This is a genomic window from Nocardia sp. NRRL WC-3656 (genome assembly GCF_000720265.1).
Taxonomy (GTDB): domain Bacteria; phylum Actinomycetota; class Actinomycetes; order Mycobacteriales; family Mycobacteriaceae; genus Nocardia; species Nocardia nova.
In genome coordinates this window covers 1-109,057 of sequence record NZ_JOJF01000025.1, presented here as the reverse complement: position 1 = coordinate 109,057, position 109,057 = coordinate 1, and the positions used below count along the sequence as shown (strand labels likewise).

101 protein-coding genes, 2 pseudogenes and 1 riboswitch are annotated in these 109,057 nt (G+C 68.9%); of the genes and pseudogenes, 50 read left to right on the top strand and 53 right to left on the bottom strand.

The genetic code is table 11. The annotated features are described in order from the left end of the window. The 3 genes and pseudogenes from IG65_RS38660 to IG65_RS0126875 form a co-directional block, all read left to right on the top strand. Positions 1 to 312: pseudogene (locus tag IG65_RS38660) on the top strand (hypothetical protein); the annotation flags it as partial. 310 nt (positions 313 to 622) lie between these two features. Further along, on the top strand, positions 623 to 1,102 hold the full coding sequence (locus IG65_RS0126880; RefSeq protein ID WP_036525812.1) for a MaoC family dehydratase: 480 nt from the start codon (positions 623 to 625) through the stop codon (positions 1,100 to 1,102). 74 nt (positions 1,103 to 1,176) lie between these two features. Further along, positions 1,177 to 1,968 carry an SDR family oxidoreductase gene (locus tag IG65_RS0126875; protein ID WP_030517746.1) on the top strand — a complete coding sequence of 264 codons (792 nt, stop codon included), beginning with the start codon at positions 1,177 to 1,179 and terminating at the stop codon, positions 1,966 to 1,968. Between the two features lie 152 nt (positions 1,969 to 2,120). On the opposite strand, the gene IG65_RS0126870 is transcribed toward IG65_RS0126875, so the two are convergent. Both IG65_RS0126870 and IG65_RS0126865 read right to left on the bottom strand, forming a co-directional pair. Beyond that, positions 2,121 to 3,242 (bottom strand): acyl-CoA dehydrogenase family protein, encoded by a 1,122-nt coding sequence (locus IG65_RS0126870; RefSeq protein WP_030517745.1) that lies wholly within the window; start codon positions 3,240 to 3,242, stop codon positions 2,121 to 2,123. 124 nt (positions 3,243 to 3,366) lie between these two features. Continuing rightward, positions 3,367 to 4,380 carry an AraC family transcriptional regulator gene (locus IG65_RS0126865; protein ID WP_036525778.1) on the bottom strand — a complete coding sequence of 338 codons (1,014 nt, stop codon included), beginning with the start codon at positions 4,378 to 4,380 and terminating at the stop codon, positions 3,367 to 3,369. Positions 4,381 to 4,530: 150 nt separating this feature from the next. On the opposite strand from IG65_RS0126865, the gene IG65_RS0126860 reads away from it, so the two are divergent. Together IG65_RS0126860 and IG65_RS0126855 are read left to right on the top strand one after the other, a co-directional pair. Next, on the top strand, positions 4,531 to 5,538 hold the full coding sequence (locus IG65_RS0126860) for a zinc-binding alcohol dehydrogenase family protein (protein WP_030517743.1): 1,008 nt from the start codon (positions 4,531 to 4,533) through the stop codon (positions 5,536 to 5,538). A 69-nt stretch (positions 5,539 to 5,607) separates the two neighbouring features. After that, positions 5,608 to 6,528 carry an alpha/beta fold hydrolase gene (locus IG65_RS0126855; RefSeq protein WP_081879784.1) on the top strand — a complete coding sequence of 307 codons (921 nt, stop codon included), beginning with the start codon at positions 5,608 to 5,610 and terminating at the stop codon, positions 6,526 to 6,528. A gap of 5 nt (positions 6,529 to 6,533) precedes the next feature. On the opposite strand, the gene IG65_RS0126850 is transcribed toward IG65_RS0126855, so the two are convergent. The 5 genes from IG65_RS0126850 to IG65_RS0126830 form a co-directional block, all read right to left on the bottom strand. After that, on the bottom strand, positions 6,534 to 7,934 hold the full coding sequence (locus IG65_RS0126850; RefSeq protein ID WP_030517741.1) for a wax ester/triacylglycerol synthase family O-acyltransferase: 1,401 nt from the start codon (positions 7,932 to 7,934) through the stop codon (positions 6,534 to 6,536). Between the two features lie 56 nt (positions 7,935 to 7,990). Next, positions 7,991 to 8,707: a polysaccharide deacetylase family protein gene (locus tag IG65_RS0126845; protein ID WP_030517740.1), complete on the bottom strand. Its 717-nt coding sequence runs from the start codon at positions 8,705 to 8,707 to the stop codon at positions 7,991 to 7,993. Positions 8,708 to 8,752: 45 nt separating this feature from the next. Continuing rightward, positions 8,753 to 10,765 carry an SDR family oxidoreductase gene (locus tag IG65_RS0126840; protein WP_030517739.1) on the bottom strand — a complete coding sequence of 671 codons (2,013 nt, stop codon included), beginning with the start codon at positions 10,763 to 10,765 and terminating at the stop codon, positions 8,753 to 8,755. A 317-nt stretch (positions 10,766 to 11,082) separates the two neighbouring features. Next, positions 11,083 to 11,763, bottom strand: coding sequence for a heme oxygenase (biliverdin-producing) (locus IG65_RS0126835; protein ID WP_030517738.1), 681 nt, complete (start codon positions 11,761 to 11,763; stop codon positions 11,083 to 11,085). Between the two features lie 392 nt (positions 11,764 to 12,155). Next, positions 12,156 to 12,905 (bottom strand): helix-turn-helix transcriptional regulator, encoded by a 750-nt coding sequence (locus tag IG65_RS0126830; RefSeq protein ID WP_030517737.1) that lies wholly within the window; start codon positions 12,903 to 12,905, stop codon positions 12,156 to 12,158. A gap of 276 nt (positions 12,906 to 13,181) precedes the next feature. Between IG65_RS0126830 and IG65_RS0126820 the strand changes: the two genes are divergently transcribed. The 4 genes from IG65_RS0126820 to IG65_RS0126805 all read left to right on the top strand — a co-directional run bounded on the left by IG65_RS0126820 (position 13,182) and on the right by IG65_RS0126805 (position 17,845). Further along, positions 13,182 to 13,490: a hypothetical protein gene (locus IG65_RS0126820; protein WP_030517736.1), complete on the top strand. Its 309-nt coding sequence runs from the start codon at positions 13,182 to 13,184 to the stop codon at positions 13,488 to 13,490. A 242-nt stretch (positions 13,491 to 13,732) separates the two neighbouring features. Next, positions 13,733 to 15,577, top strand: a complete 1,845-nt coding sequence (asnB, locus tag IG65_RS0126815; protein WP_030517735.1) for an asparagine synthase (glutamine-hydrolyzing) — start codon at positions 13,733 to 13,735, stop codon at positions 15,575 to 15,577. 186 nt (positions 15,578 to 15,763) lie between these two features. Further along, the gene (locus IG65_RS0126810; protein ID WP_030517734.1) at positions 15,764 to 16,999 is read left to right on the top strand and encodes a cytochrome P450; all 1,236 of its coding nucleotides are present in this window, start codon (positions 15,764 to 15,766) and stop codon (positions 16,997 to 16,999) included. Between the two features lie 126 nt (positions 17,000 to 17,125). Further along, complete coding sequence (locus IG65_RS0126805; protein ID WP_030517733.1) at positions 17,126 to 17,845, top strand: TetR/AcrR family transcriptional regulator; 720 nt, start codon at positions 17,126 to 17,128, stop codon at positions 17,843 to 17,845. A 28-nt stretch (positions 17,846 to 17,873) separates the two neighbouring features. Here the strand turns inward: IG65_RS0126805 and IG65_RS0126800 are convergent, their stop codons facing one another. Next, the gene (locus IG65_RS0126800) at positions 17,874 to 19,256 is read right to left on the bottom strand and encodes a threonine/serine exporter ThrE family protein (protein WP_030517732.1); all 1,383 of its coding nucleotides are present in this window, start codon (positions 19,254 to 19,256) and stop codon (positions 17,874 to 17,876) included. A gap of 201 nt (positions 19,257 to 19,457) precedes the next feature. On the opposite strand from IG65_RS0126800, the gene IG65_RS0126795 reads away from it, so the two are divergent. Together IG65_RS0126795 and IG65_RS35150 are read left to right on the top strand one after the other, a co-directional pair. Further along, entirely contained in the window at positions 19,458 to 21,494 is a 2,037-nt protein-coding gene (locus IG65_RS0126795) for an acyl-CoA dehydrogenase (protein ID WP_081879780.1), read from the top strand. A gap of 65 nt (positions 21,495 to 21,559) precedes the next feature. Continuing rightward, positions 21,560 to 22,291, top strand: a complete 732-nt coding sequence (locus IG65_RS35150) for a phosphatase PAP2 family protein (protein WP_063833776.1) — start codon at positions 21,560 to 21,562, stop codon at positions 22,289 to 22,291. Between the two features lie 32 nt (positions 22,292 to 22,323). On the opposite strand, the gene IG65_RS0126785 is transcribed toward IG65_RS35150, so the two are convergent. Both IG65_RS0126785 and IG65_RS0126780 read right to left on the bottom strand, forming a co-directional pair. Then, a complete protein-coding gene (locus IG65_RS0126785; protein ID WP_030517729.1) occupies positions 22,324 to 23,217 on the bottom strand; it encodes a nuclease-related domain-containing protein in 894 nt (297 codons plus the stop codon). Positions 23,218 to 23,364: 147 nt separating this feature from the next. Beyond that, entirely contained in the window at positions 23,365 to 25,059 is a 1,695-nt protein-coding gene (locus tag IG65_RS0126780) for a GMC oxidoreductase (RefSeq protein WP_030517728.1), read from the bottom strand. Between the two features lie 272 nt (positions 25,060 to 25,331). Here IG65_RS0126780 and IG65_RS0126775 point away from each other — a divergent pair, with 272 nt between their 5' ends. The 6 genes from IG65_RS0126775 to gcvP all read left to right on the top strand — a co-directional run bounded on the left by IG65_RS0126775 (position 25,332) and on the right by gcvP (position 32,263). Continuing rightward, positions 25,332 to 25,901 (top strand): CDP-alcohol phosphatidyltransferase family protein, encoded by a 570-nt coding sequence (locus tag IG65_RS0126775; protein WP_036525805.1) that lies wholly within the window; start codon positions 25,332 to 25,334, stop codon positions 25,899 to 25,901. A gap of 101 nt (positions 25,902 to 26,002) precedes the next feature. Continuing rightward, positions 26,003 to 26,401: a glycine cleavage system protein GcvH gene (gene gcvH / locus IG65_RS0126770; RefSeq protein ID WP_030517726.1), complete on the top strand. Its 399-nt coding sequence runs from the start codon at positions 26,003 to 26,005 to the stop codon at positions 26,399 to 26,401. Positions 26,402 to 26,620: 219 nt separating this feature from the next. Beyond that, positions 26,621 to 27,739, top strand: coding sequence for an FHA domain-containing protein (locus IG65_RS38650; RefSeq protein ID WP_081879778.1), 1,119 nt, complete (start codon positions 26,621 to 26,623; stop codon positions 27,737 to 27,739). 79 nt (positions 27,740 to 27,818) lie between these two features. Further along, complete coding sequence (locus IG65_RS0126760; protein WP_030517724.1) at positions 27,819 to 28,292, top strand: bifunctional nuclease family protein; 474 nt, start codon at positions 27,819 to 27,821, stop codon at positions 28,290 to 28,292. A 209-nt stretch (positions 28,293 to 28,501) separates the two neighbouring features. After that, positions 28,502 to 29,092 (top strand): MerR family transcriptional regulator, encoded by a 591-nt coding sequence (locus IG65_RS0126755; protein ID WP_051024556.1) that lies wholly within the window; start codon positions 28,502 to 28,504, stop codon positions 29,090 to 29,092. 92 nt (positions 29,093 to 29,184) lie between these two features. After that, a riboswitch (glycine riboswitch) is annotated at positions 29,185 to 29,280 on the top strand. 169 nt (positions 29,281 to 29,449) lie between these two features. After that, the gene (gcvP, locus tag IG65_RS0126750; RefSeq protein WP_030517722.1) at positions 29,450 to 32,263 is read left to right on the top strand and encodes an aminomethyl-transferring glycine dehydrogenase; all 2,814 of its coding nucleotides are present in this window, start codon (positions 29,450 to 29,452) and stop codon (positions 32,261 to 32,263) included. Between the two features lie 22 nt (positions 32,264 to 32,285). Here the strand turns inward: gcvP and IG65_RS0126745 are convergent, their stop codons facing one another. The 9 genes and pseudogenes from IG65_RS0126745 to IG65_RS0126710 all read right to left on the bottom strand — a co-directional run bounded on the left by IG65_RS0126745 (position 32,286) and on the right by IG65_RS0126710 (position 40,165). Beyond that, positions 32,286 to 32,795: a helix-turn-helix domain-containing protein gene (locus tag IG65_RS0126745; RefSeq protein ID WP_030517721.1), complete on the bottom strand. Its 510-nt coding sequence runs from the start codon at positions 32,793 to 32,795 to the stop codon at positions 32,286 to 32,288. A 95-nt stretch (positions 32,796 to 32,890) separates the two neighbouring features. Beyond that, the gene (locus IG65_RS0126740) at positions 32,891 to 34,564 is read right to left on the bottom strand and encodes a substrate-binding domain-containing protein (protein WP_030517720.1); all 1,674 of its coding nucleotides are present in this window, start codon (positions 34,562 to 34,564) and stop codon (positions 32,891 to 32,893) included. A 104-nt stretch (positions 34,565 to 34,668) separates the two neighbouring features. Beyond that, positions 34,669 to 34,929, bottom strand: coding sequence for a WhiB family transcriptional regulator (locus IG65_RS0126735; protein WP_030517719.1), 261 nt, complete (start codon positions 34,927 to 34,929; stop codon positions 34,669 to 34,671). A 55-nt stretch (positions 34,930 to 34,984) separates the two neighbouring features. Continuing rightward, the gene (locus IG65_RS0126730) at positions 34,985 to 35,533 is read right to left on the bottom strand and encodes an HNH endonuclease (protein ID WP_036525774.1); all 549 of its coding nucleotides are present in this window, start codon (positions 35,531 to 35,533) and stop codon (positions 34,985 to 34,987) included. Between the two features lie 53 nt (positions 35,534 to 35,586). After that, complete coding sequence (locus tag IG65_RS39625; protein WP_255359486.1) at positions 35,587 to 35,718, bottom strand: hypothetical protein; 132 nt, start codon at positions 35,716 to 35,718, stop codon at positions 35,587 to 35,589. Positions 35,719 to 36,004: 286 nt separating this feature from the next. Continuing rightward, the gene (locus IG65_RS39620) at positions 36,005 to 36,136 is read right to left on the bottom strand and encodes a hypothetical protein (RefSeq protein WP_255359488.1); all 132 of its coding nucleotides are present in this window, start codon (positions 36,134 to 36,136) and stop codon (positions 36,005 to 36,007) included. 91 nt (positions 36,137 to 36,227) lie between these two features. Further along, a pseudogene (locus IG65_RS39310) lies at positions 36,228 to 36,539 on the bottom strand (NAD(P)H-dependent oxidoreductase); the annotation flags it as partial. A gap of 205 nt (positions 36,540 to 36,744) precedes the next feature. After that, a complete protein-coding gene (locus tag IG65_RS0126715; RefSeq protein WP_030517716.1) occupies positions 36,745 to 38,928 on the bottom strand; it encodes a malate synthase G in 2,184 nt (727 codons plus the stop codon). Positions 38,929 to 39,082: 154 nt separating this feature from the next. Continuing rightward, positions 39,083 to 40,165 carry a hypothetical protein gene (locus IG65_RS0126710; RefSeq protein ID WP_051756927.1) on the bottom strand — a complete coding sequence of 361 codons (1,083 nt, stop codon included), beginning with the start codon at positions 40,163 to 40,165 and terminating at the stop codon, positions 39,083 to 39,085. A gap of 97 nt (positions 40,166 to 40,262) precedes the next feature. Here IG65_RS0126710 and IG65_RS0126705 point away from each other — a divergent pair, with 97 nt between their 5' ends. Then, positions 40,263 to 40,859, top strand: coding sequence for a TetR/AcrR family transcriptional regulator (locus IG65_RS0126705; RefSeq protein ID WP_030517714.1), 597 nt, complete (start codon positions 40,263 to 40,265; stop codon positions 40,857 to 40,859). A 148-nt stretch (positions 40,860 to 41,007) separates the two neighbouring features. Here IG65_RS0126705 and IG65_RS0126700 read toward each other — a convergent pair whose 3' ends face one another. From IG65_RS0126700 to IG65_RS0126690, 3 genes are all read right to left on the bottom strand, one after another. Then, positions 41,008 to 41,721, bottom strand: a complete 714-nt coding sequence (locus tag IG65_RS0126700; protein ID WP_030517713.1) for a hotdog fold domain-containing protein — start codon at positions 41,719 to 41,721, stop codon at positions 41,008 to 41,010. Positions 41,722 to 41,879: 158 nt separating this feature from the next. After that, the gene (locus IG65_RS0126695) at positions 41,880 to 42,530 is read right to left on the bottom strand and encodes a DUF305 domain-containing protein (RefSeq protein WP_030517712.1); all 651 of its coding nucleotides are present in this window, start codon (positions 42,528 to 42,530) and stop codon (positions 41,880 to 41,882) included. Then, positions 42,531 to 44,108: an LVIVD repeat-containing protein gene (locus IG65_RS0126690; RefSeq protein WP_030517711.1), complete on the bottom strand. Its 1,578-nt coding sequence runs from the start codon at positions 44,106 to 44,108 to the stop codon at positions 42,531 to 42,533. A gap of 256 nt (positions 44,109 to 44,364) precedes the next feature. Here IG65_RS0126690 and IG65_RS0126685 point away from each other — a divergent pair, with 256 nt between their 5' ends. After that, on the top strand, positions 44,365 to 44,739 hold the full coding sequence (locus IG65_RS0126685) for a hypothetical protein (RefSeq protein WP_227463122.1): 375 nt from the start codon (positions 44,365 to 44,367) through the stop codon (positions 44,737 to 44,739). A gap of 56 nt (positions 44,740 to 44,795) precedes the next feature. Further along, a complete protein-coding gene (locus IG65_RS0126680) occupies positions 44,796 to 45,269 on the top strand; it encodes a nuclear transport factor 2 family protein (RefSeq protein ID WP_030517709.1) in 474 nt (157 codons plus the stop codon). 19 nt (positions 45,270 to 45,288) lie between these two features. On the opposite strand, the gene IG65_RS0126675 is transcribed toward IG65_RS0126680, so the two are convergent. From IG65_RS0126675 to IG65_RS0126660, 4 genes are all read right to left on the bottom strand, one after another. Beyond that, on the bottom strand, positions 45,289 to 46,191 hold the full coding sequence (locus IG65_RS0126675; RefSeq protein WP_051756925.1) for a hypothetical protein: 903 nt from the start codon (positions 46,189 to 46,191) through the stop codon (positions 45,289 to 45,291). After that, positions 46,188 to 47,252 (bottom strand): hemolysin family protein, encoded by a 1,065-nt coding sequence (locus tag IG65_RS0126670; protein WP_030517707.1) that lies wholly within the window; start codon positions 47,250 to 47,252, stop codon positions 46,188 to 46,190. The genes IG65_RS0126675 and IG65_RS0126670 overlap by 4 nt, the downstream gene beginning before the upstream one ends. Continuing rightward, a complete protein-coding gene (locus IG65_RS0126665) occupies positions 47,245 to 48,627 on the bottom strand; it encodes a hemolysin family protein (RefSeq protein WP_030517706.1) in 1,383 nt (460 codons plus the stop codon). The genes IG65_RS0126670 and IG65_RS0126665 overlap by 8 nt, the downstream gene beginning before the upstream one ends. A 341-nt stretch (positions 48,628 to 48,968) precedes the next feature. Beyond that, positions 48,969 to 50,405 carry a GuaB1 family IMP dehydrogenase-related protein gene (locus IG65_RS0126660; protein WP_030517705.1) on the bottom strand — a complete coding sequence of 479 codons (1,437 nt, stop codon included), beginning with the start codon at positions 50,403 to 50,405 and terminating at the stop codon, positions 48,969 to 48,971. A 68-nt stretch (positions 50,406 to 50,473) separates the two neighbouring features. Here IG65_RS0126660 and IG65_RS0126655 point away from each other — a divergent pair, with 68 nt between their 5' ends. Next, on the top strand, positions 50,474 to 50,932 hold the full coding sequence (locus IG65_RS0126655) for a PPOX class F420-dependent oxidoreductase (protein WP_030517704.1): 459 nt from the start codon (positions 50,474 to 50,476) through the stop codon (positions 50,930 to 50,932). Here the strand turns inward: IG65_RS0126655 and IG65_RS35145 are convergent. Then, entirely contained in the window at positions 50,929 to 51,456 is a 528-nt protein-coding gene (locus IG65_RS35145; protein ID WP_036525771.1) for a DUF1992 domain-containing protein, read from the bottom strand. The two genes, IG65_RS0126655 and IG65_RS35145, sit on opposite strands and share 4 nt — an antisense overlap. 145 nt (positions 51,457 to 51,601) lie before the next feature. On the opposite strand from IG65_RS35145, the gene IG65_RS0126645 reads away from it, so the two are divergent. Beyond that, positions 51,602 to 53,023, top strand: coding sequence for an ethanolamine ammonia-lyase subunit EutB (locus IG65_RS0126645; protein WP_030517702.1), 1,422 nt, complete (start codon positions 51,602 to 51,604; stop codon positions 53,021 to 53,023). Continuing rightward, on the top strand, positions 53,020 to 53,859 hold the full coding sequence (gene eutC / locus IG65_RS0126640) for an ethanolamine ammonia-lyase subunit EutC (protein WP_081879776.1): 840 nt from the start codon (positions 53,020 to 53,022) through the stop codon (positions 53,857 to 53,859). Before IG65_RS0126645 ends, eutC begins: the two co-directional genes overlap by 4 nt. A 218-nt stretch (positions 53,860 to 54,077) precedes the next feature. On the opposite strand, the gene IG65_RS37120 is transcribed toward eutC, so the two are convergent. The 6 genes from IG65_RS37120 to IG65_RS0126610 form a co-directional block, all read right to left on the bottom strand. Then, complete coding sequence (locus IG65_RS37120; protein WP_369801595.1) at positions 54,078 to 55,619, bottom strand: DEAD/DEAH box helicase; 1,542 nt, start codon at positions 55,617 to 55,619, stop codon at positions 54,078 to 54,080. A 286-nt stretch (positions 55,620 to 55,905) separates the two neighbouring features. Continuing rightward, positions 55,906 to 56,883 (bottom strand): M56 family metallopeptidase, encoded by a 978-nt coding sequence (locus IG65_RS0126630; protein ID WP_030517699.1) that lies wholly within the window; start codon positions 56,881 to 56,883, stop codon positions 55,906 to 55,908. Positions 56,884 to 56,945: 62 nt separating this feature from the next. Further along, positions 56,946 to 57,383, bottom strand: a complete 438-nt coding sequence (locus IG65_RS0126625; protein WP_051756924.1) for a BlaI/MecI/CopY family transcriptional regulator — start codon at positions 57,381 to 57,383, stop codon at positions 56,946 to 56,948. A 77-nt stretch (positions 57,384 to 57,460) separates the two neighbouring features. Next, a complete protein-coding gene (locus IG65_RS0126620; protein WP_036525769.1) occupies positions 57,461 to 58,348 on the bottom strand; it encodes an ABC transporter ATP-binding protein in 888 nt (295 codons plus the stop codon). Beyond that, on the bottom strand, positions 58,345 to 59,421 hold the full coding sequence (locus IG65_RS0126615; protein ID WP_030517696.1) for an iron chelate uptake ABC transporter family permease subunit: 1,077 nt from the start codon (positions 59,419 to 59,421) through the stop codon (positions 58,345 to 58,347). Before IG65_RS0126615 ends, IG65_RS0126620 begins: the two co-directional genes overlap by 4 nt. Positions 59,422 to 59,573: 152 nt before the next feature. Further along, on the bottom strand, positions 59,574 to 60,644 hold the full coding sequence (locus IG65_RS0126610) for an iron ABC transporter permease (RefSeq protein WP_051756922.1): 1,071 nt from the start codon (positions 60,642 to 60,644) through the stop codon (positions 59,574 to 59,576). Positions 60,645 to 60,744: 100 nt separating this feature from the next. Between IG65_RS0126610 and IG65_RS0126605 the strand changes: the two genes are divergently transcribed. Further along, positions 60,745 to 61,452: a hypothetical protein gene (locus IG65_RS0126605; protein WP_030517694.1), complete on the top strand. Its 708-nt coding sequence runs from the start codon at positions 60,745 to 60,747 to the stop codon at positions 61,450 to 61,452. A 220-nt stretch (positions 61,453 to 61,672) separates the two neighbouring features. Here the strand turns inward: IG65_RS0126605 and IG65_RS0126600 are convergent, their stop codons facing one another. Beyond that, positions 61,673 to 62,998: a bifunctional o-acetylhomoserine/o-acetylserine sulfhydrylase gene (locus tag IG65_RS0126600; RefSeq protein WP_030517693.1), complete on the bottom strand. Its 1,326-nt coding sequence runs from the start codon at positions 62,996 to 62,998 to the stop codon at positions 61,673 to 61,675. A gap of 88 nt (positions 62,999 to 63,086) precedes the next feature. After that, positions 63,087 to 63,629, bottom strand: coding sequence for an OsmC family protein (locus tag IG65_RS0126595; protein WP_030517692.1), 543 nt, complete (start codon positions 63,627 to 63,629; stop codon positions 63,087 to 63,089). 213 nt (positions 63,630 to 63,842) lie between these two features. Here IG65_RS0126595 and IG65_RS0126590 point away from each other — a divergent pair, with 213 nt between their 5' ends. From IG65_RS0126590 to IG65_RS0126570, 5 genes are all read left to right on the top strand, one after another. Then, positions 63,843 to 64,301 carry a PaaI family thioesterase gene (locus IG65_RS0126590; RefSeq protein ID WP_197039928.1) on the top strand — a complete coding sequence of 153 codons (459 nt, stop codon included), beginning with the start codon at positions 63,843 to 63,845 and terminating at the stop codon, positions 64,299 to 64,301. Positions 64,302 to 64,396: 95 nt separating this feature from the next. After that, complete coding sequence (locus IG65_RS0126585) at positions 64,397 to 64,699, top strand: urease subunit gamma (protein ID WP_030517690.1); 303 nt, start codon at positions 64,397 to 64,399, stop codon at positions 64,697 to 64,699. A 9-nt stretch (positions 64,700 to 64,708) separates the two neighbouring features. Next, a complete protein-coding gene (locus IG65_RS0126580; RefSeq protein ID WP_051756920.1) occupies positions 64,709 to 65,095 on the top strand; it encodes an urease subunit beta in 387 nt (128 codons plus the stop codon). Continuing rightward, positions 65,095 to 66,816: an urease subunit alpha gene (locus IG65_RS0126575; RefSeq protein WP_030517688.1), complete on the top strand. Its 1,722-nt coding sequence runs from the start codon at positions 65,095 to 65,097 to the stop codon at positions 66,814 to 66,816. Before IG65_RS0126580 ends, IG65_RS0126575 begins: the two co-directional genes overlap by 1 nt. A gap of 68 nt (positions 66,817 to 66,884) precedes the next feature. Beyond that, positions 66,885 to 67,547, top strand: a complete 663-nt coding sequence (locus tag IG65_RS0126570; protein ID WP_030517687.1) for an O-methyltransferase — start codon at positions 66,885 to 66,887, stop codon at positions 67,545 to 67,547. Here IG65_RS0126570 and IG65_RS0126565 read toward each other — a convergent pair. After that, positions 67,537 to 68,106, bottom strand: a complete 570-nt coding sequence (locus IG65_RS0126565) for a PadR family transcriptional regulator (RefSeq protein WP_036525796.1) — start codon at positions 68,104 to 68,106, stop codon at positions 67,537 to 67,539. The genes IG65_RS0126570 and IG65_RS0126565 overlap by 11 nt on opposite strands. Positions 68,107 to 68,220: 114 nt before the next feature. Here IG65_RS0126565 and IG65_RS0126560 point away from each other — a divergent pair, with 114 nt between their 5' ends. Next, positions 68,221 to 68,619: a nuclear transport factor 2 family protein gene (locus IG65_RS0126560; protein ID WP_231509442.1), complete on the top strand. Its 399-nt coding sequence runs from the start codon at positions 68,221 to 68,223 to the stop codon at positions 68,617 to 68,619. A 7-nt stretch (positions 68,620 to 68,626) separates the two neighbouring features. On the opposite strand, the gene IG65_RS0126555 is transcribed toward IG65_RS0126560, so the two are convergent. After that, positions 68,627 to 69,343 carry a TetR/AcrR family transcriptional regulator gene (locus IG65_RS0126555; RefSeq protein ID WP_051756916.1) on the bottom strand — a complete coding sequence of 239 codons (717 nt, stop codon included), beginning with the start codon at positions 69,341 to 69,343 and terminating at the stop codon, positions 68,627 to 68,629. An 84-nt stretch (positions 69,344 to 69,427) separates the two neighbouring features. Between IG65_RS0126555 and IG65_RS0126550 the strand changes: the two genes are divergently transcribed. Together IG65_RS0126550 and IG65_RS0126545 are read left to right on the top strand one after the other, a co-directional pair. Then, positions 69,428 to 70,951, top strand: coding sequence for an MFS transporter (locus IG65_RS0126550; protein WP_051756914.1), 1,524 nt, complete (start codon positions 69,428 to 69,430; stop codon positions 70,949 to 70,951). A gap of 65 nt (positions 70,952 to 71,016) precedes the next feature. Beyond that, complete coding sequence (locus tag IG65_RS0126545) at positions 71,017 to 71,883, top strand: SDR family NAD(P)-dependent oxidoreductase (protein WP_231509437.1); 867 nt, start codon at positions 71,017 to 71,019, stop codon at positions 71,881 to 71,883. 69 nt (positions 71,884 to 71,952) lie between these two features. Here the strand turns inward: IG65_RS0126545 and IG65_RS0126540 are convergent, their stop codons facing one another. The 3 genes from IG65_RS0126540 to IG65_RS0126530 form a co-directional block, all read right to left on the bottom strand. Further along, positions 71,953 to 72,780: an alpha/beta fold hydrolase gene (locus IG65_RS0126540; RefSeq protein WP_030517681.1), complete on the bottom strand. Its 828-nt coding sequence runs from the start codon at positions 72,778 to 72,780 to the stop codon at positions 71,953 to 71,955. Between the two features lie 137 nt (positions 72,781 to 72,917). Next, positions 72,918 to 73,892 carry a zinc-binding dehydrogenase gene (locus IG65_RS0126535; protein ID WP_030517680.1) on the bottom strand — a complete coding sequence of 325 codons (975 nt, stop codon included), beginning with the start codon at positions 73,890 to 73,892 and terminating at the stop codon, positions 72,918 to 72,920. A 33-nt stretch (positions 73,893 to 73,925) separates the two neighbouring features. Then, entirely contained in the window at positions 73,926 to 74,489 is a 564-nt protein-coding gene (locus IG65_RS0126530; protein ID WP_197039926.1) for a TetR/AcrR family transcriptional regulator, read from the bottom strand. 147 nt (positions 74,490 to 74,636) lie between these two features. Between IG65_RS0126530 and IG65_RS0126525 the strand changes: the two genes are divergently transcribed. Together IG65_RS0126525 and IG65_RS0126520 are read left to right on the top strand one after the other, a co-directional pair. Continuing rightward, complete coding sequence (locus IG65_RS0126525) at positions 74,637 to 75,476, top strand: oxidoreductase (RefSeq protein WP_030517678.1); 840 nt, start codon at positions 74,637 to 74,639, stop codon at positions 75,474 to 75,476. Between the two features lie 48 nt (positions 75,477 to 75,524). Then, the gene (locus IG65_RS0126520; RefSeq protein ID WP_030517677.1) at positions 75,525 to 76,157 is read left to right on the top strand and encodes an urease accessory protein UreF; all 633 of its coding nucleotides are present in this window, start codon (positions 75,525 to 75,527) and stop codon (positions 76,155 to 76,157) included. Positions 76,158 to 76,193: 36 nt separating this feature from the next. Here the strand turns inward: IG65_RS0126520 and IG65_RS0126515 are convergent, their stop codons facing one another. After that, on the bottom strand, positions 76,194 to 77,528 hold the full coding sequence (locus IG65_RS0126515) for a cytochrome P450 (protein WP_030517676.1): 1,335 nt from the start codon (positions 77,526 to 77,528) through the stop codon (positions 76,194 to 76,196). An 83-nt stretch (positions 77,529 to 77,611) separates the two neighbouring features. Between IG65_RS0126515 and IG65_RS0126510 the strand changes: the two genes are divergently transcribed. The 3 genes from IG65_RS0126510 (at position 77,612) to IG65_RS0126500 (ending at position 79,767) form a co-directional block, all read left to right on the top strand. Next, positions 77,612 to 78,247, top strand: coding sequence for a TetR/AcrR family transcriptional regulator (locus IG65_RS0126510; protein WP_156055771.1), 636 nt, complete (start codon positions 77,612 to 77,614; stop codon positions 78,245 to 78,247). A gap of 127 nt (positions 78,248 to 78,374) precedes the next feature. Further along, positions 78,375 to 79,088 carry an urease accessory protein UreG gene (gene ureG / locus IG65_RS0126505; protein WP_030517674.1) on the top strand — a complete coding sequence of 238 codons (714 nt, stop codon included), beginning with the start codon at positions 78,375 to 78,377 and terminating at the stop codon, positions 79,086 to 79,088. Then, on the top strand, positions 79,078 to 79,767 hold the full coding sequence (locus tag IG65_RS0126500) for an urease accessory protein UreD (RefSeq protein ID WP_036525766.1): 690 nt from the start codon (positions 79,078 to 79,080) through the stop codon (positions 79,765 to 79,767). Before ureG ends, IG65_RS0126500 begins: the two co-directional genes overlap by 11 nt. A gap of 128 nt (positions 79,768 to 79,895) precedes the next feature. Here IG65_RS0126500 and IG65_RS0126495 read toward each other — a convergent pair whose 3' ends face one another. Together IG65_RS0126495 and IG65_RS36115 are read right to left on the bottom strand one after the other, a co-directional pair. Next, positions 79,896 to 81,434 carry an NAD(P)/FAD-dependent oxidoreductase gene (locus tag IG65_RS0126495; RefSeq protein ID WP_081879774.1) on the bottom strand — a complete coding sequence of 513 codons (1,539 nt, stop codon included), beginning with the start codon at positions 81,432 to 81,434 and terminating at the stop codon, positions 79,896 to 79,898. A gap of 138 nt (positions 81,435 to 81,572) precedes the next feature. Continuing rightward, positions 81,573 to 82,238, bottom strand: a complete 666-nt coding sequence (locus tag IG65_RS36115) for a TetR/AcrR family transcriptional regulator (protein WP_156055770.1) — start codon at positions 82,236 to 82,238, stop codon at positions 81,573 to 81,575. An 87-nt stretch (positions 82,239 to 82,325) separates the two neighbouring features. Here IG65_RS36115 and IG65_RS0126485 point away from each other — a divergent pair, with 87 nt between their 5' ends. Continuing rightward, positions 82,326 to 83,789, top strand: a complete 1,464-nt coding sequence (locus tag IG65_RS0126485; RefSeq protein WP_030517670.1) for a cytochrome P450 — start codon at positions 82,326 to 82,328, stop codon at positions 83,787 to 83,789. A gap of 62 nt (positions 83,790 to 83,851) precedes the next feature. On the opposite strand, the gene IG65_RS0126480 is transcribed toward IG65_RS0126485, so the two are convergent. Both IG65_RS0126480 and IG65_RS0126475 read right to left on the bottom strand, forming a co-directional pair. After that, positions 83,852 to 84,742: a tat pathway signal sequence gene (locus tag IG65_RS0126480; RefSeq protein WP_036525787.1), complete on the bottom strand. Its 891-nt coding sequence runs from the start codon at positions 84,740 to 84,742 to the stop codon at positions 83,852 to 83,854. A 126-nt stretch (positions 84,743 to 84,868) separates the two neighbouring features. After that, positions 84,869 to 85,075 carry a hypothetical protein gene (locus IG65_RS0126475; protein ID WP_030517668.1) on the bottom strand — a complete coding sequence of 69 codons (207 nt, stop codon included), beginning with the start codon at positions 85,073 to 85,075 and terminating at the stop codon, positions 84,869 to 84,871. A gap of 362 nt (positions 85,076 to 85,437) precedes the next feature. Here IG65_RS0126475 and recC point away from each other — a divergent pair, with 362 nt between their 5' ends. From recC to recD, 3 genes are read left to right on the top strand one after another with little or no spacing between them, the layout of a single operon-like run. Then, complete coding sequence (gene recC, locus IG65_RS0126470) at positions 85,438 to 88,893, top strand: exodeoxyribonuclease V subunit gamma (RefSeq protein ID WP_030517667.1); 3,456 nt, start codon at positions 85,438 to 85,440, stop codon at positions 88,891 to 88,893. Continuing rightward, positions 88,890 to 92,549, top strand: coding sequence for a UvrD-helicase domain-containing protein (locus IG65_RS0126465; RefSeq protein WP_081879773.1), 3,660 nt, complete (start codon positions 88,890 to 88,892; stop codon positions 92,547 to 92,549). Before recC ends, IG65_RS0126465 begins: the two co-directional genes overlap by 4 nt. After that, positions 92,546 to 94,426, top strand: a complete 1,881-nt coding sequence (gene recD / locus IG65_RS0126460; protein ID WP_030517665.1) for an exodeoxyribonuclease V subunit alpha — start codon at positions 92,546 to 92,548, stop codon at positions 94,424 to 94,426. Before IG65_RS0126465 ends, recD begins: the two co-directional genes overlap by 4 nt. Before the next feature lie 15 nt (positions 94,427 to 94,441). Here recD and IG65_RS0126455 read toward each other — a convergent pair whose 3' ends face one another. Beyond that, complete coding sequence (locus IG65_RS0126455; RefSeq protein ID WP_030517664.1) at positions 94,442 to 95,146, bottom strand: TetR/AcrR family transcriptional regulator; 705 nt, start codon at positions 95,144 to 95,146, stop codon at positions 94,442 to 94,444. 132 nt (positions 95,147 to 95,278) lie between these two features. On the opposite strand from IG65_RS0126455, the gene IG65_RS0126450 reads away from it, so the two are divergent. Beyond that, a complete protein-coding gene (locus IG65_RS0126450; protein ID WP_030517663.1) occupies positions 95,279 to 96,850 on the top strand; it encodes a succinic semialdehyde dehydrogenase in 1,572 nt (523 codons plus the stop codon). Positions 96,851 to 96,917: 67 nt separating this feature from the next. Further along, positions 96,918 to 97,745 (top strand): SDR family NAD(P)-dependent oxidoreductase, encoded by an 828-nt coding sequence (locus IG65_RS0126445; protein ID WP_030517662.1) that lies wholly within the window; start codon positions 96,918 to 96,920, stop codon positions 97,743 to 97,745. Between the two features lie 12 nt (positions 97,746 to 97,757). Here IG65_RS0126445 and IG65_RS0126440 read toward each other — a convergent pair whose 3' ends face one another. Next, complete coding sequence (locus IG65_RS0126440) at positions 97,758 to 98,273, bottom strand: NUDIX domain-containing protein (protein WP_030517661.1); 516 nt, start codon at positions 98,271 to 98,273, stop codon at positions 97,758 to 97,760. A gap of 84 nt (positions 98,274 to 98,357) precedes the next feature. Between IG65_RS0126440 and IG65_RS0126435 the strand changes: the two genes are divergently transcribed. The 3 genes from IG65_RS0126435 to IG65_RS0126425 all read left to right on the top strand — a co-directional run bounded on the left by IG65_RS0126435 (position 98,358) and on the right by IG65_RS0126425 (position 101,679). After that, entirely contained in the window at positions 98,358 to 99,530 is a 1,173-nt protein-coding gene (locus tag IG65_RS0126435; protein ID WP_030517660.1) for an SPFH domain-containing protein, read from the top strand. 486 nt (positions 99,531 to 100,016) lie between these two features. After that, on the top strand, positions 100,017 to 101,171 hold the full coding sequence (locus IG65_RS0126430; RefSeq protein WP_063833777.1) for a hypothetical protein: 1,155 nt from the start codon (positions 100,017 to 100,019) through the stop codon (positions 101,169 to 101,171). A 1-nt stretch (position 101,172) separates the two neighbouring features. Next, complete coding sequence (locus IG65_RS0126425) at positions 101,173 to 101,679, top strand: hypothetical protein (RefSeq protein ID WP_030517658.1); 507 nt, start codon at positions 101,173 to 101,175, stop codon at positions 101,677 to 101,679. On the opposite strand, the gene IG65_RS0126420 is transcribed toward IG65_RS0126425, so the two are convergent. Both IG65_RS0126420 and IG65_RS0126415 read right to left on the bottom strand, forming a co-directional pair. Then, the gene (locus IG65_RS0126420) at positions 101,676 to 102,500 is read right to left on the bottom strand and encodes a putative protein N(5)-glutamine methyltransferase (protein ID WP_197039929.1); all 825 of its coding nucleotides are present in this window, start codon (positions 102,498 to 102,500) and stop codon (positions 101,676 to 101,678) included. The two genes, IG65_RS0126425 and IG65_RS0126420, sit on opposite strands and share 4 nt — an antisense overlap. Before the next feature lie 48 nt (positions 102,501 to 102,548). After that, positions 102,549 to 103,421: a YdcF family protein gene (locus IG65_RS0126415; protein ID WP_030517656.1), complete on the bottom strand. Its 873-nt coding sequence runs from the start codon at positions 103,419 to 103,421 to the stop codon at positions 102,549 to 102,551. A gap of 179 nt (positions 103,422 to 103,600) precedes the next feature. Here IG65_RS0126415 and IG65_RS0126405 point away from each other — a divergent pair, with 179 nt between their 5' ends. Then, positions 103,601 to 104,449: a bifunctional 5,10-methylenetetrahydrofolate dehydrogenase/5,10-methenyltetrahydrofolate cyclohydrolase gene (locus tag IG65_RS0126405; protein WP_030517655.1), complete on the top strand. Its 849-nt coding sequence runs from the start codon at positions 103,601 to 103,603 to the stop codon at positions 104,447 to 104,449. Here IG65_RS0126405 and IG65_RS0126400 read toward each other — a convergent pair whose 3' ends face one another. Beyond that, positions 104,450 to 105,190: a L,D-transpeptidase family protein gene (locus IG65_RS0126400; RefSeq protein ID WP_030517654.1), complete on the bottom strand. Its 741-nt coding sequence runs from the start codon at positions 105,188 to 105,190 to the stop codon at positions 104,450 to 104,452. Between the two features lie 141 nt (positions 105,191 to 105,331). Beyond that, a complete protein-coding gene (locus IG65_RS0126395) occupies positions 105,332 to 105,988 on the bottom strand; it encodes a cyclodeaminase/cyclohydrolase family protein (RefSeq protein ID WP_030517653.1) in 657 nt (218 codons plus the stop codon). Positions 105,989 to 106,220: 232 nt separating this feature from the next. Between IG65_RS0126395 and IG65_RS0126390 the strand changes: the two genes are divergently transcribed. After that, positions 106,221 to 107,258, top strand: a complete 1,038-nt coding sequence (locus IG65_RS0126390; protein WP_030517652.1) for an LLM class F420-dependent oxidoreductase — start codon at positions 106,221 to 106,223, stop codon at positions 107,256 to 107,258. A gap of 72 nt (positions 107,259 to 107,330) precedes the next feature. Here IG65_RS0126390 and IG65_RS0126385 read toward each other — a convergent pair whose 3' ends face one another. After that, positions 107,331 to 107,669 (bottom strand): STAS domain-containing protein, encoded by a 339-nt coding sequence (locus tag IG65_RS0126385; RefSeq protein ID WP_030517651.1) that lies wholly within the window; start codon positions 107,667 to 107,669, stop codon positions 107,331 to 107,333. A 268-nt stretch (positions 107,670 to 107,937) separates the two neighbouring features. On the opposite strand from IG65_RS0126385, the gene IG65_RS0126380 reads away from it, so the two are divergent. Next, positions 107,938 to 108,351, top strand: coding sequence for a phage holin family protein (locus tag IG65_RS0126380; protein ID WP_030517650.1), 414 nt, complete (start codon positions 107,938 to 107,940; stop codon positions 108,349 to 108,351). Next, positions 108,348 to 108,611, top strand: a complete 264-nt coding sequence (locus IG65_RS35130; protein ID WP_036525761.1) for a DUF3618 domain-containing protein — start codon at positions 108,348 to 108,350, stop codon at positions 108,609 to 108,611. The genes IG65_RS0126380 and IG65_RS35130 overlap by 4 nt, the downstream gene beginning before the upstream one ends. A gap of 4 nt (positions 108,612 to 108,615) precedes the next feature. On the opposite strand, the gene IG65_RS0126370 is transcribed toward IG65_RS35130, so the two are convergent. After that, positions 108,616 to 108,954, bottom strand: a complete 339-nt coding sequence (locus IG65_RS0126370; RefSeq protein ID WP_030517649.1) for a hypothetical protein — start codon at positions 108,952 to 108,954, stop codon at positions 108,616 to 108,618. Positions 108,955 to 109,057 lie beyond the last annotated feature (103 nt).

Genomic DNA, 109,057 nt, shown 5'->3' with positions numbered 1-109,057 from the left:
AGCGCAGCGGAGCCGGCCGAAGGCGGCGCGGACACCTTGCGGGCCCGACATTTGATTCGCCCTGCCGCGCCGGGCGATGCGCAGCGACAGATGGAAGGAAATCCGATGGGCACGTCGACACAGCAGCACCCCCTAGAGACCGTTTTCGACATGCTGCTTGCCGATCTGCGTACCCGTGGGATCGCCTGCAGCGAACCGACGGACCCGATCACCGCCCCGGCATTCATCGCGCTGCTCACCGAAACCTATGCGATGGCGCCCCACGAGTATCCGGCCGATGCGCCGCTCGACGTCCCCGCCTCCCAGCCGTGATCGCATTACCGCCGGATGCCGCCGAAACTGCGCTGCTGGCGACCTTCCGGATGGGCGTTGCCGAGAGTCCGCTCTTCTCGCCTGACACTCACACCGGACGGAGTCGGACTCCGCTCGCGCACCTGCTGCGCCAGCCGAGAGACTTGCGGGCTGGATCTCGCTGTGCCTGAACGTGTTATGGGAGTAGCCGTCCGCAACCCCGAGCTATGACGGGTTGCTCGATCAGCGCCCGCCGACCACCTCCCGGTCGAATGACGAACAACGAAGGAGATTGCCGATGAGTATCGTTCAGAAGATTTCCGCCCCCGCAATGGCACCAGAAAATCCAGATGCGGGACCGTTGGTGGTCGACGGCCTGGAAGGTCTGCGCGGTGCAGTCGGCGCTGTGCTCGGGCCTACGAATTGGGTCCTGATCGACCAGCAACGGATCGACGGCTTCGCCGATGTTACGGGCGATCACCAATGGATTCACGTCGACGTCGAACGCGCGAAGAGCTCACCGTTCGGGTCGACGATCGCGCATGGATATCTCACGCTGGCGCTGTGCAATCTCTTTCTGCCGCAACTGATCAACGTTCGGAACGTCTCCATGGGGGTGAACTACGGTGCCGACCGCGTCCGGTTCCCGGCTCCGGTGCCGGCGGGGTCGCGCGTGCGTGGTAGCGGCGAAATCCTGGCGTGCACCGACGTGCCAGGAGGGGTGCAGGCCACTATCCGAGTGACTGTGGAAATCGAAGGATCAGCAAAGCCGGCATGTGTAGTCGACAAACTGAGCCGCTGGATCGAATGACGGCGCGTTGCGCAACCGACGACCGCGGCAGGTGCGAGACCGGCGAAAAAGGATTCGGCAAGAAGTGAGGATGTATGCAGCTAGGTGGAAAAGTTGTTGCGGTCACCGGGGCCGGCAACGGGATCGGGCGGCAGGTCGTACTGCGGCTGCTCGAACGCGGAGCCAGGGTCGCTCTGGTCGATCTGAACGGTGACTGGCTACAGCAGACCCGAGCGCTCGCCGCGGACCACGCCGATCGGATCTCGGTGCACATCGCCGATGTCACCGACGTGGCGGCGGTGAACGCGCTGCCGGCGGCTGTCATCGCCGAGCACGGGCAGGTCGACGGGCTGATCAACGTCGCGGGTGTGATCCACCGGTTCGTTCCGGTCTTTGCCCTGGAACGCAGCGAGATCGAGCGCGTCATACAGGTCAATTTCTGGGGCACGGTGAACATGTGCCTGGCGTTTCTACCCGAGTTGCGGCAGCGGCCTCAGGCCGGACTCGTCAACGTGGCGAGTTTGGCAGGCCTGCTGCCCTTCGCGGGGCAGACGATTTACAGCGCAACGAAGGGTGCGGTCAAACAATTCAGCGAAGGGCTGTACCAAGAGCTCGCCGACACGGACGTCGCTGTCACCACCGTCTTCCCGGGCAACATCAGCACCGACCTCAGCCGTAATTCGGGAGTCGCGATGATCGACCCGGGTAACCGTAAGGTGCCGGCCACGACTCCCGAGCACACCGCCCGGCGCATCGTCGGCGGCATGGAGAAGGGGAAGTTCCGCGTCGTGGTCGGCCGGGACGCCAACCTCCTGGACAGGCTGGTACGGCTTTCGCCGCGCTGGACGACGGATCTGATTTCCCGACAGATGAAGACCGTGCTCTGAGCCCAGTACCCGCGATCGACGACCTTCTTCCATACGAATAGCGGTAACCCCCGCGGGCAGCCGAGATTCCGACGGCGATTCCGGTGAGAGACGGGAGGAAGACGGCAGCGACGCCGCATCCTGACCGCGAAAACCGCCTCTCACCAGCCGATCTACAAACTTCGCCCGATAATCAGCTTCATAATCTCGTTCGTCCCGCCATAGATCTTCTGGATCCGAGCATCCGTGAACACCCTTGAAATCGGGTATTCCGCCATGTACCCGTACCCGCCGAACAGCTGGAGGCATTCGTCGGCGACGCGGCATTGTTGTTCTGTCAGCCACCATTTCGCTTTGGCGGCGGTGGGGATGTCGAGCTCGGCGCGGAGGTGCTTGGCGACGCAGTCGTCGAGGAAGGCCCAGGCGACCGAGGCGATGGTGTCGCATTCGGCGAGGGTGAATTGGGTGTTCTGGAAGTTGAAGATGGGTTTGCCGAAGGCCTGGCGTTCCTTGGTGTAGGAGACGGTCATCTCGACGGTCTTCTCGATCGCTGCCGCGGCGGCGACCGCCAGGATCAGACGCTCCTGCGGTAGTTGCTGCATGAGCTGGATGAAGCCGGTGCCCTCGGTGGCGCCGAGGAGGTTGGTCTTCGGGACGCGCACGGCGTCGAAGAACAGTTCGCAGGTGTCCTGGCCGTGCTGGCCCACCTTCTCGAGGTTGCGGCCGCGCCGGAAGCCGTCTCGGTCGGTCTCGACGGCGATCAGCGAAACCGATTCCGCGCCTTTGCCTTCGGATGTCTTGGCGGCGACGATCACCAGATCGGCGAGCAGGCCGTTGGAGATGAAGGTCTTGGCGCCGTCGATGACGTAGTGGTCACCGTCGGCGACCGCGCGGGTGCGGATGCCCTGCAGGTCGGAACCGGTGCCGGGTTCGGTCATGGCGATGGCGGCGACGATCTCGCCGGAGGCCATCTTCGGCAGCCATGCCTGCTTCTGTTCCTCGGTGCCGTAGGCGTTGATGTAGTGCGCGACGATCGTGGAATGCACCGGGTTGCCGAGGCTGGGCGCCATGGCGCGGGTCTGCTCGATCGCGATCACGGCCTCGTGGGCGAAGGTGCCGCCGCCACCGCCGTACTCCTCGGGGATGGAGATGCACAGCAGCCCCAATTCGCCTGCGCGGTTCCAGATTTCGCGGTCGACGTGGTGCTGGCGGCCCCAGCGATCCTCGTTCGGTGCGCACTCCTTCTCGAAGAAGCGGCGCGCCAAATCGGTGAGCGCGTCGAGATCTTCGTCCATCCACGGGGACCGATGCACCGGCACGGGGAAACTCCTCTGGTCGAATACAGTGTTCGTTCGCCAAGGTAGGAGCGCGCCGCGCGGCAGCCAATGACCGCAGCGCTCGATCTTGTGACCGGATCGCTCAGGGCGCGGCGGCGGGACCGCGATAGGAACCGGGGGAGCTGCCGGTCCAGCGCCGGAACGCGCGGGAGAAGGCGCTGGGTTCGGAGAAGCCGAGCCGGCGCGATATCGCTGTCACCGTCTCGCCGCGCACCAGCGCCGCGATCGCGGCATCGCGCAGAATCTGTTCGCGGATGCGGCTGGGCGAGGTATGTTCCTCGCTCAATTTGCGCCGCAGTGTCGCGGGGCTGACGGACAGTTCGCCGGCGATCTGTTCGACACCGGGCCAGTGCCGTGGTCCGCCGCGCTCCAGGATCCGGCGCACCTGCGCCGCGGTGGACACCGAATCGTCGCCGCGGCCGATCACGGCCTCGGGGGCGTTGCGCAGGAAGCGCAGCAGATCGTCCTCGTCGCGCACGAGTGGTGCGGTGAGCAGGGCGGCATCGAATACCAGGGCCGGATGTGGCGCCGAAAAGCGCACGGGCGCATCGAAGATCAGGTCGTAGTCGTCGAGATCGTTGGGCGGATAGGGGACTTCGACGCGCAGCAGTCGCAGCGAGCCGCCCACCGACCAGTCCAGGAAGCGGTAGACGACCATCAGCATGGTGTCGATGATCAGGCTGTGCGGATGGCGGATATCGCTGAGGTCGAACGCGATTCGCGCCTCGCGGGCGTCGGTGCTCAGCTGTAGCGGCGGAAATCCCGGCAGGGCCTTCTGGAACATCCGGAACCGGTGCAGTGCGGTGGCGAGATCGCGGGAACCGAGCAGGGCGAAGCACACCAGCCGGAAGGTGCCGCGCGGCATCGGGTGACGGCCCAATCCGAGTAGTTCGTCGTCGGTGCTGCGCCACAGTTGCTGCACCAGATGCACGGCTTGCCCGACGGTGACGCGGGCGCGTCCCTGGTTCAGCAGTTGCGGCGCGATGCCGGCTTCGGCGAGCAGTTCCCCGGTGTCCCAGCCGCGCCGGCGCGCCAGGTCGACGATCGCGTGCACCCGCCCGATGGGCAGCGTGAAGGCGGTCGACGGCGGGGGCACTCGGCGACGCTATCAACGCCGCGTTCCGGTGCTCGTGACCGCCTCCGCGGCCGGATGTGCCGGGTTCGTCCGCGCGCACGACTACCATCGATCTTCCCGCCGTGGCGCGGGCGTTCCGGTGTCGGAAGGAGTGCGATGAACCCTGCGACGATGGCCGCCTGGCAGGTGGTGCGGCCCGGTCCGATCGACGAATCCCCGCCGGTCCGCGCCCGGATCCCGATTCCCGAGCCAGCCGCGGGCGAGGTGCTGGTGCGAGTGCTGGCCTGCGGCGTGTGCCGGACCGATCTGCATGTCGCCGAGGGTGATCTGCCTGTGCACCGGCAGCGGGTGGTGCCCGGTCACGAGGTCGTGGGGGAGGTGGTGGCTGCGGGTGCCGGAGCGACGGCCGTCGCGCCCGGTGACCGGGTCGGTATCGCGTGGTTGCGCAGCACGTGCGGGGTGTGCGCGTACTGCCGCCGCGGCGCGGAGAATCTGTGCCCGAATTCGCGCTACACCGGATGGGACGCCGACGGTGGTTACGCCGAATATGCCACGGCGCCTGCCGATTACGTGTATCCGCTGCCTTCCGGGTATGCCGACGCGGAATTGGCCCCTTTGCTCTGCGCGGGCATCATCGGCTACCGGGCGCTGCGACGGGCCTCGCTGCCGCCGGGGGGACGGCTCGGCATCTACGGTTTCGGCGGCAGCGCGCATCTGGCCGCCCAGGTCGCCCTGGCTCGAGGTGCCGAGGTGCACGTGATGACCCGCGACGCCGCCGCGCGGGAGTTGGCCCTGGCACTGGGCGCGGCCTCGGCGCAGGGCGCGGCCGACCCGCCGCCGGTGCCGCTGGATTCGGCGATCCTGTTCGCGCCGGTCGGGGACCTGGTGCTGCCCGCGTTGGAGGGACTGGACCGCGGTGGTGTGCTGTCGATCGCGGGCATCCACCTCACGGATATCCCGGCGCTGAATTATCAGCGCCATCTGTTCCAGGAGCGCGAGATCCGTTCGGTCACGGCCAACACCCGTGCGGACGGACGCGAATTCCTGGAGTTCTGCGCACAGCACCGGATGCAGGTTCGCCTCAACCCCTATCCGCTCGAATCCGCCGACCGGGCCCTGGCCGACCTGGCACACGGCCGATTCGCCGGGGCGGCTGTGCTGTTGCCCGGGGCCCGTTGACCGCACCCGGTACCATCGAATTGGAACGTGTTCTAATTCATGACCGGGCCGGCGGTGCAGGAGGTTGCGATGGCGGCGGAGCGGCAGACGGCGGGCAGTGGTCGCGGGGCGGCCGGCGGGCGCTTCGGTACCCGCGTATCGGGCACGACCGCGGTGCCCGCGGGGCGAATGGTGGATCTGCCCGGGCGCGGGCGGACCTATCTGGTCGATATCCCGGGGCCCGAGGGCGCACCGACGGTGATCCTGTTGCACGGTCTGGTGACCACGGCGATGCTGAACTGGTTCCCGGCCCTGGCGGAGTTGTCCGAGCACTATCGGGTGGTGCTGTTCGACCAGCGCTGGCACGGGCACGGAATCCGTTCGCCGCGTTTCGATCTCGACGATCTGGCCGATGACGTCGTCGCGGTCGCGGAGGTGGCCGGCGTGGACCGGCCGATCCTGGCGGGGTACTCCATGGGCGGCATCGTCGCCCAATCGGTCGCGCGCCGGCGCCCGGACCTCGTCGGCGGCCTGGTGCTGTGCGCGACGACCTACCGTTTCCGGGAGAAATGGCGGGAACGGCTGTTCCACGGCGGGATGGCGCTGCTCGCCGGGGTGATGACCGAGACGGCGGGTCGCCGAGTGGCGGAGGCGGCGACCAAACTGCCGCATATGCCCGAAATATCCTGGGAGACAGGTCGAATGGATCGCTGGGCGCTGGCGGAGCTGCGCACAACCAGCGGGTGGGCGATGACTCAGGCGATCGCCGAATTGGGGCGCTTCGATTCCTCGCCGTGGCTGTCTAGCCTGCGGGTGCCCACGGGCGTGGTGATCACGACACACGACCGCGCGCTGCCGGTCTATCGGCAGCTGGAGATGGCGACAATGATCGCCGGTGCGGAGATTTTCCTCGTATCGGCCGGACATGCGGCATGTGTACTCGAGGCGGACGCCTTTGTCCCTGTGCTCCTCGAGGCCTGCGCGGCGGTGGCCGCTCGGCGGGAGAGCTGAGGCGCTCAGCGCTGGGTCTGAGCCGCCTTCAGTAGCGCGGAGATGCTGTCGTGCACGGCATCGGCCATCCGGTCCGGATCAGGAACCAGTTCACGGCAGGCGATGAAGCCGAAATCGAGATCGCCGTTGGCCGACAGCACCGTGACGTTGAGGCCGGCGCCGTGGAAGACCGGGCCGAACGGGAACAGCGCGTCGATGCGGTAGCCGAGGAAGTACAGCGGCTGCTGCGGTCCGGGCACATTGGAGATCACCAGGTTGTGCACCACCGGATGCCGTTCGGCGAGTTTGAACGACGAATAGGCGCGCACCGCGATCCGGAAGGTGTTCGGCGGCGCGTATTCGGCCCAATCCTGCAGGAAGTCCGCGCCCAGGACTTCGTGTTCCTCCTTGGCGCCGACGTTGGCCTCCGCGATGAGCCGCAGCCGTTCCACCGGATCCTCGACATCGGTGTAGAGCTGAGCGAACAGCGTCGACACCTTGTTGACACCGCGTTCGTGCCGCGTCGTCTCGTGAGTGGAGACGGGCACCGAGGCGATCAGCGAGGTGTCCGGCAGTTCGTCGTGTTCGCTCAGATATTGCCGGAGCGCCCCCGCGATGACGGTGAGGACGACATCGTTGATCTTCACGCCGAACGCCGCCCGGATCTCCTTGATATCGGCGAGCGGGGTCGTGGTGAAGGCGACGCTGCGATGGCGGGTGATAGTGCGGTTGAACGGCGTGCGCGGCGCGGTGAACGGCAGCGCCATGCCCTGTTTGTCGGCACGCCTGCGCTGCACCATCCCGCCCAGTTTGCCCAGTGTCTTCGGCACCATGCCGACCACGCCGAGTTTCGCCGGCATCCGCACCAGCCCCTCGGCGGCGAGGGCGAGATCGTTGGGCTCGTCGGACTTCGTGTCGGTCTCGGCCGGCGGATCGGGGTAGTGCACACCCGGTTCGGCATCGCACAGATACGCCATCATGTTGGCGCCGGTGACACCGTCGACCGCGGCGTGGTGGTATTTCGACACGACGGCGACCTTGCCGTCGGCCAGGCCCTCGATCACCCACATCTCCCACAGCGGCCGGGCGCGGTCCATCGGTTGCGCGGCGATGTCGCCGACGAGTTCGGCCAGTTCCTTCGGTCCGCCGGGGGAGGGCAGCCCGAGGCGGCGGACGTGCCGGTCGAGGTCGAAGTCGTTATCGGTGACCCAGACCGGGTGGTCGAGGTCGAACGGGACCCGATGGACGCGGCGGCGCATGGAGGGGATCAGGTGCAGCCGGCGGCCCAGCTCCTCCTTCAGCGCGGTGAATTCGTAGTCGTTCCCGTCGGCGGGCGGGTCGAGAATCAGCAGCGCGCACACGTGCAGCAGTTGGGTGTCGGTCTCCAAATACAGAAAGCTGGCATCCAGCCCGGTCAGTCGCTCCATACCTACAGACTATTAGAACACGTTCTAGTTTTGGCCGAAACGGCCGGGGAGTTCGGTCACATTCCGGTGGGTTTCGTGCCAGCGATCAGTTGCGAGACGGTCACGAAACCGTAACCGCGCGAACGGAGTTCCGCGACGATGCGCGGAATCGCTGCCGCCGCGGCCGGCTGGTACATCGCATGCAACAGAATGATCGACCCCGGCCGGGCGCGGTTCACCGTCTCCGAGACTATGGCATCTGTGCTCACGCCACCGGCGGAATCGGATTCGACATCCCACATCACGGTGGTGCGGTCGTGGTGCGACAGATACCAGGGGAGTGCGACCAGCTTCTTTCCGTAGGGCGGGCGGAAGGTCACCGGGCCGTGGTATCCCGTGTGCTCGATTTCGGCGTCGGTGCGCTCGACCTCGTCGCGGACCGTGGCCGGGGTGACGAAGACCAGCCGCCGATGGGTGTAGCTGTGGTTACCGAGCTCGTGCCCGGCCGCCGCGATCTGCGCCCCGTAGTCACGATGGGCCGCCAAGTCGCGGCCGACGAGGTAGAAGGTGGCCGGAACATGTTCGGCGGCAAGGGTTTCCAGAATCGCGGGGGTGCGGTCGGTGGGGCCGTCGTCGATGGTCAGCGCGACGACCTTTTCGCTGGTGTCGACGCGGTGTACCAAGCGGCCGGCGACCTGGAAGGTCCTCGAATTCATCAGGACGTAGGTGCCGATCGACAGCACTGCCGCGAGGACGACGACGATCGCGCCGCCGAGCAGAAGCCTGCGTTTCACCGGCGAAACCTACCACCGGACACCAGGTCCGGTGGTAGGTGCGGATCACCAGTTCAGGCCGGGCAGCCGGTTGACGATACGAGCCGCGGGGGTGGGCAAACCCATCAGCGGCTGCACCACCGGCGCGAGCGCCAGCAGCGGACTGCGGCCGCCGGTCTCGCCCGTATCGGCGGCGGCGCGGCCGTGCTTGGCCGCGGTGGATTCGCCCGTCCGCCGGAAACCTTGGTGCAGAATGGCCTTCTTCATCGAGGGCATCACCGTGTCGATCACCTGGGCGAAGGTGCCGATCGGAGTGTCGATGCGCGTGGGCCGCTCCTCGAGTGCGCGCACCACGATCGCCGCCGCCTGTTCAGGGCTGTGCACCGGCAGTGACCGGTACATCTCGGTCGGCGCGATCATCGGCGTGCGCACCAGCGGCATCCGCACCGAGGTGAAGGTGATGCCGGCGTCGGCGTTCTCGACCGCCGCGATCTCGCTGAAGGTGTCCAGTGCCGATTTGCTCGCCACGTAAGCGGCGAAGCGCGGCAGTTTGGTCTGCACCGCGATCGAGGAGATGTTGACGACGTGGCCGAATCGGCGCTCCCGCATGGCCGGCAGCAGAGCCAGGATCAGCCGCACCGCGCCGAAGTAGTTGACGGCCATCGTCCGCTCGAAGTCGTGCATGCGGTCGGTGGAGTTCAGCACCGAGCGGCGGATCGAACGTCCGGCGTTGTTCACCACGTAGTCGACATGGTGATGGTCGGCGAGCACCTGCTTGACCAGCAGTTCGACCGCCTTCTCGTCGGTGATGTCGCACGAATAGCTGTAGGCGTCGCCGCCCTGCTCGCGCACCTGGGCGGCCGCCGCCTCGAGCTCGTCGACCCCGCGCGCCACCATCAGCACCGTCGCACCGCGTTGCGCCACCGCGTGCGCGGTCGCCAGGCCGATCCCGGAGGAGGCGCCGGTGATGAGCACGATGCGGTCGCGCAGCCGGTCGCCGCCGCCGTGGCGGCGCGCCCGGTCGGGATCCAGGTGGGCGCACCAGTACCGCCACAGATTCTCGGCGTACGTGTCGAAGGCGGGGACCTCGAGATCGGTGCGGCGCAGCAGCGCCCGGGTGGAATCGGAGACGAATTCCGACGCGAACGACGTATGCGGGGCGACCTCGGCGGGAATGCCGAACTGGCTCAACAGGAAATCCCGCGCCGCGGTGATACCGGGCAGCCGGTTCAGCGTTGCCAGCGCTGTATGGCTGCCCGGCACCGGGCCCATGCCACCGGGTGCGCCGGCTGCTCGCGAGAGCGCGCCGTAGATCTCGGTGAACGGCTGCGGACGCGGGTTGACCAGGTGGAAGGTGCGCTTGTTCAGCCCCGGGCGGCCGATGAGCTCGACCATCGCCTGGGCGACGTAGTCGACCGGGACGATATTGGTGGCGCCCAGATCCGGCAGCGGGAGCGGCAGCCCGCCCGGCAGCGCGGCCAGCCGCGCGATCGCGGGGAAGAAGTAGTACGGACCGTCGATCTTGTCCATCTCGCCGGTGCGCGAATCGCCGACCACGATGGCCGGGCGATACACCCGCCAGCGCAGCCCCGCGCTTTCGCGGACCAGTCGCTCGGCGGCGAATTTCGTTCGGTGGTAAGGAGATTCGAGATTCTGGCCGAGGTCGAAATCGTCTTCGAAGAATTTGCCGCGATGGTCACCGGCCACCGCCACCGACGACACGTGGTGCAGCATCGCACCCAGTTCGGTGGCGAGCGCGATCATCGCGCGGGTGCCGTTCACATTCGCCGCGTAGGCGGATTCCTCATCGGCGGTCATGTCGTATACCGCGCCCAGATGCACCACGTGCTGTGCGGCCGGCGGTTCGTCCACCAGCCCCAGCCCCTCCGCCGTCAGGTCTCCGATCAGCGGAAACACTCGGTCTGTGGCATTCCACCGGGTCGCGAGTTCGGCCAGTTTGGCCGCGGAGGCCTCACGCACGAGCACGTGCACCACGGCGTCGGTATCGGAGGTGAGCAGTCCCTCCACCACGCGACGTCCCAGAAAACCCGTTCCACCGGTCACGATATAGGTGGCCATAACCCCTCCTTGCATGTCGAACATGTTGTCGCACAACGTTGTTCGTCCGACATGCGTCGGTGGATGCGGACTGAACGAATCGGCCTCTATCAGAATCGAGGTCGCTGTAGGAACCCCTGCGTGCCTAACTGGTGAGTAACTTTAGCTGGCGGCGAGTTGCGCCCGCAACCAAACGGCGCCCCCTGCGGTGTGGGACTGGTCACCACGTGGGAGCGCCGATCGGTATGTGTAACAACGATTTTGATGTAACTCGGAGACGCATCTGGCTACTAGTCGGCAACCTTCCGGTCGATTGTCCAAGAGTGTCGGAAGGCGGTTCAGCCTTCGCGGCGGACCGGGAATTCGCTTGCCAGATCCGCGAATACGGCACTGTTGAGATCGAAGGCGCGCCGGCACTCGCCGAGTACTCGCTGCTTCTCCAGATCGTCGACGGCCAGTTCGTCGAGCAGGGTGCGGTAGCCGCGCTTGAAAGCGGCCGGGTTCGCGATCTGATCGAACACATAGAAGCTCACGCCGTCGCCACGCTTGGGCAGCTGCCACAGCTTCGCCGCGGTGCCCCGAATGACCTGACCGCCGGACAGATCACCCAGATAGCGGGTGTAGTGGTGGGCCACATAGCCCGCGGGCCAGGTCAGCGCGCACTCGGTGATGCGGGCGGCGTACTCGGCGGTGGCGGGCAGCGCGTCGATGTCGTCGCGCCACTGCGGGCCGCCCAGATGCGCCAGATCGTCCTCGAGATGCGCCAGGCGCGCGAGTTCGGGCCGGATGAACGGACCGGCGACCGGATCGTCGGCGAGGGTGTCCCAGTGCGCCTCGAGCGCCCGGTAGATGTGCCAGAGCTGGCCGGTGTAGCGATAGAACGCCCGGACGTCCAGGGCGCCGCCCAGCATGTCGCTCATGAAGGTGGAGTTCTCGGCGCGTTCGTGCTGTTCGGCGGTGGCGGAGCGGATCTGCGCGGAGAACGGCACGGGCTGCTCGGTGGAGGTGGCGTCCGGCATGATCGGAGATTTCCTCGCTTCGTGGGGCGACAAGTATGGGTAACCTAACTTCGCCTCCGACGATACCGGTCGACAAGCGCGACGGAATCAAACTTTCGGACGAGAAACCCACGCGCGGCCGTGTACGCGGCGACCGGTGGATGTCGATGAACTGCCGTTTCGTCGCCGGCGGCGGACGGGGTGTACAAATCGTGCAAACCTCGCCGACTTTGCGAGTTTTCTCGCAGTCTGGTGGAGGTTTGCACGAAAAGTTCAGCACAACCGCCCCCGACCGTGTTCCCTGCGGGTCTGCGGGCGGTCCCGGCCTCGGACGTGGATCGTTCGTGGGCGCGGTCTTCCCGCTCGAGCATGGCGAACATGCGATGCTGGTGGCGCGGCAGAACCCTTGTAGGTCAATCGCTTTGGGGCGGGCGGTCGAACTTCTCGATCGTGGCTTTCGATGTCGATCGGTCTTGCAGGACCAGCTCCCACGGGCCCACGTTCACGTCGAAGTTCTTGCCGAACCCCACCCATTTGCCTGCTAGCCGGGTCGCCGTCAGTTCGGACAGCAGTTGGATCGCCCCGAAATACCGCGCGCCTTTGTAGTAGCCGCTGGGGGCCGTGGTTTCCGACCAGGTGCCCGTCGCGATATGCCCGTCGAGGGTGAGGTCGAGTTCGAGTGTGCCCGCCGCCGACTTCGGCAGGTTGCGTACGGTGAGCCGCTGCTCGTGCTGGAGCACGACCACGTAATGCGAGGACGTAAAGGTCTGTTCGCGGCCGGAGGAGTAGAACTCGTAGCGGGACAACCAGATTCCGGAGTACGTGCCGGAATTGGGCTGCGGTGCGGACTGGCCGGGATGGCGTTCCCGGGGGACGTCACCGATGGCTGAGTGGACTTCGTGGCCGGCCGTGTCGTCGCCGGACAGGCTGCGTCCGGCCATCACGGCGCCGAATCCGAGGCTTTCGATGGGCAGGCGCATCACCTGTTCCAACGCCCGCGCATGCGACGGGCGGGGATTGGCGGTCGCGCCGGATTCCCATCGCTGCACGAGTCGTTTCGTCGCACTGGCGCATCCGGCCTCGCGCAGCATGCGGGCGAGATCATCTTGGCTCAGCAGCCGCGCCGTGCGGGCGGCGCGCAACGCGACGTTCGGCGTTCTCATGCGCCCACCGTAGAGCAATGACGCCTGAATGTCGCCCCGTTTGTGGGCTGATTGACGCCGTTTTCGTCGTCGCCCGGCGGCGGTGGTCCGCGCGAATCTGTCCGTAGTTCCGGCGCCGGGAGCTTCGGTTCCGGGCGCCGGGGGATTCCGAACCGAACAGCGAGGGGTGTGTGCGATGTGGGTTTTGTTCCTGCTCACCGTGGGATTGCTCGTGTTGACTATCGCGCTGGTGCGCCTTCCGCTGCGTGGCGAGGTGCGTCGCCGGGATCGGCGGTCGTGAGGGATGCGCGCCCGGTCGCGCTGGGCTGGCTGCATCCGGAGTCGCCATGTCTCGACTGGGATATCGCTCAGGTGCGGCGGCTCGCGGAGCGGCTGGGCTATCGGCTGGTGTGGGTGCCGGAAGCGAGTCGGATACCGCTCGCCGACCAGGTTCGAGCGGCCGGTGCCGACGTCGTAATCGCCTCGTCGACAGAGCATTTCGACTTCCTTGCCCTGAATTCGGTGATGGCGGTCGCCGACGTCGAGACGGTGAACCCTCGGCTCTCCTTTTCCCGTTGGGCTACTGGAGGGCAACCCGGCCGGTAGCGGAAGCAGGGGCGGGGTGACGATAGGGGTGGTGGCGCGTTCGATCGGGGCACTCCGGTGCGGCGTAACCGGTGATTTCCGGGCGTTCGCTCGCCGCGGGCGAACAGAACTTTTCGGGCGAAAACGACGAGTTCGGACAAGCTCGGACAAGTCGGGCGCATGGTGGCGCGCGCGAGACTCCTTGTGTTACAACGGTTTTACGGATAGTTCCCTAAGCTAATTAATTATTGAGAGGCGGCGGAATGTGCGGAATCGCGGGCTGGGTGGCGTTCTCGGACGACCTCACCCGGCAGCAGGGGGTTGTCGATGCGATGACCGAAACCATGGCCTGTCGCGGGCCGGACGGGCGGGGCACCTTCGTTCGTACACACGCGGCACTGGGGCACCGGCGACTGGCCATCATCGACCTGCCGGGCGGGACGCAGCCGATGACCGTGCCGACCCCGGCCGGCGACGTCGCGATGGTGTACTCGGGGGAGGCATACAACTTCCGTGAACTGCGCGAGGAGCTGCGCGGACTCGGGCACCGCTTCGACACCGACAGCGACACCGAGGTGGTGTTGCACGGCTATCTGCAATGGGGTGAGTCCGTCGTCGACCACCTCAACGGCATGTACGCCTTCGCGATCTGGGACGAGCGCGACCAGAAGCTGGTGATGGTGCGCGACCGGATGGGGATCAAACCGTTCTACTACTACCCGACCCCCGACGGTGTGCTGTTCGGTTCCGAGCCGAAGGCCATCCTCGCCAACCCGCTGGCGGCCGCGACCGTCGACCTGGACGGCCTGCGCGAGCTGTTCGCCATGACCAAACAGCCCGGCTGGTCGCTGTGGAAGGGGATGGAAGAGGTGCTGCCGGGCACGTTGATCACGGTGGACCGCAACGGAATTCGCACTCGCACCTACTGGCGGCTGCATGCCGTCGAGCACACCGACAGCCAGGAACGGACCGTCGCCCAGGTGCGTGAGCTGCTGACCGACATCGTCGATCGCCAGCTCATCTCCGATGTGCCGCGCTGCGTGCTGCTCTCGGGCGGACTTGACTCGAGCGCGATCACCGGCCTGGCCGCGGCCCGGCTCGCCCGCGACGGCGAGCAGTTGCGCACCTTCTCGGTGGATTTCGCCAACCAGGAGCAGAACTTCGTCCCCGACGAGATGCGCGACACCCCGGATTCGCCGTTCGTGCGGGAGGTGGCCGCGCTGGTGCGCTCGGCCCATCGTGACGTGGTGCTGAATCCGGCCGATCTGGCCGATCCGGCGGCCCGGCGCGCGGTCGTCACCGCTCGCGACATTCCCGCCGGTCTGGGTGATATGGACACCTCGCTGTATCTGCTGTTCGCGGCCATCCGGCAGCAGTCGACCGTGGCGCTGTCGGGAGAGTCGGCCGACGAGGTGTTCGGCGGGTACCGCTGGTTCCACGACGAGGTGGCGCTGAAGGAGGACACCTTTCCGTGGCTGGCGTTCAACACCGCCCTGACCGGCGACGCACGCTGGCAGATCCTGAACCCGGCGCTGCGTGAGCGGCTGCGGCTCGAGGAGTTCGTCGCCGACCAGTACAGCGCGGCGGTGGCCGAAGTGGAGCACCTCGACGGCGAATCCGAGGTCGAACACCGGATGCGGACTGTTTGCCACCTGCACCTGACCCGGTTCGTGCGCACGTTGCTCGACCGTAAGGACCGCGCGTCGATGGCGGTGGGCCTCGAGGTGCGGGTGCCGTTCTGCGACCACCGCCTGGTCGAGTACGTCTACAACACCCCGTGGTCGCTGAAGACGTTCGACGGCCGGGAGAAGAGCCTGCTGCGGCATGCGGCCGAGCATGTGCTGCCGGAATCGGTGGTGCGGCGGGTCAAGAGCCCGTACCCGTCGACGCAGGATCCGGGCTATGCGGCGGTGCTGCAGCAGCAAGCGAAACACGTTCTCGCCGAGGACGATTCACCACTGTTCGAGCTCATCGACCGGCAGTGGCTGCAGCGAGCGGTTGCCCACGACCCGTCCGGCATCGACAGCTACGTGCGCGCCGGACTGGACCGCATCATCGATCTGCACACCTGGCTGGAGCTGTATTCTCCGCAACTGCAGCTGGACTGAGCGCTTGTCCGGGCCGGTCTCGATCTCGTGTCGGGCCGGCCCGTGCGCTGTCCGCGCTGGTCGGGGCCAGTGCCGGCCGTTTGCTCGCGCGCCGGAACAAGCGCGTGAACATGATTTACTAATAGGTGTTCACAAAACGGGTGTGGTGTGGTTCACTCCATAGGAACGTGTTCCAAAGGAGGTACCGTGTCCGCGCCGTCTCTGCCGTCCATCAGTCACGATTTCGATTTCACCGACCCCGATCTGCTGTCGCAGCGCCTGCCCGTGGCCGAATGGGCCGAACTGCGCCGCACCGCCCCGGTGTGGTGGGTCGACCAGCCCAACGGAGTGAGTGGATTCGACGACGGAGGCTACTGGGTGGTGAGCCGGCTCGACGACATCAAGGAGATCTCGAAGAACTCCGAAGTCTTCTCCACCCAGGAGAACACCGCGGTGATCCGCTTCAACGGCGAGATCACCCGCGAGGAGATCGAGATCCAGCGAGCCATGCTGGTCAACACCGATCCGCCGGCGCACGACAAGCTGCGCCGGATCATCTCGCGCGGCTTCACCCCGCGTGCGGTGGAGAGCCTGCGGGCCGCGCTGCGCGAGCGGGCCGAGCGGATCGTGCACGAGGCGAAGAAGACCGGCGGCGGCGACTTCGTCCAGCAGGTGGCCTGTGAGCTGCCGCTGCAGGCCATCGCCGAACTGCTCGGCGTGCCGCAGGAGGATCGCGGCAAGCTGTTCGAGTGGTCCAACCAGATGATGGGCTACGACGACCCCGAGTACGCCGACAGCTACAAGATGGCCAACGCCCAGGTCATGGGCTACGCGTGGAACCTCGCCGAGGAGAAGCGCAAATGCCCGGCCGACGACATCGTCTCCCAGCTGCTCAACGCCGATATCGAGGGTGAGGCGCTGGGCTCGGAGGAGTTTGCGTGGTTCGTCATCCTGCTGGCCGTGGCCGGTAACGAGACCACCCGCAACGCCACCACCCACGGCATGAAGGCCTTCGTGGACAATCCGGCGCAGTGGGAGCTCTACAAGGCCGAGCGGCCGCGCACCGCGCCCGACGAGATCGTGCGCTGGGCGACCCCGGTCATCGCGTTCCAGCGAACCGCGTTGTCGGACACCGAAATCGGCGGTCAGGCCATCAAGAAGGGCCAGCGGGTCGGCCTGTTCTACTCCTCGGCGAACTTCGACGAGGAACGTTTCGACAAGCCGTTCGACTTCGACATCATGCGAAACCCGAACCCGCACGTGGGTTTCGGTGGCACCGGCACCCACTACTGCGTCGGCGCCAACCTGGCCCGGCTGCAGCTGGATCTGATCTTCAACGCCATCGCCGACGTGATGCCCAACCTGCGTGAGGTTTCCGAGCCGGTCCGGCTACGCTCGGGCTGGTTGAACGGAATCAAGAGCTGGCAGGTCGCCTACGAGTGAGCGCCGCGGCCGCCGGGGCAGCGCCCTCGGCGTCCCCGGTCTCCGGCGGCCCAGGACACAGTGTGCGTACCGGCCTCGACGTACCCGTGACGTCGGGGCCGGTGCGCATGCGACGAAGGACGACGCATGACAGCCGCACGACGGGGCCGGATGCCCGCGGTCAGCGACGCCGACATCCGGCGCGTGGCCCGCACGCTCCTGGTGGAGCAGGGACCCGAGGCGGTGACCCTGCGCGCCATCGCGCGTGAGCTGGGTATCACCGCACCCGCGTTGTATCGGTACTACGCCTCCCGCGACGACCTGGTGGGTGCGCTGCGCAGCGATATCTGCGCCGACCTGGCCCAGGAGCTCGCCGAACAGGTGGCCGAGCTGCCCGAGGACGGCATGGTCCAGCTGTTCGCCATCTGCAAGGGTTTCCGGCAGTGGGCCCTGGCGCATGCCCACGAGTTCACGCTCGTCTTCGCCTCGCCGGCCGGGGGTTCGGCCAGCGCCATGCGGCAATTCGACGAACCGTTCGGCCGCATCTTCCTGGAGGCCGCGGGCCGGCTGCTGACCACCTACGACATCGTCACCCCGCCGACCGATGTGATCCCGCACGCGCTGCGCGAAGACCTCATCGGATTCCAGACCGAACTGCTCACCGTGCTCGCCGAATCGGGGCAGAAATTCCCGGCCGAGAAGCTGGACCTGGGTGTCACCTATCTGATGATCCAGTTCTGGGCCCGGCTGTACGGGCATGTCACCCTCGAGGTCTTCGGCAACTACCCGATGCCGGTCGGCAATCCGGATGCGCTGTTCGATGCGACGCTGGCCGATCTGGCCCGCTCCATCGGGTTCGCGGCCTGAGGCATCCCGGGCCGCGAACCCGGCGGTCTCAGGTGAAGTCGTCGGGGCGCACCCCGGTGACCCGCCGCAGGATCCGCGGCCGGCGCAGCCACCGGGCGAACCACTCGCCGAGCGTGATACCGCCGCCGAGGGCACAGCCGACCACCAGCGCGGCGAACATCTGATTCAGCCCGACCAGCAGATTGTCGTTGATCAGGGCGAACAGGCCGCGATAGACCTTGAGACCGGGAAGCAGCGGAGTGATGCCCGCGATGGCGACGACCAGCGGGGGCGTCACCGCGCGGCGGGCCAGCAGACCACCGGCGAGACCGATCGCGGTCGCCGAGACCGCGGCCGCGATCACCGGCCCGAAACCGGCGTGCTGCACGAACAGGTAGCACACGGTGATCCCCGCACCGCTGATGGCGGCGACGGCGAGGGCCCGGCGCTCGGCATAACAGGCGAGCGCGAACGCCGCCGCCGCCACCGCACCGGCGGTGATCTTCAACGGCAGATTGGTGATGTCGTAGGACGGCGACATGTCGATCGGCGGCACCTGGGCGCCGAAGGCTTGCGCTCCGCGCAGCGCCAAACCGACCCCGCCGATGATCGCACCGGTCATGACCAGCACTTCCAGCATGCGGGCGGCGGCCGTGATCGGTGCGCCGGTGATCGCGTCCTCGACCGCACCGACCAGCTGTAAACCACTGAGCAGCACGGTGATCCCGGCCGCGACGATCACGCTGGGATTGGTCTCCAACCCCTCGGCGAAGGTCTGCAGCAGTATCGCGGGCAGGGTCGCGATGATGCCGCCCATCATGTTCTGGAAGAAGAAGGGCAGGCCGCGCTTGTTCAGCTCGCGGTTGCATCGGTCGATCAGCAACGTCGTGGCGAAACTCACGGCCGCGACCAAGACGCCACCACCCAGCAACAGCGCGATGGACGCGGCGAGCAACGACCAGCCGAAGGTGGCAACCCACCGGTTGTAGGGGTGCGGGGCGGCGGTGATCGCGTCGAGGGCGGCGTGCGCCTCCTGAGGCGGCACCACCTCGCGGCGGATCCGCCGGGTGAGGCGGTCGACGGCCGACAGGCGAGTGAAGTCCAGCGAGCGGTACTGCACCACCCGCATGGTGCTGGCGGGTGGCAGCGACGGACCCCGATCGGCGGAGATGCGAATCGAGTTGTAGGTCACATCGATATCGCACTGCGCCAAACCGTATGTCGCGGCGATGAATTCGACCTGTGTGCTGGTGTCGGTCACGGCGGTGCCCGACGCGAGCACCACCTCGCCGACTCGCTCGGCCAGGTCGAGCACCTCGGTTACGGCGGCGTCGTCGGTGAGATCGATCGGCTTCAGCGGGGCCGGTGCCTCGACCACCGAGTCCACCGTGGCGCGCCGCTGGGCGACCAGCCGATCGGTTACCGCTCCCATCGCCCGATGCCACAACGAACTCGGCCGGGTTTCCGGCCCCGTGCGGACGAGTTCGGGCTCCAACTCATCTGTCACACTGCACACGGTAGCCGGAGTCGGCGCGCGGTCCGGGGGCAGCTCCCTCACGCCGCCGGAAGCGGCGAATAGAGCAAACCGCTGGTTATCGCCGGTTCCTTCCCGGTCCCGCTACAGTCGATAACCATGGGCACCGATACGGCTACGGGTACTGAAGCAGCAGATTCCGTGAGATCGGACTCCGCGCAGTCGGAGGCCGGGACATCGAGCACCGGGGCATCGAGCACTGGGACATCGAAGAACGGAAAGTCGACCGCCGACCATCTGCGGGCCGCGCTCGACGGCCCGTGGCGCGAGGTCCGCGAACAGGCGCGAAGGCAGCTGGTCGACGACCGGTTGTTCGGTGACCCCTACCTCGACTACCGCCAGGCTCGCGCGCGAGTACTGGACCAGATGCGCCTCATCGCCGAATTCGGTTATGCGGAAAAAGGTTTCAGTCTGGAGCACGGTGGCACCGGCGATCCCGGCGGGGCCGTCACCGGCCTGGAGATGCTCGCCTACACCGATCTGTCGCTGTGGGTGAAGGCCGGCGTGCAGTGGGGTCTGTTCGGCGGCGCGGTGGAAAACCTCGGCACCGACCGCCACACCGACATCGTCAAACGCCTGCTCTCGCTGGATCTGCTCGGCTGTTTCGCGATGACCGAATCCGGGCACGGCAGCGATGTGGCGAATCTGGAGACCACCGCCACCTACGACCCGGCGACCGGTGAGTTCGTGGTGCACAGCCCGACCGCCTCCGCCCGCAAGGACTACATCGGCGGCGCCGCCGAACACGCCCGGATGGCGGCCGTCTTCGCCCAGCTGATCACCGGCGGCGAGAGCAAGGGCGTGCACTGCTTCCTCGTCCCGATCCGCGACGAGCAGGGCAACGACCTGCCCGGGGTGACCACCTCGGACTGCGGTCTCAAGGGCGGTCTGCCCGGCGTCGACAACGGTCGCATCGAATTCGACCACGTCCGGATCCCGCGGGAGAACCTGCTCAACCGCTACGCCGACGTCGAACCCGACGGGACCTACCGCTCCGATATCGAGAACCCGAGCCGCCGGTTCTTCACCACGCTGGGAACACTGGTGCGCGGACGGATCAGTGTCGGTGGCGCGGCCGGCGCCGGTGCGCGGGTGGCGTTGAGTATCGCGCTGCGCTACGGCGACAAGCGCCGCCAGTTCTCCGATCCGGACGACGGCAGCGAAACCCTGCTGCTGGACTATCGCAGCCATCAGCGCCGGCTGTTCCCGCATGTCGCGCGCGCGTTCGCGCTGGCGTTCGCCCAGAACGATCTGGTGCGGCGCATGCACCTGGTGCAGACCGGGCAGAATCTGGACCCGGAGGCGCAGCGCGCGCTGGAGAAGCGGGCCGCCGGCCTGAAGGTCGCCCAGACCCGCCACGCCACCCGATCCATCCAGGAATGTCGCGAATGCTGCGGCGGCGCAGGCTATCTCACCGAGAACCGGCTGGTCACCCTGAAGGCCGACACCGACGTGTTCACCACCTTCGAAGGCGACAACGTGGTGCTGACCCAGCTGGTGGCCAAGGAACTGCTCACCGCCTACGCCGACGAGGTGCGCGATCTCGACGCCCTCGGCTGGGTGAAATTCGCGGCCACCATGGCCCGCGACGTGGTACGCGAGACCTCGGGTGTGCGCCAGCTCATCCAGCGCCTGCGCGACCGCTCCGACGACGGCGTCGACGAGGGCGATCTGTCCCGGCGTTCGGTGCAGCTGCAGCTGTTCGCCGACCGCGAGGACTATCTGACCCGCACCGCCGCGCACCGGCTGCGCGCGCGGGCCGAGGAGACCGGACCGTTCGAGGCGTTCAACAACGCGCAGGACCACATCCTCGCCGCCGGTGAGGCGCATATCGACCGGCTGGTGCTGGAGGCGTTCATCGAGGGCATCGCCGATATCGAGGATCCCGACGCGAGAGCGCTGGCCGACACCGTCTGCGATCTGTTCGTGTACTCCACCATCGAACAGAATCAGGCCTGGTACATCATGCACCGCTTCATGTCGGTGGATCGGGCCAAGTCGGTGCGCCGCGGTGTCAACGAACTCGTGGACCGGTTGCGACCGGAGTCGGTCACACTCGTCGAAGCGCTCGGCGTGCCCGAGGCCATGCTGCGCGCGGCGATGCTCGACGACGCGAGCGTGCATCAGGGCGCGTGAATCCACGCTCGATATCGGCGGCCGGTGACGGTGGGGCGGTAGCCGGCCGCGGCTATGGTCGACAGGTGCCCGCTCCACCGCCGGTCGCTCGATATCGAGCGCATGTCGTTGCCGCCGCCGTCACCCTGATCGGCCTGCTGATCACCGTGACGGTTCCGCTGAGCTTCCCCGCCGGCGGGGGGCCGACGGCGTTCGATCGCGCGATCGACGATCGCGTGCACGAGGGGTTGGACGCGCATCGTGGCGTCTACGACGCGCTGGTGGTGCCTAGCGACGCCTATATCGTGTTGCCGCTGTTGCTGATCGGTGTGCTCTACTGTGCCCGCCGGCGCGATTGGTGGGGTGCCGGATTTCTGGTGCTCGTCCCGGAGCTGGTGGTCGCGATCAACACCTGGGCTTTGAAACCGCTGTGGGACAGGCATTTACAGCACTATCTTGCCTACCCGAGTGGGCATACCGTCCAATTCGTCGCCATCGCAACGGGTTTGCTGCTCGTCGCCGCCACCGTGCGCTTGCGCCTCGTCCTCGGCATGGTCGCCGCACTCGCCTTGGCAGCCGTGGCGGTGGGCATGGTAGGTCTCGGCTATCACTATCCGACCGATGTCGTCGGCGGCACCGGGTTCGCCGTCGCGGCGGTGACCGCCTGCTGGGCGGTGACGACGGCACTGCGCGTGCGGTTCGAGACCCGGCCGCTCCGGGCGGAGCCCGCCGGCGAGACCGGTGCCGGCGCACAGGCGGAGTCGGGCGAGGATGCCGCAGGGGACACCGATCGTACGGCGGGCACGCCCGCGGCCTGAGGGATGCCCGCGGCGGGCGCCGCCGGTCCGGCTCAGCCGGGGCCGAAGTTCAGGACCAGCGAGATCACGAACCAGACCACCCAGGCGGCGCCGACGAGCATGCCGATCGCGAGCAGAATGCGCAGCACCGCCCGGCCGGGATCGATGCGGTCCGCCTCTTTCGGATACAGGTTCCACGGGCTGTACCAGGGCATCGTGATCGCGACGGGGCGCCCGTAGGACTGATCGGCGTGGGCCTGTTCCTCCAGGAACGCTTCCGCCTGCGCCTGTTGCGGGCCGCCGTACCACAGCGTGGTGTCCACCGGTCCGCCGAAACCCTCGGCGACGAGATCCTGCGGGGCGGGCAGATACGGCAGAATGCCCAATCCGCGGAAGGTCAGCGCGACCTCGTTGACCGTCCACTGCGCCCGGCCCTGCGAGGTGAGCGCGGTCAGGCAATCGGCCAGCCGCCGGGGATCGTCGCCGAGCACCACCTGGAAGCCGGGATCGTTCCACAGCTGGCGGATCGTCGGCTGGGCCCCGTGCGGCGGCACCACCACGACCACGCCCTGCACCACGCGCTGGCCCAAGCCGCGTTCGGCCAGCCAGTTCTGCAGGGCGTGGGTGTGCTCGCGGGAGCGGTCCAGCGGTGTGCCGCGATCGCCGCCCTCGAAACTCACCACGTGCCCGCCGACCCGCCACGGCCCGTTCAACGGGACCTCGAGGTCGCCGCTCACCCGCTCGACCAAGGCCTCGGCCTCGATCACCACGCAGGTGGTCGGCGTCCAGATCACCGCATCGAACTGATGCAGCCGGTCGGCGTAGAACAGGCTGCAGTTGACCGTTGCCACACCCTGCGGGTCACCCGGCCCCTTCCAGGTACGCAACCAGTCGATGAGGACCCGCTCGGCCAGGGTCCCGGCCGCGTTCTGCACTCGCACGAGCATTGGCGACCGCCCTTCCGTCGACACTCGATACCGGAAAGCATAAGGGGCACTAAGGGTCCGGGGGAGACTTCGACGCGCCGGTGTCGGCATATCGCGCGCCCTCGCCGCCCGGCGGGGCAGTGGCGAAGGCGCCCGGTATGCGGACCGTCAGCGCTCGGCGGGCGCGGGATCGATCGGCGTGATGGGCAGTCGCAGCGCGCCGGGCGCGGTATCGGGCACGGTGGCGTAGTGGGGGGCGACCGGGTCGATACGGCGGTAGCCCGCGCCCAGTTCCGGCCGCGGATCGGGTTCACCCTTGTTGGGCCAGAACGCCATCGCGCGTTCGGCCTGCGCGGTGATCGTCAGCGACGGGTTCACCCCGAGGTTCGCGGTGACCGCGGATCCGTCGGCGATATGCAGTCCGGGATGGCCGAATACGCGCTGATACGGGTCCACCACACCGCTTTCGGGCCCTTCGCCGATCACACAGCCGCCGATGTAGTGCGCCGTGGCGGGGATGTTGAACACGTCCATGACCAGGCCGTGCACGTCGCCGTCGACCTTCTCCCCGAACCGGCGGCCGACCTCGTGGGCCAACGGAATCCAGGTCGGATTCGGTTGTCCGGTGCCCTGTCTGGTCTTCAGCTGCCCCCAGCGGCGGAACGAGGTCAGCGAATTGTCCAGCGACTGCATCACCAGCAGGATCACCGACTTCTCGGAGGCGTGACGGGCGTTGAGGCTGCGCGCGAACACCAGCGGGTGCAGCACGATGGCCAGCAGGAAGCGCAGGAACCGGAACGCGCCGCCGTCGACGATCGGCACCGACATCGGGAACAGCGCGTTCTGCCCCTTGCCGTAGTGGCAGACCTCGACGTGGGTGTCGGGTTCGGGATGGATCGAGGACGTGATGGCGATGCCCTCGGCGAAATCGCTGCGCTGCCGGCTGACCACATTGAGAATGGCCTCGGAGTTGCTGCGGGTCAGCTCGCCCAGCCGGGGCGACAGGTTCGGCAGCACCTTGTCGTCGCGCATCTTGTGCAACAGCTTCTGGGTGCCCAGCGCCGCGGCGGCGAAGACGACCTGTTCGGCGGTGAAAGTCTTGCGGCCCTTGCGAACCCAGCGATCCGAGCGCTGCGTCTCGATCGCGTAGCCGCCGCCCACCATCGGACGCACGCGCGTCGCCGTGGTCAGCTCGAACACCTTCGCACCGGCCTGTTCGGCGAGGTACAGGTAGTTGGTGGGAGTGGTGTTCTTGGCGTTGTGCGGGCAGCCGGTGAAGCACCGCGCGCAGTGGATGCAGCCGCTGCGGCGCGGGCCGGCGCCGCCGAAGTAGGGGTCGTCGACCTCGACGCCGGGCTGCTCCTCGTTGAAGAACACGCCGACGTTGGTGGGGTGATAGGTATCACCCACGCCGAGATCGTCTGCGATGGAACGGATCACCTCGTCGGCGGGCGTGACGCGCGGATTGGGCGCCACGCCCAGCATCCGCTTGGCCTGGTCGTAGTAGGGGGACAGTTCACTGCGCCAGTCGGCGATATGGGCCCACTGCTTGTCGGTGTAGAAGTTCGGCAGCGGCTCGTAGAGGGTGTTGCCGTAGATCAGCGAGCCACCGCCCACGCCGGCGGCGGAGAACACCGCGCACTTGCCGAGCACGCTGATCCGCTGCGGCCCGGTCAGGCCCAGGCGCGGCGCCCAGATCGACTTGCGCACATTCCAATTCGAATTCGGAATGGACTCCGCGGGCCAGCGCCGGCCGGATTCCAGAACGGCCACCCGATAGCCCTTCTCGGTGAGGCGCAGCGCACTGACGCTGCCACCGAAGCCGGAGCCGATCACCACCACGTCGTAGTCGAAGTCGGGCATGTCTTCCTCTCGTCACCGCGTTCACAATGAAACGGTTTACGACTCATTGTGTCACTCGCTAGTGTGCCATCCGGGCGGATGCGAACGGTAAACCTATCGTGCCGCCGCACCCGTCGCGGCGTGCCCGAATGGCGCGGCGGGATCGGTTCGGGTATGCAACAGGCGTGAGCAACCGACCGGCCGGCGGGTCCGGCCCCGACCATCAGGCCTCCGAGCCCCCGGAGCCCGCGCGCGAATCCGCGGACGCCGCGGTCGGCACGGAGACCGACCGCATTCTCACCGTGCCGAACGTGCTGAGTGTGCTGCGGCTGATCGGCGTGCCGGTCTTCCTCTGGCTGCTGCTGGTCCTGCATGCCGACGGCCGGGCGTTCGCGCTGTTGGTCGCCAGTGGCGTCACCGACTACCTCGACGGAAAGCTGGCGCGGCTGCTCGATCAGTACTCGCGGCTGGGCGCGCTGCTGGACCCGTTGGTGGATCGGTTGTATCTCATCGCCACCGTGCTCGGCCTGCTGGTGCGCGGAATCCTGCCGTGGCCGTTCGTCGTCGTACTGATCGGCCGCGACCTGATCCTGAGTGCGACGCTGCCGATCTATCGCCGCCGCAACCTCGATCCGCCGGAGGTCATCTACCTCGGCAAGGCGGCCACCTTCGCGCTGATGTCGGCGCTGCCGTGGCTGCTGGCCGGCCAGATGGATTGGGCGGCGGCCGGTTTCGGCCGGGCCTTCGGCTGGGCGCTGCTGTGGTGGGGTACGGCGGTCTACGTGTGGACGGGTCTGCTGTATCTGCGCAAGGCCTTCGCCGTCGCCCGGACCATACCTGTTGCGCCGCGAGCAACTTCGTAGCGGGTGTGGCGATCCGCCGTGTCGGCACGGGTCGATAGAGTTGTGCCGAACGCCGGTCGGCCGACACCCGTGAAAGGACGCCCCGTGAGAGGAATCAGCCTGTGACCAACCTTCCCGAGGACCTTCGCTACACCGAGGAACACGAGTGGGTGCAGCGGATCGCGCCGAACCGCGTGCGGGTCGGTATCACCGATTTCGCGCAGTCGCAGCTCGGTGATGTGGTGTTCGTGCAGCTGCCGGCAGTCGACACCGTGGTGTCGGCCGGCGAGGCGATCGCCGAGGTCGAATCGACCAAGAGCGTCTCGGAGATCTACGCCCCGCTGAACGCGAAAGTCGTTGCGGCGAACGGAGATCTCGACTCCGAGCCGGAATCGCTGAACACCGATCCCTACGGTGACGGGTGGATGTTCGAGCTGCAGATCGACGACGCCGAGGCACTCGATACCGCCCTCGGTGCATTGCTCGATGCCGCAGGTTACCAAGGAGTTATCGAGGGCTGAGTCAGCCTTCCCAGTTCTACCTGCACGGGTGCGGCCCAGCAGGGTACGGTCAATGCCAACAGATGTGCCGGCGGCCGGTGCCGGGAACTCTGCCGGAACTTGCCGGTGACACCTGACAGCGCGACAGCCGGTCGCGATGGGTGGCGACGGTGAGGGCAGTGCGCTCGGAATTGGCGCCGGATACCGGTACGGAAAATCGGTTCGAGGAGGAGAGCAAGGGTGAGCGAGAACAAAGACCCGGGATACGGGGAGAGCGCGGCCGAAACGACTTCGGTGTTCCGCGCTGACTTCCTCAACGAGGTCGACGCGTCGCGCTCCGGTGAGCAGACCGGCGAGCAGCCGGTGCAAGGGGTCGAGGGGCTGCCCGCGGGTGCTGCCCTGCTGGTGGTCAAGCGCGGTCCCAACGCGGGGTCGCGGTTCCTGTTGGATCAGCCCACCACGTCGGCGGGCCGTCACCCCGACAGCGACATCTTTCTCGACGATGTCACCGTGTCCCGTCGGCACGCGGAGTTCCGGCAGGACGAGGACACCTTCCAGGTCGTCGACGTGGGCAGCCTGAACGGCACCTACGTCAACCGGGAGCCGGTGGATTCCTCGGAGCTGCAGAACGGTGACGTTCCACTGATGACTGGCGCAGCGCAATGGACACGCGGAGGAATGTCGATCGGCTCCGTGCTGGACCTGCTGCGTCCGGATTTTCCGGACATCACCATTTCCAAGATCCGCTTCCTCGAATCGGAGGGGCTGATCCGCCCGGAGCGCACGCCTTCGGGATATCGCAGATTCTCGGTCGCCGATGTCGAGCGGCTGAAGTTCGTGCTGACCGCGCAGCGGGATCAGTATCTGCCGCTGAAGGTGATCAAGGAGCAGCTCGAAGCGATCGACCGCGGCGCGGCGACCCTGGGTGTGCGCGAGGCGCGGGCCCGGGCCGACGGCGCCGGTGTGGACGGCTCGGGGCGTGCGCCCGAGTCCACCCGCACGGTGGGCGCCCCCGCGGCGCCCCGGCGGCTGGGTGTGGTGCCCGGCGAGGTGTCGCCGGACGAATTGCGTCTCGATCACGAAATGCGCGTCACGCGTGCCGATCTGCTGGAGCAGGCCGGGATAGATGAGAAATTTCTCACCGAACTGATACGCGCCGGGCGGCATCTGCGGGCGTTCAAGCTGGCAGCGGACCGGGAGGCGGCCATGATCGCCCAGATCGCCGCGCCGATAGCCAAGAGTCGCGACGCCGATGCCCGGGCCCGCGCCGAGGAGACCGTACGCGAGTTGGCGGCGTTGTCGCTGACGCTGCATACCAGCTTGGTGAAGACGTCGGTGCGGGCTTCCCTCGGCGGCTGAATTCTTCGCCTAGACTCGGTGATACGGCCTGCCCAGCTGGGCTCGTGCGGGCGGCCGGCGAGTATGGGAGGCCAGTGCGATGAGTGAAATGCGTGTGATCGGCATCCGGGTCGAGCAGCCCCAGAACCAGCCCGTGTTGCTGCTGCGTGAAGAGTCGGGCGACCGTTATCTGCCCATTTGGATCGGTCAGGCCGAGGCGACCGCCATCGTGCTCGAGCAGGAGGGGGTGACCCCGATCCGGCCCCTGACCCACGACCTGATCAAGATCCTGATCCACGACCTCGGCCACACCTTGAAAGAGGTGCGAATCGTGGATTTGCAGGAGGGAACCTTCTACGCCGACCTCGTCTTCGACAACGACGTGCGGATCTCCGCACGTCCGTCGGATTCGATAGCTATCGCCTTGCGGGTCGGTTGCCCGATCTACGCGGAGGAGCCGGTCCTCGAGGAAGCCGGGCTGGTGATGCCCGACGAACGCGAGGACGAGGTGGAGAAGTTCAAGGAGTTCCTGGAGTCGGTGTCACCGGACGATTTCAAGGCCACCGACAGCTGAGCTGTCTTGGAAGACACCGACAGCTGAGCTTCTCGCCCGGGTTACCGGCGACCGCGTATGGCGGTCAGGTGCTCTATACCTCACGTAGAGGGTGAGAAACACGCCGCACGCGGAGTTTGGCTCCATGCCCGTGCTGCCGAGACAATCGACAGAGTAGCCTCGACAGTTAGGCCGTTGTTCTTCTTCGGCGATGCAGTGAGGGAGTAGCAGTGGGAGACCGACCGCAGCAACCAGCACCCGACCCGCGGCCCACCGCGGTCGTGCAGCCAGGGCTGTTCCCTGACGACACGGTGCCCGACGAGCTGGTCGGTTACCGCGTTCCCAGCGCCTGCCAGGTGGCCGGTATCACCTACCGGCAGCTCGACTACTGGGCCCGCACCGGGCTCGTCGTCCCCTCGATTCGCAGCGCCACCGGTTCCGGCAGTCAGCGCCTGTACTCCTTCAAGGACATCCTGGTTCTCAAGATCGTCAAGCGGCTGCTCGACGCCGGGATCTCACTGCAGAACATCCGCATCGCCGTCGATCATCTGCGCAGCCGCGGGGTCGAGGATCTGGCCGGGATCACGCTGTTCTCCGACGGCACCACCGTCTACGAATGTTCCTCGCCGGAAGAGGTCGTCGATTTACTGCAGGGCGGTCAGGGCGTCTTCGGTATCGCCGTCAGCGGGGCCATGCGCGAGCTCACCGGCGCGATCGCCAACTTCCCGGCCGAACGCGCCGAAACTCACGAGGCGAGCGACCGGCCCGAGGACGAATTGGCCTACCGGCGCAAGGCGCGCGAGAACCGCAAGACCGGATAGTCGTCGCTCGTCGAATGTGATGCAGCCGACTGCGTGCTGAGCTGGGTCGGAAACATGGCGTTTACCGCGCACCGCTTAGACTGAGGGTGCGTCGCCGCCGTGCGGGAGAGTTCCGGGTTTCGTCCCGGACGCCGAAGGAGCAGCACCTCCCCGTCAATCTCTCAGGCATCAGGGACCGTACGGAGTTCGACGCCTCTGGAAAGCGGCGGCCGCACACAATGCGGGCCGCCCGCCCATGGGGAAAGGGATCGCGCGCGACCCCGAATCTCTCAGGCGCCACGACAGAGGGGGAGGGCCGACAGTCGTCGACGGTGGCACCCGGGGTGCCGGTCGACCCGCCCGAGCCTTGGAGCTGCCGTGACCCGTAGTTTCGCCGACCGCCACATCGGACCCGACACCACCGAACTGGATCGGATCCTCGATACCGTCGGCGTCGGGTCGATGGACGAACTCGCCGCACGTGCCGTGCCCGCGAGCATTCTGGACGCCGCCGGCGAGACCGGCCTGGAAGCGCTGCCGGCCGCGGTCTCCGAACACGACGCTCTCACCGAACTTGCGGCGCTGGCACATTCGAACACCGTCGCCACGTCGATGATCGGCCTCGGTTACTACGACACCCTGACCCCGCCGGTGCTGGTCCGCAACCTGCTGGAAAACCCCGCCTGGTACACCGCGTACACGCCGTATCAGCCCGAGATCAGCCAGGGCCGGCTCGAAGCACTGCTGAACTTCCAGACCATGGTCTCCGATCTGACCGGCATGGAGGTGGCCAACGCCTCCATGCTGGACGAGGCCACCGCCGCCGCCGAGGCGATGACGCTGCTTCAGCGCGCCAACCGCAAGAGCACCTCCCAGCGCCTGCTCATCGATGCCGACCTGTTCCCACAGACCCGAACCGTGCTGACCACCCGCGCCGAACCGCTCGGCATCACGCTGGTCGAGGCGGATCTGAGTTCCGGCGAACTGCCCGAGGGCGACTTCTTCGGCGTGGTCCTGCAGACGCCGGGCGCCTCCGGCCGGATCGCGGACCCGACCGCGGTGATCGCCGCGGCGCACGCGCGGGGTGCGCTGGTCGCGGTCGGCGCCGACCTGCTGGCGCTGACGCTCATCGCCCCGCCCGGGGACCAGGGCGCCGACGTATGCTTCGGCACCACCCAGCGGTTCGGTGTCCCACTCGGCTTCGGCGGTCCGCACGCCGGATATCTCGCGGTGCGCACCGCACACGCGCGGCAACTGCCCGGCCGGCTGGTCGGCGTTTCGGTCGACGCCGACGGGGACCGCGCCTACCGGCTCGCGCTGCAGACCCGCGAACAGCACATTCGTCGCGAGAAGGCGACCTCGAACATCTGCACCGCGCAGGTGCTGCTCGCGATCGTGGCCGCGATGTATGCCTCCTACCACGGCGCCGACGGGCTGCGCGCGATCGCGCGGCGGGTGCACGGTCACGCCGAGCGGCTCGCCACCGGGCTCGGCGACGCGGTCGTGCACGAACGCTTCTTCGACACCGTCCTGGTGTCGGTGCCCGGTGGCGCCGAGGCCGTGGTCGCCAAGGCGAAGGGGCGCGGTATCAACCTGCGTCTCGTCGACGCCGACCATGTGGCGGTGGCCTGTGACGAGGCGACCACCGCGGCCCAAGTGGCGATCGTGCTGGAATGCTTCGGCGCCGACGGAGTGCCGGAGACGGCCACGCTGCCCTCGATCGAAACCCGGACCTCGGCCTATCTGACGCATCCGGCTTTCACCCGCTATCACACCGAAACCGCGATGCTGCGGTATCTGCGGCAGCTGTCGGACAAGGATATCGCCTTGGACCGCAGCATGATTCCGCTCGGTTCGTGCACCATGAAGCTCAACGCCACCGCCGAGATGGAGCCCATCACCTGGCCCGGTTTCGCGCGCCTGCACCCGTACGCGCCGCTGGAGGACGCGCCCGGCATGCTGCGGGTGATCGAGGATCTCGAGCACTGGCTGGCCGCGGTCACCGGGTACGACCGGGTGAGCCTGCAGCCCAATGCCGGTAGTCAGGGCGAGTACGCGGGATTGCTCGCGATCCGCCGCTATCACCTCGACCGCGGCGACACCCACCGCGACACCTGCCTGATTCCCTCCAGTGCGCACGGCACCAACGCCGCGTCGGCGGCGATGGCCGGGCTGCGGGTGGAGGTCGTGAAATGCCGGGATAACGGCGACGTCGATCTGGACGATCTGCGCGCCAAGATCGCCGATCACGCCGACCGGCTGGCCTGCATCATGATCACCTATCCGTCCACTCACGGCGTGTACGAACACGAGGTGGCCGAGTTGTGCGCACTCGTCCACGATGCGGGCGGACAGGTGTACGTCGACGGCGCGAATCTGAATGCCCTTGTGGGACTTGCCCGTCCGGGTCGCTTCGGCGGCGACGTCTCGCATCTGAACCTGCACAAGACCTTCTGCATTCCGCACGGCGGTGGCGGTCCCGGCGTGGGCCCGGTCGCGGTGCGCGAACATCTGGCGCCCTACCTGCCGGGCGATCCGCTGCAGCCGGATTCGCACGCGGTGTCTGCGGCGCGGTACGGTTCGGCCTCGATCCTGCCGATCACCTGGGCCTATATCCGGATGATGGGCGCCGACGGCCTGCGCCGGGCCACCCTGACCGCGATCGCCTCGGCCAATTACCTTGCGCGGCGGCTCGATTCGCATTTCCCGGTGCTCTACACCGGCGAGAACGGCATGGTCGCCCACGAGTGCATCCTGGATCTGCGCGAGATCGCCAAGCGCACCGGCGTGACCGTCGACGATGTGGCAAAACGCCTGGCCGACTACGGATTCCACGCCCCGACCATGAGTTTCCCGGTCGCCGGGACGCTGATGGTCGAGCCCACCGAAAGTGAGAACCTCGAAGAGCTCGACGCCTTCGCCGACGCGATGATCGCGATCAAGGGCGAGATCGACGAGGTTGCCGCCGGCACCTGGCCGGTGGAGCAGAGCCCCCTGCGCGGCGCCCCGCATACCGCCGCTTCGCTCGTCGGCGACTGGAACTATCCCTACAGCCGGGAGACCGCCGTCTACCCGCTGGGTGTGCACTCCGGCCGGGCCAAGGTGTGGCCCGCGGTCCGGCGCATCGACGGAGCCTTCGGTGACCGCAATCTGGTGTGCTCGTGCCCGCCGCTCGAGGCATACACCGACTGAGTGATCGGCCGAGCGCAGGCGGTCACGCTTCGGCGGCGACCGCCTGCGCGTAGGCCTCGGCGAGACGTTCGGTGGCGGTCGGCTTGCCGGTATCCGGGCGCGCGATGCCGAGGTGGCGTTCGCGCAACTCGTCCATGAATTCCGCCCACAGTTGCGGGCCGCCGGCCTCGAGCAGTTCCGCGCGGACGCGCAATTCGGGGGTGGTCGGACGGTGTCGCAGGCCCCAGGAGGCGAGAGCGGCCAGGACCGGAACCAGCTGGATCGCGGGTTCGGTGAGGCTGTAGGTGGCGCGCTGTCCACGGCGGACCTCGTCGCGGGTCAGCAGTCCGGCGTCGACGAGGGTTTTGAGCCGGTCGGCGAGGATATTGGAGGCGATGCCCTCCTCCGACCGGGACTGCAGCTGCCGGAAATGACGGCGGTCGCCGAACATGATGTCGCGCAGCACCAGCATCGTCCACCGATCGCCGACCACCTCGACGGCGGCGTTGATCGGACAGCCCGACCGCTGTTCCGACCGCTGTTCCTCGGACACCACACCTCCTTCGCCAACTGCTTGCATCTTACTAGCACTAGCGGCTGTGACGGTGCCCGAGATCCGCTGGCTGGTGAAGTCGGCGGCGAACAGCCCTACGGCGTGGTCAGCGCATGGTTGACCGCGGTGCCGAAGGTCATGTCGTCGGAGGTGCTGACCTTGGTGTAGGTGCCCCCGGTCTTCTGAGCCAGATTCTGCAGGGTCTGCGCGCCCTGGCCGCCCACGACGATCACATCCACTCGCACCGGATGCGCGGCATCGGCGACGCCGGTGATATCGGTGATCAGCTGATCCCCGGTCACCGAGGAATTGTCGTTGGGGCCGCCGGTGATGAGAAGCACCGAATTGGTCTTACCCGGGGAATAGTTCTTCACCGCGCTGCGGTAGGCGGCCTCGAGCGACGGGTAGGTGCGGTCGGTGCTCGAACCGGCCAGCGTGACATTGCCCAGGGCTGTGGACAATTCGGAGCGGTGTTGCGGTGTGAGCGCCTGGGTGGGCGCGACCATTCGATACGGATTGCCGTCGGTCAATTGATTGGCGTAGATCCAGGCGCCGGCACCGAAATCCGGCGGCATGGTGTCGAGGGTCGACTGGACCGCGGCGAGAGCGTTGTTCAACCGCGACATCGAACCGTCGCTGGGCGCCATCGACGCCGAGGTGTCGATGAGAATGGTGGCCTGCACGCCCAGCACCGGATGGGCGAGCACCGACTGCACCCGATCGAGGACCGACTTCGCCGGCACCGCGGCGGGTGTGGCGGCCGCGGCGCCGAATCCGTTGTCGGTGAACAGCTTCTGTTGTTCGGGAGTGCGCAGGAAGTCGGCGAACATGCCGGCCGCCAGGTTCTGGGTCTTGTCGACCCAGCTTCCGGTGAGCATCGCGGCGGGGTGATCGGCGACCGGCGCGGCACCGGTCGGATGGAACAGCGCGACGCTCGGCCGCGTCTTGGCTTGCTGCTCGGTAACTGCTACCGCATGAATCGGGGAGTTGGGGCCTTGCGCGGAATCGGTGACCGCCGCCAGCGCGGAGGCGGTGTCCCCGGATGCCGGTGCGTCGGCGGCCAATCCGGAAATGGCGGCGATGACCTGACCGGACGCGGCGGACTCATCGGTCAGCGGATCGGAGCCGGAGACGGCCGACCCGACCGCGACCGCGGCGGCCAGTGAATCGTCACCCGGTGGCATCGCCATCCGCAGCGGGCCCCAGCTGCCGAGGCCGATATCGCCGAGCGACCCGCGCTGCAGCCGCGCCAGGTCCGACCAGCTGAGGTTGGCCTTCTCCATTGCTTGCGCCAGGGGGCCGGGCGCGGCCACCGCGATCGGGCTGACGGCGATCGAGGCGGGCGTGCCCTGGACCAGTCCCGGCACCCGCATCTGCTCGACCGCGCGCGAAGAACTCGGAATCCAGAGGCCGGGTTGCGGGCCGAGCTTGGCGTCCCAGTTCGGTGCGGTGAGCCCGGTCACCATCGCGGCGGTGGTCCGTTCGGTGACGGAGACCTTCGCGCAGTGATCGCGGACCTGGGGGTGGGTGGCGTTGTAGCGGTCGGCGGCGGCGCGCACGGGAGCGGCGATATCGGGATCGACGGTGACCGCGAGCGTCACCGGGCCCTCGATGCACTGGCCGGCGGCGCTGCGGTTCTCCGATGCCGAACGATTGCTGAGCCAGAACCAACCGGCGACCGCCGCGATCAGCAGCAGGACCGCCACCACGGTGATAACCAAACCTTTGCTGACGCCCCGTGATCCGTCCGCGCTGCGATGTGTGCCCACGATTTTCCAGTGTATGGTCACGCGAAAACCGGCGCTCGACCAGGATCGGTCGAGCGCCGGGCTCGGATCGTGCGAGTGACGCGGACCACTCGCACGTGTCGTTCTCAGTCGCGGATCAGCTTGCCGCGGTCGAATTCGTGACCGCCCCACACACCGGACTGGCCGGTGCCGGCCGCGAACTCCGCGCACTGCCGGCGAATGGGGCAGCCGGCGCAGATTCCGCGCGCGTAGTCGAAGTCCTGCGACGGGTACGGGAACCAGGCATCGTGGTTCGGGTCACCCTTGCATGCGGCCTGGTCCCAGCTCTGTGTATCCGAGACCGGGAGCAGATCCACCAGGGTGAGTGCCGGAGTCGTAGTTGTCATATCGGATCCCTCCTTCCTCGGGATGTGCGGGTGTTCACTGTGCGCCGGTGGCTGTTCACTGTGCGCCCGTGGCGACGAGGTCCTTCCAGATCCGCCGTTGCCGCCGCTGCATGTCGGTGGGCGCCTTGGGTTCCCAGAGCAGTCGCATCCCGGCCTCGTCCGGGGTGCGGTCGGCCTTGCGGGTGTTGCACGGTCCGCAGGCGGCGACCAAGTTGTTCCAGGTATTGGGTCCGCCCCGGCTGCGCGGGCGGATGTGGTCGACGGTGCGGGCCCAACCGGCGCAGTATCCGCACCGGTGACGGTCCCGCCGCAGCACACCCGCGAGGGTGGCCCGGCTCTCGTCGTGCACGAGCACGCTGTGCTCGAGATAGACGTAGCGCAGCAACCGGATCGTCTGCGGCAGAGCGATTTCCAGATGCTTGGAGCGAATCGGGAAATGCGGTTGCCGCTCGGCCACGGTCTCGGCGGTCCCGCTGATCACCAGCACGACCGCGCGATCTGCGCCGATATCGGTCAGCGCCTCGTAGGAGGCGTTGAGGACCAGTACCTCGGCGTGTATCCAGTTGTCGGGAGCGAGGGGTCTTTCGGCGTGACGAGACAGCATGGGGGTCACCATGTTTCGTGAAAAAGTGGAACGAGGAGAGGAGGGGGAGCCGATCAGGCCTGCCGGAAGAGGCGACCGGATTCCCGCTCGGCGTGCCGCAGAATGCTCTGCGACTGCTCGACGCCGGTCGAATGTCGTTGCCCGGCAAGATCGTTCATCTCGTCGCGCATACTCTTCGGATACATCGGCCACCTCCTCCTTCCCGTTACTCGTCGAGTGGCCCCGCTGTGCGGCGGGACCGGTTGATCATCGTTGTCATGGTGACACAGCGTTACCGCCGTTGTCGGGTCATTTTTTCGTCGCCGCAACCGATCCGGCGGACGACGCGAGAACCCCCCGTTGCCGCAGTTACAGCGCTGGGGGTGTTCGAACTATTCCCTGACCTCGCGGAGTCGTGTGTGTGTTCGGCCACGCCGCGACCGGCGTAGGGGGATCGGATCTGTGCGTTCGGTCTGCAGCCTGGTGCGCATCTCAGCCTGCGCGGTGCAGCCCGAATCCGGTCGCGTCGCGGCCCAAGCCGTCCCGGAGCCGCAGGCTGCGGTCGTAATCGCCGCCGTTCTGGGTGCGGTACGGGATCGGCTCGATCGCGTCGATCCGCGACAATCGCGCCCGCACCGTATCGGGGCAGCGCCGTGCTGCCGGATCCGTAGGCGAAGCCGTTGGTGAACACCCGGTCCACCCAGCCCTCGAGGATGGCGGGCATCGAGTACCACCACAGCGGAAAGTGCAGCAGCACCGCGTCGGCCCACCGCAGTTTGTCCTGTTCGGCCGTGATATCGGTGGCCAGCGTGCCGTTGCTGTACGCCTCGCCGGAGGCCTGCATGAAGGTGCCCGCACCGGACTCACCGAAATCGGCGGCATCGGCCTGCGCCTTCCAGCCCATCGCATACAGATCGCTGACCACGACCTCATGTCCGGCACCGCGAAGGTGTTCCACCGCAACATCTTTGAGAGCTCCGGTGAGCGAATCGGGTTCGGGATGCGCATATACGACCAGAATTCGCATATGTGGCGGCAACGGTTCGATACCGCCGCGCATTCCCGCGCCCGAGCGCCCGGATGTGTCGCAGGGCCTGGGGCCGAAACGCCAGGTTTGCGCGGTGAAGCTGCGGTAGCGAAGAGTTCCGAACGCGAAGCAGCCCCGGTCGTTCGATACGACCGGGGCTGCTTCGTAAGCCGTTCGCCGCGACAGGGTCGCGACGAGTGTCGGATCAGCCCTTCGCGGCGAGCGCCTTCGCCTCACGGCGGCGGCGGTGCAGGATGGGCTCGGTGTAGCCGTTGGGCTGGCAGGCACCTTCGAGGATCAGTTCCTTGGCGGCCTGGAAGGCGACGCTGCCGGCGAAGTCGGGGGCCATCGGCTTGTAGGCGGCGTCGCCGGCGTTCTGCCGGTCCACGACGGGCGCCATGCGCTCCAGGCTCTCGACGATCTGCTCCTCGGTGACGATGCCGTGGCGCAGCCAGTTCGCCATCAGCTGGCTCGAAATGCGCAGGGTCGCACGGTCTTCCATGAGCGCGACATCGTTGATGTCGGGCACCTTGGAGCAGCCGACGCCCTGATCGATCCAGCGGACCACGTAGCCCAGGATGGACTGCGAGTTGTTGTCCAGCTCGTTGCGGATCTCCTCGGCCGACCAGTTGGTGTCGGCGGCCAGCGGGATCTCCAGGATCTGGTCGACGGTGGCGCGCGGGCCGCCCTTGGCGATCTCGGCCTGCCGCTTGAACACGTCCACCAGGTGGTAGTGGGTGGCGTGCAGGGTGGCGGCGGTCGGGGAGGGCACCCAGGCGGTGGTGGCGCCGGCGCGCGGGTGGCCGATCTTCTGCTCGAGCATGTCGTGCATCAGATCCGGCATGGCCCACATGCCCTTACCGATCTGCGCCTTGTGCTGCAGGCCGGTGGCCAGGCCCTTGTCGACGTTCCAGTCCTCGTACGCCAGGATCCACTGCTGCTTTTTCATCTCGGCCTTGCGGATCATCGCGCCGGCCTCCATGGAGGTGTGGATCTCGTCGCCGGTGCGGTCCAGGAAGCCGGTGTTGATGAACACCACGCGGTCCTTCGCGGCCGCGATGCAGGCCTTGAGGTTGACGGTGGTGCGGCGCTCCTCGTCCATGATGCCGACCTTGAGGGTGTTGCGGGGCAGGCCCAGCACATCCTCGACCCGGCCGAACAGCTCGTTGGCGAAGGCGACCTCGTCGGGGCCGTGCATCTTCGGCTTCACGATGTACACCGAACCGGTGCGCGAGTTGCTGACCTTGGCGTTGCCGTTGAGCGAGTGCACCGCGATCAGCGAGGTGATCAGGCCGTCGAGGATGCCCTCGGGCACCTCGTTGCCCTCCGCGTCGAGGATCGCGTCGGAGGTCATCAGGTGGCCCACGTTGCGGACGAACAGCAGCGAGCGGCCGTGCAGGACCACGTCGTTGCCGTCGAGGCCGGTGTACACCCGGTCCGGGTTCATGGTGCGGGTGAAGGTCTTGCCACCCTTGCTGACCTCTTCGGCCAGATCGCCCTTCATCAGGCCCAGCCAGTTGTGGTAGCAGAGCACCTTGTCCTCGGCGTCGACCGCGGCGACCGAGTCCTCGAAGTCCATGATCGTGGTGACCGCGGACTCGAGCGCGACGTCCTTGACGCCCGCGTCGTCGGTCTTGCCGATCGGCGATTCCGGGTCGATCTGGATGTCGATGTGCAAACCGTTGTGGCGCAGCAGGATCGAGCTCGGCGCGGACGGATCGCCCAGGTAGCCGACCAGGGCCGAGGAATCGGCCAGCCCGATGTCGGTGCCGTCCTCGAGGGTGACCTCGAGTTCACCGTCGACGATCTTGTAGGCCTTGGAGCCGACGTGCGAGCCGGTGATCAGCGGCACCGCGTCGTCGAGGAAGTTGCGCGCCCACTCGATGACCTTGTCGCCGCGGACCTTGTTGTAGCTGGTGCCCTTCTCCGCGCCGTTGGCCTCGGAGATGGCGTCGGTGCCGTAGAGCGCGTCGTAGAGCGAGCCCCAGCGCGCGTTGGCGGCGTTGATGGCGAAGCGCGCGTTGCTCACCGGCACGACCAGCTGCGGGCCGGCGGTGGTCGCGATCTCGTCGTCGACGTTCTGGGTGCCGATGGCGAAATCGGCGGGCTCCTCGCGCAGGTAGCCGATCTCGGCGAGGAACTTCTTGTAGGCGGCCTTGTCGTAGCCCTTACCCGGGTTCTCGGCGTGCCAGGCGTCGAGTTTGCCCTGGATCTCGTCGCGTTCGGCCAGCAGGGCGCGGTTGCGGGGAGCGAGGTCGTTGATGACGCTCTCCGCACCGGTCCAGAACGCGGCGGAATCTACGCCGGAGCCGGGGAGCGCCTCGTTCTCCACGAAGTCGTGAAGAACCTTGGCCACCTGGAGCCCGCCGACCTGAATCCGCTCTGTCATCTACTGCCTCATTTCGAGAAAGCCGGATGGAAAAAGTACGCCTGTCATGTTACCCATGGGTAGTCGCGTGGTCGCGGTCGGCATCGATTGAGCAGGCCCGATTGTATCGTGGGCCACAACTGGGGTCGGCTGCCCCGGGTCGTCTCCGGGGCGATCACGCCGTCCGGGCGAGCTGTGCGGGTTCGGTGTCGTGCGCCGGCTCGGGAAGGTGGCGGTTGCGCCGGGGAACAGTCGCCAGCAGCAAGCCGCCCACGGCCCAGCAGCTCAGCACCGCCAGTGCCGCTGCCGAGCCCGCACCGCCGAAATAGGCGGTCGAGCGCAGCGCGGTGGCGGCCGCGCCGGGCGGGAGCAGTGTTCCCAGGGTGCCCCAGCCGGTCGGCAGCAGTTCCGGTGCGGACATAGCGCCGGAGAGTGGGATGCCCAATGCGACAAACGTTGCCGCGCCCACACCGAGTCCGGCGAGGCCGAGCACGGCGCGCAGGCCGAGCAGTGCGAGTGCGATCGCGCCGATGGCCAGGGCGACCACTCCCGCGTTGGCGAGGTAATTTCCGGTCAGCACGTCGAGCCAGGTGTGCAGTACGGCGGTGACGGCGAATCCGGCGATGAGTGCGACGGCCACGGCCGCGCCGATCCGGGCGGTGCGGCCCAGCGTCAGCAGCGACAGGGCGGCGCCGGTCAACAGGCCGCCGATGACCATGGGGACCAGGGTGAGGCCGAATACCGCGCCGTGCGGGTCGGCGGCAGGCGTGGCGACGACATCGGTGACCACCGGCGTCGGCGAAAGCTGTTGCGGCATAGAGCTGCTGGGTGCGGGTGGGGCCGCGGCAGGACTACCGGGCTGTGGCGACTGCCCGGAATTCGTCTGCGGCGCAGCGGATCGGCTCATGCTTCGGGCGGCTTCGCTCAGGGCTTGGGCGACGGCCGGACCGGCTGCGGAGGCGGTCAACACCTCCGGTCCGTTCGCGCCGATCACGATGGCGCCGTAGATATCGCGATCCTCGATGGCCTGAACGGCCGTCGTGCGGTCGGGATACGTCGTCGTGTCGATCGCCGAATCGCCGAGCGTGCCGAGGCCCTGACGCATCTGTTCGACGGCGGGGGCCGGGCCGGCCAGCCCGACCGGGAGGTGACGTGGGGCCAGGTTGCCGGTAGGCCAGGCGAAGGCCGTGACCAGCACGGTGATCAGGGCGGACAGGGCCAGAACCGGTCCGAGAACGGTGGCGGGCGACGGTCGCATCGCAACTCCAAAGAGAAGGAACGTTCTTTTTGTATCCCGAGCATGCGCCCGCAGCCGGGAGATTGTCAAGAACGAACGTTCTTTTTATGATGCGGACATGCCGCGACTGACCGAAACGCGTCGCACCGCCCGGCGGGACCAGCTCATCGCCGCCGCCGTGCGCTGTGTGGCCCGGGAGGGATTCCACAAGACGACGATGTCGGCGGTGATCGCCGAATCGGGGATGTCGGCGGGAGCGGTCTACGGCTACTTCGCCTCCAAGAACGACATCATCCGCGCGATCGCCGACTCCGTGCTCGGCCGGATGACGGCGAATCTGGCTCGGCTCACCGAGGGGGCGACGCCGGTGGCGCCGATCGATGCGCTGGAGTCCGTGCTCGGGCAGATCGCGGATCTGGCTCGCGACGGTGATATTCCGCGCGTCGCGGTGCAGGCGTGGGCGGAGGCCGGGCGGGACGAGGTGGTGGCCGGGATCGTCCGTCAACGCCTGGCTCAGGTCCGGACCGCCTGGCGGGATTTGCTGCTGCGCGCCCGCGAGGCCGGATTGCTCTCCGCCGCAGCCGATATCGACGCGCTCGCCCAGGTCATGCTCGGCGCGATGATGGGCTTCCTGCAGCAGTACCTGTTGATGGGCGACGTACGCCCGGATTCCTACGCTGCCGCCTATCGCAGTCTGGTGGGCGCCGGAGAGTAGGCGAACCGATCGCGAGATTCGTCGGCACGGTGCCGGGAGCTCGCGGTATGCCATCGTGAGATGTTGTGCCGCAGTGGTTTCGGGTCAGTCGGGAGCTGATCAGTGGTGTCGGGCAGCCAGGAGTTGCCGGGCTGACCGGCAGGGGAGGTTACCGCCGGGGCTCGACCCACAGCGCTTCGGCCAGGACCCGCAGATCGCCCTTCGGGGTCGAAATAGCCACGCCGACAGTGTGTTTGCGCCCGGAGGCGGCGATCGGCCAGGACCACACCAGGTACTTCTCCCCGGCGCGTACCGGTCCGATGCGACGGGTGGTGAGGGCGGCGGTGACGCCCCCGGGTCGCATTCCGGACAGTTCGATGGCTGCCCAGCCGCCGGGGCAGTCGACCGCCGACCAGATGTTCTCCGTGGTCAGATGCCCTCCGGGCCCGGCCAATTCGGCATCGGGAACCCAGGCGGCAGCGACGAGATCGTGGTCGCGCATCCGCCAGGGATACAGTCGCAGGCCCCGGCCCGGTGCATTCGCGGTGCCGCAGCCGTAGCAGTCGGGAATGGGCCGGCCCGCGGCGAACGAGTCGCGAGACGCGACCACCGCCTCTTCCCATGCGGGTGGCGGGGTGACGGCCAATTCCACCGAACCCGGACTCGCCTCGGCGAGGATTGTGCCGTCGGAATCGGTGAGCACGCTGCCGGATTCGGAGTCGGTGATCAGGACCGGGGTGCGCACCGGAACGCCGCGCCGGAAGTCGACGCGCACCTCACCGCCGACGCGATCGGCGAGCATGCCCGCCACGTAGCCGCCGAACGCCAGATCCGGATAACCGTGGATATGCGTGGGAATGGTGATCGCCGTACCGACAGTCATCCGCGTCCGAACCTCTCGATTGTGTGCCGACCCAGGGACCATAGCGGCACCCACCGACATCCTCGGGTCCGCCGGACGATTCGCACGGACCGGCCCTCTCGCCGCGGCCGCCGAACCTGCGGACACGGCAGCGGTCGACCGTGGCCGCCGGAATCGGCCTAGGGGAGTGGTTGCGCGCCGCGCTGGTTCAGCATCAGCGCGATCAACCCGGTCTCCTGGCTCTGGGCGACGAGCATGGCCCGGGCCTGCTCCTTCGCCGGGCCGGAGGCGATCTGCCGGTCGGCGGCGCGAGCCATCGCGATGCCGCCCTCGTGATGGCGGTACATCAGTTGCAGGAAAAGGATTTCCGCGTCACGCCCCCGGGCGGCCGAGAGCCGGTCCAGTTCGGCCGTGCTCGCCATTCCCGGCATGCCGGCCGCCGGCGCGGTGGTGGCGGGCCCGCTCGCCGCGTGATGGTGGCCGGAAACCGTATCCGCTGTCATCCATGCCATCGGGTGATCCGACATCGGGGCGGCGTTCGCCAGGCGCAGCCATCCGAGCATCGTGCCGATCTCCACCCGCTGCGACTGGTCGATCTGCTGTGCCAGCCGCAGTACCTGTGGATCGACCCCGGGGTCCAGACGCTGCACCATCTGGATCGCCTGCTGATGGTGAGCGGTCATATCCTGGGCGAATCCGATTTCGCTGGCGTCGAGAACCGGTGCGGCGGTGTGGTTCTCGGGCAGGACGACCGGCCGCAACGCGGCGCCGATCACCAGCAGGATCAACGCCGCCGCCGCATAGGAGCCCCAGCGCAGCCATCGCGACATCTAGGACCCCACGATCGAATGCTGGTCGGCCGGTGGTGAATACACGTCGTTGTCCAGCTGCAACACCATGAATCCGTTGTCGTTGCAGGAGGTCCACAGCTGGCTGCCGTGCCATTCCGGAGGCGCGAAACACCAGTCGGAGGACACGTCACCGAAGGCCAGCATCCCGGTGCGCGGTGACAGGGCCTGGGCCGGATCGAATTTCCCGTCCAGAATGGCGCGCGCGACCGAAAAGCCCTCCAGCGCCGGTGGTCCGATCAGCGAACCCAGCGCGTGCGGCGAGTTCCACAGTTGCAGATTCTGTCCCGTGCGGGCGGGCGGATTGAAGTAGGCGATCTCGTGCACCTGGAACGGATCGCGCACATCGAACACCCGGATGCCGGACGATTCCCACCCGCAGGCCAGTGCCGTCGGATTCTCGGGACGGTCGGCCGCGCAGTAGTGCGGGTCGTAGGAGAACACCGAACCGCCCATCGAGGAGGCGAGCATGCTGTCCTGATTCTCCGGCAGATCGATCCGCAATTTGATCTTCTCGACCACCTTGGGGTTGTTCTCGTCGGAGATGTCGACCAGTTTCACCCCGCCGGCTCCCGCCTCGTCGACGGTGAACAGATACGGTGTGCCGTCGTAGCTCACCGGCACGCTGTGCTGGGTCGCCCAGCCGTCGGTCCAGAACACCCGGCCGATGTGGTTGACCTGCGGATTCGGATCGCGCCGCTGAACCGCGCTGATATCGAGCACCGTGAATCCGCCCAGGGCCGACAGATACATGCGGTTGCCGTCGGGACTGATGCCGAAGCCGTGCGCCTCGATGCCGGTGAGCCCCTGCCAGATCACGTGCGGATTCGCCGGATCGGTGAGGTCGACCGCGCTGACGAAGCCGGGTGCGATGCCCGAGGCCCAATAGGTCCGGCCGTCGGGGGAGAAGCCGCCCTCATGGGTGGTGATGGGCAGGGGCATGGCCAGGTTGGTGCCCGGCCCCGGATTGAGCAGCCGCGGATGCGCGCAGTCGGAGATGTCGTAGACCGACAGGTAGCCGGTACCCTCCAGGAACGGAACTCCGGTGCCCACCAGCAGTTTTCTCGCGGTGTTGACCTTCAGGCTCTCCCAGGTTCCGGCCATCATCGCCGGTTCGGTGAGGGTGGTGCTCAACACCGGATGCGCTGGATCGGAGGCGTCGATCACCTGCACACCCTGGGCGGGACCGAGCAGATCGCCGGGGAAGAACGAGCCGGTGTAGGAGCAGTGGTCGTAGGTGGTCGAGGTGATGCCGGCGCCGTGGCCGGCATATCCGCCGACGAACGACATGTTGCAGCTGTAGCCCTGCGTGCTGCGGCCGGAGGCGCGGTCGGCGGCCGGAACATCGCCCTGCATACCGGTTTCCGGCCGCGAACCCGGGCCGCAGTCGGCCGGGGGCACCGCGACCTTGCCGATATCGAGGAATTGCTGCACCTGGGTGGCGATATCGGATTGCAGATCCGCCGATGCGCCGCCGACCGGCAGAATCGCGGCGGCGAGTAGGGCCGCGGCCGCGGCGATGAGTGGTTTGGGCGTGCGCCTGCTCGACCTCCGCGCCATTGCGGGACCCCCACCTTCCACAGTGAAACGGGTTACGCGTCCCACGCGCGGAGGTAGTCGGTACCGCCGGTTGCGGGCAATGCATCGAAACGGTAACCCACCCACCTTCTCATCGGGTCTGTTTTCGGGGAAAGCCGTCCGGGGCCACCGAGCTGTTGCGCCACAGCAACACGTGAGACAAACTCTGCGAATGGGAATGAAACACGTTGCAGTCATATCGGGTGCGGTGGCTGCCGCGTTGAACGCCGGAGTGGGAATGGCTGCGGCAGCACCGAATCCGGCCGATACGCCCCGGCAGGCCGTCGCCCGCGCGTATATCGATGCGCTGGTCTCACACGATGCGAGCGCGGTGCCGTTCGCGCCGGACGCCACCCGTGTCGAAGCCGGGTTGAAGACGGGCTATTCGGGCCCGCAATTGACACAGGAGCTGAATCACGGCGTCCAGTATTCGGTGATTCAGGACATTCGCGATCTGCGGATGACCGAATGCGGTGATGTGGTGACCGCGCGCTATCTGCTCGACTCCGGTGTCGCCGGGGTGCGGTTGATGACCGTCGACATCACCGAAACCTTCGTCATTCCCGACGGCACCATTCACACCATCAACGCCACCATCGACCCGGTGGTGTAACCGCGCCCGGCGCGGGACCGGAAAGCAACCGGAAATCCGGAGAGCGAGGAAAAGGTATGTCCGACAACGATGATCCGCGCGCGGTCGTGCGGCGGCTGTGGGCGGCGCTGGCCCGGCGCGACTGGGACGCGGTGGCCGCATCGCTCACCGAGGACTGCATCTACCTCGACGTGCCGACCGGTCCCACGCTGGCCGCGAAAGGGCCGGCCGATACCGTCAAACGCCTGCGCATCGGACTGGCCGGGCTGTCCGAATACACCAATCACGACGGGCTGCTGGTCGCCGACGGCCCGGACGTGATCTACGAGCACTCCGAAACCTGGGTGTGGCCCACGGGCGAGCGCGCCGAGCTGCCGTTCGTCTCCGTGCACCGGGTCCGCGACGGGCGCGTCTCGCTGTGGAAGGACTACTGGAACTTCGAAACCCTCACCGCGGCAGCGCCGCCCACGTGGCTGGCGGATTTCGCGGCGGCGGATATGTCGTGGATCTACGACGCCACGGCGGAATTGAGTATCCGCCGCGCGAACTGAGCCGCTCGGCGCCGTCCGCTCAGGACGACCCGAGCAGTGCCCGGCAACGGCCGAGCAGTTCGGTGCGCAACGGCTCCGCCCGCCGGGCCAGCTCGGACTGGGCACGAACGTATTCGGCACGGCCGCCGGGGGTTTCGATGGCGATCGGCCGGTAGCCGTAGTCGGTGAGGTCGTACGGGCTGGCGCGCATATCGATTTCGCGGGCGGCGCAGGCCAGGGCGAAGCAGTCCAGCAGCAGATCCGAGTCGATCAGCGGGACCAGCTTGAATGCCCACTTGTACAGATCCATCCCCGCGTGCAGGCAGCCGGGCTGTTCCCGGCGGATCTGGTCGTCGCGGGTGAGTTGTTCGATATTGCGCGGCGCCGCCTCCGGGGTGAAGAAGCGGAAGGCGTCGAAGTGCGTGCAGCGCAACGACATCGAATCGACCACGGCGTCGGTGCCGGCACGGCCGAGCCGCAGCGGGACCTGCCGGTGGCGCACATCCTCGCTGCGGTAGACCATCGCCCATTCGTGTAATCCGAAGCAGGACAGTTGCGCCGGCCGCGCTGCGGTGGCCGCCAGCAGGGCCGCGACGAATTCCACGGTGTCGCGGCGGCGGTCGAGAAAGGCCGGGTCGGCGGTATGGACCGGGCCGGCGGCCGTCTCGACGCGGTGATAGCCGCGGCGCTGCGCGTACTCTTCGGCATCGGCCAGAGCCACGCCGAAACCCGGATGCCAGCGGCGCAACTGGGCCGGTTTGTGCCCGTAATAGGTGAACAGGAAGTCGATCACCGGATGTTTGCGGCCGTCGGCGCGTTGCCGCAGGTACGGGCCGACCATCTCGTCGACCCGGTCCCGATGCGCCTGCGCCCGGTTCCGCCACTGCGCCGGCGGCAGGACCCGAAGGTCCTGCGCCGCAGCCGGTGTCGCGTCCACGGTCATTCCGCCACCCGGTGGGTGGCATCGCGCACGGTGCCCACGAACTCTTCCACCAGATCCTCGAGCGCGACGATGCCGACGGTATTGCCGCGGGTGTCGATGACCCGGCCCAGATGACTGTTGGTGCGGCGCAACCGGGCCAGCGCCTCGTAGAGCGTGGTGCCCATGCTCAGCGTCGGCAGCGGCCGGATATCGGTGCGCGGGATCGGCGTCGACGGCCCGGCCGAATCGTCGGCCACCTTGTCCAGCACGTCCTTGACGTGCAGATAGCCCACCAGGGAGCCGTCGCCGGCGCGCACCGGATAGCGGGAGAAGCCGGTCTCGGCGACCGCGGATTCGATATCGCCCAGGGTGGTGCCGTCACCGCGCAGCGGCACGCAGCGCGTCGTGGCCAGCGGCACCATCACATCGGCGACGATGCGGTCGGTGGTGCCCAGCGCCTGGGTGAGGCGGCGATGCTCTTCTTCGTCGATGAGACCTTCCGAGCGGGATTCGCCGATCATCTCCGCCAGCTCCACCGACGACACGGTCGCGTCGAGCTCGTCCTTGGGCTCGATGCGCAGCGCGCGCAGGGTGAGATTGGCCGCCAGGTTGTACAGGCCGATCAGGGGACGGGCCAGGCGCAACCACCACAGCATGATCGGCACCAGCAGCAACGCCACCCGCTCCGGCCCGGCCAGGGCGATGTTCTTCGGAATCATCTCGCCCATCAGCATGTGCAGGATCACCACGAGGCCCAGGGCCAGCGCGAATCCCACCGGATGCAGCAGTTGATCCGGCACGCCGACCAGGTCGAACGGGCGCTCGAGTAGATGCGCGATCGCCGGTTCGCCGATGCGGCCCAGCAGCAGCGAACAGATGGTGATGCCCAGCTGGGCGGCGGCCAGCATCATCGACAGATGCTCGGCCGCGCCGATCACCGTGCCTGCTCCCCGTTTACCTTGGGCGGCAAGGGTTTCCAGCCGGTCACGGCGGGCGGAGATGAGCGCGAACTCCGCGCCGACGAAGAAGGCGTTGGCGCCGAGCAGAACGACGGTGAGCAACAGTCCGAACAGATCACCCATGGCTGAGCTCCCACGTCGTCACCGCATCGGCGTCCACCGGCTGCAGCAGCACCCGGTCGATGCGTCGTCCGTCCATGCGTTCCACCCGGGCCAGCCAGCCGCCGTGGGTGTGCGGCTGCATCGCGTGCCCGTTGGTCGCGCTCGGGGTGGGCAGCAGCACCTCGTCGCCGGCCAGCGGAATGCGGCCCAGGGTGGTCAGGACCAGTCCGCCGAGGGTGTCGTATTCGCCCTCGGGCGCGTCGTAGCCGGTGGCCCGGGACACCTCGTCGATGCGCAGCAGCCCGGAACAGTTCCAGCCCAGGGCGGTGCGGCGCACGTCGAGTTCCTCCTCGTCGTGCTCGTCGCGGACGTCGCCGAGGATCTCCTCGATGATGTCCTCCATGGTCACCAGGCCCGCGGTGCCGCCGTATTCGTCGACGACCAGCGCGAGCTGCATCCCGTCCGCGCGCACCCGTTCCAGCACGGTGTCGCCGTCGAGGCTGGCGGGCACGATCGGCACCGGCCGCGCGATCGAGGACAGCGCGATGGTGCCGCGCTGCGCGACCGGATACAGGAATGTCTGTTTGACGTGCACGATGCCGAGGGTGTTGTCCAGATCGCCGTCGATGACCGGGAAACGGGACAGGCCGGTGCGGCCGGCGGCGGCGATGAGGTCGGCGATGGTGTCGTTCTGATCCAGCGTTTCGATCTTCACCCGCGGCGTCATCAGATCCTCGGCGCTGCGCTCACCGAACAGCAGCGAGCGGTCCACCACGAGGGCGGTGCGCTGATCGAGCGAGCCCCGCATCGCGGAGGTGCGCACCAGCGAACCCAGCTCCTGCGGCGAGCGTGCCGACCGCAGTTCCTCGGCCGGTTCGATGCCCAGCCGGCGCACCGCCCAGTTCGCGGCGCCGTTGAGCAGTTTGATCAGCCAGGAGAAGACGGTGGTGAACACGATCATCGGACCGGCCGTCCAGCGCGCGGTGGTCAGCGGTTTGGCGATCGCGATGTTCTTGGGGACCAGCTCGCCGTAGGTCATCGACAGCGAGGTCGCCAGCACCAGCGCGATGAACAGGGAAACGCCCTGCGCGGTTCCGGGGCCCGCGCCGAGCGCGGTGCAGATCGGCTCGATGAGCCGGGCCAGCACCGGTTCGGCGATATAACCGGTGACCAGGGTGGTGATGGTGATGCCGAGCTGGGAGCCCGACAGCTGGAACGACAGGGTGCGGTGCGCGTGGCGGACCTGGCGCGCGCGACGATCGCCCTCGCGGGCGTGCGCTTCGACGGTGCTGCGCTCGAGTGCGGTGAGCGAGAATTCGGCAGCGACGAAGATCGCCGTGCCCGCGGTGAGCGCGATGAATCCCAGCAGGCTGACGATGGTGAGCACTACGGACACGATCGGCACCGCCCACCGGGTAACGGAGGATCTGCGGAGACGGAGGCGCCGGGTTGGTCACCCGGCTCGGTAGAGGAGCCCTCCTGTGTGGCGCCCTCGGACGCGGGTGACAACTGGTTCCTTTCGCAAGTGGACGAGCCGAACTAAACGCAATGCCGGTCGGCGGAGGTCCGCCGGTCGGCACAACCTATGTTACCGGGATCTTCGCGGCGACCGAGCGGCACGGCGCGCCGCGACCCCTCCGGTGCGGCGGATCGGGCTCGCGGCGAACGCGGAGACGCCCGGTGTGTGCCGGATCCTGCCGGATCGCCCTCCGCGAGCCGTGGTGAGTGTGGTGAGCCTTACCACCCCGAGGGCAGCGGGCGTCCTTCCGCGAAACCGGCGGCCGACTGCACGCCGAGCACCGCCTTCTCGTGCAGTTCGGCGAGCGTGCGGGCCCCGGCGTAGGTGCAGGCGCTGCGCACACCCGAGCAGATGTGGTCGATGAGGTCCTCGACGCCGGGACGTTCCGGATCCAGCCGCATCCGGGAGGAGGAGATGCCCTCTTCGAACAGCGCCTTGCGGGCGCGATCGAATCCATTGTCGGCGGCGGTGCGGGCGGCCACGGCGCGCTTGGAGGCCATGCCGAAGCTCTCCTTGTAGGCGTTGCCGTCGCGGTCCATGCGCAGATCACCGGGCGATTCGTAGGTACCGGCGAACCAGGAGCCGATCATCACGTTCGACGCGCCCGCGGCCAGGGCCAGGGCCACGTCGCGGGGATGGCGGACTCCGCCGTCGGCCCAGATGTGCACGCCGAGATCCTTTGCGGCCGTGGCACATTCGGCGACCGCGGAGAACTGCGGGCGGCCGACGCCGGTCATCATGCGGGTGGTGCACATGGCGCCCGGGCCCACGCCGACCTTGACGATGTCGGCCCCGGCCTCGGCCAGATCGCGGGTTCCGGCCGCGGAGACCACATTGCCCGCCACCAGCGGCACGCCCAGTTTCAGGTCCGCGACCGCACGCAGGGACTCGAGCATCTTCTCCTGGTGACCGTGGGCGGTATCGATGACCAGGACGTCCGCGCCTGCGTCGACCAGAGCCTTCGCCTTGCCCGGGATATCGCCGTTCACACCGACCGCGGCCGCGATGCGCAGCGTGCCGTTCCGGTCCACGGCCGGGGTGTAGATGCCGTCGCGGACCGCGCCGGTGCGCGTCATGACACCGGCCAGGGTGCCGTCGTCGTGGACCAGCACCGCGAGGGTCGCGTGCGCCGCTTCGAGCAGGCCGAAGATCTCGCGCGGGGAGGTGGTCGCGGCGGCGCTGACGAAATCGGCGTCGGCGACCGTGCGCAGCCGCGCGAACCGGTCCACATCGGCACAGGCGGATTCGGTGACGACGCCGACCGGCTTGTCGTTCTCGACGATGACCACGGCGCGATGGGCGCGCTTGTGGATCAGGGCCAGCGCGTCCGACACCGAATGATCCGGACCGAGGGTGACCGGGGTGTCGGCGGTGAGCGAACGGCTCTTGACGAAGGAGATGGTGTCGGAGGCCGCGCTGATCGGCAGATCCTGCGGCAGCACCACGATGCCGCCGCGGCGCGCGACCGTTTCGGCCATGCGGCGTCCGGCGACCGCGGTCATGTTCGCGACCACGATGGGGATGGTGGTGCCGGTTCCATCGCTGGTGGACAGGTCCACATCGAACCGCGACGACACATCGGTGCGATTGGGTACGAGGAACAGATCGTCGTAGGTGAGGTCGTACGGCGGCGTGTGTCCTGGGAGAAACTGCACTCCGGCCATTGTAGGGGAATCGATCATGGCAGGGTGGGTGCGAGAGGACCGTCGAGAAAGGATCGCCCATGCCACGGATCGCGACCGCCACGGAGGTCGACCGGACCGAACTGCTCGACTTCGCCCGGCAGCGCCACCGCGGTGTCCTGGTCACCACGCGCGCCGACGGCGCCCCGCAGATGTCGCCGGTGACCTGCGGCGTCGACGAGGCGGGCCGGATCGTGATCTCCACCTACCCCGGACGGGCCAAGACCCGCAACGCGCGCCGCGATCCGCAGGTGTCGATCTGTGTGCTGTCCGACGACTGGGACGGTCCGTACGTCCAGATCGACGGGCGTGCCGAGGTACTCGACATGCCGGAAGCGCTGGACGGACTGGTGGACTACTACCGGTGTATCGCGGGCGAGCATCCCGATTGGGAGGACTATCGCGCGGCGATGGCGCGGCAGAACAAATCGCTGATCCGCATCGAGGTCGAGCGGTGGGGGCCGGTCGCCACCGGCGGATTCCCGCCGTCTCAGGACTAGGCGGCGGCGGGGTGGTCGCGGCGGAGCAGTCGGCGCCACCACGGCGGGCGACCGTCCCGGTGTCGCGTGGAAGTGGTTGCGGGAGAGCCTTTTCCGCTGCCGGAGGCCGTTCGTTGCCGGGTGTGCCGGTCGGCGCGCCAGCGCGCGACGACCTCGTCGGCTCGAGCGGGTGCGAGGCGGACGTGGGGGCCGTGCGGCATCCGGATCCATTCCACGATGCGGATGTTGAGATCGGACACATAGGCGCGGACCTCGGCCTCGGAATCCATCTCCGCGACCCGCTCGGGTAACCGCTCCAGATCGCGGCGCAGCACCAACGAGGTCGGCAGCAGCGCCTCGCCGCCCACACCTTCGCGGCGCAGGTAGTTGTTCAGCCACCAGTTCTCGTCGTAGGGCTCGCCCACGCCGGGCAGGGGTTTGCCGGTTCCGGCCAGATTGTCGAATTCACCGCGTTCGGTGGCCTCGCGGATCTGCTTGTCGATCCAGGATTCGAAACCCATGCCGGCCGGTTTGCGTTCGGTCATGTGCGCCTCCTCGCAGTGTCGGAGTGCTTACCCGATCGTAACGCGTTGGGACATAACGGACATCGAGGGGCGTGGGTGCGCGGCGGTACGCTGGCAGCCACCACCGGCGGTGAGGGTGGACAGGACACCGATCCGGAGGAGACCGATGACGCGGTATCAGCAGACCCTCCACGGCCGGACCTACGCCTTCGACGGGCTGGCCGACCTGCTGGCCAAGGCGACACCGCTGCGCAGCGGTGACGAACTCGCCGGGTGCGCGGCGAGTTCGGACGCGGAGCGCGCCGCGGCGCAGTGGGCGCTGGCCGAGGTGCCGCTGCGCGACTTCCTGAACGAGCCGGTGGTGCCCTATGAGACCGACGAGGTCACGCGGCTGATTCTCGACACCCATGATCGCGCCGCGTTCGCGCCGATCGCGCAGCTGTCGGTCGGCGGGCTGCGGGACTGGCTGCTCGCGGTGGCCGCCGGATCGGAGGCGGATCCACCGGCGGCGGTATTACGTTCCGTGGCATCGGGTTTGACGCCGGAGATGGTGGCGGCGGTGAGCAAATTGATGCGCAATCAGGATCTGATCGCGGTCGCGCGGGCCGCCGAGGTGCGCTCCGGTTTCCGCACCACCATCGGACTGCCGGGCCGGCTGGCCACCCGGCTGCAGCCGAATCACCCCACCGACGATCCGCGCGGTATCGCCGCCGCGGTGCTCGACGGATTGCTGCTCGGCTGCGGGGATGCGGTGATCGGCGTGAATCCGGCGACCGACTCGCCGCGGGCCGCCGCCGAGCTGCTGACACTGCTCGACGAGGTGCGGACCCGATTCGACATTCCGGTCCAGTCCTGTGTGCTCGCCCATGTGACCACCACGCTGGGGTTGATCGAGGCGGGTGCGCCGGTGGATCTTGTCTTTCAGTCGGTCGCCGGGACGGAAGCTGCGAATGCGAGCTTCGGGGTGAATCTGTCGCTGCTGCGTGAGGCCAACGAAGCCGGACGGTCGCTGGGGCGCGGAACCGTCGGCGACAACGTGATGTACCTGGAAACCGGGCAGGGCTCGGCGCTGTCGGCGGGCGCTCATCTCGGTACCGGCGGCAGGCCCGTCGATCAGCAGACGCTCGAGGCGCGGGCCTACGCCGTCGCGCGCGAACTGGAGCCGTTACTGGTCAACACGGTCGTCGGCTTCATCGGCCCGGAATATCTGTACGACGGCAAACAGATCGTCCGGGCGGGGCTGGAGGATCACTTCTGCGGCAAACTGCTCGGCCTTCCGATGGGCGTCGACGTCTGCTACACCAACCACGCCGAGGCCGATCAGGACGATATGGACACCCTGCTGACGCTGCTCGGTGTGGCCGGTGTCGCCTTCGTGATCGCGGTGCCGGGGGCCGACGACGTGATGCTCGGCTACCAGAGCCTCAGTTTCCACGACGCGCTGTACGTGCGCCGCCTGCTCGGCCTGGCGCCCGCGCCGGAGTTCGAGCAGTGGCTGGCGCGACTGGGCATGCTCGACGCCGCGGGCGGTATCGCCGCGGTCGAACCGTTGACCTCGCCGCTGCGGGAATTGGCGGGGCCGCGATGAGCGCCACCGGGACGAATCCGGCCGGAGCCGGACAGGCGCGCGATGCGCGTCGATCAGGTGCGGACAGCGAGTTGTTCTGGCGGGAATTGCGTGGGACGACGCAGGCGCGGATCGGGCTCGGTCGAACCGGTGACGCACTGCCTACCGCACGCGTACTGGAATTCCGGGCCGCGCATGCGGCGGCGCGCGACGCGGTGCACACCTGCGTGGACGTGGATGCGCTGTGCGAACGGGTCGCCGCGCTGGACCTCGGGACGCCGATCCGGGTACGCAGCCGGGCACGAGACCGCGCGGAGTATCTGCGCCGGCCCGATCTCGGACGAGAACCCGAGGACTCCTCGGTGCTGCGAAAGCCTCTGTCGCCCAGCGCTTTCGATGTGGGATTCGTTCTGGCCGACGGTTTGTCCCCGAGTGCGCTCGCGACACACGGACCGGATCTGCTCGCGGCCCTGGTCGACGAACTCGGCCCGCACTACACGCTGGCCCCGCCGGTGATCGCGACGCAGGCGCGGGTGGCGATCGGGGACCATCTCGGTGCCGCGCTCGGTGTGCGCACCGTGCTGGTGCTGATCGGCGAACGCCCCGGCCTGTCGGTGGCCGACAGTCTCGGCATCTACCTCACCCACCGCCCCCGACCGGGCCGCACCGACGCCGAACGCAACTGCGTGTCGAATATTCACCCGCCCGAGGGCCTGGGGTATCGACAGGCCGCCGCCGTCGTCGCGGGTCTGGTAGCGGGTGCGCGTGCACTCGGACGATCCGGCGTGGACCTGAAGGACGGGTCTGGCGCCGATGCGGTGAAAACCACTGTGGTGGAAGGGATTCCGGAGCGCTGACAGCGAAAACGGCGCTGCACGGTCGAAAGTGCGCCATACCGAGAGGTGCGGTAGGAGCGAACCGTGCCCTCCTCGCAGGTTCCGTCGGGCGCGGGGGACGACGGTGGTGATGGCACGGTAGGCCGAATCAACGGTTCGCAGTCGGAAACTGGGACCGACGTCGGTGGCCGGCACGCACGCTGCCGCGTCGACGGGGTTGGGTTGTCCCGGTAGGTGATTCAGTTGGCGCGGCGCTTGCGGGAGTATGGCGGCCGGGTATTTCGCCACGGCCTTGCGGGTGTGTCGGCTTCTTGCGTGTCGACCGGCCGAGGCGGGGCGGCGGCCGGATCCGGGACCGGGCGTCCGGTCGGCGGGCGGGCCCCGGCCAAGACGGCGAGCCGGGGGTCGCCCGGTCGGATGCGCACGTGCTCGAATACCACCGCGGCGTCGCGGAGTACGGTGTCCGCGCTCGCATCGGTGCCTATCGTGACGACGGTGCCGCTCGCCCCCGCGCGGCCCGTGCGGCCGGAGCGGTGCAGATAGTCCTTGGCATCGGCGGCGGGATCGACGTGGACCACCAGCGTGACGTCGTCGACGTGGATCCCGCGTGCGGCCACGTCGGTGGCGACGAGAACCGGTGCCGCGCCGGAGGAGAACGCGGCCAAGGTGCGCGTGCGCTGCGCTTGGCTCAGCCCGCCGTGCAGCGCGACGGCGCCGACGCCCGCTTCCCGCAGCCGCCCGGCGAGTTTGTCCGCACCGTACTGGGTGCGCACGAACAGCAGGGTGCGCCCGTCGCGCGCGGCGATCTCCGCGACCACTGCGCGCTTGTCGGTCGCTCGCATCTGGAGGAGGTAGTGGGAGACCTTCGCCGTGCCGGAAGGGGAGAGCCCGCTGAGATCATTTCCGGTGGGCGGCCTGCCGATCCCGTCGGCGGGAGTGGGTTCGACAGTCGACGTGGTCGGCGAGCTCGGCACTTGCGGCCGGGCTTCCCGGCCGGTCCCGGCATCCGGGCGCGGTGAATTCTCTTGTCTTTCAGCGGCTTTGCGGACCGCGGGCGCTCCGGCCGCAATGACAGCTGGAGCATCGGCCCTCTCCGCAGCAACCACCGAATCGGTTGCCTGTGAGCCCGGGCGCGCCTCGGCGTGCCCGGGAGAAGGCGCCCGCGTTCCCGCGGTGGTCGTGACGTCGTGATGGACGGGGTCGTTCAGGTAGGTGTGCACGAGCGTGTCGACGGCGGCATCCAAGGTCGCGGAGAAGAGCAGGTGCTGAGTGCCGGCGGGCAAGCGGTCGAGGATCGTGCGGATCTGGTCGACGAAGCCCAGTTCGGCCATGTGGTCGGCCTCGTCGATCGCGACCATCCGGATCGCGTCCAGGCCGACCTTGTCCTGGTCGATGAGGTCGGTGAGCCGGCCGGGGGTCGCTACCAGCAGGTCCACGCCGCGGCTGAGGCGATCGGCTTGTCGTTTGATCGGCACACCGCCGACGGCCGTCGCCACCCGCAGGCCCAGCGACAGCGCGGCCTCGTCGAGGGCCGTCTCGATCTGCAGGGCCAACTCGCGGGTGGGGGCGAGGACTAGCGCTCGGGGGCGGTGCGGTGCGGACGCGCCGCGCCGCAGCCGGGCCAGCATCGGCAGGCCGAAGGCCAGGGTCTTGCCGGAACCGGTGGCCGCGCGTCCCAGCACATCGCGACCGGCGAGCACATCCGGAATCGCCGCCGCCTGGATGGGAAATGCGGTCTCGAGGCGCTCCCGCCGCAACGCCTGCACCAGTTCGACCGGCAGGCCGAGTTCCGCGAATCCGGGCCCTGCGGCCGGACCGCGAGAAGCTTCGCCGCCCGGCGGTGAGGTCGAGGGTTCGGAGCGCCCGGCTCGGCGACGGTCCTTCGGTGCGCGGTCTCCGGCATCCGGTGTGCGGTCCGATCGTCCTGTGCGCTCGCCCACCGGCCGGCCGGACCCGGCCCGCCCGGAACCTTCCGAGGATCGCGCGCCCCGGGGGCCGCCGCGTCCGAAAGGCTTGTCCCCGCGATTGTTCGCGTGCCGGCTGCGAGCTCCCGGGGAACGCCGCCGCTCAGGCACTCAACAACCGGTTCAATTCGACCAGCCACGGAATCGCCACCGCGAGGGTCGGTACCACCAGGATCGCGGCTGCCGTCGCGTAGGCCGCGGTCGCGATGCGCAGATCGCCGAGCGGACCGGTCAGGCGCTGGATGCGGATGAGTGTGGTGGGCCCGCCGGCGGCCATGGCTCCCTGCGGGGCGGTGGAATTCGAGCAGGTCACCAGGGCGCGGGCCAGCGGGGTGGGGCCGGTGACCTTGACGGCGGAATCGTCGGCGAGCAGTTCGATCAGCAGCTTCACCGAATCCAGCGCGGATTTGCTGCGCACCACCCGGGGGAATGCCTCGTGCGCGGCGGTGAACGCCTCCAGCACCAGGTCGTGGCGCGCCCGCAGATGCGAACGCTCATGGCTGACGATCGCGGTGAGCTCGGATTTCGACAGGTTCGCGAACGTTCCCTGGCTCAGCACCACACGCTGGCGCAGACCGGGCAGGCAATAGGCGATGGGCTCGGCGGCGGCGAGGACGCGGATATCCGCGGCACGGGTCCCGGCCAGGGGCGAGGCCGCGATCAGATCGCCGTGCCCGCTGTCGCCGCCCTGGTCGAGCAGGTCGACCAGCATCCGGTGCCGGGCCCGGCGGCGGCGGGTGTGTACGCCGACCCGGATCGCGGCGTAGATCAGGCGCGCGCCGACCAGCAGGGTCAGCGCGAAGACGACGACGTAGATCAGCCAGAGGCCCAGGCCGAGCGCGTCGATCTCCTTGGTCGGGGAGGTGGTGGGGCGACCGTCGGGTCCCGGGACCAGCAGCAGACTGGCGATGGCCAGCCCGGATCCGAACGCCGACAACACCGCTGCCAGCGCGACCGCCTGCCACAACACCAGCGCGGCGCGGGGAGTCCGGTACGGCCAGGTGGCTCGGCTGAGCAGAGCCGGGACCGGTCCCGCGAGAAGCAAGGCGAGACCGGCGAAGACCGGCGCTGTTGCGTTCATACTCAGCTCACTGCGTTGTGGGGCCAGGGGCCCGAGATCGCGGCGCGGAGAGCACCACGCAGCTACTGCGGCGGGGCGACTCCGTTGTCGTCGGATGCGGTGTTCTCGTCCTCGGACGGGTTGCGCGCGGTCTCGGTTGCTTCGAGCTTAGCGAGTGCATCGCGGAGTGCGGCAGCCTCATCCTTTCCGACCTGTTCGACGAAGTGCACGAGCGCGGCGCGGCGGGACCCGACTTCGTCGGCCTGCTGCAGTGCGTCGACCATCAGACTGGCCACGAGTTCGTCGCGCGTGTGCACGGGCGCGTACCGATGTGCCCGGTCGTCGCGCTGTTGCACGACCAGATTCTTCTTCGCCAGCCGCTGTAGCACCGTCATCACCGTGGTGTACGCGAGCTCGCGGTGCGCGGCGAGGGCTTCATGGACCTGCCGTACCGTCTGCGGTTCATCGGCCGACCACAACTGGTCCATGACCGCTTTCTCGAGTTCACCAAGACCTGCCATCCCTCCAGCTTACGGAGGCAACGACACAAATGCGTACTACAGTTCGTCGTAACCGGTCGGTAGCTATGTGGGATTTTTCATAACCCGGTCGGGGAACTCGCTTCGGCATCGTCCGCGCGCGGTCCGCCGACGGCGCCGACGACGTGCCGCGCGCCGATAGGCACGATCATCGGACGCTCCGACACCGGATCGGTGTGCACCTCGGCACGCAGGCCGAAGACCGTCCGCAACAGTTCGGTGTCGATCACCTCGCTCGGCGCGCCCTGGGCGACGATGCGGCCCTCGCGCATGACGATCAGCCGGTCGCTGTAGCGGATGGCCAGATTCAGATCGTGCAACACCATGACCACGGTCCGGCCCAGATCGTCGTGCAGCCGGTCGACGAGGTCGAGCACCTCCAGCGAGTGGGCCAGATCCAGATAGGTGGTGGGCTCGTCTAGCAGCAGGATGTCGGTGCCCTGGGCCAGTGCCATGGAAATCCACGCCCGCTGGCGCTGCCCGCCCGACAGTTCGTCGAGGGTGCGGTCGGCCAGTTCCGACACGCCGGTCTGGGCGAGGGCGTGTGCGACCTCGGTTTCGTCGTCGGCCGACCATTGGCGCAGCCAGGACTGATGCGGGTGGCGGCCGCGCGCGACCAGATCGGCCACGGTCAGGCCCTCCGGCGCGACCGGTGTCTGCGGCAGCATGCCGACGATGCGGGCGACGTCGCGGGTTTTCATGGTGGCGATCGCCTTGCCGTCCAACAGGACTCGGCCCGCGTTCGGCCGCAGCAGCCGGCCCAGTCCGCGCAGCAGCGTGGATTTGCCGCAGCCGTTCGGGCCGATCACCGTGGTGATGAGGCCGGGTTCGATATCGACGCTGAGGCCGTCGACGATGACACGGCCGCCGTAGCCGAGGGTGATGTTCTCCGCGGCGAGGCGGTGGGCGTCGTTGCCGGTGTTCCGGTGCGGGGTTCGGGTGCTCACAATGTCGCCTTCCGGTTCACGCGTATCAGCAGCAACAGCAGGAACGGTCCGCCGAACGCGGCGGTGACCAGGCCGACCGGTAAGTCGACCGGTACGACGGTTCGGGCCGCGACATCGGCGGCGATCACGATCAGCGCCCCGGTCAGCGCCGAGCCGATGACCGGCTCCCCGGGGGTACGCAGCAGCCGGCGGGCGATCTGCGGCGCGGCCAGCCCGACGAAGGCCAGCGGGCCGACCGCCGCGGTGGCCAGTGCCGCCGCCGCCACCGCGGCGCCGATCAGCACCAACTGCTGGGTCTGTACGCGCACACCGAGCGCGCGAGTGGTGTCGGAGCCGAAGCGCAGTGCGGCCAGGGTGCGCGCCGAACCCGCCGCAATGAGAACCACGACGACGAGTCCGGCCGCCGCCGCACTCGTCCGGTTCCAGTCCGCGCCGTTGAGCGAGCCGGTGAGCCACAGTTGCGCCCGGGCGGCGTCGTCGAGGCTCGCCCGCGTGACGAGCCAGTTGATACCGGCCAGCAGCAGCGCGTTGACCCCGATCCCGATGAGGATGAACCGCATTCCGCTCAGTCCGGTGTCGCCGCCGCTGTTGCGGCCCAGCGCCAGGACGCCGATCAGTGCGGCCGTGGCCAGTCCACCCGCGAGCGCCGCGAGCGGAACACCCAGCGACGCGACGATTCCGGTGGCGGTGCCGCCCGCACCGGCCAGCACGGCGACCGCGGCGAAGCTCGCCCCGGAGGTGATGCCGAGGACGTCGGGGCTCGCGAGCGGATTGTGCAGGATCGACTGCGTGATCGCGCCCGCGATGCCGAGCGCCGCTCCGGCCACCAGCGCGGTCACCGCGCGCGGCAGCCGCGATTCCATGACGACGTAGCGTTGCGAGCGGGTGCCGCCGCCGGTCAGCACGTCCAGCACCCGCGCGAGGGCGATGTGATAGTCGCCGACGGAGATGTCCACCACGAACAGCGCCACGATCGCGGCGGCGAGGGCCAGCAACGTCAGCAGCATCGAAAGACGAAGGACCGCAGACACTCCGGCGACGCGGACGGCCGGCCGGACCCGCGTCAGCGCCACGCCGGATCGGTCCGCGCCGGGAACGCTCTTCGAATCGCCGACCGACCCGGCCGCAGCTTCGCTGTCGGCGCCCCCGGCCTGTCGGTCTCCGTCCTCCCGCTCGGTGCCCGATTCCGTGCCGGCCTCGGGGGTGCGGATATCGCTGCGCGCGTTCACAATTCGGCCACCTTCCGCCGGCGTACCAGGGCGATGAAACAGGGTGCGCCGATCGCGGCCAGCACGATACCGGCCTGTAACTCGCCGGGCGGCGCGATCACCCGGCCGACGACATCGGCCAGCAGCAGCACGATCGCCCCGAGCAGCGCCGAATACGGAATCAGCCAGCGGTGATCCGGGCCGGTGATCATGCGGCCCAGGTGCGGAACGACCAATCCGAGAAAGGCGATCGGGCCGACCGCCGCCGTCGCGGCGCCGGTCAGCAGCACCACCGCGGTGAGCCCGATCGCGCGGTTGCGTGCGATGTTCACCCCGAGCCCGCGCGCGACATCTTCGCCGAGTCCGATCGCGTTGAGCCCGGGCGCGGCCAGGATCGCCAGCACCGTTCCCGCGAGGATGAACGGCACCACCTGGGCCGCCACCGCGGGTTCGTGCCCGGCGGGAGTGCCGACCACCCAGAAGCGGTAGGTGTCCAGCGCGGCCGGATCGAGCAGGATCACCGCGTTGGTCAGTGCCTGCAGCAGTGCGGTGACCGCCGCACCTGCCAGGACCAGCGTCAACGGGGTGGATCGGCTGCCGCCGCTCGCCGATGCGCCGAACACCACCACACCCGCCGCCAGTGCTCCGGCGAAGGCGAACCAGATGTACTGGCTCGGCTGGGTGAGCGCGAACAGATGGATGCCGAGCGCGGCCAGGAACGCCGCACCCGCGTTGAGTCCCAGCAATCCCGCATCGGCGAGCGGATTGCGCGTGTAGCCCTGGATCAGCGCACCGGCGATACCGAGTGCGGCGCCGGTGAGCAGTGCGAGAACCGTTCGGGGCAGGCGCAATTCGCGCACGATCCGGTCGGCCTGCCCGTCGGCGGGGCAGGTGAACGGCACGCCGTCCGGACAGGACACGGCGTGCCAGATCTCGGCCGGGGACAGGGATTTGGCGCCGACGGCGAGTCCGGCGACGACCGCGAGCAGCAGCACCCCGGCCAGGAGTGCCAGGCCGGTCGCACGGCGACGGGGGGTGAGGACTGCGGCGGACACGGCGGCGAACGACTCCTGGGTGACGCGTTTCATGGCGATCGAACACTTGCGCAGCGACCTGTCGCCGTACAACTCTGGTAAGCCTAACCTATCTTCCGTTGCCGACCGCAATGCCGAACGTTGAGGGGGTTCGATGTCCGAACCAGTGACGATTTTCCCGGCTCGCCGTCCGGAGCCGGCGTTCGAACAGATCTGCGTCCGGCTGCGTGCGTTGCAGCCCGGGCATCCGCGGGTCTACGCCATGGCGGCGATGGCCGAACAGGGCCGCCGGCGGTGGTGGCGACTGGCCGACGGGGTGCGTGAAGGTCGCATCGAGCTGATGTATCGCCGGCATGCGGCGGAGATGGTCAGCGCCGAGATCGCCGCCGAGGTGGTCGCCACCGCGCTGATCCATGCCGTGGTCGGCCGGGTGGTCGCGCTGATCGTCTGCGACAACCGCGCCTGGGATCCGGGGCTCGAGAATCTGTGGGTGCACAGCGACAACGACGGCGGACTGGACTGGGCGGGCCTGTCGGACACGGCGATTCGCGTGGTGGCGGGTGATCCGCTGGCAGGGCGGCCGGGTGTGGTGACGCTGCCGTGTGATCGGGCGCTGTCGGTGTGGCTGGCGCATCGCTGCGAGGCGGCGCTGACCCTGGTGTGTGAGAGCCTGCAGCGCTGCGCGGGGCTGAGCCGGGCGCGATTCTGGAACCTGGTGGGCGAAACCGTCGTGGGCGCGGCCACCTATGTTCCGGAACTGGCGCGGACCGGCGCGGATGCCGGGATCGAGCGCGGGCAGGCGTTGCTGCTGGCATTGGCCGATCGCGGGTTGCCGGTGCGTCGCTCTTGCTTGGTTAGGTAAGGCTGACCTACACTCGACTCGGCGTCCGGATCGAGCGAGAGTCCCGAGGGCTGCGGTCGACTCCCCGGTCCACTGCCCGCGGCGGGCCCTTCGTCACGAAGGGCCCGCCGCGTCGTTTCCGAGCTTCCGTGCTCGAATCTCGATGTGCCGGTGTGTGTTTCGCGGATACGACGATGCCCGGCCCACCGCCGGGTGGCGGCGAACCGGGCATCGGCGAGAACTAGTGCGTGGCGGCGAAACCGGTCCGCAGGTCGGCGAGGATGTCCTCGATCCCCTCGATGCCCACCGCGAGCCGGACCAGGCCCGGCGTCACACCCGCGGCCAGCTGCTCCTCGGGCGTCAGCTGCGAGTGCGTGGTCGAGGCCGGGTGAATGACCAGCGAACGCACATCGCCGATGTTTGCGACATGGCTGTGCAGGGTCAGCGCGTCGACGAACCGCTTACCCGCGTCCACGCCGCCCGCCAACTCGAAGCCGACGATCGCGCTGGTGCCCTTCGGGGCCAGTTCGCGGCCGCGCTCGTACCACGGCGACGACGGCAGGCCCGCGTAGAAGACGCTGGTCACCTCGGGCCGCTCGGTGAGGAATTCCGCGACCGCCTGCGCGTTGGCGACATGCCGTTCCACCCGCAGGCTCAGCGTCTCGAGACCTTGGGCGATCAGGAACGCGTTGAACGGGGCCACCGCGGAGCCGAGGTCACGCAGCAACTGCACGCGTGCCTTCAGTGCGTAGGCCGGCGCACCCAGATCGGCGAACACCGCGCCGTGGTAGCTGGGATCCGGGGTGGTGAAGCCGGGGAAGCGCGAGTTGCCCTGCTCGTCGGTCACCGTCCAGTCGAAGGTGCCGCCGTCGACGATCACACCGGCGATCGCGGCGCCGTGGCCGCCGAGGTACTTCGTCGCCGAGTGCACGACGATGTCGGCGCCGTGCTTCAGCGGCTGGATCAGGTACGGGGTGGGCACCGTGTTGTCCACGATGAACGGCACACCGACGGTGTGGGCGACCTCGGCCAGGCCCGGCAGGTCCAGGATGTGGTTCTGCGGGTTGGACACCGTCTCGCCGTAGAGCGCCTTGGTGTTCGGGCGGATCGCGGCGCGCCACTGGTCCAGATCGTCGGGATCTTCGACGAACGACACCTCGATGCCCAGCTTCGGCAGCGTGTAGTGGAACAGGTTGTAGGTGCCGCCGTAGAGGCGCGGACTCGACACGATGTGGTCACCGGCGCCCGCGATGTTGAGGATCGCAAAGGTTTCGGCGGCCTGGCCCGAGGAGAGCAGCAGCGCCGCCACACCACCCTCGAGGGCGGCGATGCGCTGCTCGACCGCGTCCTGGGTGGGGTTCATGATGCGGGTGTAGATGTTGCCGGGCTCGGCCAGACCGAACAGCGCCGCCGCGTGATCGGTATCGCGGAAGGTGTAGGAGGTGGTCTGGTAGATCGGCAGCGCGCGAGCGTTGGTGGTGCCGTCGGGAATCTGGCCGACGTGGACCTGCTTGGTCTCGAAGCTCCAGTTCTGCGCCGGATCGTTCGGCTCGACGGAGTCGGTCATGGGTTTCAGCTCCAAAGTGTGTAGATGGGATGGATCGTCGCGCACGAGGCGGCGGTGCGCCGCCCCAGAATGCCCGATTCGTGAAGAATCAGGCGGGAACTGCGGAGTTTTCCAACTCCGGTGTGATCAGTGTGGTCAGCACGGGCGTCGGCCCGGTGGAGATATCGAGAACCGGGCAGTGAGCGTCCACGGCGGCCTGCAGTTCAGCGTAGCGCTGCGCCGGCTCCGGACCACGAATGTGCACATTCACCCGGACCTGCCGGAACCCGGCGCGCACGCTGTCGTCGAGTCCGAAGAAGCCGCGCACGTCGAGGTCGCCCTCGGCCTCGATGTGCAGATCGTCGACGACGATGCCGAGTCGTTGCGCCCAGAACCGGTAGGTCACCACCTGACACGAGATCAACGCCGCCAGATAGAACTCGACCGGATTCGGCGCGGTGCCCGCGCCGCCCAGCGCGGCCGGCTCGTCCACCCGGACCGTATACGTGCCGGCCGTGACGGCGCTGCCGACGGCGCCCTCCGCGACTCCGGCAGCGGAAAACAGGACCTGCGCCTTCGCCAAATCGCTGGCCACGGCCTGTGCGGTGGCGTCGACGATGTCGTTGAGCGGAGTGTCCGATGCGGCTGTCATGGCCGCCACGGTAGGGCCGCGCGGGGGCCGGAGCGAGGGTTGCGCTCGCCGTGATCGCAACCGTAGCCGGATCGCCGTGAGTGCGTATGCCGCTGCGGTACAACGATTTTCACATTGTGCCGCCGGTGTGCTGCTCGATTACCCGTCACCTGCGTCGCCGAGCGCGCGGCACCGCCGTACCGGCCGGTACTCAGGTGGTGTAAGTGTTTTTCTATGACACAGCACGACCGATTCGAGGCTCGCTCCCTGGCGGATGTCACGCCCGAGCAGATGACCCGCTACAGCGAGGGGACCTTCACCGACCTCATCGGTCTGAAGTACACCGAGGTCGGGCCCGATCGTGTGGTCGGGGAGTGGGTGGTCTCGCCGCAGCTGCATCAGCCCGCGGGCATCGTCAACGGCGGGGTGTACTGCACGATCATCGAAACGCTGGCCAGTGTCGGCGGCGGCGTGTGGTTCGGTGACCGCGGTCATGTGGTCGGCGTCAACAACAACACCGACTTCCTGCGCGCGGTCCGCGAGGGCAGCCTGCGCGGTGTCGCCACCCCGATTCACCAGGGCCGCTCGCAGCAGCTGTGGCAGGTGCAGATCACCGACGAGCAGGACCGTGTGGTCGCTCGCGGCCAGGTGCGGCTGCAGAACCTCACCGCGGACGGGGCGGCCAAGGCCTGACGCCGCCGAGGCGAGCGGCCCGTCCCGGCGAGCGCACTCGGTACGGCCGTGCCAAGATATCGAGCACCGTACGCCCGAGCAGCCGAGGAGTCGATGTGCGTCTGTCACCGCACGAGCAGGAACGGCTGATGCTCAGCTACGCGGCCGAACTGGCGCGCCGGCGGCAGGCTCGGGGGCTGAAACTCAACCATCCCGAGGCGGTCGCGATCATCACCGACCACGTCCTCGAGGGCGCCCGGGACGGCCGCACCGTCGCCGAGCTGATGTCCTCCGGTCGCACCGTGCTCACCCGCGACGACGTCATGGCGGGTGTTCCCGAGATGATCGCCGACGTGCAGGTCGAGGCCACCTTTCCCGACGGCACGAAGCTGGTGACCGTGCATCACCCGATCGGCTGAGGGGCACCGATGAGCGCGATATCCGCCGAGAGCGGCTCCGGCCCGGTGCCGGGTGAGTATCTGCTCGCCGCCGGCCCCATCGAGATCAATACCGGCGCCGACCGGATCGAACTCGAGGTGGTCAATACCGGCGACCGGCCGGTGCAGGTGGGCAGTCACGTGCACTTCCCGCAGGCCAACACCGCCCTCGACTTCGACCGGGCCGCGGCGCACGGCCGCCGCCTCGACATTCCGGCCGGTACCGCGGTGCGCTTCGAACCCGGCCTGGCGCAGCGCGTTTCGCTGGTGCCGCTGGGCGGTAGCCGCGAGGTGTACGGGATCGGCCCGGATGCGCCCGGACCGCTCGGCCCGGTGGCGAACCGGTCCGACGAGACAGACGGAAGGCCGGTCGACTGATGGCGGAACTGTCCCGCGCCCGCTACGCCACGCTGTTCGGCCCCACGGTCGGCGATCGAATTCGCCTCGCCGACACCGATCTTCTGATCGAGATCACCGAAGACCGTTGCGGCGGACCCGGTCTGGCCGGTGACGAGGCCGTCTTCGGTGGCGGCAAGGTGCTGCGCGAATCGATGGGCCAGGCCCGTGCCACCCGCGCCGAGGGCACTCCGGACACCGTCATCACCGGGGCCGTGATCGTCGACTACTGGGGAATCGTCAAGGCCGACATCGGCATTCGCGACGGCCGCATCTGCGTGATCGGCAAGGCCGGCAATCCGGAGACCATGGACGGTGTGCATCCGGATCTGGTGGTCGGCCCGTCGACGGAGATCATCGCCGGCAACGGCCGCATCCTCACCGCCGGCGCGATCGACTGCCACGTGCACTTCATCTGCCCGCAGTTGCTCGACGAGGCGCTCGGCGGCGGTATCACCACCCTGATCGGTGGCGGAACCGGCCCGGCCGAGGGCTCCAAGGCCACCACCGTCACTCCCGGCGCCTGGCATCTGGGCCGCATGCTCGAGGCCACCGACGGCTGGCCGGTCAACATCCTGCTGCTGGGCAAGGGCAACACCGTGCGTCCCGAGGCGATGTGGGAGCAATTACGCGGTGGCGCGGGCGGATTCAAGCTGCACGAGGACTGGGGGACCACCCCGGCGGCGATCGATGCCTGCCTGCGAGTGGCCGACGCCGCCGGGGTTCAGGTCGCGCTGCACTCGGATACGCTCAACGAGGCCGGATTCGTCGAGGACACCCTCGCCGCGATCGCCGGGCGGGCCATCCACTCGTATCACACCGAGGGCGCCGGCGGCGGGCACGCGCCGGACATCATCACCGTCGCCTCGCACCCGAATGTGATGCCCAGCTCGACCAATCCGACTCGCCCGCATACGGTCAACACCCTCGACGAGCACCTGGACATGTTGATGGTGTGCCACCACCTCAATCCGGCCGTGCCCGAGGATCTCGCCTTCGCCGAGAGCCGGATCCGGCCCTCGACGATCGCGGCCGAGGATCTGCTGCACGATCTGGGTGCGATATCCATGATCGGCTCGGATTCGCAGGCGATGGGCCGCATCGGGGAGGTGGTGATGCGGACCTGGCAGACCGCGCACATGATGAAGCGCCGCCGCGGCGCGCTGCCCGGTGACGGGGCCGCCGACAACCACCGGGTGCGCCGCTACATCGCGAAATACACGATCTGCCCGGCGGTGACGCACGGCCTGGACCACGAGATCGGGTCGGTGGAAGTCGGCAAACTGGCCGATCTGGTGCTGTGGGAGCCGGCCTTCTTCGGTGTGCGCCCGCATGCGGTGCTCAAGGGCGGCGCGATCGCCTGGGCGGCGATGGGCGATGCCAACGCCTCGATTCCGACACCGCAGCCGGTGCTGCCGCGGCCCATGTTCGGCGCCGCACCCGTGGTGGCGGCCGGCACGTCGCTGCATTTCGTCTCCCCGCAGGCGGTCGAGGACGGGCTGGCCGAGCGGCTGCAGGTGCGGCGGAAACTGGTGCCGGTGGCCGATGTACGCCGCCGCACCAAGAGCGATCTGCCGCTCAACGACGCGATGCCGCGTATCGAGGTGGAACCCGACACCTTCACCGTGCGCATCGACGGCGAGGTGTGGGACCAGCAGCCCGCCACCGAGTTGCCGATGGCACAGCGCTACTTCCTGTTCTGAACCTCGCCCCGCCGCCGGGCCCGTCGGCGGCGCTGCGCCGGTGCGGTCGCGGTGGCACACTGGCCGATATGACGAATGCCGCATGGGGCGAGGTCGACCGCTACGTCGTGGACACGTTGATCGGTGACGCCGATTCCGATGTGGTGCAGGCGAATTCCGAGGCGGGCCTGCCGCCTATCGACGTCTCGCCGGCGCAGGGCAAATTCCTGTATCTGCTCGCGCTGTCGGCCGGGGCGCGGCGTGTGCTGGAGATCGGGACGCTCGGCGGGTTCTCCACGCTGTGGCTCGCGCGTGCGGTGGGCCCTCAGGGGCGCGTCGTGACGCTGGAATACGATCCGCACCACGCCGAGGTGGCCCGCGCCAACCTCGATCGCAAGGGGGTGGGGGAACGGGTGGAGATCCGGGTCGGCGCCGCGCTGGACACCCTGCCCGGAGTCGCCGAGGACCACGGCGAGCCCTTCGACCTGGTCTTCATCGACGCCGACAAGGTCAACAACGCCAACTATGTGCAGTGGGCGTTGCGGCTGACCCACCCCGGTTCGGTGATCATCGTCGACAATGTCGTGCGCCGCGGCGCCCTGGCCGACGGCGACCCCGGCGATCCCGCGGTCCGCGGGGCCCGGGAAGCGCTGCGGCTGCTCGCCGACGAGCCGCGGCTCGAGGCCACCGTCTTGCAGACCGTAGGCAGCAAAGGCTGGGACGGATTCGCCTACGCCGTGGTCACCGGTTGACCGGTGCCGAATCGCCGTGCCCGATCCGGTCGGGGTGGTCGGCGAGTTCGGTCCAGAAGTCCACGTACGCCTGTTCGTGGCCGATCCCCAGTTCCAAGATGCGGGAACGGGATTGGACGCGCGCGGTATCGTCCGGATCGATCTCGGCGTGCATGGCGCGGTAGCGGTCGAGCCAGCGGCGGTGCTCGGCTGCCTGGCGGCGGGCGAGGGCGACCACGTCCTCGGGTGCGCCGAGGTCGGCGAAGAACAATTTCACCTGCGCCGGATCGCGCGTCTCCGGCGGCGCGCACTGCGGGTCGGCCAGCCACGCGCGTAATGCGTCGCGTCCGGCGTCGGTGAGCTGGAATACCCGGCGCCGGCGGCCGGTCTCCTCGGCGTCCTCGTGCAGCAGGCCGCGCTCGGCCAGCCGGGCCGGAATGCGGTAGAGCTGCGCATGCGGCACCGGCCAGAAGTAGTCGACGCTCTCCTCCATGCGCGCTTTGAGTTCGTAGGGGGTGAGCGGTCCGTGCCGGGCGATGAGCCCGAGCACGATATGGTCCTGCGCTCCCAGATCCTGCATGGTCGTCAGCTTTCGGTTCGGCACGTCTCGATTCGGCGCGGCATTTGACACGGTCTCACTGAGACTATAGCTTCATATCCGTCATACCGTATCAATGAGACTATTGGAGTGGACATGCGCGCATACGGCATCGAACTGTTCGACCGATGGACGGCGATGTGGAACGGGGAGCTGGAACTCGCGAACCGAATCATGGCCCCGCACTTCACACTTCGGTACGCCCAGCCGGGCGCCGAGGCCTACGACAGCATTCACGACCCGGAGACGTTCGCGCGGCAGATCGCGGCCTTCCGCGCGGCCGCGCCCGGGCAGCGATTCGAAACCCAGGGCGAGGCGGTCGTCGAGATCGACGACCGCCGTACCGGGGTCGTGGCGCGGCCCTACGGTTCGCGTCGTCCGGTGGCGGACGGTGAGATCGCGGTGAGCGGCACCGATATCCTGCGCGTCGAGGAGGGGTTGATCGTGGAGGTGTGGTCGGTCTCCGGTGGTGCGCAGGGCCGTTCGTACTACTGACCGCCGATCAGCCGTGGCGTGCGGCGAAACCGTCGCACAGCGCCGCCAGGCCCGAATGCAATTGCCGCACCGGATCGAGCAGATCGCCGAGTCCGGTGCCTTCGAGGGGCGCCAGCGCGGGCGGGCTCGGCCAGCGCGGGGTGCCCTCCAGAAGTGCTGTCAGCCCGGAGGATTCGTCGTGCTCGTCCTCGCGGGCGGCCAGGATGGTGGCGCTGACCTGCTGGAGGGCGATGCCGGCGATGTAACTCCAGACCTCGAGCGCCATCGCGGTGGCCTCGCGGCGATCATCGGTCAGCTCGAGGAAGCCTTCGGTCAGCCAGCCCAGGCACGCCAGGCTGTGCGGGCCGAAGTTGTAGCGCGGCACCGCGAAGGTGAACAGCACCCACGGATGCAGCCGGTAGAGCTGCCAGTCGATATCGGCGGCCGCGCGCACCCGGTCGCGCCAGGTCCAGTCCGCTTCCGGCGCCGGATACGGATAGCGCCGCGCGACCTCGTCGGTCATATCGGCCAGCAGTGCGTCCTTGTTCGGTACGTGCCGATACAGCGACATCGCGCCCACGCCCATCCGCTCGGCGATGCGGCGCATGGACAATCCGTCGATGCCGTCCGCGTCCGCCAGCGCGATGGCGGTGTCGACGATCGCCGCTCGCGTCAGCCGCTCGGGCTGCGACCGGCTCGGAGAGCCTGACGTCGCAGGTGAGGGTGGGTGGGAAGGTTTCGGCATCGAAACTCGCTTTCCTTTCTGCGGCCGGATGCGTACGCTGTACCCCGGTCGCGTACGACGTACGCACGAGATGAAGGATAGGTGATGGTCGGCATTGAGACCTCGGCGGCGGCCCATACCGCGCCGAGCGCAACCCCCCGGCGGGCGTGGTTGGGTCTGGCGGTGTTGATCCTGCCGGTGCTGCTGGTGTCGATGGATATGTCGGTGCTGTATCTGGCGATGCCGACGCTGACCGAGCATCTGGACCCCTCGGCCGAACAGCAGCTGTGGATTCTCGACATCTACGGATTCATGATCGCCGGACTGCTGATCACCATGGGCAATCTCGGTGACCGCATCGGGCGGCGCAACATATTGCTCGCCGGCGCAACGGTTTTCGGCATCGCCTCCCTGCTGGCGGCCTTCGCGCCCAGCGCCGGCGTGCTGATCGCGGCGCGCGCGCTGATGGGTGTCGGCGGCGCGACGCTGCTGCCGTCGAGCCTGGCGCTGATCTCGAGTCTGTTCCCCGACGCCCGGGCCCGCGGCACCGCCATCGGCGTCTGGACGGCGTTCTTCGCGGGTGGTTCCGCGGTGGGGCCGGTGATCGGCGGCTTGCTGCTGCACAAGTTCTGGTGGGGCTCGATCTTCCTGATCAACACGCCGGTGTTGCTGGTGCTGCTGGCGCTGGGACCGCTGCTGCTGCCCGAACACCGCTCCGCCGGGCGCGGACCGCTGGATCCGGTGAGCGTGCTCATGTCCATCGGCGGCATCCTGCCGCTGGTGTACGCGGTGAAACGGGCCGCTGCCGAGGGCGTCGACGCGATCTCGGTGGTGCTCGGCCTCGCCGGTGTCGCGGTGCTGGTGGCATTCGTGCGGCGCCAGCGCACCCTGGCCGAACCGCTGCTGGATCTGAGCCTGTTCCGGCGCGGCCTGTTCCGGGTGGCGATCGGGTCGTCCACCGTGGGCATGATGTCGCTGGCCGGCATGAGCTATCTGACCAGCATGTATCTGCAGTCGGTGGCCGGGCGCGACGTCCTGGGCGCGGCACTGCTGGGTATTCCGGCGGCGATCGCGGTGTTCATCTGCTCGATGGGTGGCGCCCGGGTGGCGCGCCGGCTCGGCACCCGCGGATCGTTCGTGCTGGCGCTGAGCGCCGCCGCGGTCGGCAATCTGCTGCTCGGTATCGGCGTCGACGGCGGAATCGGCTGGTACATCGCGGGTTCCACGATCGCGGGCCTCGGCTACGGCATCGTGTTCACCCTGGTGTCGGAGGTCGCGGTCTCCTCGGTTCCGGCCGAGCGCGCGGGATCGGCGGTCGGAATCTCCGAGACGAGTTTCGAACTGGGTAACGCACTGGGGTTGTCGCTGCTGGGTTCGCTGGCGGCGCTGGTGTTCCGGTCCGGTGGGGATTTCGCCGACACGCTCGGCGAGACGCTCGTGCTCCATCGCGGCGATGCGGCCATGGTCCATGCCGCGCAGAGCTCGTTCGTCACCGGCATGCACACCGCGCTGGTGGTCGGTGCGGCACTGCTGATCATGATGGCGGTGGCGGCTGCGGCGACCTCGGGTCGCCGGCGTCGGCGCGCGACCGCGGTGGATGCCGCGTCCGCGGCGGCGGGAACGCGCTGACCGGTTCCCGGTCGGCGGTGACGATTCCGGCCCGCCGGTGGGGGCGGCCCAATACAGTTTCGGCTGTGACAGATACCGCTTCACCGGGCCGCCCGCTGGCCGAACGAGTCGCGACGCGCTTGTTGTATCCCACGTCGCGGCCCCAGGACGCGGCGCTGCGCGAGGCCGTCTCGGGCCGGGTCGTGCTCGTGACCGGCGCCTCGCACGGCATCGGAAAGGTCACCGCCGCCAAATTCGCCGCCGCCGGAGCCGTCGTGGTCATGGTCGCGCGCTCGGCGGCGGAACTCGACGCCGCGGCCGACGACATCACCGCGGCCGGCGGCATCGCGCACACGTACAGCACCGACCTGACCGATATGGAGGCGGTGGACGAATTGGCCCGCGACATCCTCGCCACGCACGGGCGGGTGGATGTGGTGATCAACAACGCGGGCCGATCGATTCGCCGCTCGATCGACGAGTCCTACGATCGCTTTCACGATTTCACCCGGACCATCGATATCAACTACCTCGGCCCCGTGCGATTGCTGCTGGCCCTGCTCCCGGCGATGCGGGAGCGCGGTCGCGGACATATCGTCAACATCTCCACCTGGGGCCTGCGCATGCCGCCGGCGCCGCGATGGGCCGCCTACGGTGCGTCGAAGGCGGCGTTCGACCAGTGGTTGCGCACGGTGGCGACCGAGGTGGCGGCCGACGGCGTCACCACCACCTCGATCTACATGCCGCTGGTGCACACCCGCATGAGCGCGCCCACCGATTTCGGTTCCATGCCGGGACTGACCGCCGAGGAGGCCGCCGATCTGGTGTGTCATGCCGTCGTCGCGAAACCGGTGGAGATCTCACCGTGGTGGAGCGGTCCCCTGCAGGCGTGGACGGATCTGACCCGCGGCCCGATGCAGCGGCTGATGGCCCGCAGCATCCGATTCACCTGAACCGCGTGCGTGGACAGTGGCCGATGGCCTTGCGCGACAACCGGAGTTGCGCGAGCACTCGGGATTGCGTCAGCTCTGCAGGAACGCCAGCAGATCGGCGTTGAAACGTTCCTTGTCGCCGGGGACCAGCGCGATACCGTGCGAACCGCCCTCGTAGACGGTGAGCGTGGCGTTCGGGATGATCTTCGCCGCCTTGCGGGCCGTCGCGTCGATCGGCACGATCTGATCGTCGTCGCCGTGCACGATGAGTGTCGGCACGTCGAACTTCTCCAGGTCGGCGGTGAAGTCGGTGTATCCGAAGGCGTCGACACAGCGCACCCCGGCCTCGATCGACTCGTGCATCGCCATGAACCAGAACGCGTCGCGATTGCCCTGGGTGGCCTTGGTGCCCGGCCGGTTGGCGCCGAAGAAGCCCTCGGAGGTGTCGCGCCAGAACTGCGAGCGTTCGGTCAGAATGCCCTTCTTGATCTGATCGAACACCTCGTCGGGCACGCCTTCCGGGTTGCCCTCGGTGCGCACCATCAGCGGCGGGATAGCCGACAGCAACACCGCAGAGCGCACCCGCCCGGTGCCGTGGCGGCCGATGTAGCGAGCCAGTTCGCCACCGCCCATGGAATGCGCCACCAGCGTGACATCGCGCAGGTCGAGCCGGGTGAGCAGATCGTTCAGATCGTCGGCGAAGGTGTCGAAGTCGTATCCGCCCCACGGCTGTGCCGAGCGTCCGTGACCGCGGCGGTCGTGTGCGATACCGCGAAAGCCGTTGTCCGCCACGTGTTTCAACTGATCGTCCCAGGCGTCGGCGTTGAGCGGCCAGCCGTGGATGAAGACCACGGGGCGGCCCGAACCCCAGTCCTTGTAGTAGATGTCGACCTCGTCACGCGTTGTGCACACAGGCATGGACGAACCTCCTCCGCGTGCGCCCGCCGGCCTCGGTCGCGGGCCGTGAGAACGAGACGCGATTCCAGCGTAGGGTCCGCGACCGAGGTGAGGGGCTACGAATCGGTTACGTCAGCAATCGATCAGCTATCAACTGCTCACGGCTCGAGGACGACCTTGCCGCCGGTCGCGCGGTCCTCGAGGGCCCGGTGTGCGGCCGCGGCGTCGCCGAGGGCGAAACGGTGCACCGCCGGGCGCAGCCGCCCGGATCCGGCCGCGGCCAGCGCGCGCGTCTCCAGGGCCGCGATTCCGCCGCCGCGTGCGAGCATGTCCGGGCCCAGAACCGACCGTGAGGTGATACCGCGGGCGGCGAGTTCATCGGGGTCGAATTCCAGCGCGCTATCGCTCCAGCCGAAGACGAGATGGGCGCCGCCGGGCGCGAGCAGTTCGACCGCCGCGCGGCCCGCTGCGCCGCCGACGCCGTCGAAGATCCAGTGCGCGGGCCGTTCGCCGAAGCGTGCGCGCACCGCGTCGGGCCAGCTCGGGTCGGTGTAGTCGAGGGCGAGCTCGGCGCCGTTGGCCGCCACCGTGGCGACCTTGGCCGGACCACCGGCCAGTCCGACGACGGTGAGCCCGGCGCCGCGCAGATATTGCACGAGCAGCGTGCCGATCCCGCCCGCCGCGGCCGGCACCACCGCGAGCTGTCCCGGCTCGAGCTCGGCGAATCCCAGAATACCCAGGGTGGTTCGCCCCGTGCCGATCATCGCCACCGCCGCGCCCGGATCCAGTGCGTCCGGAATCCGGTGCAGCCGTTGGGCATCCGCGACCGCCAGTTCGGCATAACCGCCCGGCGCCGCGCCCAGGTGGGTGACGACCCGAGTGCCCAGCAGATCCGCGTCGACACCTGAGCCCACCGAATCGACGACGCCCGCGACCTCCCGGCCGGGGATCGTCGGCAACGGCGGCACCGGGTACGGGCCCGGCAGGCCCCGGCGCAGATGCGTGTCGACCAGGTGAATTCCCGCCGCGGCCACGACGATTCGAACCTGCCCGGCCGCCGGCCGCGGATCGGGGACGGTCTCATAGCGCAGGTTCTCGGCCGGGCCGAATTCGTGCAGGCGTATCGCTTTCATGAGCCCAGCCTGCAACCTCGACCAATGTTGAGGTCAAGCACGCGCGGAACTGTCCGGTCCGGAGCCCACGCCGTGCAGGAGTGTGTCGACCACGATGTCGGCCGCGCGAGCGGGATCGAACTGGGGGAGGTTCTTGGCGGCGTCGACCATCAGCTGTGCCAGCAGCGTCGACACCCAGCCCGCGGGGAGGCCGGGCCGGAGCAGGCCTTCGTCGGTGGCTCGGCGCAGAAAGACGTCGACCTCGGCGATCAGCGGTTCGCGCCGACCGCGAATGGTCTCGTCGGCCACCAGTCTCGCCGTCTGTACCGGCCAGCGGCGGTTGACGCCGATGATCGCCTCGACGTACCGGTGCAGGGCGACCGCCACCGGCGCCTCCCGGAGCCGGGCGCTCGCGATGGCTTCCTCGACCGCGTCGTATCGAGCCTGATAGACGGCCGCGAGGAGGTCGTCGCGGGAGGCGAAGCGGCGGTAGACGGTGCGCCTGTCGACGCCGGCGGCAGCGGCGATGGCCGACAGGCTCGCCGACGGATCGTCGGCGAGCAGCCGGGCTCCGGTGGTCAGCACCAGTTCGATATTGCGGGCGGCGTCAGCTCTCACGGCTTCAATGTACCCATGCGAGCAGCAGATAACAGAATAATCGCTTCAATGCAGTAGCCGAAACAGAAGTAAGTGCTACATTGATGTAGCAGTTGAAGAAAGTCGGGTCGCTTCGAGGGCGACCGGACGAGGGACGGAGGAACGACTATGGCCGGAACATGGCTGATCACCGGTGCGTCGCGGGGCCTGGGACGGGAGCTGACCGAGGCCGCCCTGGCCGCCGGGCACCGGGTCGTCGCCGGTGCGCGACGCCCCGAACAGCTCGACGATGTGGTGCTGCGCTACGGCTCGCACATCCTGCCGGTGCCGCTGGACGTCACCGACCCGGAGGCGGCGGAGGCGGCCGTACGCGCGGCCGTGGAGACCTTCGGTTCGCTCGACGTCGTGGTCAACAACGCCGGATACGCCGACAGCGCACCGATCGAGGAGATGGCCGCCGACGATTTCCGGGCGCAGGTCGAGACCAACCTGTTCGGCGTCGTGCACGTCACCCGCGCGGCGCTACCGGTGCTGCGGACCCAGCGGTCGGGAACCTTCGTCCAGATCTCCTCGATCGGCGGCCGAGTCGGTGGTTCGCCCGGGCTGGGTGCGTATCAGACGGCGAAATTCGCGGTCGAGGGATTCTCCGAAGTGCTCGCGAGCGAGGTCGCCCCGTTCGGGGTGCGGGTCGTGATCGTCGAGCCGGGCGCCTTCCGCACCGACTGGCAGGGAGCCTCGATGACCATCCATCCGGTGGGTGCCGACTACGAGGCGACGGTGGGCGCCGTCCACCGCTTCCGCCGCGACAACGACGGATCCCAGCCGGGCGACCCCGCGCGCGCCGCCCGCGTCATCGTCGAGGTGGCCGATTCCGAGGAGCCACCTCGCCGCCTGCTGCTGGGCAGCGACGCCTTGGCCGCGGCGCGGGCGGCCGGGCAGGCCCGGGCCGACGAAACCGAGAAGTGGGCCGCGGTGAGCGCCGCCGCGGACTTCGCGGCGGCCGGCTGACCGCGCGGTTCTAGGATCGGAGATCGTGCCCGGCCGCAGGAGATGCCCATGAGTCTCGCGATGGTGATGTCGCTCGCCGATTCGCGGCTGCCCATCGGCGGGCATGTGCATTCCGGCGGTGTCGAGGAGGCGGTCGCCTCCGGGCTCGTGCGCGACCTCGACACGGTGGCGGCCTATCTGCGCCGGCGGATCCGCACGACGGGCCTGGTCTCGGCCTCGCTGTCGGCGGCCGTCTGTGCGGGAACCCTGACTCCCTCGGCGGCCGAGGCGGAAGCCGACGCCCGCACCCCGGCGCCGGCGGCGCGCACGGCCTCGCGGGCGCAGGGGCGCGGACTGCTTCGGCTCGCGAAACAGGTATGGCCGCACCATGATTGGTCGAGCTCGGGCGCGCGGCCGCATCTGTCGACGGTCTTCGGCGTGGTGGGGCAGGCCGCGGCGGTGCGACCGGTGGAGATCGCCGGGGTCGTGGTCTATACGACGATGACCGGAGCCGCCACCGCGGCGCAACGGCTGCTCGCACTCGATCCGGCGGCCGTCGCGGCGATCACGCTGGAGCTGGCCGCACTGTGCGACGAGACCGCGCAGGCGGCCACGATCGGCCCGGCCGCCCTCTCCGACCCGCTCGGCGACGTGCTCGCTCAGCGCCACCTCGACCGCGAGATGCCGCTGTTCGCGTCCTAGCCCACGCGGTGGCCGCGACCGGCCCGCCGAAGACGATCAGGCGGGAGACACCCGGATGGGCAGGCCGTCACCGGGTTTCGGCAGCGGACGCAGCAGTACGGGCATGCGGTAGTCCGGATCGACGCTCCATCGTTGCCGGAGCAGCAGTTGATGCATCGCTGCCTTGACCTCCATCCCGCCGAAGTACATGCCGATGCATTTGTGCACTCCGTGCCCGAACGGCAGATAGGCGTAGCGATGTGATTTGTCTTCGCGCCGCGGTTCGGCGAACCGCTCCGGATCGAACCGGTCGGGCTCGGGCCACAGTTCCGGCATGTGGTGCAGATGCCAGAGCATGACTCCGACCAGGGTGTCGGCGGGAATGCGGTAGCCCAGCAATTCGGTCTCCCGCACGGTCTTGCGGATCACGGTGGGTACGGGGGTGACGATGCGCATCGCCTCCTTCATCACCAGGTCGAGGGATTCCAGCCGGTCCAGATCCGCGTAGTCGATCGCGTCCACCCCGAGGGCGCGCGACTCCTCCCGGCACCGCTCCTGCCACTCCGGATGGCGAGCCAGGTAGTAGGCCATCGTGGTCATTGTCGCCGTCGCGGTGTCGTGCGCGGCCATCAGCAGGAAGACCATGTGGTCGACGATCTCGCTGTCGGTGAACCGCTCCCCGTCCGGGCCGACCGCATGACACAACGCGCTGAACAGATCGCTACCGTCGCCGGCGCGTTTGTCCGCCAGCCTCGGGGCCAGATACCGCTCCAGCACCCGCCGCCCGCTCAATCCTCGTGACCAGCGTGTTCCGGGCACGGGAAGCCGGAGCGCCGCGGTGGTGGCGGCGACGGTATCGGTGAACGCGGTATTGACCCGGTCGGTCTCGGGACCCAGCGGCGTCCCCGTGAACGTGCGGGTCGCAACGTCGAGGGTGAGCTGCTTGATCAGCGGATGGAAGCGCAGGGTGCCGGAGCTGGGCCAGCGCCGCAGGCCCGCCGCGATGGTCTCGTTCATCGGACCGAGATAGCCCGCCAGGCGCTGGGGTGTGAACGCCGACTGCATGATGCGGCGGTGGCGATGATGCTCGTCGAAATCCATGAGCATCAGACCGCCGTGGAAGAACGGGCCGATCAACGTCGACCAGCCGGGACCGTTCGCATACGCCTGGTCCCGGTTTCGCAGCACCTCGCCGCAGGCGTCGGGGCCCATCGCCTGCACCGATGTCATGCCGAGGGCGCGCGACCACGACACCGGACCGTGCCGCCGGTAGCGGCTTTCGCCGGTCAGGATCGTGCCCTGTGCCAGCTGCAAGGTGTATCCGATCAGCGGCAGTCCGGAATCGCCCGGCATGCCGGGCACGCCGGCGCGGTCGTGCATCAGCAGAGTCATCGTCGTCTCCCAGGTGTGTTGTGGCCCGTGTCACCGGGTAGTCTGATAACGGTCGTTGTCGTTGTCAATATGTGGAGGCGATTGTGGCAGGTACCTACCGGGGCGTTCCCGGGCATGTCCGGCGTGAACAGCGGCGTCAAGTGCTGATCGAGACCGGCTTGGACTGCCTGCACGAGGATGGGCTGGCCGGGATCAGCGTCCGATCCGTATGCAGCCGTGCCCAATTGACCCCGCGCTACTTCTACGAAAGCTTCACCGATCTCGATGCGCTGCTGTGCGCGGTCGTGGACACGGTCGCGGAGGAGATCGTGGCGCGCGGCGTGGCGGCCGTGGCAGCGGGGGAGAGCATCGAACAACGGGTGCGGGGCGCGATCGCCGCCGGTTACGGTGTCGTGGCCGAGGATCGGCGCAAGGCCACCGCGATCCTGATCTGCGCGGCCGGACACGGCCCGCTGCGCGATCGACGACATACGCTGCTGGTCGAATTCGCCCAGATCATCACCGATACCCTGCCACTGCCGAGGTCGTCACAACCGTCCACGCACGCACTGGCCCTGTTCCTGCTCGGCGGCGCGTTCGACGTGATAGAGGCGGTGCTGTCCGAGCGGCTGGTGCTGACCGGTGAGGAACTCGTCGACGAGCTCACCGTGATATGGATGGCGGCGCTGCGGTCCATACAGCCCGCCGGTGCCGACGAGTCGGCCGAGTTGCGGAGCTAGGCCGGGGGCGTCGCCGTGGGTGTGGCCGGGATGTCGGCGCACCCGTGAGCATGTCGGGCGCAGTAACACCGGGTTCACATGAATCGGCCACGATGATCGTCGAGAATCGAGGCCCGAAGGAGAGCTCATGCCGCCGCATCTGATCGATGGCGAACCGCACGATCATGCTCATGACCGCCCCAGGCGGGTGCGGACGCCGGGGGAGCCGGTGCGCATCGGGATCGGCGGGCCGGTCGGATCCGGGAAGACGGCGCTGGTCGCGGCGCTGTGCCGGCAGTTGCGCGCGGAACTGTCGCTGGCGGTGCTGACCAACGACATCTACACCACCGAGGACGCCGACTTCCTGCGCCGGCACGCGGTTCTGCCCGACGAACGCATCAGCGCGGTGCAGACCGGTGGTTGTCCGCACACCGCGATTCGCGACGACATCACCGCCAACCTCGACGCCATCGACGATCTGATCGAGGCGAATCCGCCGCTGGATCTGATTCTGGTCGAATCCGGCGGCGACAACCTCACCGCCACCTTCTCCGCGGGCCTGATCGATGTGCAGATCTTCGTCGTCGACGTGGCCGGCGGCGACAAGGTGCCGCGCAAAGGTGGTCCGGGCGTGACGTTTTCGGATCTGCTGGTGATCAACAAGACCGACCTGGCGCCGATGGTCGGCGCCGATCTCGAGGTGATGCGGCGCGATTCCGCGGCGGTGCGCGCGGGTCGCCCGTTCGTCTTCAGTTCGCTGACCGAGGATCCGGCCGCGACACCGGTGCTCGCATGGGTGCGCGATCAGCTGCGCGCGGCGGCGGCCACCGATGCCGCTGGGGAAAGCGCTGTTGCGCACTGAGATTCGCATCGTCGCCCGCGCCGGGGCCCGGCCGCAGACCTCGGCCACCGGCGCGCTGGCGGTCCGCTCGACCGGGCCGGATACGGTGCATCTGATCGGTGCCGCGGCCACGCCGCTCGGCGGGGACGAACTCGACATCCACATCGTGGTCGAGCCCGGTGCACGCCTGACGGTCCGCTCCGTGGCCGCCACGATCGTGCTCCCCGGCCGCACGACTCCGATATCGACGGCATCATGGACCTTCGACATCGGCGCGGGCGGTGAACTGGACTTCGATCCGGAACCGACGGTCGTCGCCGGGGGAGCCGACCATCGTGCGGTCACCACCGTTCGGCTGGCCGCCGATGCCCGGATCCGCCTCCGCGAACGCGTGCAGATCGGCCGCACCGGCGAGGATCACGGCCGCTGGCGTGGCGACCTCGTCGCCGACACGTCTGCCCTGCCGTTGCTGCGCCATCGCCTCGAACTCGGTGCCGGCACCGCCGCCGACGACCTGCTGTCGTCCCCCCGCGCACTGTCCAGCGAGCTGCGCTACCCCGACGACAGCGCCGCCTCGACCATCGGTATGGCCGCAGCGGTGCTGCCGCTGGCCGCCGGGGGTTCGCTCTCGACATGGACGGGTGCGCGGCTGTCCGAAACCCCCGCGAACCTTCGCCGTCGAGCCGCCGCAGCGGGGTGAGCGGCGACGTCGGGCTCGGCCCTCGGGCAGGGCAGTCGAGCGTGCTCTGCGGCTGGCGTGAATACACAAGGGCCGCAAGCGCATCGGCTTGCGGCCCTCGGTAGTGCTGTGGTGAACAGGCCGAGTCGTCAGCCCGCCTTCGGCTGCGACGAGCCGGAAGCAGTCGACTCGCTCGTGGCAGTGGACTCGCTCGGACTGGCGGATCCGCTTGTGCCCGAGGCTTTTTCGCCGTCCGGAGTCGGGGCCGCCGACTTCGCCGGCGGTTCGCCCGGTGCGGCGGGAGGCGTCGTATTGCCGACCTCGGCCTCCACCTCCCGGGCGTCGGTCTCGTTGCCGTTCATGGCCTCGAGCGCGAGCCGGGCGAAGACCCACTGTTCGGTGGCCGCCATCTGCCCGCGGTTGCGGCCGAGGAAGGCGACGAACCACTGGAACACCGTGACGGTCCGGCTCCGGTAGCCGATCAGGTAGTACAGGTGCAGCACCAGCCAGATGAGCCATGCGAAGAAGCCGGAGAACTCCAGCTTGCCGATCTGGCAGACGGCGTTGAACCGCGAGACCGTCGCCATACTGCCCTTGTTGAAGTACTTGAACGGCTTGCGCTGCTCGGGGGTCTGCTTCCCGGCGACCTCGGCCTTGATCTGCTTGGCGGCGTAGGTGGCGCCCTGAATGGCGCCCTGCGCCTGACCGGGCACACCGGGCACCGCCATCAGGTCGCCGACGACGAAGACGTTCGGATAGCCCTTGATCGTCAGATCCGGTTCGACCACGACCCGCCCGGCCCGGTCGGTTTCGGTGCCCTTGGACCGTTCGGCCAGCATCTTGCCCAGTTCGCTGGCCTGCACGCCGGCCGACCACACCTTGCACGCCGATTCGATGCGCCGCTCGGTGCCGTCCTTGTCCTTGACCGTCACACCACGAGCGTCGACATCGGTGACCATCGCGTTGAGCTGGATCTCCACGCCCATTTTCTCTAGGCGGCGCTGGGCCTTGCCGCCGAGCTTGGGGCCCATCGGCGCGAGCACCGCGCCGGCGCCTTCGACCAGCAGTACGCGGGCGTCGCGCGGATCGATGTTGCGGAAGGTGCCGACCAGAGTGCGGTCGGCGAGTTCGGCGATCTGGCCGGCCAGTTCGACGCCGGTGGGGCCTGCCCCGACCACGACGAACGTCAGGAACCGGTCGCGTTCCTCCTGGGTCTTGGCCAGTTCGGCCTCCTCGAACGAGCCGAGGATGCGGGCGCGCAGTTCCAGCGCGTCGTCGATGGTCTTCATCCCCGGCGCGTAGGTGGCGAACCGATCGTTGCCGAAATACGACTGCTGAGCGCCGGTCGCGACGATCAGGCTGTCGAAGGAGGTGACGGTGTCCTGGTTGAGCAGTTTCGACGTCACGGTCTTGTTCACCAGGTCGATATCGTGGACCTCGCCCAGGATCACCCGCGTGTTGTGGTGCTTGCGCAGCACGATTCGGGTGGCGGGAGCGATCTCGCCGGTGGACAGGATGCCGGTGGCGACCTGGTAGAGCAGCGGTTGGAACAGGTGCGTGGAGGTCTTGGAGATCAGTACGACATCGACGTTGTCGTGCTCGAGATGTTTGCACGCGAACAAGCCGCCGAAGCCGGATCCGATCACCACCACGCGGTGGCGTCGGTTCTCGACAGTTTCGGTTCCCATCAGCGCTCCTCGCCGGACGTTCGGTCTACGACAGGCTCAACGGTAGTCGGCTGCCCGGAGGCAGTCACGACGAGCACCGAATGTCGGCGCGTCCGCACCCCGAGCCCTCGTTTCGGCCCCCGGAGGGCGGGTATGCGATCACTTCGGCACCGGCTCCGCGGCGGCCGCCAGCGGCCCGACGAGGCGGTCGCCGCCGATGCTCTCCACGGTCGGCCACAGAAAGGCCGCGAGCTGGTCGACGAATTCTGCGCGCGAGCGCGTCGGCTGCTGCATCCAGGCCTCGGCCGACATCAGAATGGCGCCGACGGTGGCGGTCGCCCAGATCCGCGCCAGCGCCGGGTCGGCGTCGAGGCGGCGCAGGATGATGTCGAAAATCGATGTCGCCCAGTCGGATACGCGGGTGAAGAACGGCCGGTGCTCGGCGTCGCCGCGCTCCAGCCGCTGCATCATGACGTGGTGCAGATTGGGGTTGGCGTCGACGAAATCGCAGATCAGGGTCACCACCGCGCGCAGTAGTTGCCGGGCGGGCAGCGGCTGGGCCAGCAGATCGTCGGCGGCGGCGATGATGGCGTTCATATGCCGCTCGGCAAGGGCGTCGATCAGCGCCGACAGATCCGGGAACACCGCGTATACCGCGGTGCGCGCGTATCCGGCCTCCGCGGCGACCTGCGCGATCGTCATCCGAGCTCCGGAGCCGGCCACCACCCGCTCGGCCGCGTCGAGGATTTCCGCGCGCCGGCGGTCCGGATCCCGGGGCGGCCCGGGCGGCCGACCCGGACGCCGAATTTCTGTGTCCCTTGTCACAGCGCGATCCTACCTCTAATGTACGAGATGTACTTTTCTTGCGGCCGGGCGGCGTGGCGCGGCTGCTGTGTTCGGGAGGCATCAGTCATGGTCAGCGTCGACCCGCGTCCCTCCGAAGCCGAACGGGAGAACATCGGCTTCATCGAAATTCCGGACAGTCATCCGATCGACCGGCTACTGCACCGATTACCGGCCCGGGAGCAGGTGCTGGCGACACCGCCGCGAGCCAGTGCGGCGGCGGCCGTGCGCGGTGACGCCGGACTGCCGGTACTGGGCCGCTCGCTGCAGTATCTGCGCTGGGGCCCGGCCGAGATGTACGACCGATACCGCCGCTACGGCCCGGTGAGCTACAACAAATCCTTCGGCGTCGACCGCGTCCTGATCGCCGGTCCGGAGGCCGTCGACGAGGTACTCGGCAAGCGCCGCAACGATTTCGGGCAGGGCTGGGACTTCCTGATCGGCTCGTTCTTCCGCCGCGGACTGCTGCTGCTGGAATTCTCCGAGCACATGTTCCACCGGCGCATCATGCAGCAGGCGTTCACCCGCGAACGGCTGGAATCGCATCTGGCGCAATTGAGCCCGGTGGTCCAGGCCGCGGTCGAACGCTGGAACCCGGCCGGTGCGCGCACCCTGCGGCTGTATCCGACGGTGAAAGATCTCACTCTCGAGATCGCCACCGGAACCTTCATGGGGGTCGACGCCGGACCGCAACGCCACCGGCTCGGGCAGGCCTTCCTCGATTGCACCCACGCGCCGCTGGCGCTGGTGCGCTATCCGGTGCCCGGCGGTGCGTGGCGCGCCGGCCTGCGCGGGCGCAAGACGCTCGAGGAGTACTTCACCGCGATGGTGCCGCAGAAGCGCAGCGAAGAGGGTGCGGACTTCTTCTCCGCGCTGTGTCACGCCCGCGCCGAGGACGGGGCGACCTTCTCCGACGCCGACGTGGTCAACCACATGATCTTCCTGATCATGGCCGCCCACGACACGACCACCACCACCGCGACCTCGGTCGCCTACTACCTGGGCCGCCACCCGGACTGGCAGCAGCGAGTGCGCGCCGAGGCGCAGACGCTGTTCGACGAACTCGACGGTGCGCCGCCGACGATCGCCGACCTGGACCGCCTGTGCGATCTGGACCTGGTGATCAAGGAGAGCCTGCGGCTGGTGCCGCCGGTTCCGGGCCTGGTGCGCCGCGCCGTGCGCGACACCGAGGTGGCCGGTCACTACATTCCGGCCGGCACCCACGTCGACGTCGCCTACGGGGTCAACCACCTGCTCCCCGAATTGTGGTCGCAGCCGGCACGTTTCGATCCGGAACGGTTCGCCGAGGACCGGCGCGAGGACAAATCGCACCGGCTGGCGTGGATGCCGTTCGGCGCGGGGGCGCACAAATGCATCGGCATGCATTTCGGCACCCTCGAGGTGAAGGTCGTCATCGCGGCGATGGTGCGTGCCTACCGCTGGCACATTCCCGACGACTATCTGATGCCGTGGGGCTTCAACACCATCCCGTTCCCGCGCGACGGGGCGCCGATGCGGCTGTCGCGGCTGTAACCGATCGGCGCGCTGCCGCGTCGGAACCGATCAGCGCGCTGTCGCGGCGGGAACCGCGCTGCTCACCGTCCGGCGAACAGCAGCTGCGCGACATGCGTGGTGGTCTCCTCGCCGTCGGTGTAGCCGCCCTGGTCGCCGAGGGAATTCATCACCGCGAGGGTGTAGCGCTCACCGGGCCCGGCGAACCCGACCGAGTTGACCACCCAGCCGCCGTTCTCGTCGGACCAGCCGTTCTTCAGGCCGGGGTGCAGGGCATCGCCCGCGCCCCACACGCCCCAGTGCTGATTGGTGTCGACCTTGCGCATCCGGTCGAGCAGGTAGCCGCGGTCGTCCGGGTGCATGTGGTCGAGCACGTTGTTCATCAGCCGGTCCAGATCGGCCGGCGCGCACTGCTGAAAACCCCAGTCCGGGAACAGATGTCCGTTGCCGTTGGTCGGGCGCGGAACCAGGCCGGTCATCCCGTTGGCCCGGAAGGCGTTGTTGAAAGCCTGCCGGTCCGGGCCCGCGTACTTGTTCCACAGGAAGTCCGCCGCGGCGTCGTTGGAGGTCGCCAGCATGGACTCCATCTGGGTGCGGTCCTCGGGCGTCAGCGTGATGGCGCCGACGCGTGCCCGGTTGAGCAGATCCTCGGCGATGGCCAGCTTGATCGTGGACGCGGTCCAGAACAGGGTGTCGGCATTGCCGTTGGCATAGGTGCCGCCGGTGACCCGGTCGCGCACCACGTAGCCGGTGACACCGGGCCGGGAGGCCAGGTAGTTGTCGACCGCCGCGATCCGGCTGCTCATATCGCAGTCGAAGCCGTCGCGGCAGCCCTGCATACGCAGCGGGACGGCGGTGGCCGGAGCGGGATCCAGTACGGGGGTGCCCGCGATCAGCGCGGCGGCGACGACGCAGGCACCGGCGGCCAGGCGGGTGGTTCGAATGCCGCGGGACGCGGTCCGGGGATAACGCACGGTGAGCCACAATAGCCACAAATCCGCCGATCACGCACGTCTTGAGCTCGACCTGCGGATGTGGTAGCTACACGGAGATCGTTGCAGGCCAGCGCATTTCGGCCATGTCGAGCGCAACGGCGCAGGTCAGCGGAATGCCGCGAGCAATTCCTCGACGCTGCGGCCGTTGAGCCGGTAGCAGTGCTCGAAGGCCTCGGAATGCCGGTCGCGGGCCCAGCTGTGCAGCACCACGCCGCGGCCGTAGTGCCGGGAGTTGATCAGTTCCCACGTCTCGCCCGATCGCCGTACCGTGAACCCGGATCTGGGTACGAGGGGGACCAACGTCGCAGACATGAATCGACCAGCCTTTCGATACCGCTTCTCCCGAAACCTCCCCGCAGAGCACTGTGGCACACGACGGACCCGGTGTGCGGGTGACACGCGGTGGCGAATTGCGTTCGCAATAGCCGAATGGTCATGATGGCCGGATTCGATTGTGTTGCCGAATGTTTGGTGGGATGCTGCGAAGGGCGGCAAATCGGTGGTAACGGGCGTTGCCCGGTCGGTTGCGGAGGGCTCGCGCCACGGCGTTCGCCGGGCGCGGCGCACCGAGACGGGTCGGTGCCGCCGGGGGCGGTGGCCGGGTTTGTAGGATCGGGCGCGCCGCATCACCGCGACAACGGATCGCGCGCGAGGGACAGAGAGGCGGTGCGCAGGTGCTGCACATCCATCGGGCCGAGTCGGCGCGCACGCTGGCCGACGCGCTCGCCGCGATGTTGTCGAACCCGCTGCCGGACCCCTTCGCCGCCGAGGTCGTCGCGGTCGGCGCGCATGGTGTGCAACGCTGGCTCAACCAGCGGCTCGCGGTGACGCTGGGTGCGGGGGCGGGCGACGGCGTGGCCGCCAACATCGACTATCCGAGCCCGGCGGCGCTGGTCGCCGACATCTCGGCCGCGGCCTCCGATATCGCCGCCGACGCCGACCCGTGGGCACCCGACCGGCTGGTGTGGCCGGTGCTGGCGGCGATGGACGCCGCGATCGGCGAGCCCTGGGCGGCGGTCCTGGCCCGGCATCTGGGCGTGGGCGCCGGCCCGGCCGAGGCGTACCGGGCGGGCCGGCGGCTGGGCACCGCGACCCATATCGCGACCCTGTTCGACACCTACGGCACGACCCGCCCGACCCTGATCACCGACTGGGGCAACGGCGCCGATACCGACGGCCGCGGCGCCGGCCTGCCGGAGGACCTACTGTGGCAGCCGCGCCTGTGGCGGCGGGTGCGCGAGGCGATCGGCGTCCCCGCGCCGGCACAGCGGCTCGACACCGTCTGCCGCCGGTTGCGCACCGATCCCGCGAGTATCGATCTGCCGCAGCGGCTTTCGATCTTCGCGCTGCCCCGGATTCCGGCCGCGCAACTCGCGGTGCTGGAGGCGGTGGCCGAACACCGGAATGTGCACATCTGGCTCGCCCATCCCAGCCCGGCGCTGTGGGAGCGGTTGCGTGCGTCCGACCCCGAGGGCGCCGAGCTCGCCCGTCCGGCCGGACCCGCCGCGATCGCGGAGGGGGGTGCGGGGCCCGCGGGTGCGGCGACGATCGTGCGAACCCGTCCCGCCGCTCCCCGGCGCGTGGCCGCCGAACCGATCGCCCGGCATCCGCTGCTGGGAGCGCTGGGCCGCGACGTGCGGGAAGTCCAGAACCGGCTGGCGACCGTCGACTTCGCCGATCGGCATCATGCGCCCGAGCCCGATCGGATCGATGCCGGGAATCGTTCGGGCACAGTGCTTTCCGAGCTGCAGGACGCCGTCCGAGCGGACCGCTGGCCGCCGGTGCCGGTGACGCGCACAGGTGACGACAGCGTGCAGATCCACGCCTGCCACGGCCCGGCCCGGCAGGTGGAGGTGTTGCGTGACGTCCTGCTCGGGCTCTTCCAGCGCGATGCCACCCTCGAACCGCGCGACGTGATCGTGCTGTGCCCCGATCCCGACGGCTATGCGCCGCTGGTGCGGGCCGCCTTCGGCCAGGGGCCCGCCGCTCTCGACGATCCCGACGCGAATCCCGCGCACGGATTGCGGGTGCGGCCCGCCGAGCGCAGTGCGGGCGCGGCGAATTCGGTGCTCGCGGTGCTGGAGGATCTGCTCGCTCTGGCCGAGGGACGCGTCGGTGTCACCCAGGTGCTCGACCTCGCCGCGACCGAACCCGTCCGATACCGCTGCGGATTCGACGACGACGATATCGAGCGGCTGCGCGAATGGGCCGCCGAAACCGGCGCCCGCTGGGGGATCGGGCAACGGCAGCGGCAGGCCTTCGGCCTCGCCGAATTCGGTCAGAACACCCTCAATGCGGCCGTCGACCGGATTCTGCTCGGCGTCGCCGCCGGGGAATCGGGCGAGGACTGGCTGGATCTGGCATTGCCGCTGGAGGACGTCGACTCCGGCGATGTGGACCTGGCGGGGCGGTTCGCCGAATTCGTCGACCGGCTCGCTGTCTGTGTGCGCGATCTGAGCGGACCCACCCCGGCCGAACCCGCCGGCACACCGCGACCCGCGCGGCAGTGGTTGCAGATCCTGCACCGCGCGCTCGATCTGCTCACCGATCTTCCGGCCGCCGCGGCCTGGCAGGGCGTGCAGGCGCGGCGCGAACTCGCCGCCGCCTTCGAACACGCGGACGCGGCCGAATTGCGGTTGCCCGATGTGATCGCGGCCCTGCGGGCGCGGTCGCGGGCCCGGGCTCCGCGCTCGAACTACCGCACCGGCGAGCTCACCGTGTGCGGCCTGGCGCCGATGCGGTCGGTCCCGCACCGGGTGGTGGTGCTGCTCGGGCTCGACGACGAGGTGTTCCCGCGCACCGGCGGCATCGACGGCGACGACGTCACCGCGCGGGAACCGCTTGTCGGCGAACGCGATTCGCGCAGCGAGGACCGCGGACTGTTACTCGATGCCGTCCTCGCCGCCGAAGACCGTCTCGTCGTGCTCTACACCGGCGCCGATCCGGTGACCGGAACGCCCCGGCCGCCGGTCACGCCGCTCGCGGAACTGATCGATGTGGTGCGCGCTCACCGCGGCACCGGCGACGTGGTGCGCCGTCATCCGCTGCAGGCCTACGACGGCAGCAACTTCGACGCGCGCGACCCGTTCGGTTTCGACACTCTCGCGCTGGCCGCCGCCCGCGCGGCGGCGCGCCCAGCGCAACCGAGTCCGCCGTGGCTGCCCGGCCCGCTGCCCGCCGTGGCGCGCACGGATGTCGAACTGGCGGAACTGGTCTCGTTCGCCGAACATCCGATCCGGGCCTTCCTGTGGCAGCGCCTGGGCATCCGGGTGCCGGAGGAGGACGAGGACATCGATGAACGCCTGCCCATCGAACTGACCGGGCTGGCCACCTGGAATATCGGCGAGCGCATGCTGGCGGCCCGTCTCACCGGCGCGGACCCGGCTGCCCTGCGCGCCGCGGAATGGCGGCGCGGAACCCTGCCGCCCTTCGGCCTCGGCGCGGCGGTGCTGGCCGAGGTGGAATCCACGGTCGACCGGCTGGTGCAGGTCGCCGCGCCACTGCAGCAGGCGCCGGCGCGCACCATCGATATCGCGGTGGATCTGGGATCGGGGCGGCGGCTGACCGGGACGGTCGCCGATGTGCACGACGACGCGGTCGTGCGCGCCACCTATTCCCGCCTCGCGCCCAAACATCGGATGGCGGCGTGGGTGCGGCTGCTGGCGCTGGCCGCCACCGAACGCCACCAGAGCTGGCAGGCCGTGAGCATCGGGCGCGGTAAATTCGGCCGCCCGGCCTGGCGTTCGTCGCTGACCGCACCGGCCCCCGCGCTCGCGGCTGACCTGCTGCGCGAACTAGCCGATCTGCGCGAGGAGGGCCTGGCCGAACCGCTGTCGTTCGCGCCGTCGGCATCGGCGGTCTATGCCGAACGCCGCTGCCGCGGAGCCGATCTCGACTCCGCCCGTGCCGCCGCGGAGGAGGAGTTCTACGGCGGACCGAAGGGGCCGCGCCCGTTCGGCGACCACACCGACCGCTACCTCACCTACATCCGGGGACCCGAACCGACCTTCGAGCAACTGGAAACCCCGCTGCCCGAACCGGACCGGTACGGCGAAACCACCACATTCGGCTCGGTGGCCCGGCGACTGTGGAATCCGCTGCTGGCCAACGAATCCCAGGGGCAGCCATGACCGAGGAACTGTTCCCCGTCACCGATCTGCGCACCCCGGAAGCGGCGGCGCACACCACCACCCGCCGACACACTCGTACCACGAACGAAACAGTCGACGCCGGCGAGCTTTTCGCCGTGGAGGAGGTGCAGTCCGGCGACGGGGCGAAGAATCACAGTCCTGCGCAGCAGGCGGATGAGGCGCGACATGCGGACGGACGTGTGGCCGCGCGCTTCGCCGGCGTGGAATCCGAACCGGCGCCCGGCCACGCGTCGTCCAACCGCAGAGACGGTGCATCCTCTGATCCCGGGCGTAAGGGCGCTCTGCGTTCGAGGGGCGTCCGCCCAGGTGGCTCCGCACCGTTCGGCCAATTCGACCTGTGCGGTGACTTGCCCACGGGGACAACCGTTCTCGAGGCGAGCGCGGGGACCGGGAAGACCTACGCCATCGTCGGGCTGGCGGTGCGGTTCGTCGCCGAGGGGCTGGTCGACATCTCGCAGCTGCTGCTGGTGACCTTCAGCCGGGCGGCGACCCAGGAGTTGCGGGAACGCACGCGGGAGCGGTTCGTCACGGTCGCGGCCGCCCTCGACGATCCGGACGCCGCGCGCGCCGGAGCCGACGAGCTGATCGCGCATCTGGCCGATGCCGACCCGGCCGAGGTGGCGCGGCGGCGCCGGCGGCTGGTCGCCGCGCTGTCGGATTTCGATGCCGGCACCATCTCCACCACGCACGGTTTCTGTCAGCGCATGCTCGACGAACTCGGCATCGCAGGGGAACACGATCCGCGGGTGCGGCGGGTCGAGGGCATCGAGGAACTGGTGAGCACGGTCGCCGAGGATCTGTATCTGGCCCGCTACGCCCGGGGTGGTGCCCCGATGCCGGTGCGGCAGGCGCTCTCGCTGGCGGCGGCCGCGGTGGCGGACCGGCGCGCGCGGCTGGTTCCGGGGGAGGAGCTCGGCGACCACCCCGCGGCCGAGGCGGCGGCGTTCGCGGACGCGGTGCGCGCGGAAGTCGATCGGCGCAAACGGCTTTCGGGCATCCGCGACTTCGACGATCAGCTGGTGTTGCTGCACGACGTGCTCGCCGACCCGGTCCACGGCGAGCGCGCCTGCCGCCGCATCCGCGACCGCTTCCGGGTGACGCTGGTCGACGAATTCCAGGACACCGACCCACTGCAGTGGGACATCCTGCGGCGCGTCTTCCACGACCACACCACCCTGGTGCTGGTCGGCGATCCGAAACAGGCGATCTACGCCTTCCGCGGCGCCGAGGTCCTCAGTTATCTGGACGCGGTCGCCCACGCCGAGACCCGTCGCGAACTGGACACCAACCGCCGCAGCGATGCCGGTCTGCTGGCGGCGCTGCATCACCTGCTGGGCGGCGCGGCCCTGGGACATGCGCAGATCACGGTGCCGCCGGTCACGGCGGTCCGGCCGCAGAGCCGGCTCACCGGGCCCCAGGGTGCGGCGGTTCCGTTGCGGCTCAGGTGTTTTCCCCGCCAGGGCGCCGGAGCGTTGAACGGCAGCGGATTCCCGGTGGTGGGCCGCCAGCGCGATCGCGTGGCCACCGACCTCGCCGCCGATATCGTCCGCACCCTCGAATCCGGGGCGCGGATCGGCGACCGCGCACTCGGCCCCGGTGATATCGCCGTGCTGGTCCGCACCCGCGCGCAGATCGACCTGGTGCGCGCGGAACTGGACCGCGCCGGTATCGCCTCCGTCCTCGCCGGCGGCGCCAGCGTTTTCGCCACCCACAGCGCCACCGACTGGCTGTGGGTGCTGCGGGCGCTGGAACAACCGCATCGCGGCGACCGGGTGCGGCTGGCGGCAACGACCCCGTTGCTCGGCCTGTCCGCCGCCGATATCGACGCCGGGGGCGCGGATCTGGTGGGCCGGCTCAGCACCCAGCTGCGCGATGCGGCCCGGCTGTTCGCGCGCTCCGGTTTCGCGGCCGTGTTCGACCGGCTGTCCGCGCAGGCCCAGCCCGCACCGCGACTGCTGGCCCAGAGCGGCGGCGAACGGCGCCTGACCGATCTGCGGCATATCGCGCAACTGCTCGACGAGGTCGCCGCACGGGAATCGCTCGGGCTCACCGCGCTCACCCGCTGGCTGGCCGACCGGGTGCGCGATCCGGCCTCGGGCGCGGTCGCGGGACGCAGCCGCCGCCTCGACCGCGACGCGGCCGCGGTGCAGATCGCCACGGTGCACGCCAGCAAGGGCCTGGAATTTCCCGTCGTCTATCTGCCTTTCGCGTGGGACGGCGCGAAGAACCCCAATCCGTCGACGCTGCTGTTCCACGACGGCGACGAACGGGTCCTGGACGTCGGCGGCCCCGAAGCGCCCGGTTACGCCGAGCACCGCCGCCGCTGCGAGGCCGAGGAAGCGGGGGAGGAGCTGCGGCTGCTGTATGTCGCGGTGACCCGGGCGCAGTGCCAGGTGGTGGCCTGGTGGGCTCCGGCCTACGGTACGGCCGCCGCACCGCTGCATCGGATGATCCTGGGCCGCGTCCCCGGCAGCGCCGACGTGCCGGCGCGCAGTGAGGTGCCCGCGGATCCGATCGTGCTGGAGCAGTTGCGCGAATGGGCCGCGGCTGCCGGTCCGGGCCTGATCGAGATCGAACCCGTCCGCGCGGCGGTCGAGGCGCAGCTGCGCACCGAACGTGACCACACCGGTGACAAGGCACTCGAGGCCGCGCGATTCACCCGCTCCGTCGACCACGAATGGCGCCGCACCTCGTACTCGGCGCTCACCGCGTCGGCGCATGAAACAGCCCATGGTGCAACGGATTTCGTGGCTACGGAGGCAGTCGAGGGTGGCGCAGACGAGCCGCTGACGCCCGCGCCGGAACTCGGTCCCGGCCTCGGGTCCGAGGACGAGTTCGCCGGCGCGGCACCGTCGTTGATGAACGATCTGCCCTACGGCGCCGAATTCGGCACCCTCGTGCACGGTGTGCTCGAGCTGGTCGACACCGATGCGCCGGATCTGGCCGCCGAGGTCCGCCTGCGCTGCGAACAGGCCGTCGAGCAACTCATGGCCGACATCGATCCCGGTGCACTCGCCCACGCGCTCGTCGCGGTGCTGCGCACCCCGTGCGATCCGGTCGCGCTGGCCGATATCCGCTCCCGGGATCGGTTGAACGAACTGGAATTCGAACTGCCGCTCGCGGGTGGTGACGACCCGGTGGCGCAGCGGGTGACCGTCCGGCGCATCGGCGCCCTGCTGCGGGAACACCTCCGGTCCGACGATCCGTTCGCCACCTACGCCGATGCCCTCGACCTGCTCGACGACGTTCCGCTGCGCGGGTATCTGACCGGAAGTATCGACGCGGTGCTGCGGACCGACGGCCCCCGCTTCCTCGTCGTCGACTACAAGACCAACCGGCTCGGCACCGGTGAACTGACCGTCGCGCACTATCGGCGCGACCGGATGGCCGAAGAGATGATGCGCTCGCACTATCCGCTGCAGGCTCTGCTGTATTCGGCGGCGCTGCACCGCTATCTGCGCTGGCGGCTGCCCGGTTACGATCCGGCTCGCCACCTCGGAGGAGTGCGCTACCTGTTCGTGCGCGGCATGATCGGCCCGGCGACCCCGCCCGGCCACGGCGTCTTCGACTGGGACCCACCGGCGGAGCTGATCGTGGCGCTGTCGGATCTGCTGGCCGGAAAGGACAGCAGGTGACGGCGATCGCTGTGGCGCAGCGCGCCACCGGACTGTTGCGGACCTTCAACACCGCCGGGGTGTTGTCGGCGGCCGACGTGCACGTGGCGCTGCGGCTGGGCCGGCTCGGCGGTGAATCCGGGGAGCAGGTCCTGCTGGCGGCCGCGCTCGCGGTGCGTGCGGTGCGGTCGGGATCGGTGTGCCTGGAATTGCGGCGCATGCACGAAATCGGCGTCGACGGTGAGGGTTTCGATCTCGGCGAGGCGGAACCGGTCGATCCCGCTCTGCTTCCCTGGCCGGACGTCGACAGCCTGTGTGATCAGTTGCGCGCGAGCCCGCTGGTGTGCGGCAGTCCCGCCGGCCCGCTGTGCCCCCTGCGGCTGGTCGAATCCGAGGGCGGGCCGCTGCTGTATCTGGACCGCTACTACCGGCAGGAGCAGACGATCCGCGAGGTACTGGCGGACCGCGCGCACGGGCACCCGCTCGTCGACCCGGACACCGTGCGCCGCGAACTGGATCGGCTGTTCCCGGGGACGGGCGGACCCGGCGCCGCCCCGGACCGCCAGCGCATCGCCGCCGCCGTCGCCGCCACCAGCTGGACCACGGTGGTCGCCGGTGGTCCCGGCACCGGTAAGACCCACACCATCGCCCGCATCCTGGCCCTGCTGGTCGCGCACCAGCGCGCGGTCGCCGACGCCGCACCCCTGCGCATCGCGCTGGCCGCCCCGACCGGCAAAGCCGCCGCGCGCCTGCAGGAATCGGTGCGCGAACAGGCCGGCGACCTCGACCTCCCGGAACTGACCGCGGCGACCGTGCACCGGCTGCTGGGCTGGCAGCGCGGCGGCACCACCCGCTTCCGTCATCACGCCCACAACCGGCTGCCCTACGACGTCATCGTCGTCGACGAAACCTCCATGGTGTCGCTGACCATGATGAGCAGGCTGCTGCCCGCCGTGCGCCCGGACGCGCGGCTGGTGCTCGTCGGCGACCCGGACCAGCTGGCCTCGGTCGACGCCGGTGCCGTCCTCGCCGATCTGGTCGCGGGACCGGTGGCCGGCTCGCCGAATCCGATCCTCGAGCGGATCCTGGACACCGGTTCCGGTCCGGTGGCCGGCGCCGAAGATCTCAGTGAACGGGAACGAAACCGCTTGCGCGGCGGCATGATCCGTCTCACCCGTGGCCGCCGGTTCGGTGGCCGCATCGCCGATCTGGCGGTGGCGGTGCGCGCCGGGGACGCCGAGACGGCGCTGGCGCTGCTGCACGACGGCGGTACCGAACTGTCCCTGCACGAACCCGACGACATCGCCGAGGTGCGTGCCGACGTGGTGCGCGCCGCCCGCGAATCCACCACCGCCGCCGAGGCGGGCGACGCGGCGGCCGCGCTGCAGGCGATGGAATCGCATCGGCTGCTGTGCGCACACCGGCAGGGGCCGTTCGGTGTCGAACGGTGGGACCGGATGGCCGGCGGCTGGGTCGCCGCGGCCGGGATCGGGACGGAATCCGCTGCCGGACAATGGTTTCCCGGCCAGCCCCTGTTGGTGACCGCCAACGACCACGAGGCCCGCATCTACAACGGCGACACCGGTGTCATCGTGCGGTCCGCCGACGGTGGCCTGCGCGCCGCGCTGCAGCGCGGCAGCGAACCGTATCTGGTGCATCCCACCCAGTTCCCGGGTGTGACCACGGTGTACGCGATGACCATCCACCGCAGCCAGGGCAGCCAGTACGGTGCGGTGACGATCGTGCTGCCGGGCCCGGAGTCGACGCTGCTGACTCGTGAACTGCTCTATACCGCGATCACTCGCGCCCGGCAGCGGGTGCGCATCATCGGTACGGCGGAGGCACTGGAGGCCGGGGTCTCGCGGCGGGTGCTGCGGGCGAGCGGGTTGCGCGGCTGATCTCTCCTGCCGGTGTCAGCCCTGCACGGGGAGGAAGATCCCCGGAATCGTCAGGGCGAGTTCGACATCCTCGCGCCGCCCCAGGGTGACCAGAACGGTGCGAATCATCGTCAGCCGGGCCTCGGCGACCGCATCAGGATCCGGGTCCGCGCCCGGCGCGGTGGCCAGCGACACCTGATAGACCACGAATGCGCAGACCTGCAGCGCGGTGTCGAGGTCCAGCGGCGCCGGCAGTTGCCGGTCCAGCACCGCGAACTTCTCCCGCACCAGCGCGCGGATGTCGTCGAAGGCCTGCTCCCGGTACGCCGAGACCGGTGAGGCCGGATCGTGCAGTTCCGCGAACACCGGCCGCAGCATCGGCCCGTGCCCGCGGGCCCAGTCCAGGTACGCGTCGATGATGCCGATGCCGAGCGCCACCGGCTCGTCGGACTCTTCCAACGCCTTGCGGATGCCACCCACCAGGCCCTCGTTGGACTGCGTGAGTACCACATCGAGCGGCGCGGTGGCGTTGGCGAAATAGCGGTAGAAGGTGGGCCGTGAGATTCCGGCCTGATCGATGATCCGCGCGACACTCAGTCCGCGCGAACCGAATTCGGTGAACACCGCGGCGGTGGCGGTGACGATGCGGGAGCGGACCTCGTCGGCCTGCGCGCGCGTCTGTGGCGGCCGGCCCCGGCGAGCGGCGCCGTTGTGAGTGGTGACCACCCCGTCCTGCGGCATCCCGTGGTACCTCCCTGATCGGTCGTCCGGACTTGACATGGCCTGGCATCGCCCCATTAATCTAACATCGGTGTTAATCTAACACTGGTGTTCAACAAATTGTTGGGCACCTGCCGACCGAGAGGGCCGACAATGACGACCGCCCCAGACCTCGCCGCCGCCCCGGCCCTGCCGCAGGAGCTGGTGGACCGCCTGCTCGCGCACGCCACCGCGGGTGGCGCCCCCTCGGTGGCGGTCTTCGCCCCGGCCACCGGCGCGAAGATCGCCGATCTGCCGCAGTCGTCCACCGCCGATATCGACGCCGCCTTCGCGACCGCCCGCAGCGCCCAGCAGCAGTGGGCGCGGGTTCCGGTGCGCGAACGCGCCGCGGTGCTGCGCCGGTTCCACGACCTGGTCCTGGCCGAACAGGACACCATCCTCGACATCGTCCAGACCGAGGCCGGCAAGTCCCGTGTGCACGCCTTCGACGAGGTGGGTGACGTGGCGGTCAACGCCCGCTACTACGCCGCCGCGGCCGAACGGCTGCTGGCCTCGCGCACCCCGCGCGGTGTGCTGCCGGTGCTGACCAAGGTCGAGGTCCGCAACCGGCCCAAGGGTGTGGTCGCGGTGATCTCGCCGTGGAACTACCCGCTCGCCCTCGCAGCCTCCGACGCGCTGCCCGCGCTGATGGCCGGTAACGCGGTCGTCGCGCGCCCGGACAACCAGACCGCGCTCACCGCCCTGTGGGCGATCGACGCCGCCGAACGCGCCGGACTGCCCGCGGGCCTGTGGCAGGCGGTGCTGGGCCGAGGCTCGGTGATCGGCGGCGAGGTTATCGCGCGCGCCGACTACGTCGACTACACCGGTTCCAGCGCCACCGGCCGCACCATCGCCCGTCAGGCGGGGGAGCGGCTGATCGGCTACTCGCTCGAACTGGGCGGTAAGAATCCGCTGCTGGTGCTCGCCGACGCCGACGTGAGCGCGGCCGCCAAGATCGCGGTGCGCGCCTGTTTCGCCTCGGCCGGGCAGCTGTGCGAATCCATCGAGCGCATCTATGTGCACGACCGTGTCTACGACCGGTTCGTCAGCGAATTCACCTCCGCCACACAGTCTTTGCGGCTGGGCTCGGCGCTGGACTACTCCTACGAGATGGGGTCGCTGACCTTCGCGCGCCAGCTCGACACGGTCACCGAACACGTGCAGGACGCCGTCGCCAAGGGTGCGACCGTGCTGGCCGGCGGCCGCGCGCGCCTGGACCTCGGCCCGTACTTCTACGAGCCGACGGTGCTGGCCGGGGTGCGCCCGGGTATGACGGTCTACCGCGAGGAGACCTTCGGCCCGGTCGTCTCGATCTACCGCGTGCACAGCGACGACGAGGCCGTCGATCAGGCCAACGACACCGCCTACGGCCTCAATGCCAGTGTGTGGAGCCGCGATACCGCACGCGCCCGCGAGATCGCGGCCCGCATCCACGCCGGGTCGGTCAACGTGAACGAGGGCTTCATCGCGGCGTGGGGCAGTGTCGCGGCCCCCTCCGGCGGGCTCGGCATCTCGGGCAGCGGCCGCCGCCACGGTCCCGAGGGGCTGCTCAAATACGTCGACACCCAGACCATCGCGGTCCAGCGCGCGCTGCCGCTCGCGCCGCTGCCGGGCATGTCGGAAGCGCTGTGGGCGAAGACCATGACGCTCTACTTCGGCGTGATGAAGACGTTGCGGCAGAAATGATCTCGCCCGCTCGGGCACAGAGGAGAGCGGGCACGAAGGACCCGGGTACGCAGGAAGAGGAACGGATATGGATACGGTCGCGGGCAAGCGGGTACTGATCACCGGCGCGGCGATGGGCCTGGGCAAATCCTTCGCCCAGCGCGCGGTGCGCGAACAGGCCGCCGACGTGGTGCTGTGGGATGTCAACGAGACCGCGCTGAAGCAGACCGCGGCCGAACTGTCCTCCGGATCGGTGAGCCGGGTGCACCACTACGTGGTCGACGTCTCCGACCAGCAGTCGATCATCGACGCCGCGGCCGCGGTGCGCTCGGAGGTCGGCGATATCGACGTGCTGGTCAACAACGCCGGCATCGTGCGCGGCAACGGCTACTTCTGGGAAACCGAGAACCGCGCCGACATCGACAAGACGATGGCGATCAATTCGCTGGCGCCGATGTACATCGCGCTGGAATTCCTGCCCGCGATGGTGCAGCGCAAAACCCCGGCGCGGGTGTTGAACATCGCCTCCTCGGCGGCGCTGGTGTCCAATCCGCGCATGAGCGTCTACGCCGCGTCCAAGTGGGCGGCGCTGGGCTGGTCGGATTCGGTGCGCCTGGAACTCGAGCAGTCCGGCAACCAGCACGTGAAGGTCACCACGGTGTGCCCGACCTACATCAACACCGGAATGTTCGACGGCGCCAAGGGTTTCTGGTTCACGCCGATCCTGGAGCAGGAAGAGGTCGCCGACACCGCGTGGCGGGAGATGAAGAACGGTGCGGCGCTGGTCGTGCTGCCGTGGACCTCGCGGCTCAACCGCGCCATCTCCGGTCTGCTGCCGCTGAAGGTGCGCGACTTCTACCTGAACAAGGTGGGCGTCTACCACTCGATGGACGAATTCACCGGTCGCAAGTCCTGAGACGCGGCCGATTCACGAGGCTTCGCCGCGCCGCTCACGCCACGGCAGCGTGACCGGCGCCGGCGGAATCCGCCCCGCCAGCAGCTCGCCGAGGAGCCCGGCGAGACCGAGCGGATACACCTGCTGGTCGGTGCTCGCGAGCTCGCCGACACTCCACCAGCGGAATTCGTCGATGGCGGTGCTTTCGTAGCTCAGCAGCCCGCTGGTGTCCGGATCGGTGCCGCTGGTGGGCAGCCGGTAGAAGAAATAGTCCTCGCGGAACAAGCCCGACAGCCACCCCGGGATGTCCAGATGCCCGGCGGCCACCGCCACCTGCGGCCCGAGATCGGCTGCGCTGATTCGCAATCCGGTCTCCTCACCCAGTTCCCGCGCCGCCGCCTCGGCCGGCGATTCCGCCGCGTCGATGCCGCCGCCGGGCGTGATCCAGTACAGCGGATCCAGCGTGCCGCGATAGGCGATGAGCAGGATCCGGTCGTCGGTGTCCGCGAGGATCACCCGTCCCGACCTGCGCACGTATCGCTGCTCCACAACGCCCCATGCTAGCGGCCGAAGCGAATCCGTTTGTGCCATACTCTGCGCGGCGGAATGCGCCGAGGGAGGACGGAAGTACGCATGGGCCTGATGGACAAGATCCGCGGCGAATTCGTCGACATCATCGAATGGCTCGACGATACGAATTCCACGCTGGCGTGGCGGTTCCCGCGCTACGACAACGAGATCAAGAACGGCGCCGAACTGATCGTGCGCGAGGGCCAGCAGGCCGTCTTCGTCTACCGGGGGCAGCTCGCCGACCGCTACGAGCCCGGCCATTACGCGCTGACCACGGAGAACATGCCGATCATGTCCACCCTGCAGGGGTGGAAACACGGGTTCAACAGCCCGTTCCGGTCGGAGGTGTACTTCGTCAACACCCGGCCGGTCACCGATTTCCGCTGGGGCACACCGCAACCGGTGACCGTCCGTGATCCCGACTTCCGCATGGTGCAGGTCCGCGCCAACGGCACCACCATCGTGAAGGTGGTCGACCCGGCCGTCTTCCTGCGCCAGGTGATCGGCACCGAGAGCGTGGTCGACATGGAGCAGATCACCGATCTGCTGCGGCGGACCGTCGCGCTGGCCTTCTCCGACATGGTGCTCGCCACCGGGCTCGGCGCGATCGATCTGCAGGGGCGTCAGGTCGAATTGTCCGACAAGCTGCGCGAATTCGTGGCGCAGCGGGTGGCGTCGTTCGGACTGGGTGTCGACGCGGTCACCATGACGATCTCGCTGCCGGAGGAGATCCAGCAGGCGATGACCCGCGGCGTGGCCCGCGGTGTCGAGGCCAGCGGTTTCGCCGACAACGTCCGCGATCCGAACCGGTATCAGCAGGTCCAGGCGGCCGACGCGATGCTCGCCGCCGCGCAGAATCCCGGCGGCGGGGCAATGGGCGCGGCGATGCAGGCCGGGATGGGCGTGGCCCTCGGCGGGCAGATGGCGGGCGCGATGCAGGGCGCCTTCGCCCAGCCCGCCGCCGGTTATGCCCAGCCGGGTTATGGGCAGCAGCCGCCGCCGCTTCCGGTGCAGCAGCAGTTCCACATCGATCTGGACGGGCAGGCGGCGGGTCCGTTCCCGGTGGATCAGCTGCGCCAGTTCGTCGCCGCCGGGCGCCTCACACCGCAGACGAACGTCTGGACCACCGGCATGTCCGCGTGGGCCGCGGCCTCGACCGTCCCCGCGCTGCAGTCGTTGTTCGGTGGTCCGCCGCCACTGCCGGGCACCCCGCCCCCGCCGCCTCCCGCCGGCTAGCCCCACCTCAGCCGAACCGGGGGACCGATGAACGACCCACGCCCACAACCGAACTCGTATCCGGTGCCGCCGATCCCGGGCAGCCATGGCGTACCAGAGGGCGTAACGCCGCCTGCGCTGCGCCCACCCGCGCTGGACGGCTATCACCAGGCGGAGGCTATGACGCCGCCTCCGTTGCGGCCGCCCGTGCCGGGTGGCTATCGCGAGCCGGGGGGTATGACCCCGTCACCGATGCCGGGCGGTGGTTACCGCATGCAGGACGGCACGACACCGCCACCGGTGGGCGTCGGTGCGGAATATCCTGCGCCGGTCGCCGGACGTCCCGGGCCGCCGTCGGTCGCGAATCGCGGGCCGGGAGTGGGCGGCGGCCCGGCGCTTTATCCGCCGCCGGGCACGACGCCGTTCGGTCGCGGGAAAGACATACCCGGCGGCTTCGAATCTGGGGCGCCACCTCCTGCGAACCCGCACGGTTCCGCGGATCCGGCGATGCTGCATCGGACCGAGCTCACCCGGACCTATCCGTGTACGGCGTGCGGCGGCCAGCTGGTGTTCGATATCGCCTCGCAGCAGTTGCGGTGTCCCAGTTGCGGAAACTACTCGCCGCTCTCGACGCCGCGGGCACCGGTCGTCGCGCGGGATCTGCGGCAGGCGATGGGGGAGTTACGCGCGCTGCAGGCCGTGACCGCCGGGCCGCAGGTCACCGGCGATCGCGAGGTGAAGTGTCAGAATTGCGGTGGCACAACCACATTCGTCGGCAGTCTGACCGCGACGCGCTGTCCCTACTGCACCACGCCGATCCAGCGCGACGACGTGCACAACGCTCCGGCCCGGCTGCCGGTGGACGGTGTGGTCCCGTTCCGCATCGACGAGAAGGCGGCGCGCGAACGCGTCGAGAAGTGGGTCGCGGGACGGTGGTTCGCGCCGACCGCGTTCAAGAAGTACAAGCGGCTCGGTTCGCTGGCGAGCGTCTACCACGCCTACTTCACCTACGACGCCGACGTGCACACGTGGTATCGCGGCGAACGAGGGGAGGAGTACACGGAACGGTACTGGGACGACGGGGAACTGAAGAGCCGCACCGAAATTCGCTGGTATCCGGCGACGGGCGAGGTCGGCAACCGCTTCGACGATCTGCCGATCCTCGCCAACGACATCGACGACAGCGCCCGCGTCGCCGAACTCGAACCGTGGCCGGTCGCGGAGGCCACCGGTTATTCGCCCGAGTACGTCGCCGGCCACCTGGCCCGCACCTACGATCGCGACGCCGAGGAGATGTTCCCGGTCGCCCGGACGCGGATGGAACAGGTCATCGAGCAGACCGTGCGCGAGGACATCGGCGGCGACCGCCAGCACATCCACGACCTGCGTTCGACCTGGAACTCACTGGCGTACAAGCACATTCTGCTGCCGATCTGGCTGTTGACCGTGGTCTACGGGAACACCCCGTTCCGGGTCTATATCAACGGCCTGACCGGTGAGGTGGTCGGGCAGCGGCCGTGGAGCAAGGTCAAACTCGCCGCGTTCGTCACGGTCGTCACGCTGCTGATCATCGGCGCGGTGGTCGCGCTGTCGATGTGGCACGGCGGCGGAACCCACCATCACAGCACCGGCCACACCACCGTCGTCCACCACGGGAGATGACATGTTCGTGCTGCTACTGCTCGTGCTCGCCCTCGTGGTGATCGTGGGCGGGATCGTCGCGATCGGGGCGGTGGCCCTGGCCCATCAGCGCCGTCGCATCGCCGCCGAGAACCAGGTGGTCCCGGGCACGGCCACCCGCGCGCCGACCGCCTGGGCGCGTTCCCACGACCCCGAGGCTCGCCTGCACCGCCGCCTGCGCGATGCGATGACGGCGTTGCGCGCGGTGACGGCCTATGACACGGCGGCAACGGTGACTCTGCGCGCGGATCTGGAACAGTCGGCCCTGGCTCTCGACGACCACCTGGTCGCGATCTCGATGCTGCATTCCGACTCGCGGACGGCACAGCTGGCACAGGCCGAACACGCGGTCGCGGCGGTCGAGGCGGGAGTCGCCGACTATGCCACGGCGGCAACACAACCGGATCTCAGCGCACTCGAGGCCGATCTGGCGGGGGTGCGCGAGCGGTTGCGCACGGCCGACGACCTTCGCCGCGGCATCGGTAGCTAGCTCCCGGCGCTCGTCCTGGTTCCGCATACCACCGTCGCGCCGTAGTCGGACGATTCCGCGATCGCCGGGCGCAGTCCGGCGGCCGCGACGATCGCTGTGGCGGTGTCGATCTGGGCGGTGCCGATCTCTACCAGCACCCAGCCGCCGACCGTCAGCCACCGCTCGGCGGCATCGGCCACGCGGCGCAGCACGTCGAGTCCGTCGGCGCCGCCGTCGAGGGCGGTGCGGGGTTCGTGGTCGCGGGCTTCCGGCGGCATCCGGGCGATCATCGCGGTCGGCACGTACGGGGTGTTGGCCAGAATCAGATCCACGCGCCCGATCAGTTCGCCGGGCAGTGCGGCGAACAGGTCACCTCGGAAGACCCGCGCGCCCAGCGGTTCCAGATTGCGCCGCGCGCACGCCACCGCGGCGGAGTCGATATCGGCGGCGACCAGTTCGACCTCCACCCCGTCGGCGCGCAACGCGGTCGTCGCGGCCAGGCCCAACGCGCCCGAGCCACAACACATGTCGACGACGGTGCGCCGATCGCCCGGCCGGGCGGCGGTGCGTTCGAGGGCCTCGTCGATCAGAAACGCGGTGCGTTGCCGCGGCACGAATACGCCGGGGTCGAGCGCCACCCGCACGCCGCGAAAGTCGGCCCAGCCCAGGAGATATTCGAGCGGTATGCCGTCGACGCGGCGTGCGACGAGTGCGGAGAGCTCGCCGGGGGAGGAGGCGGCCTGCCGGAGCAGGGCCGCTTCCTCCTCGGCGAAGACGCATCCGGCGCGGCGCAGGTCGGCGACGATCGTATCGGTGGCGGACTCGTCGGATTCGGGGTCGATCACCCCACCATTGTCGGCGCGGCGTCAACCACAATTTCCGTGCGCCGGCTAGCGGGCCGACGGCAGCAGGAAGGTGCGGGTGGCGTCGAGATAGATGCCGCGCTGGGCGGCCTTGCTCGGCGGCGGCAGTTGCGACACCAGCTGATCGAGCGAGGTCATCGCCCCCACCACGCGGGTGCCGGCGACGATGAAATCGGCCACCGCGCGGCGGATGTGATTCGGCGAGGTCACCACGACCGCGCTGGTCGCACCGGCGTCCTGAAGCATCCGGGTGCTGAACAGCGCGTTTTGCACGGTCGAAGTGGCGCGGTCCTCGACCAGCACCCGGGAGGCCGGAATGCCGTGGCCGATCAGCCAGCCCGCCATCGCGGCGGCTTCGGGTACCCCGTTCTGCGGGTTGCCGCCGGTCACCACGATCGGCGACATCGGCGCCGCGATCGCCTGCAACCACGCCGCGGTGAGCCGGTTGACCAGTTCGGGGCGCAGGCTGCCGTCGGGCAGCAGCCCGTAGCCGAGCACCACGATGCCGGTCTGCGGGCCGACCAGCGCCGGCAACGGATTGGGCAGGGTGCCCACGGCCGCGCCGATGGCGCCGATGAGATTGCGGGCCCCCTGGGCCATGCCGGGGTCGATGGCCGCCAGCCGGTTGAACGCGGCTTCGCGAGTGAGCAGATCGCCGGTGTAGTCCGACCAGATACCCTGCAGGGCCAGTGCCTGCGCGTCGTCGGGTGTGTCGTCCAGCAGCGAGCGCAGGTCGGCCAGACCCGCGGCGTCGTTGCCGTTGACGAAGTTCTCCTGAGCCGAGTTGTAGAGCGGCGCCGGTCCGTCGGCGGCCGTGGCCGTCGTGGTGAGTGGTCCGGCCAGCAGCGCGGCCGCCGAGGCCGCGACGAGAAGATGTTTGACACGTCTGGCGATGTTCACTGCAGTCGACACCTTTCCGGGCGAGCGGGATCCCGCATGGGTGGGTGGGGCATGGGCACAGCCGTGCCCACCATACGACCGGAATCGGTGAGGGCCCCGGATTTACTCCCGCTCGAGTCGGTATTCGCGCGGGTGACGGCGGCCGTGGGCGCTGGTGCGCGGCCCGATAGGGTGGCCGGGTGGACACCATACCGCTGACCGGCAAACAACTCGCCGCCGACCTCAACGCCGAGACGAAGAACCGCGCCGCCGCACTGGCCGAAGCCGGGGCCGCCCCCCGCCTGGTGCTGGTGGTGGCCAACGACGATCCGGCCAGCGGGTGGTATGTCAACTCGTTGCAGCGCGCGGCCGGTCGCCTCGGAATCGATTGCGAGACAACCGATCTCGGCGCGCAGGCGAGTGCCGCGGAGATTCGGGAGGCGCTGGCGAAGCTCAGCGAGGACTCGGCGGTGCACGCGGTGATGCTGCAGACGCCGCTGCCCGCGGGCGTGGAACTCAACGACGTCAGCTCGGCCATCGCCGCGGCCAAGGATGTCGACGGCGTCAGCCCGCTGTCGCTGGGACTGCTCGCCGCCGGACTGCCCGGATTCCCGCCCGCCACCTCACAGGCGGTGGTGGAGCTGGCCAAACATCACGACATCGCGCTGGCGGGCCGGCACGTCGCGGTCGTCGGCCGGTCGAACGTGGTGGGCAAACCTCTGGCACAGCTGCTGCTGGCCGAGAATGCCACGGTGACGGTGTGCCATTCGCGCACTACGGACCTGCCGGCGGTCACCTCGGCCGCCGATATCGTGGTCGCGGCGGCCGGGCGGGCCGGTCTGATCGGTGGCGACCACGTGCGCGAGGGCGCGGTGGTCATCGACGTGGGTACCAACGAGGGACCCGACGGTGGCATCGTCGGCGATGTGGACGCCGCTTCGGTCGAGGGCCGGGCGGCCGCACTGAGTCCGGTTCCCGGCGGTGTCGGACCCGTCACCACCGCGCTGCTGATGCGGCACGTCGTGGAGGCGGCCGAAGCGGCACGCTGATCACCAGTGGGTGGTCACCGGATCGCCCACACTCACGTTGTCGTAGTACCACTCGGCATCGGCGGGGGCCAGATTGATGCAGCCGTGGCTGACATTCGAATTACCCTGCTGGCCGACCGACCACGGCGCCGAATGTACGAAGACGCCGCCCGAGGTGAGCCGTTCGGCGAACTCGCCGGTCAGGTAGTAGCCCTCCGGATCGTCGAGCGGAATACCGATGGTGCGGGAGTCGAAGATGATGGTGCGGTCCTTCTCCATCACGGGGAAGGTGCCCACCGGAGTCTCGCGTCCGGGCTTACCCATCGAGGCGGGCATGACCCGTGGCGCCTGCCCGGGAATGAACACGGTGAACGTATGCGCCGACATGTCGGCATCGGCACTGGTCCCGCCGTCGGTCCGGAATTCGGATCGAGCGTTGCCGGCGGTCACGGTGAATCGCGCATCGGCCGGCAGGTATCCGGTGGAGTTCCAGACCAGTTCCTTGTCGTTGGCCCAGGCGAACGTCCCGGCCTGGGCGCCGACGTGCACGGATCGTTCGGCGCGGGCGCGATCGGTGACGGGTGCGGTGAACCGGACGGTGACCGGATGAGCGATTCCGACGACGGCGCCGCTGCTCGGTGAAATCGAGGCCACGGATGTGGTCTGCGGTGTCACCAGCACCGCTGCCGCTGTGCCCGTGGTGACTGCGGCCAGTACTGCTATGACTGTCGCCAGGAATACATGACGCATCATATTCCTCATGGCTCCACCCCCTCAGGTGGTGTGTGGATCAGGACCTCGATCCTAGTTCCGGATGATCATGGTCGCCGGAATAGTTTTCGCTTCGTAACGACAGTTACGGTGTGGCAAACCGAGGTTTAGCCGAGGGGTGTGGTAATGCGATCAGCCGACGACGGCAGCGAGAACGTCCGTGTGCAGTGCATCCGCACGAGCGAAGATCTCCTCGATGCGCTGCAGCGCGGGCGCGAACTCCTCGGCCTCGTGGTCGCCGAGCGAGCCGACGTTGATGGCGATATTCAACTGTGAACTGGCCGCCGCGGCCCGCGCGGCGTCGGCGGCGGCGCCGATGTCGGTGACCACGTTCGGATTGCCGATCGGCAGCAGATCCGCGGCCAGTGAGAGCACCTCGTCGGCTTCGGTGACCACCGCGGCGGGCACCCGTGCGGCCTGCAGCAGTGCCGAGGCGATCGCCTCCTTGCGGGCCGCGACCTGCTCGTCGGTGTCCTTGGGCAGCTTGTAGGCGGCGCCGACCGCGGTGAAGGCGGTGGCGTCGGCGTCGGCCAGGGCCAGCGCGCGCTCACGGGCGGCGTCGGCCGCCGCGATGATCCGATCGATCGCCGGGCGGTTGTCGGCGTCCTTGGCGCGGGTGGTGTAGCGGGCCACCATCGCCACCAGGGCGGCTCCCTGGGCGGCGTGCAGCGCCGCGACCGCACCGCCGCCGGGGGCGGGGATCTTGGCGGCGAGATCGTCCAGGTAGCGGCCGATCGTCGACTCTCCGAACGTCGTGGTGTCCGGCGACGACGCGGTGTCCTGAGACATGCTGCGGGGCCTCCCGTTTCGAGGAATCGGCGTGCGGTACGCCGATAACCGTACCGGGCCGCGCGCCCGATCATCGACCGGGCCGCACCGCCCTGTCGCGGACGGCGTACGGGCGGTGTGCAGGATGGAGCCCGAGGCCACCCCGGCCGCGGTGGCGGATCGCGGTTTGTGACGGGTGGTGCAGTGCGATAATCTCACTGCAACTGGTTGCATATGAACGGAGTTGCATACGATGCGAATCGGGTTGGGCATCAACTATGCGGGGGGCTTCAAAGAGGTCGCGGCCGAGGTCGCCGATCTGGAACGGGCCGGCCTGGACATCGTCTTCGTGCCCGAGGCCTACTCCTACGACGCGGTGAGCGGATTGGGATATCTGGCGGCCAAGACCGAGCGGGTGCAGCTGGCCTCGGGCATTCTGCAGCTCTACACCCGCACGCCCACGCTCACCGCGATGACCGCGGCGGGTCTGGACTACGTCTCCGACGGCCGCTACGTCCTCGGTCTGGGCGCCTCGGGACCGCAGGTCATCGAGGGGTTCCACGGTGTGCCCTACGACGCGCCGATCGGCCGCACCCGCGAGGTCGTGGAGATCTGCCGCAAGGTGTGGCGGCGCGAACGCCTGGAATACCAGGGCAAGTACTACACGATCCCGCTGCCCGCCGAACGCGGCACCGGACTGGGCAAGCCGCTGAAGCTGATCAACCACCCGGTGCGTGACCGTATCCCGGTGCTGCTGGCCGCGCTCGGCCCGAAGAACGTGCAGTTGGCCGCCGAACTGGCCGAGGGCTGGCAGCCGATCTTCTTCCTGCCGGAGAAGGCCGGCGACGTGTGGGGTGAGGCGCTGGCCGCCGGAAAGGCCGAACGCGATCCGGAACTCGGCGACCTCGACGTCTATGCCGGACCGGCGCTGGCGATCGGCGACAACGTGGAGCCGCTGCGGGAGTTCGTCAAACCGCATTTGGCGCTCTACATCGGCGGTATGGGCGCCAAGAGCAAGAACTTCTACCACTCGCTGGCCACTCAGTACGGTTACGGCGCCGAGGCCGACCGCATCCAGGAGCTGTATCTGGCCGGGAAGAAGGACGAGGCCGCCAAGGTCGTGCCCGACGATCTGGTGCGCGACATCTCGCTGATCGGTTCGGCGGGCTTCGTCAAGGAGCGGGTGGCGGCGTTCCGGGAGGCCGGGGTCACGGTGCTGAACGTGGTTCCGCTCGCCGCGACCGCGCCGGAACGAGTGAAGCTGATCGAACAGCTGCGCGAGCTGGTCTGACCGGCGTGGCCGGCAGTCCGCTTCCGGGATGCCGGCCCTGGCCGCTCAGTCCCTGTGCACTCGGTCTCCGGCTCAGCCCTGGTGCAGCGCCGCGAGCGCGGCGTCGAGGGTGGGGTGCAGGGCGAATACCTGATCGAGATTGGTCAGTTTGAGCTGTCTGCTGGTGGCCGGTCCCTCGGCGACCAGGACGATGCTCGTGGCGGAGCCAGCCCGCTGATGAGCGGCCACCAGCGCGGCCATACCGGCCGAGGCCAGGAAACTCACCTGCAACAGGTCGATGATCAGCGCTGCGGGTTTACCGCCGAGGGTCGCCTCGATCGCACTCTCCAGTGCGGGAGCGGTCGCAAGGTCGACCTCGCCGGCCACCGTGAGCACGGTCGCATCGTCGTGCACGCTGACCGAGGTGGTCATCGCGTCGGCGAGGGGATACGCGTCTCCGGAAGTATTGGTCACGGTTGTCAATCTACCTGCTGGGTACCCGAGGCTCTCTCCGGCCGGGCAATTGCTTTCCGGCGCAAGGAGTTAACCGCGCGACGCACGCGGAATCCCGCGCCCGTGCGCCCCGCCGGAGGTGTCATCGCGGATTTCCCGGGTATCGCGAGCACAACCGGAGAGGCGGTTCGCTCGCGGGCGGAGCGAGGTCGCCCGATTCGATCGGCGCCCGGAGGAGTGGTTGGTCATGGCGCATATCGAGAACGGCCGCGCGCCGGAGACGGCGTCGGTGGCCGAATTGGTCGGCACCACCACGGAGCAACTGAGCCGGCTGGTCCGTGAGGAGGCGAAACTCGCCGTCGTCGAGGCGCAGGGCAAGGCCAAACGGCTGGGAGCCGGCGCCGGACTCGTCGGTGCCGCCGCCGTGCTGGGGCTCGCGGTCATCGGCGCGCTGGTCGCGGCGGCGATCATGGGTCTGGCGCTGGTGTTGCCCGCATGGGCGTCCGCGTTGATCGTGGCCGGCGCGCTGGCCGTGGTCGCCGGCGTCCTCGGTGTCCTCGGGCGGACGAGCATCCGCAAGGGGAGTCCGCCGATACCGGAGGATGCCGCCGCGAATGTCCGGGAAGATGTTGCCGTCATCAAGGAGAGGACTCGGCGATGAACATCCCTTCCGATCCGGAAGCGTTGCGTTACGACCGGGATCTGACGCGCGAGGAACTGGGCCGAACGGTGCAGGCGCTGAGCGACAAGCTCGACGTGCCCGGTCGCACCCGCGAGCGGCTGCACCGCGGTGCCCGGTCCGCTCAGGACAATGCGGACCGGGCCGCGCAGGTCGTCAAGCAGATCCCGCTACCGGCGATCGGCGTTACGGCGGCGGGCGCGGTGGCCGCGGTCTGGCTGGTGCGGCGCAAGCGGTCGTGACGAGTCAGTTCGCACCGCCGGCGCCGGGCGTCTCCCCGAGGGGCCAGCGCGCGTAGGTGCGCTCGGGCCTGACGGTGATCACATCGGTGACCTCGACGAGTTCGGCGGGCACGATGCCGTCGGGAAAGTGCTCGACGCTGGGCACGATCACCGCTTCGGCATCGTGGGTGATCGCCGCGCCGATCAGGAACTGGACCGGATTGTCGGTGCGATCGCCGAAGGCGACCGTTTCCGACAGTGTGTAACCCAAACGTCTTGCCAGACAACGGATCTGCGCCGCATCCCACTCCTGGTGCAGGTGGGACACCTCCGTGCGCAGAAAGCCGAGGGCCAGAAAACTCATGGCAGTCCTTACCTTTCTTTCGTGGTGATAGAGCCCGCAGCCATCGGGTTCCGAATCACCTGGGAGCGGTGGGTTTGGCTTCATGGTCGTTGCCGAGGTTCAT

Bases quoted from the DNA above. Each gene is read 5' to 3' on its own strand.
- IG65_RS0126880 (WP_036525812.1), top strand. From the start codon at position 623: ATGGCACCAGAAAATCCAGATGCGGGACCGTTGGTGGTCGACGGCCTG.
- IG65_RS0126875 (WP_030517746.1), top strand. From the start codon at position 1,177: ATGCAGCTAGGTGGAAAAGTTGTTGCGGTCACCGGGGCCGGCAACGGG.
- IG65_RS0126870 (WP_030517745.1), bottom strand. From the start codon at position 3,242: ATGGACGAAGATCTCGACGCGCTCACCGATTTGGCGCGCCGCTTCTTC.
- IG65_RS0126860 (WP_030517743.1), top strand. From the start codon at position 4,531: ATGGCCGCCTGGCAGGTGGTGCGGCCCGGTCCGATCGACGAATCCCCG.
- IG65_RS0126855 (WP_081879784.1), top strand. From the start codon at position 5,608: ATGGCGGCGGAGCGGCAGACGGCGGGCAGTGGTCGCGGGGCGGCCGGC.
- IG65_RS0126850 (WP_030517741.1), bottom strand. From the start codon at position 7,934: ATGGAGCGACTGACCGGGCTGGATGCCAGCTTTCTGTATTTGGAGACC.
- IG65_RS0126840 (WP_030517739.1), bottom strand. From the start codon at position 10,765: ATGGCCACCTATATCGTGACCGGTGGAACGGGTTTTCTGGGACGTCGC.
- IG65_RS0126835 (WP_030517738.1), bottom strand. From the start codon at position 11,763: ATGCCGGACGCCACCTCCACCGAGCAGCCCGTGCCGTTCTCCGCGCAG.
- IG65_RS0126830 (WP_030517737.1), bottom strand. From the start codon at position 12,905: ATGAGAACGCCGAACGTCGCGTTGCGCGCCGCCCGCACGGCGCGGCTG.
- asnB (WP_030517735.1), top strand. From the start codon at position 13,733: ATGTGCGGAATCGCGGGCTGGGTGGCGTTCTCGGACGACCTCACCCGG.
- IG65_RS0126805 (WP_030517733.1), top strand. From the start codon at position 17,126: ATGACAGCCGCACGACGGGGCCGGATGCCCGCGGTCAGCGACGCCGAC.
- IG65_RS0126800 (WP_030517732.1), bottom strand. From the start codon at position 19,256: ATGGGAGCGGTAACCGATCGGCTGGTCGCCCAGCGGCGCGCCACGGTG.
- IG65_RS0126795 (WP_081879780.1), top strand. From the start codon at position 19,458: ATGGGCACCGATACGGCTACGGGTACTGAAGCAGCAGATTCCGTGAGA.
- IG65_RS0126785 (WP_030517729.1), bottom strand. From the start codon at position 23,217: ATGCTCGTGCGAGTGCAGAACGCGGCCGGGACCCTGGCCGAGCGGGTC.
- IG65_RS0126780 (WP_030517728.1), bottom strand. From the start codon at position 25,059: ATGCCCGACTTCGACTACGACGTGGTGGTGATCGGCTCCGGCTTCGGT.
- IG65_RS0126760 (WP_030517724.1), top strand. From the start codon at position 27,819: ATGAGTGAAATGCGTGTGATCGGCATCCGGGTCGAGCAGCCCCAGAAC.
- IG65_RS0126735 (WP_030517719.1), bottom strand. From the start codon at position 34,929: ATGACAACTACGACTCCGGCACTCACCCTGGTGGATCTGCTCCCGGTC.
- IG65_RS0126730 (WP_036525774.1), bottom strand. From the start codon at position 35,533: ATGCTGTCTCGTCACGCCGAAAGACCCCTCGCTCCCGACAACTGGATA.
- IG65_RS39625 (WP_255359486.1), bottom strand. From the start codon at position 35,718: ATGTATCCGAAGAGTATGCGCGACGAGATGAACGATCTTGCCGGGCAA.
- IG65_RS0126715 (WP_030517716.1), bottom strand. From the start codon at position 38,928: ATGACAGAGCGGATTCAGGTCGGCGGGCTCCAGGTGGCCAAGGTTCTT.
- IG65_RS0126710 (WP_051756927.1), bottom strand. From the start codon at position 40,165: ATGCGACCGTCGCCCGCCACCGTTCTCGGACCGGTTCTGGCCCTGTCC.
- IG65_RS0126705 (WP_030517714.1), top strand. From the start codon at position 40,263: ATGCCGCGACTGACCGAAACGCGTCGCACCGCCCGGCGGGACCAGCTC.
- IG65_RS0126700 (WP_030517713.1), bottom strand. From the start codon at position 41,721: ATGACTGTCGGTACGGCGATCACCATTCCCACGCATATCCACGGTTAT.
- IG65_RS0126695 (WP_030517712.1), bottom strand. From the start codon at position 42,530: ATGTCGCGATGGCTGCGCTGGGGCTCCTATGCGGCGGCGGCGTTGATC.
- IG65_RS0126690 (WP_030517711.1), bottom strand. From the start codon at position 44,108: ATGGCGCGGAGGTCGAGCAGGCGCACGCCCAAACCACTCATCGCCGCG.
- IG65_RS0126685 (WP_227463122.1), top strand. From the start codon at position 44,365: ATGGCTGCGGCAGCACCGAATCCGGCCGATACGCCCCGGCAGGCCGTC.
- IG65_RS0126680 (WP_030517709.1), top strand. From the start codon at position 44,796: ATGTCCGACAACGATGATCCGCGCGCGGTCGTGCGGCGGCTGTGGGCG.
- IG65_RS0126675 (WP_051756925.1), bottom strand. From the start codon at position 46,191: ATGACCGTGGACGCGACACCGGCTGCGGCGCAGGACCTTCGGGTCCTG.
- IG65_RS0126670 (WP_030517707.1), bottom strand. From the start codon at position 47,252: ATGGGTGATCTGTTCGGACTGTTGCTCACCGTCGTTCTGCTCGGCGCC.
- IG65_RS0126655 (WP_030517704.1), top strand. From the start codon at position 50,474: ATGCCACGGATCGCGACCGCCACGGAGGTCGACCGGACCGAACTGCTC.
- IG65_RS35145 (WP_036525771.1), bottom strand. From the start codon at position 51,456: ATGACCGAACGCAAACCGGCCGGCATGGGTTTCGAATCCTGGATCGAC.
- IG65_RS0126645 (WP_030517702.1), top strand. From the start codon at position 51,602: ATGACGCGGTATCAGCAGACCCTCCACGGCCGGACCTACGCCTTCGAC.
- eutC (WP_081879776.1), top strand. From the start codon at position 53,020: ATGAGCGCCACCGGGACGAATCCGGCCGGAGCCGGACAGGCGCGCGAT.
- IG65_RS0126630 (WP_030517699.1), bottom strand. From the start codon at position 56,883: ATGAACGCAACAGCGCCGGTCTTCGCCGGTCTCGCCTTGCTTCTCGCG.
- IG65_RS0126625 (WP_051756924.1), bottom strand. From the start codon at position 57,383: ATGGCAGGTCTTGGTGAACTCGAGAAAGCGGTCATGGACCAGTTGTGG.
- IG65_RS0126610 (WP_051756922.1), bottom strand. From the start codon at position 60,644: ATGAAACGCGTCACCCAGGAGTCGTTCGCCGCCGTGTCCGCCGCAGTC.
- IG65_RS0126605 (WP_030517694.1), top strand. From the start codon at position 60,745: ATGTCCGAACCAGTGACGATTTTCCCGGCTCGCCGTCCGGAGCCGGCG.
- IG65_RS0126600 (WP_030517693.1), bottom strand. From the start codon at position 62,998: ATGACCGACTCCGTCGAGCCGAACGATCCGGCGCAGAACTGGAGCTTC.
- IG65_RS0126595 (WP_030517692.1), bottom strand. From the start codon at position 63,629: ATGACAGCCGCATCGGACACTCCGCTCAACGACATCGTCGACGCCACC.
- IG65_RS0126590 (WP_197039928.1), top strand. From the start codon at position 63,843: ATGACACAGCACGACCGATTCGAGGCTCGCTCCCTGGCGGATGTCACG.
- IG65_RS0126580 (WP_051756920.1), top strand. From the start codon at position 64,709: ATGAGCGCGATATCCGCCGAGAGCGGCTCCGGCCCGGTGCCGGGTGAG.
- IG65_RS0126575 (WP_030517688.1), top strand. From the start codon at position 65,095: ATGGCGGAACTGTCCCGCGCCCGCTACGCCACGCTGTTCGGCCCCACG.
- IG65_RS0126570 (WP_030517687.1), top strand. From the start codon at position 66,885: ATGACGAATGCCGCATGGGGCGAGGTCGACCGCTACGTCGTGGACACG.
- IG65_RS0126565 (WP_036525796.1), bottom strand. From the start codon at position 68,106: ATGCAGGATCTGGGAGCGCAGGACCATATCGTGCTCGGGCTCATCGCC.
- IG65_RS0126560 (WP_231509442.1), top strand. From the start codon at position 68,221: ATGCGCGCATACGGCATCGAACTGTTCGACCGATGGACGGCGATGTGG.
- IG65_RS0126555 (WP_051756916.1), bottom strand. From the start codon at position 69,343: ATGCCGAAACCTTCCCACCCACCCTCACCTGCGACGTCAGGCTCTCCG.
- IG65_RS0126550 (WP_051756914.1), top strand. From the start codon at position 69,428: ATGGTCGGCATTGAGACCTCGGCGGCGGCCCATACCGCGCCGAGCGCA.
- IG65_RS0126540 (WP_030517681.1), bottom strand. From the start codon at position 72,780: ATGCCTGTGTGCACAACGCGTGACGAGGTCGACATCTACTACAAGGAC.
- IG65_RS0126535 (WP_030517680.1), bottom strand. From the start codon at position 73,892: ATGAAAGCGATACGCCTGCACGAATTCGGCCCGGCCGAGAACCTGCGC.
- IG65_RS0126525 (WP_030517678.1), top strand. From the start codon at position 74,637: ATGGCCGGAACATGGCTGATCACCGGTGCGTCGCGGGGCCTGGGACGG.
- IG65_RS0126520 (WP_030517677.1), top strand. From the start codon at position 75,525: ATGAGTCTCGCGATGGTGATGTCGCTCGCCGATTCGCGGCTGCCCATC.
- IG65_RS0126515 (WP_030517676.1), bottom strand. From the start codon at position 77,528: ATGACTCTGCTGATGCACGACCGCGCCGGCGTGCCCGGCATGCCGGGC.
- ureG (WP_030517674.1), top strand. From the start codon at position 78,375: ATGCCGCCGCATCTGATCGATGGCGAACCGCACGATCATGCTCATGAC.
- IG65_RS0126495 (WP_081879774.1), bottom strand. From the start codon at position 81,434: ATGGGAACCGAAACTGTCGAGAACCGACGCCACCGCGTGGTGGTGATC.
- IG65_RS0126485 (WP_030517670.1), top strand. From the start codon at position 82,326: ATGGTCAGCGTCGACCCGCGTCCCTCCGAAGCCGAACGGGAGAACATC.
- IG65_RS0126475 (WP_030517668.1), bottom strand. From the start codon at position 85,075: ATGTCTGCGACGTTGGTCCCCCTCGTACCCAGATCCGGGTTCACGGTA.
- IG65_RS0126465 (WP_081879773.1), top strand. From the start codon at position 88,890: ATGACCGAGGAACTGTTCCCCGTCACCGATCTGCGCACCCCGGAAGCG.
- IG65_RS0126455 (WP_030517664.1), bottom strand. From the start codon at position 95,146: ATGCCGCAGGACGGGGTGGTCACCACTCACAACGGCGCCGCTCGCCGG.
- IG65_RS0126450 (WP_030517663.1), top strand. From the start codon at position 95,279: ATGACGACCGCCCCAGACCTCGCCGCCGCCCCGGCCCTGCCGCAGGAG.
- IG65_RS0126445 (WP_030517662.1), top strand. From the start codon at position 96,918: ATGGATACGGTCGCGGGCAAGCGGGTACTGATCACCGGCGCGGCGATG.
- IG65_RS0126435 (WP_030517660.1), top strand. From the start codon at position 98,358: ATGGGCCTGATGGACAAGATCCGCGGCGAATTCGTCGACATCATCGAA.
- IG65_RS0126430 (WP_063833777.1), top strand. From the start codon at position 100,017: ATGCTGCATCGGACCGAGCTCACCCGGACCTATCCGTGTACGGCGTGC.
- IG65_RS0126425 (WP_030517658.1), top strand. From the start codon at position 101,173: ATGTTCGTGCTGCTACTGCTCGTGCTCGCCCTCGTGGTGATCGTGGGC.
- IG65_RS0126400 (WP_030517654.1), bottom strand. From the start codon at position 105,190: ATGAGGAATATGATGCGTCATGTATTCCTGGCGACAGTCATAGCAGTA.
- IG65_RS0126395 (WP_030517653.1), bottom strand. From the start codon at position 105,988: ATGTCTCAGGACACCGCGTCGTCGCCGGACACCACGACGTTCGGAGAG.
- IG65_RS0126390 (WP_030517652.1), top strand. From the start codon at position 106,221: ATGCGAATCGGGTTGGGCATCAACTATGCGGGGGGCTTCAAAGAGGTC.
- IG65_RS0126385 (WP_030517651.1), bottom strand. From the start codon at position 107,669: ATGACCACCTCGGTCAGCGTGCACGACGATGCGACCGTGCTCACGGTG.
- IG65_RS0126380 (WP_030517650.1), top strand. From the start codon at position 107,938: ATGGCGCATATCGAGAACGGCCGCGCGCCGGAGACGGCGTCGGTGGCC.
- IG65_RS35130 (WP_036525761.1), top strand. From the start codon at position 108,348: ATGAACATCCCTTCCGATCCGGAAGCGTTGCGTTACGACCGGGATCTG.
- IG65_RS0126370 (WP_030517649.1), bottom strand. From the start codon at position 108,954: ATGAGTTTTCTGGCCCTCGGCTTTCTGCGCACGGAGGTGTCCCACCTG.